This window comes from Niallia sp. Marseille-Q9988, assembly GCF_976954375.1.
Genome location: NZ_CDRJSZ010000009.1, coordinates 1 through 115,343, shown reverse-complemented (window position 1 = coordinate 115,343; position 115,343 = coordinate 1). Strand labels below are relative to the sequence as shown.

108 protein-coding genes and 3 other annotated features (1 of these 111 running past the window's edge) are annotated in these 115,343 nt (G+C 35.3%); of the genes, 57 read left to right on the top strand and 51 right to left on the bottom strand.

Annotated elements, in window-relative coordinates; all coding sequences use genetic code 11:
- Positions 1-548, bottom strand: the beginning of a protein-coding gene (locus tag ACWNMZ_RS17190; protein WP_449598704.1) for a copper resistance CopC/CopD family protein. 1,114 nt of this gene lie to the left of the window's left edge; 548 of the gene's 1,662 nt are visible here — the first part of the coding sequence; its start codon is at positions 546-548; its stop codon lies beyond the left edge, outside the window.
- Between the two features lie 340 nt (positions 549-888).
- Between ACWNMZ_RS17190 and ACWNMZ_RS17185 the strand changes: the two genes are divergently transcribed.
- Both ACWNMZ_RS17185 and ACWNMZ_RS17180 read left to right on the top strand, forming a co-directional pair.
- Positions 889-1,062 carry a hypothetical protein gene (locus ACWNMZ_RS17185; protein ID WP_192840946.1) on the top strand — a complete coding sequence of 58 codons (174 nt, stop codon included), beginning with the start codon at positions 889-891 and terminating at the stop codon, positions 1,060-1,062.
- A gap of 261 nt (positions 1,063-1,323) precedes the next feature.
- Entirely contained in the window at positions 1,324-2,343 is a 1,020-nt protein-coding gene (locus tag ACWNMZ_RS17180) for a cation diffusion facilitator family transporter (protein ID WP_031538677.1), read from the top strand.
- A gap of 98 nt (positions 2,344-2,441) precedes the next feature.
- Here ACWNMZ_RS17180 and ACWNMZ_RS17175 read toward each other — a convergent pair whose 3' ends face one another.
- The 3 genes from ACWNMZ_RS17175 to ACWNMZ_RS17165 all read right to left on the bottom strand — a co-directional run bounded on the left by ACWNMZ_RS17175 (position 2,442) and on the right by ACWNMZ_RS17165 (position 5,212).
- Positions 2,442-2,849, bottom strand: a complete 408-nt coding sequence (locus tag ACWNMZ_RS17175) for a hypothetical protein (RefSeq protein WP_031538679.1) — start codon at positions 2,847-2,849, stop codon at positions 2,442-2,444.
- 110 nt (positions 2,850-2,959) lie between these two features.
- Positions 2,960-3,961: an LLM class flavin-dependent oxidoreductase gene (locus ACWNMZ_RS17170; protein ID WP_449598703.1), complete on the bottom strand. Its 1,002-nt coding sequence runs from the start codon at positions 3,959-3,961 to the stop codon at positions 2,960-2,962.
- A gap of 90 nt (positions 3,962-4,051) precedes the next feature.
- On the bottom strand, positions 4,052-5,212 hold the full coding sequence (locus ACWNMZ_RS17165) for a metallophosphoesterase (protein WP_035416573.1): 1,161 nt from the start codon (positions 5,210-5,212) through the stop codon (positions 4,052-4,054).
- A gap of 247 nt (positions 5,213-5,459) precedes the next feature.
- On the opposite strand from ACWNMZ_RS17165, the gene ACWNMZ_RS17160 reads away from it, so the two are divergent.
- A complete protein-coding gene (locus ACWNMZ_RS17160) occupies positions 5,460-6,395 on the top strand; it encodes a MerR family transcriptional regulator (RefSeq protein ID WP_031538683.1) in 936 nt (311 codons plus the stop codon).
- 165 nt (positions 6,396-6,560) lie between these two features.
- Positions 6,561-7,355, top strand: a complete 795-nt coding sequence (locus ACWNMZ_RS17155; protein WP_235252136.1) for an HAD family hydrolase — start codon at positions 6,561-6,563, stop codon at positions 7,353-7,355.
- Positions 7,356-7,439: 84 nt separating this feature from the next.
- On the opposite strand, the gene ACWNMZ_RS17150 is transcribed toward ACWNMZ_RS17155, so the two are convergent.
- Positions 7,440-7,613, bottom strand: coding sequence for a hypothetical protein (locus ACWNMZ_RS17150; protein WP_449598702.1), 174 nt, complete (start codon positions 7,611-7,613; stop codon positions 7,440-7,442).
- A gap of 264 nt (positions 7,614-7,877) precedes the next feature.
- Here ACWNMZ_RS17150 and ACWNMZ_RS17145 point away from each other — a divergent pair, with 264 nt between their 5' ends.
- Together ACWNMZ_RS17145 and ACWNMZ_RS17140 are read left to right on the top strand one after the other, a co-directional pair.
- Entirely contained in the window at positions 7,878-9,239 is a 1,362-nt protein-coding gene (locus ACWNMZ_RS17145; protein WP_048717398.1) for an IS4 family transposase, read from the top strand.
- Positions 9,240-9,746: 507 nt separating this feature from the next.
- Entirely contained in the window at positions 9,747-10,064 is a 318-nt protein-coding gene (locus ACWNMZ_RS17140) for a thioredoxin family protein (RefSeq protein WP_031536788.1), read from the top strand.
- Between the two features lie 67 nt (positions 10,065-10,131).
- Here ACWNMZ_RS17140 and ppc read toward each other — a convergent pair whose 3' ends face one another.
- From ppc to ACWNMZ_RS17120, 4 genes are all read right to left on the bottom strand, one after another.
- Positions 10,132-12,894: a phosphoenolpyruvate carboxylase gene (ppc, locus tag ACWNMZ_RS17135; RefSeq protein WP_031536787.1), complete on the bottom strand. Its 2,763-nt coding sequence runs from the start codon at positions 12,892-12,894 to the stop codon at positions 10,132-10,134.
- A 442-nt stretch (positions 12,895-13,336) separates the two neighbouring features.
- A complete protein-coding gene (locus ACWNMZ_RS17130) occupies positions 13,337-13,636 on the bottom strand; it encodes a heme biosynthesis protein HemY (RefSeq protein WP_031536786.1) in 300 nt (99 codons plus the stop codon).
- A gap of 218 nt (positions 13,637-13,854) precedes the next feature.
- Positions 13,855-14,235: a hypothetical protein gene (locus tag ACWNMZ_RS17125; RefSeq protein ID WP_449598701.1), complete on the bottom strand. Its 381-nt coding sequence runs from the start codon at positions 14,233-14,235 to the stop codon at positions 13,855-13,857.
- Positions 14,236-14,512: 277 nt separating this feature from the next.
- Entirely contained in the window at positions 14,513-15,127 is a 615-nt protein-coding gene (locus ACWNMZ_RS17120; protein ID WP_231512529.1) for a YitT family protein, read from the bottom strand.
- A gap of 239 nt (positions 15,128-15,366) precedes the next feature.
- Here ACWNMZ_RS17120 and ACWNMZ_RS17115 point away from each other — a divergent pair, with 239 nt between their 5' ends.
- Entirely contained in the window at positions 15,367-15,816 is a 450-nt protein-coding gene (locus tag ACWNMZ_RS17115; RefSeq protein WP_031536783.1) for an Lrp/AsnC family transcriptional regulator, read from the top strand.
- Positions 15,817-15,870: 54 nt separating this feature from the next.
- Here the strand turns inward: ACWNMZ_RS17115 and ACWNMZ_RS17110 are convergent, their stop codons facing one another.
- From ACWNMZ_RS17110 to ACWNMZ_RS17080, 7 genes are all read right to left on the bottom strand, one after another.
- Positions 15,871-16,659: an HAD family hydrolase gene (locus ACWNMZ_RS17110; RefSeq protein WP_449598700.1), complete on the bottom strand. Its 789-nt coding sequence runs from the start codon at positions 16,657-16,659 to the stop codon at positions 15,871-15,873.
- Positions 16,660-16,863: 204 nt separating this feature from the next.
- Positions 16,864-18,054, bottom strand: a complete 1,191-nt coding sequence (locus ACWNMZ_RS17105) for a class I SAM-dependent rRNA methyltransferase (protein ID WP_235252139.1) — start codon at positions 18,052-18,054, stop codon at positions 16,864-16,866.
- A 133-nt stretch (positions 18,055-18,187) separates the two neighbouring features.
- On the bottom strand, positions 18,188-18,769 hold the full coding sequence (clpP, locus tag ACWNMZ_RS17100) for an ATP-dependent Clp endopeptidase proteolytic subunit ClpP (RefSeq protein WP_031536780.1): 582 nt from the start codon (positions 18,767-18,769) through the stop codon (positions 18,188-18,190).
- A 28-nt stretch (positions 18,770-18,797) separates the two neighbouring features.
- A complete protein-coding gene (locus ACWNMZ_RS17095) occupies positions 18,798-19,412 on the bottom strand; it encodes a sigma factor-like helix-turn-helix DNA-binding protein (RefSeq protein WP_031536779.1) in 615 nt (204 codons plus the stop codon).
- Positions 19,413-19,484: 72 nt separating this feature from the next.
- Positions 19,485-20,984, bottom strand: a complete 1,500-nt coding sequence (locus ACWNMZ_RS17090) for a DUF4153 domain-containing protein (RefSeq protein ID WP_031536778.1) — start codon at positions 20,982-20,984, stop codon at positions 19,485-19,487.
- Between the two features lie 95 nt (positions 20,985-21,079).
- Positions 21,080-21,724 (bottom strand): DUF1700 domain-containing protein, encoded by a 645-nt coding sequence (locus ACWNMZ_RS17085; RefSeq protein ID WP_031536777.1) that lies wholly within the window; start codon positions 21,722-21,724, stop codon positions 21,080-21,082.
- Positions 21,721-22,053, bottom strand: coding sequence for a PadR family transcriptional regulator (locus ACWNMZ_RS17080; protein ID WP_235252140.1), 333 nt, complete (start codon positions 22,051-22,053; stop codon positions 21,721-21,723). The genes ACWNMZ_RS17085 and ACWNMZ_RS17080 overlap by 4 nt, the downstream gene beginning before the upstream one ends.
- Before the next feature lie 272 nt (positions 22,054-22,325).
- Here ACWNMZ_RS17080 and ACWNMZ_RS17075 point away from each other — a divergent pair, with 272 nt between their 5' ends.
- Both ACWNMZ_RS17075 and ACWNMZ_RS17070 read left to right on the top strand, forming a co-directional pair.
- On the top strand, positions 22,326-22,622 hold the full coding sequence (locus tag ACWNMZ_RS17075; protein ID WP_449598699.1) for a UPF0236 family transposase-like protein: 297 nt from the start codon (positions 22,326-22,328) through the stop codon (positions 22,620-22,622).
- A complete protein-coding gene (locus ACWNMZ_RS17070; protein ID WP_449598710.1) occupies positions 22,585-23,670 on the top strand; it encodes an ISLre2 family transposase in 1,086 nt (361 codons plus the stop codon). The genes ACWNMZ_RS17075 and ACWNMZ_RS17070 overlap by 38 nt, the downstream gene beginning before the upstream one ends.
- Before the next feature lie 248 nt (positions 23,671-23,918).
- Here the strand turns inward: ACWNMZ_RS17070 and ACWNMZ_RS17065 are convergent, their stop codons facing one another.
- From ACWNMZ_RS17065 to ACWNMZ_RS17040, 6 genes are all read right to left on the bottom strand, one after another.
- Positions 23,919-24,818 (bottom strand): AEC family transporter, encoded by a 900-nt coding sequence (locus tag ACWNMZ_RS17065; RefSeq protein ID WP_251628784.1) that lies wholly within the window; start codon positions 24,816-24,818, stop codon positions 23,919-23,921.
- Between the two features lie 79 nt (positions 24,819-24,897).
- Positions 24,898-26,145 (bottom strand): glutamate-5-semialdehyde dehydrogenase, encoded by a 1,248-nt coding sequence (locus ACWNMZ_RS17060; protein ID WP_031536772.1) that lies wholly within the window; start codon positions 26,143-26,145, stop codon positions 24,898-24,900.
- A 16-nt stretch (positions 26,146-26,161) separates the two neighbouring features.
- Complete coding sequence (proB, locus tag ACWNMZ_RS17055; RefSeq protein WP_251628759.1) at positions 26,162-27,259, bottom strand: glutamate 5-kinase; 1,098 nt, start codon at positions 27,257-27,259, stop codon at positions 26,162-26,164.
- A gap of 76 nt (positions 27,260-27,335) precedes the next feature.
- Positions 27,336-27,550 (bottom strand) — a binding site (T-box leader).
- A gap of 98 nt (positions 27,551-27,648) precedes the next feature.
- Positions 27,649-28,425, bottom strand: a complete 777-nt coding sequence (locus tag ACWNMZ_RS17050) for a Cof-type HAD-IIB family hydrolase (protein ID WP_251628757.1) — start codon at positions 28,423-28,425, stop codon at positions 27,649-27,651.
- A gap of 360 nt (positions 28,426-28,785) precedes the next feature.
- A complete protein-coding gene (locus tag ACWNMZ_RS17045; protein ID WP_031536769.1) occupies positions 28,786-29,754 on the bottom strand; it encodes a DMT family transporter in 969 nt (322 codons plus the stop codon).
- A 190-nt stretch (positions 29,755-29,944) separates the two neighbouring features.
- Complete coding sequence (locus tag ACWNMZ_RS17040; protein ID WP_251628753.1) at positions 29,945-31,657, bottom strand: ABC transporter ATP-binding protein; 1,713 nt, start codon at positions 31,655-31,657, stop codon at positions 29,945-29,947.
- A 628-nt stretch (positions 31,658-32,285) separates the two neighbouring features.
- On the opposite strand from ACWNMZ_RS17040, the gene ACWNMZ_RS17035 reads away from it, so the two are divergent.
- On the top strand, positions 32,286-33,200 hold the full coding sequence (locus ACWNMZ_RS17035; protein ID WP_251628751.1) for a LysR family transcriptional regulator: 915 nt from the start codon (positions 32,286-32,288) through the stop codon (positions 33,198-33,200).
- A 154-nt stretch (positions 33,201-33,354) separates the two neighbouring features.
- On the opposite strand, the gene trpA is transcribed toward ACWNMZ_RS17035, so the two are convergent.
- The 8 genes from trpA to ACWNMZ_RS16995 form a co-directional block, all read right to left on the bottom strand.
- The gene (gene trpA / locus ACWNMZ_RS17030) at positions 33,355-34,146 is read right to left on the bottom strand and encodes a tryptophan synthase subunit alpha (RefSeq protein ID WP_251628748.1); all 792 of its coding nucleotides are present in this window, start codon (positions 34,144-34,146) and stop codon (positions 33,355-33,357) included.
- A 2-nt stretch (positions 34,147-34,148) separates the two neighbouring features.
- Positions 34,149-35,345 carry a tryptophan synthase subunit beta gene (trpB, locus tag ACWNMZ_RS17025; RefSeq protein WP_031536765.1) on the bottom strand — a complete coding sequence of 399 codons (1,197 nt, stop codon included), beginning with the start codon at positions 35,343-35,345 and terminating at the stop codon, positions 34,149-34,151.
- Between the two features lie 17 nt (positions 35,346-35,362).
- Positions 35,363-35,974 (bottom strand): phosphoribosylanthranilate isomerase, encoded by a 612-nt coding sequence (locus ACWNMZ_RS17020; RefSeq protein WP_235252145.1) that lies wholly within the window; start codon positions 35,972-35,974, stop codon positions 35,363-35,365.
- A 1-nt stretch (position 35,975) separates the two neighbouring features.
- Positions 35,976-36,767 carry an indole-3-glycerol phosphate synthase TrpC gene (trpC, locus tag ACWNMZ_RS17015; RefSeq protein WP_235252146.1) on the bottom strand — a complete coding sequence of 264 codons (792 nt, stop codon included), beginning with the start codon at positions 36,765-36,767 and terminating at the stop codon, positions 35,976-35,978.
- A gap of 1 nt (position 36,768) precedes the next feature.
- Entirely contained in the window at positions 36,769-37,794 is a 1,026-nt protein-coding gene (gene trpD / locus ACWNMZ_RS17010; protein WP_031536762.1) for an anthranilate phosphoribosyltransferase, read from the bottom strand.
- Positions 37,791-38,375 (bottom strand): anthranilate synthase component II, encoded by a 585-nt coding sequence (locus ACWNMZ_RS17005; protein WP_031536761.1) that lies wholly within the window; start codon positions 38,373-38,375, stop codon positions 37,791-37,793. The genes trpD and ACWNMZ_RS17005 overlap by 4 nt, the downstream gene beginning before the upstream one ends.
- Positions 38,356-39,753 carry an anthranilate synthase component I gene (gene trpE, locus ACWNMZ_RS17000; RefSeq protein ID WP_031536760.1) on the bottom strand — a complete coding sequence of 466 codons (1,398 nt, stop codon included), beginning with the start codon at positions 39,751-39,753 and terminating at the stop codon, positions 38,356-38,358. The genes ACWNMZ_RS17005 and trpE overlap by 20 nt, the downstream gene beginning before the upstream one ends.
- Positions 39,754-39,842: 89 nt before the next feature.
- Positions 39,843-40,077: a binding site (T-box leader), on the bottom strand.
- Between the two features lie 45 nt (positions 40,078-40,122).
- Positions 40,123-40,373, bottom strand: a binding site (T-box leader).
- A gap of 61 nt (positions 40,374-40,434) precedes the next feature.
- On the bottom strand, positions 40,435-41,076 hold the full coding sequence (locus tag ACWNMZ_RS16995; protein ID WP_031536759.1) for an MOSC domain-containing protein: 642 nt from the start codon (positions 41,074-41,076) through the stop codon (positions 40,435-40,437).
- Positions 41,077-41,248: 172 nt separating this feature from the next.
- Here ACWNMZ_RS16995 and ACWNMZ_RS16990 point away from each other — a divergent pair, with 172 nt between their 5' ends.
- Complete coding sequence (locus ACWNMZ_RS16990; RefSeq protein ID WP_031536758.1) at positions 41,249-42,526, top strand: MFS transporter; 1,278 nt, start codon at positions 41,249-41,251, stop codon at positions 42,524-42,526.
- Positions 42,527-43,016: 490 nt separating this feature from the next.
- Here the strand turns inward: ACWNMZ_RS16990 and ACWNMZ_RS16985 are convergent, their stop codons facing one another.
- Both ACWNMZ_RS16985 and ACWNMZ_RS16980 read right to left on the bottom strand, forming a co-directional pair.
- Positions 43,017-44,261: an MFS transporter gene (locus ACWNMZ_RS16985; RefSeq protein ID WP_031538832.1), complete on the bottom strand. Its 1,245-nt coding sequence runs from the start codon at positions 44,259-44,261 to the stop codon at positions 43,017-43,019.
- Between the two features lie 45 nt (positions 44,262-44,306).
- The gene (locus ACWNMZ_RS16980) at positions 44,307-44,762 is read right to left on the bottom strand and encodes a CBS domain-containing protein (RefSeq protein ID WP_048718682.1); all 456 of its coding nucleotides are present in this window, start codon (positions 44,760-44,762) and stop codon (positions 44,307-44,309) included.
- 188 nt (positions 44,763-44,950) lie between these two features.
- Here ACWNMZ_RS16980 and ACWNMZ_RS16975 point away from each other — a divergent pair, with 188 nt between their 5' ends.
- The 9 genes from ACWNMZ_RS16975 to ACWNMZ_RS16935 all read left to right on the top strand — a co-directional run bounded on the left by ACWNMZ_RS16975 (position 44,951) and on the right by ACWNMZ_RS16935 (position 57,832).
- Positions 44,951-45,388: a MarR family winged helix-turn-helix transcriptional regulator gene (locus tag ACWNMZ_RS16975; protein ID WP_154708639.1), complete on the top strand. Its 438-nt coding sequence runs from the start codon at positions 44,951-44,953 to the stop codon at positions 45,386-45,388.
- Positions 45,389-45,766: 378 nt separating this feature from the next.
- On the top strand, positions 45,767-47,761 hold the full coding sequence (locus ACWNMZ_RS16970) for a methyl-accepting chemotaxis protein (protein WP_449598698.1): 1,995 nt from the start codon (positions 45,767-45,769) through the stop codon (positions 47,759-47,761).
- A 470-nt stretch (positions 47,762-48,231) separates the two neighbouring features.
- Positions 48,232-49,413 carry an ROK family transcriptional regulator gene (locus ACWNMZ_RS16965; RefSeq protein ID WP_449598697.1) on the top strand — a complete coding sequence of 394 codons (1,182 nt, stop codon included), beginning with the start codon at positions 48,232-48,234 and terminating at the stop codon, positions 49,411-49,413.
- A gap of 26 nt (positions 49,414-49,439) precedes the next feature.
- Entirely contained in the window at positions 49,440-50,387 is a 948-nt protein-coding gene (locus ACWNMZ_RS16960) for an amidohydrolase family protein (protein WP_449598696.1), read from the top strand.
- The gene (gene argH, locus ACWNMZ_RS16955; RefSeq protein ID WP_449598695.1) at positions 50,374-51,855 is read left to right on the top strand and encodes an argininosuccinate lyase; all 1,482 of its coding nucleotides are present in this window, start codon (positions 50,374-50,376) and stop codon (positions 51,853-51,855) included. The genes ACWNMZ_RS16960 and argH overlap by 14 nt, the downstream gene beginning before the upstream one ends.
- Before the next feature lie 23 nt (positions 51,856-51,878).
- Complete coding sequence (locus ACWNMZ_RS16950; RefSeq protein ID WP_449598694.1) at positions 51,879-53,162, top strand: extracellular solute-binding protein; 1,284 nt, start codon at positions 51,879-51,881, stop codon at positions 53,160-53,162.
- Between the two features lie 60 nt (positions 53,163-53,222).
- Positions 53,223-54,140, top strand: a complete 918-nt coding sequence (locus ACWNMZ_RS16945; RefSeq protein WP_048716840.1) for a carbohydrate ABC transporter permease — start codon at positions 53,223-53,225, stop codon at positions 54,138-54,140.
- Positions 54,141-54,160: 20 nt separating this feature from the next.
- Entirely contained in the window at positions 54,161-54,979 is an 819-nt protein-coding gene (locus ACWNMZ_RS16940) for a carbohydrate ABC transporter permease (RefSeq protein WP_031538843.1), read from the top strand.
- Positions 54,980-55,465: 486 nt separating this feature from the next.
- Positions 55,466-57,832 (top strand): immune inhibitor A domain-containing protein, encoded by a 2,367-nt coding sequence (locus ACWNMZ_RS16935; RefSeq protein WP_031538844.1) that lies wholly within the window; start codon positions 55,466-55,468, stop codon positions 57,830-57,832.
- Between the two features lie 116 nt (positions 57,833-57,948).
- Here the strand turns inward: ACWNMZ_RS16935 and ACWNMZ_RS16930 are convergent, their stop codons facing one another.
- Positions 57,949-59,403, bottom strand: a complete 1,455-nt coding sequence (locus tag ACWNMZ_RS16930; RefSeq protein ID WP_449598693.1) for an FAD-dependent monooxygenase — start codon at positions 59,401-59,403, stop codon at positions 57,949-57,951.
- Positions 59,404-59,827: 424 nt separating this feature from the next.
- On the opposite strand from ACWNMZ_RS16930, the gene ACWNMZ_RS16925 reads away from it, so the two are divergent.
- Entirely contained in the window at positions 59,828-61,006 is a 1,179-nt protein-coding gene (locus tag ACWNMZ_RS16925; RefSeq protein WP_048716817.1) for a hypothetical protein, read from the top strand.
- Between the two features lie 128 nt (positions 61,007-61,134).
- Here ACWNMZ_RS16925 and ACWNMZ_RS16920 read toward each other — a convergent pair whose 3' ends face one another.
- Positions 61,135-61,332, bottom strand: a complete 198-nt coding sequence (locus ACWNMZ_RS16920; protein ID WP_031538847.1) for a YwbE family protein — start codon at positions 61,330-61,332, stop codon at positions 61,135-61,137.
- A complete protein-coding gene (locus tag ACWNMZ_RS16915; protein ID WP_449598709.1) occupies positions 61,332-61,520 on the bottom strand; it encodes a hypothetical protein in 189 nt (62 codons plus the stop codon). Before ACWNMZ_RS16915 ends, ACWNMZ_RS16920 begins: the two co-directional genes overlap by 1 nt.
- Positions 61,521-61,694: 174 nt before the next feature.
- On the opposite strand from ACWNMZ_RS16915, the gene ACWNMZ_RS16910 reads away from it, so the two are divergent.
- Positions 61,695-63,746: a hypothetical protein gene (locus ACWNMZ_RS16910; RefSeq protein WP_449598692.1), complete on the top strand. Its 2,052-nt coding sequence runs from the start codon at positions 61,695-61,697 to the stop codon at positions 63,744-63,746.
- A gap of 31 nt (positions 63,747-63,777) precedes the next feature.
- Here ACWNMZ_RS16910 and ACWNMZ_RS16905 read toward each other — a convergent pair whose 3' ends face one another.
- The gene (locus ACWNMZ_RS16905) at positions 63,778-64,668 is read right to left on the bottom strand and encodes an EamA family transporter (RefSeq protein ID WP_235251960.1); all 891 of its coding nucleotides are present in this window, start codon (positions 64,666-64,668) and stop codon (positions 63,778-63,780) included.
- Positions 64,669-64,977: 309 nt separating this feature from the next.
- Here ACWNMZ_RS16905 and ACWNMZ_RS16900 point away from each other — a divergent pair, with 309 nt between their 5' ends.
- The 8 genes from ACWNMZ_RS16900 (at position 64,978) to ACWNMZ_RS16865 (ending at position 72,624) form a co-directional block, all read left to right on the top strand.
- On the top strand, positions 64,978-65,259 hold the full coding sequence (locus ACWNMZ_RS16900; RefSeq protein WP_235251959.1) for a hypothetical protein: 282 nt from the start codon (positions 64,978-64,980) through the stop codon (positions 65,257-65,259).
- Positions 65,260-65,525: 266 nt separating this feature from the next.
- Positions 65,526-65,834, top strand: coding sequence for a PTS sugar transporter subunit IIB (locus tag ACWNMZ_RS16895; RefSeq protein WP_235251958.1), 309 nt, complete (start codon positions 65,526-65,528; stop codon positions 65,832-65,834).
- Positions 65,835-65,876: 42 nt separating this feature from the next.
- Entirely contained in the window at positions 65,877-67,205 is a 1,329-nt protein-coding gene (celB, locus tag ACWNMZ_RS16890) for a PTS cellobiose transporter subunit IIC (RefSeq protein WP_235251957.1), read from the top strand.
- A gap of 110 nt (positions 67,206-67,315) precedes the next feature.
- Positions 67,316-67,645 carry a PTS lactose/cellobiose transporter subunit IIA gene (locus ACWNMZ_RS16885; protein ID WP_235251956.1) on the top strand — a complete coding sequence of 110 codons (330 nt, stop codon included), beginning with the start codon at positions 67,316-67,318 and terminating at the stop codon, positions 67,643-67,645.
- Between the two features lie 22 nt (positions 67,646-67,667).
- Entirely contained in the window at positions 67,668-69,059 is a 1,392-nt protein-coding gene (locus tag ACWNMZ_RS16880) for a glycoside hydrolase family 1 protein (protein ID WP_235251955.1), read from the top strand.
- Positions 69,060-69,227: 168 nt separating this feature from the next.
- Complete coding sequence (locus ACWNMZ_RS16875; RefSeq protein ID WP_235251971.1) at positions 69,228-71,150, top strand: BglG family transcription antiterminator; 1,923 nt, start codon at positions 69,228-69,230, stop codon at positions 71,148-71,150.
- A gap of 142 nt (positions 71,151-71,292) precedes the next feature.
- On the top strand, positions 71,293-71,616 hold the full coding sequence (locus tag ACWNMZ_RS16870) for a PTS sugar transporter subunit IIB (protein ID WP_268817889.1): 324 nt from the start codon (positions 71,293-71,295) through the stop codon (positions 71,614-71,616).
- Between the two features lie 15 nt (positions 71,617-71,631).
- A complete protein-coding gene (locus ACWNMZ_RS16865) occupies positions 71,632-72,624 on the top strand; it encodes a zinc-dependent alcohol dehydrogenase family protein (RefSeq protein WP_235251954.1) in 993 nt (330 codons plus the stop codon).
- Between the two features lie 57 nt (positions 72,625-72,681).
- Here the strand turns inward: ACWNMZ_RS16865 and ACWNMZ_RS16860 are convergent, their stop codons facing one another.
- Positions 72,682-73,977: a helix-turn-helix domain-containing protein gene (locus ACWNMZ_RS16860; RefSeq protein WP_349204896.1), complete on the bottom strand. Its 1,296-nt coding sequence runs from the start codon at positions 73,975-73,977 to the stop codon at positions 72,682-72,684.
- A gap of 235 nt (positions 73,978-74,212) precedes the next feature.
- Between ACWNMZ_RS16860 and ACWNMZ_RS16855 the strand changes: the two genes are divergently transcribed.
- From ACWNMZ_RS16855 to ACWNMZ_RS16815, 9 genes are all read left to right on the top strand, one after another.
- Positions 74,213-75,550 carry a CapA family protein gene (locus ACWNMZ_RS16855; protein ID WP_235251952.1) on the top strand — a complete coding sequence of 446 codons (1,338 nt, stop codon included), beginning with the start codon at positions 74,213-74,215 and terminating at the stop codon, positions 75,548-75,550.
- Between the two features lie 27 nt (positions 75,551-75,577).
- Positions 75,578-77,140: an ABC transporter substrate-binding protein gene (locus ACWNMZ_RS16850; protein WP_235251951.1), complete on the top strand. Its 1,563-nt coding sequence runs from the start codon at positions 75,578-75,580 to the stop codon at positions 77,138-77,140.
- Between the two features lie 204 nt (positions 77,141-77,344).
- Positions 77,345-78,295, top strand: coding sequence for an ABC transporter permease (locus tag ACWNMZ_RS16845; RefSeq protein WP_235251950.1), 951 nt, complete (start codon positions 77,345-77,347; stop codon positions 78,293-78,295).
- Positions 78,296-78,354: 59 nt separating this feature from the next.
- Entirely contained in the window at positions 78,355-79,260 is a 906-nt protein-coding gene (locus ACWNMZ_RS16840; RefSeq protein WP_235251949.1) for an ABC transporter permease, read from the top strand.
- Positions 79,261-79,275: 15 nt separating this feature from the next.
- Positions 79,276-80,295: an ABC transporter ATP-binding protein gene (locus tag ACWNMZ_RS16835; RefSeq protein WP_235251948.1), complete on the top strand. Its 1,020-nt coding sequence runs from the start codon at positions 79,276-79,278 to the stop codon at positions 80,293-80,295.
- Positions 80,282-81,277, top strand: coding sequence for an ABC transporter ATP-binding protein (locus tag ACWNMZ_RS16830; RefSeq protein WP_235251969.1), 996 nt, complete (start codon positions 80,282-80,284; stop codon positions 81,275-81,277). The genes ACWNMZ_RS16835 and ACWNMZ_RS16830 overlap by 14 nt, the downstream gene beginning before the upstream one ends.
- A gap of 51 nt (positions 81,278-81,328) precedes the next feature.
- Positions 81,329-82,594 carry a M20/M25/M40 family metallo-hydrolase gene (locus tag ACWNMZ_RS16825; protein WP_235251947.1) on the top strand — a complete coding sequence of 422 codons (1,266 nt, stop codon included), beginning with the start codon at positions 81,329-81,331 and terminating at the stop codon, positions 82,592-82,594.
- 31 nt (positions 82,595-82,625) lie between these two features.
- Positions 82,626-83,969, top strand: a complete 1,344-nt coding sequence (locus tag ACWNMZ_RS16820) for a M20/M25/M40 family metallo-hydrolase (RefSeq protein ID WP_235251946.1) — start codon at positions 82,626-82,628, stop codon at positions 83,967-83,969.
- A gap of 148 nt (positions 83,970-84,117) precedes the next feature.
- Positions 84,118-84,291 carry a hypothetical protein gene (locus tag ACWNMZ_RS16815; protein WP_235251945.1) on the top strand — a complete coding sequence of 58 codons (174 nt, stop codon included), beginning with the start codon at positions 84,118-84,120 and terminating at the stop codon, positions 84,289-84,291.
- Positions 84,292-84,400: 109 nt separating this feature from the next.
- On the opposite strand, the gene araA is transcribed toward ACWNMZ_RS16815, so the two are convergent.
- The 3 genes from araA to ACWNMZ_RS16800 are packed head-to-tail and all read right to left on the bottom strand — an operon-like array spanning position 84,401 to position 88,192.
- A complete protein-coding gene (araA, locus tag ACWNMZ_RS16810) occupies positions 84,401-85,819 on the bottom strand; it encodes an L-arabinose isomerase (protein WP_031538853.1) in 1,419 nt (472 codons plus the stop codon).
- A gap of 46 nt (positions 85,820-85,865) precedes the next feature.
- On the bottom strand, positions 85,866-86,561 hold the full coding sequence (locus tag ACWNMZ_RS16805; RefSeq protein WP_031538854.1) for an L-ribulose-5-phosphate 4-epimerase: 696 nt from the start codon (positions 86,559-86,561) through the stop codon (positions 85,866-85,868).
- A gap of 17 nt (positions 86,562-86,578) precedes the next feature.
- Complete coding sequence (locus tag ACWNMZ_RS16800) at positions 86,579-88,192, bottom strand: xylulokinase (RefSeq protein WP_031538855.1); 1,614 nt, start codon at positions 88,190-88,192, stop codon at positions 86,579-86,581.
- Positions 88,193-88,537: 345 nt separating this feature from the next.
- Between ACWNMZ_RS16800 and ACWNMZ_RS16795 the strand changes: the two genes are divergently transcribed.
- A complete protein-coding gene (locus tag ACWNMZ_RS16795) occupies positions 88,538-89,647 on the top strand; it encodes a GntR family transcriptional regulator (protein WP_031538857.1) in 1,110 nt (369 codons plus the stop codon).
- A 168-nt stretch (positions 89,648-89,815) separates the two neighbouring features.
- A complete protein-coding gene (locus ACWNMZ_RS16790) occupies positions 89,816-91,645 on the top strand; it encodes a hypothetical protein (protein ID WP_031538859.1) in 1,830 nt (609 codons plus the stop codon).
- Between the two features lie 56 nt (positions 91,646-91,701).
- On the opposite strand, the gene ACWNMZ_RS16785 is transcribed toward ACWNMZ_RS16790, so the two are convergent.
- The 6 genes from ACWNMZ_RS16785 to ACWNMZ_RS16760 all read right to left on the bottom strand — a co-directional run bounded on the left by ACWNMZ_RS16785 (position 91,702) and on the right by ACWNMZ_RS16760 (position 96,454).
- Positions 91,702-92,616, bottom strand: a complete 915-nt coding sequence (locus tag ACWNMZ_RS16785) for an AraC family transcriptional regulator (protein ID WP_081836688.1) — start codon at positions 92,614-92,616, stop codon at positions 91,702-91,704.
- Positions 92,617-92,869: 253 nt separating this feature from the next.
- Positions 92,870-93,034 (bottom strand): hypothetical protein, encoded by a 165-nt coding sequence (locus ACWNMZ_RS16780; RefSeq protein WP_155986770.1) that lies wholly within the window; start codon positions 93,032-93,034, stop codon positions 92,870-92,872.
- Positions 93,035-93,092: 58 nt separating this feature from the next.
- Entirely contained in the window at positions 93,093-94,121 is a 1,029-nt protein-coding gene (locus tag ACWNMZ_RS16775) for an IS1595 family transposase (RefSeq protein ID WP_031538861.1), read from the bottom strand.
- A 95-nt stretch (positions 94,122-94,216) separates the two neighbouring features.
- On the bottom strand, positions 94,217-94,381 hold the full coding sequence (locus tag ACWNMZ_RS16770) for a hypothetical protein (RefSeq protein WP_449598621.1): 165 nt from the start codon (positions 94,379-94,381) through the stop codon (positions 94,217-94,219).
- Complete coding sequence (locus ACWNMZ_RS16765) at positions 94,360-95,559, bottom strand: ISLre2 family transposase (protein ID WP_449598691.1); 1,200 nt, start codon at positions 95,557-95,559, stop codon at positions 94,360-94,362. Before ACWNMZ_RS16765 ends, ACWNMZ_RS16770 begins: the two co-directional genes overlap by 22 nt.
- Before the next feature lie 229 nt (positions 95,560-95,788).
- Positions 95,789-96,454 (bottom strand): winged helix-turn-helix domain-containing protein, encoded by a 666-nt coding sequence (locus tag ACWNMZ_RS16760; protein WP_449598690.1) that lies wholly within the window; start codon positions 96,452-96,454, stop codon positions 95,789-95,791.
- Between the two features lie 165 nt (positions 96,455-96,619).
- On the opposite strand from ACWNMZ_RS16760, the gene ACWNMZ_RS16755 reads away from it, so the two are divergent.
- Positions 96,620-96,949, top strand: a complete 330-nt coding sequence (locus ACWNMZ_RS16755; protein WP_031539952.1) for a four-helix bundle copper-binding protein — start codon at positions 96,620-96,622, stop codon at positions 96,947-96,949.
- 57 nt (positions 96,950-97,006) lie between these two features.
- Here ACWNMZ_RS16755 and ACWNMZ_RS16750 read toward each other — a convergent pair whose 3' ends face one another.
- On the bottom strand, positions 97,007-98,248 hold the full coding sequence (locus ACWNMZ_RS16750) for a hypothetical protein (RefSeq protein WP_031539951.1): 1,242 nt from the start codon (positions 98,246-98,248) through the stop codon (positions 97,007-97,009).
- A 245-nt stretch (positions 98,249-98,493) separates the two neighbouring features.
- On the opposite strand from ACWNMZ_RS16750, the gene ACWNMZ_RS16745 reads away from it, so the two are divergent.
- The 12 genes from ACWNMZ_RS16745 to lgt all read left to right on the top strand — a co-directional run bounded on the left by ACWNMZ_RS16745 (position 98,494) and on the right by lgt (position 109,608).
- Positions 98,494-98,853, top strand: a complete 360-nt coding sequence (locus tag ACWNMZ_RS16745) for a hypothetical protein (protein ID WP_016204447.1) — start codon at positions 98,494-98,496, stop codon at positions 98,851-98,853.
- 157 nt (positions 98,854-99,010) lie between these two features.
- On the top strand, positions 99,011-99,592 hold the full coding sequence (locus ACWNMZ_RS16740; RefSeq protein WP_031539950.1) for a YdhK family protein: 582 nt from the start codon (positions 99,011-99,013) through the stop codon (positions 99,590-99,592).
- 60 nt (positions 99,593-99,652) lie between these two features.
- On the top strand, positions 99,653-100,270 hold the full coding sequence (locus ACWNMZ_RS16735; RefSeq protein ID WP_016204445.1) for an NAD(P)/FAD-dependent oxidoreductase: 618 nt from the start codon (positions 99,653-99,655) through the stop codon (positions 100,268-100,270).
- Between the two features lie 131 nt (positions 100,271-100,401).
- Positions 100,402-101,118 (top strand): YwmB family TATA-box binding protein, encoded by a 717-nt coding sequence (locus tag ACWNMZ_RS16730; RefSeq protein ID WP_016204444.1) that lies wholly within the window; start codon positions 100,402-100,404, stop codon positions 101,116-101,118.
- A 169-nt stretch (positions 101,119-101,287) separates the two neighbouring features.
- Positions 101,288-102,394, top strand: coding sequence for a stage II sporulation protein P (gene spoIIP / locus ACWNMZ_RS16725; protein WP_235252550.1), 1,107 nt, complete (start codon positions 101,288-101,290; stop codon positions 102,392-102,394).
- 124 nt (positions 102,395-102,518) lie between these two features.
- Entirely contained in the window at positions 102,519-102,899 is a 381-nt protein-coding gene (locus tag ACWNMZ_RS16720; RefSeq protein WP_016204442.1) for a hypothetical protein, read from the top strand.
- Positions 102,900-103,135: 236 nt separating this feature from the next.
- A complete protein-coding gene (locus tag ACWNMZ_RS16715) occupies positions 103,136-103,477 on the top strand; it encodes a metal-sensitive transcriptional regulator (protein WP_016204441.1) in 342 nt (113 codons plus the stop codon).
- Positions 103,478-103,492: 15 nt separating this feature from the next.
- A complete protein-coding gene (copZ, locus tag ACWNMZ_RS16710; RefSeq protein ID WP_016204440.1) occupies positions 103,493-103,699 on the top strand; it encodes a copper chaperone CopZ in 207 nt (68 codons plus the stop codon).
- Positions 103,700-103,869: 170 nt separating this feature from the next.
- Positions 103,870-106,308 (top strand): heavy metal translocating P-type ATPase, encoded by a 2,439-nt coding sequence (locus tag ACWNMZ_RS16705; RefSeq protein WP_016204439.1) that lies wholly within the window; start codon positions 103,870-103,872, stop codon positions 106,306-106,308.
- Between the two features lie 220 nt (positions 106,309-106,528).
- Complete coding sequence (locus tag ACWNMZ_RS16700; RefSeq protein WP_449598689.1) at positions 106,529-108,085, top strand: multicopper oxidase family protein; 1,557 nt, start codon at positions 106,529-106,531, stop codon at positions 108,083-108,085.
- A gap of 91 nt (positions 108,086-108,176) precedes the next feature.
- Positions 108,177-108,764 (top strand): DUF1405 domain-containing protein, encoded by a 588-nt coding sequence (locus ACWNMZ_RS16695; RefSeq protein WP_449598688.1) that lies wholly within the window; start codon positions 108,177-108,179, stop codon positions 108,762-108,764.
- Positions 108,765-108,804: 40 nt separating this feature from the next.
- Positions 108,805-109,608, top strand: coding sequence for a prolipoprotein diacylglyceryl transferase (gene lgt / locus ACWNMZ_RS16690; RefSeq protein WP_016204436.1), 804 nt, complete (start codon positions 108,805-108,807; stop codon positions 109,606-109,608).
- Between the two features lie 93 nt (positions 109,609-109,701).
- On the opposite strand, the gene ACWNMZ_RS16685 is transcribed toward lgt, so the two are convergent.
- From ACWNMZ_RS16685 to ACWNMZ_RS16670, 4 genes are read right to left on the bottom strand one after another with little or no spacing between them, the layout of a single operon-like run.
- Positions 109,702-110,262 (bottom strand): TVP38/TMEM64 family protein, encoded by a 561-nt coding sequence (locus tag ACWNMZ_RS16685; protein ID WP_016204435.1) that lies wholly within the window; start codon positions 110,260-110,262, stop codon positions 109,702-109,704.
- The gene (locus ACWNMZ_RS16680) at positions 110,259-110,942 is read right to left on the bottom strand and encodes a response regulator transcription factor (protein WP_016204434.1); all 684 of its coding nucleotides are present in this window, start codon (positions 110,940-110,942) and stop codon (positions 110,259-110,261) included. Before ACWNMZ_RS16680 ends, ACWNMZ_RS16685 begins: the two co-directional genes overlap by 4 nt.
- Positions 110,939-111,898 (bottom strand): sensor histidine kinase, encoded by a 960-nt coding sequence (locus ACWNMZ_RS16675; protein ID WP_449598687.1) that lies wholly within the window; start codon positions 111,896-111,898, stop codon positions 110,939-110,941. The genes ACWNMZ_RS16680 and ACWNMZ_RS16675 overlap by 4 nt, the downstream gene beginning before the upstream one ends.
- Before the next feature lie 11 nt (positions 111,899-111,909).
- Entirely contained in the window at positions 111,910-112,362 is a 453-nt protein-coding gene (locus ACWNMZ_RS16670) for a hypothetical protein (protein ID WP_449598686.1), read from the bottom strand.
- 222 nt (positions 112,363-112,584) lie between these two features.
- Between ACWNMZ_RS16670 and ACWNMZ_RS16665 the strand changes: the two genes are divergently transcribed.
- From ACWNMZ_RS16665 to ACWNMZ_RS16655, 3 genes are all read left to right on the top strand, one after another.
- Positions 112,585-113,850: a murein hydrolase activator EnvC family protein gene (locus ACWNMZ_RS16665; RefSeq protein ID WP_449598685.1), complete on the top strand. Its 1,266-nt coding sequence runs from the start codon at positions 112,585-112,587 to the stop codon at positions 113,848-113,850.
- Between the two features lie 122 nt (positions 113,851-113,972).
- Entirely contained in the window at positions 113,973-114,920 is a 948-nt protein-coding gene (locus ACWNMZ_RS16660) for a metal ABC transporter solute-binding protein, Zn/Mn family (RefSeq protein WP_016204431.1), read from the top strand.
- 88 nt (positions 114,921-115,008) lie between these two features.
- Positions 115,009-115,188 (top strand): DUF2933 domain-containing protein, encoded by a 180-nt coding sequence (locus ACWNMZ_RS16655; RefSeq protein WP_016204430.1) that lies wholly within the window; start codon positions 115,009-115,011, stop codon positions 115,186-115,188.
- The last annotated feature ends 155 nt before the right edge of the window (positions 115,189-115,343 follow it).

Sequence of the window (115,343 nt, the reverse complement as noted above, 5' to 3'; positions counted from 1 at the left end):
CTATTGGATAATTTCTTGCCCTTATACCATATCAAATAGAACAATAATATCCCCATATATAAAGAAAATCCGATATAAAGGAAGCCTTTATTTATCATTGTACTTATAAATGTAAACATATTTCCATTTTCTTGTTGTGTTGGGAAAGCCGTTCCCTCAGGTAATTCTCCAATACTAAAAGGAATCATTCCTGAAACAGAATGTCCATCTGCTGATACTACTCTCCACTCAACTGTATAAATATCGTTAGGTAAATCTGGCTGTAAATCTACTGTCATTGATTTCTCTGTTTTGGGGTCTATCTTAACATTTTTCTGATCTACTCTCTCTCCAGATGAGTTTAAAACATTTAATATCGTAAAACCAGTTTGGATTTTTTCATTAAATTCTATGTAAACATTTTTCGGTGCTGTTTCTAATATTTCATTTTCATTAGGAGTGGAATTAGTAATATATGCATGGGCAGATACTGTATTAACTCCGATAAAATAAAATATAAGTGCAGCTAATTGTAACATTAGTAGCTTTTTCCATTTCACTTTTTTCATCACGTCCCTCTATGTTCATCCTGCACCACTCAATTATAGCGAATGAACCACAATTCGTACAAGGAAGAGATCGACTAGGCAATAATTCCGTTTATTCTGATATATGAAACTTCCATTAGTTGAATCAATTGTACCTATACGGTTAAGCGATCTCCACCTACTCTCATTCTCTTAAGAAAAAAACCTCTCACCTAATAGCTAGAATACAGTCGTTATTTGTCTAAATAATAGCATATTTTGCGCTTTCCCGAGAAATATATATTAATTTTTTTATATAAATATCGTATATTTTCCTTCATGGCGGTAAAGAATAAGAACAAAATAAAAAGGAGGTAAGTCAATGGATATTAGCATGACTGCTGATGAAGTAATGTTGACTATTCAACAATTACGTTCAAATGGCATGAATATGAATAAAAAGAAGGTAAAGCAAAGCCATCCAGAATTAATGCGCCATGCGCTACATTATTTCCCTGATTGGAACAGTGCGGTTGAAAAAAGTGAATTAGCTTAATAGTTAACCGAACGATTGCTTCTTAGACCTACATATTCAAGATCGTGTAAATAACACCATAGACTTACGAAAAGGGACTTCTGTTACCCATTTTTACATACAGAATAAAAGATATCTAAAAAGAAGAATACAGAAGCTCATCGAGGCTTTCCATAAACATGAAAACCATCTTTAACAGGCAAGATGGCCATTTATTGGAAAGCTCTCTTTTTATTTCCATTCCAAAGCACTAATAGTAAGGAAGAAGGGTACTATATTACGATGAAGGAATTGATAATTTTACTTAAGAATGGGAATCGATCTGCTCTCCTTGCTGCACTCGTAAATACGATTATTTCCGTCTTAAAAGGAGTCGCATTTTTCTTATCTGGCAATGTCGCTATGTTTGCAGAAACCATGCATTCCCTTGGCGATGCAGCCAATCAATTTTTTGTATTTATTGGATCGGCATTAAGCAAAAAAGCCCCTACCAAGCGGTTTCCTGGTGGATTTGGCAGACTAGTAAATATTGTTTTATTATTTGCCGTCCTTATCGTCGGAATAATGGCATATGAAACAGTCAGAGAAGGCATCGACCATGTCATTAACCCCCAGGAATCAACCGCCTTTTTGCTTATTATCAGCGTTCTTTCTCTATCTGTATCTCTTGAGTTTATTGTGTTAACAAAGGCTATGAAAGAAATTGTCACAAATGCTGGGGTAAAAACAAGAGGTTTGAAACTTTATTCATCTAGTTTTACCTATTTAAAATCGGCAAAACCGGCAACAAAATTGGTTTTTTTAGAAGATTCTGTTGCAACTGCCGGAGGAATATTAGCAATCCTCGCAGTTGTTGTAACGGAATATACAAATTTTAAACAAGCAGAAGGGATCGTATCTATTGTTATTGGATTACTTATGTTTATTGTAGTTGGAAGAGTGTTCTTAGATAATGCAGCAGGTGCGATTGGTGAAGCTGATTTAGAAATGCAGGGGGTAATTGGCAACATCGCTATGAAAGATCCAGATGTAAGAGATATTCAAGGGCTTGCTGTATTTAAAGAGGGGGAAGATTTTCATGTAGAGCTAAGCATTGAAATTGATAGCAAATTAACGGTAGAACAAGTAGATAAAATAAGACAGCGAATAGAGAAACAAATACTATCAGAAAAAGGAGTTTCTGATATCATCATTGAATTTGATAAGGATGATGGAATTTTAAATTGGCCAAATTCCATTCATAAAAATGAAAAAAGAAAGAAAATGCTAGAAAAACATTCCTCTTGGAAAAATGTTGATTAATTCAATTGACGTAAACATCCTTCCATCGTTGTGAAATAATATATTTGTGAAAAGGTCAGGATTATCCTCTTTCATTAGAACCCTGACCGAAAAATATACTATTCATTTACCGCATCTTCAAAAGGTGCAAAAAAAACGCCTTTAGGGGCAAGGATATTTGTTTCTGATTCCTCTTCTCTTCCGTTAACTTCATAAACCCCTGCTGGGAAGTAATCATAATAGCCAGATTTCACGTGTAAATCGACGTAATATTCATCCAGTTCCCTCATTAATAGATGATAAGCTTCCCTATCGATAATTTCACCTAAATCATCCAATTCAAAATTCTCTTTTAGTGCTTCTATGAAAGGTTCATAAGAGTCTGCAGCAACATATAAATCTACATCACAGCATTCCATGCAGAGCAAGACCTCTTCTCCTTTTATATTTTCATATGCATAATCGACCATTTCTTTTAAAATCTGTTGTATTTTATCTTTATTAACCAAATTCATGGTTGTTTTCACTGCAATTCCCTCCAACTTTTTACAAAAGCTATACAATTAACCTATAGCTTTATCATACACAAAAATAAGTACAAAATGAAATGATATCCTTTTGTATTTGTTGGCAATGATTACATCACTATTTTTTTTACTATCTCATAGGAACGTAATCGATCTGTTTGGGAATAGACTTGGGTATTTATTATCATTTCATCTGCTTGCGTATCATCTAAGAACGCTTGTAATTTTCTTGCGACCGTTTCCTCCGAACCAATAATAGAAGCTTTAAGTTGCTTCTGTACAATCGATTTTTCATAAGTAGTCCACAGTGCTTCCATATTTGGAACCGGCGGCTTTAGTTGGGTCGGATTGTTTCGAATTAGACTTAAAAATTGCTGTTGTGAAGAAGTTGCAAGAAATTCTGCCCTTTCATCTGTGTCTGCCGCAATAATATTTACCCCCACCATTGCATAAGGTTGCTTCAATTTATCCGACGGTGTAAACGAATTATAATAGGTATTGAGAGCAGGCACTGTATAATCTGGTGAAAAATGGCTTGCAAAAGCAAATGGAAGACCAAGACTTCCTGCTAATCTCGCACTAAAATCACTGGATCCTAATAACCAAATCGGTATTGCCAATCCTTCTCCAGGAATTGCTCTTACAGGCAATCTAGTTTCCTCATGTGATTTTAAGTACGTACTTAATTCCTCCACTAATTCAGGAAAGTCATTTCCATCACTTGGATAACGACGTAAAGCCCTTGCAGTCAACTGATCACTTCCAGGTGCCCTACCTAAACCTAAATCAATTCGATTAGGATACATGGATTCTAACGTTCCAAATTGTTCGGCAATAACTAATGGTGAATGATTCGGAAGCATGATACCACCAGAACCAACTCTTATTTTACTTGTTCCTCCAGCTATATAGCCAATCAAAACTGATGTTGCACTGCTAGCTATTCCAGGCATGCTATGATGTTCTGCAACCCAATACCGGTTATAGCCCCATTTTTCAACATGGCGAGCAAGCTCTAAACTATTTTTAAAGCTTTCTGTAGCATTACTGCCTTCTTTTATTGGTGCTAAATCAAGTACAGAGAACTTTATATCTTTCAGAGTTTTTCCCATAATCCCTCATCCCTTCCTTTATCTCCTTCCATACTATAACTGACTTTTTTAGTCTTCAAGTTTATTGCTTGTATAAGGATGTTTAGCCTCTCACTCTAAATGATTCAATAATTGCTTGCTATTCATATATTCCAATGTTTCTTTCTGATAATTTGACAGAATATATTCTATTTGTGGCATCGGAGACACAATCGGTATTTTTTTCTTTTTAATAATCCGGATAATCGGCTTTGCTGTTGATTTGGACTCCTTTATCATCCATTTATCTTTTTTCTTCTGAAGTGTTAAATCGATAATACCTAAATGATTTCCCCAATTTCCTGCTTGTACAGTTGGTTTTCCATTGATTAATCCCTTATCATGATTCACACCTTTCGGCCCCTTTGCCCCCTTTACCGGAAAGATGCCGTGGGTATGGCCATAAAGAATGACATCAATTCCTTCCACCTTACTAATATCTCGAACATTATTTCCTGATTTCGGTCTATAATTCTGATCAGAATACAATCCCGCATGTACTAACGCAATTATTATATCAGCACCTTTTTTTTTCATTTGAGGTACAATTTCTTCTGCTGTTTTTCGCATATTCTTTATAATTAATCTATTTTCAAAATGTTCCTTATCCCAAACTTGTGTTATTGGCGTAATAAGTCCAATTACTCCCACCTTTAACTTTTCCATTTCTCCATTTTCATTTACTACATCTTTATCCAGTAGTAAATATGGTTGAAAAAAATGGATGTCGTCTTGTTCATACTCATTGCGATCATCTACATATATATTCGCATTTGTATATGGGAAATCTGCCCCCCTTAATGTATTTAAAAGAAAATCAAGACCATAATTAAACTCATGATTTCCAACTGTTGCTGCATCATATCCCAATAAATTCATACTTTTATATGCAGGATGAATGTCGTTCGAATAAAACATCGGAGAACTTGCAACAAACTCCGCCAATGGACTTCCCTTTATAACATCTCCTACGTCAAATAATAATGTATTTCTTTGTTCTTTTTTTGCTTGCGTTATCAAACTTGCCACTCGATTATATCCATATTCAATCGTTTTCTTTTTTTTCTCATAATTATAATCCAGTAAATAAGAATGAATATCCGTCGTTTCTAATATACGAAGTTTAACGGTAGGTTCCTTCAATGTTTCACTAATTGCTTCTATTTGGATAACATTTAGTTGCATAAAAAGGATAAGTGTGATGGAAAGAATAAATAATAATTTCTTTTTCATTTGGCTATCTCCCCTTTTTCCCAGCTTTCCTTCGATTCTTTTAGTTTATACAGATGAGGTTAGAACTACACAGTAATCACAATCGGATTCTACAAAATGATTCCCTGTATTAGAAAAATCGGGAAAATTGTCAACAAATTAGAAGTTTTGATAGCTTTTGTCTTGTTGCAGGAAATTTCTTAACAGTTCTATAAATATTACGGTAGAGATGTTCTATTACGGTGATAATTACAAAGGAGAGAGAGAAATGAAGGCATATACGATAAGGGAAGCATCAAAAAAACTTACGACAACCCCAACAATGTTAAAACAATGGGAAAAGGACTTACAAGGAATAATCATGATACCAAGAACAAAAACAGGTGCACGTATTTATACAGAAAAAGAAATTACTTTACTTCATGAAGTCAAAAATTTATATAAAGAAAAAAGGAAAACAAAAGAAGTGAAGGAATCATTAACGATGCTAATTAATCGACCTAAAAAAGAAGAAAGTAAAGAAGAAGATAAAGCAGAGCAAAACGAAAATACTTCGATTGAAGTACTTAAAAAAAATACTAACGACACACTAGAATCGAATTATCCGTACACAGCGGAACAAAACTTCCGATTGCTGCTATCCTCCTTGGAAAATTATAAACAAGATTTTCTAGAAGAGGTCAAAGGGGAAATCAGAAATGGTATTAAAAAAGAAGTTTTAGAAACAATTACAAAGGAAATAAAAGCAGGCAATGAAGAAGCCATTCATCACATTACAGATACTGTGAACAAAACACAGGAAACAACGACTGAACATTTAGAGGAGTTTTCAGAACTATTACATACAAATACAGAAAAAACAGCGATAGAATATGAAGAAATTCGCTCTAAAATAAAAAAACTTTCACAAATATCAAAAGCAGAAAGAAAAACATATTCTAAACAATGGACATCAAATGTGTCTTCTACCAAAGAAATGAAATCAATGATTGAAAACCTTTCAAAATCTAATGAAGAATTAAATAAAACAGTTGAACAACTAAACGAAAATGATCAATATTTAATGGAAACACTTCGTTTAGAAAGAGAACAAATAGATAAAGAAATTAAACAAAGAGAAAGAAACTTTCAAGAATTAGTGCAAACCTTCCGTCATACAGCTGCCTCTCATGAAAAAAAGAGACAGTGGTGGAAAATTTGGTAATCTTATTTTATTAGACTATTTATGCAAAATCATTAAAGCTACGTAAAATTTCTTTAAAGAGTAAGCAAACTTTTTTCAAATTTGCTTACTCTTTTTCTTTTGGTCATTTTATATGATAGTATGGTAGTGAAGAAATGTATTAGTATGTATTAATTGGAGGTCAAGATGTCTACAAATTATAAAATTTTATTCCTTGATATTGATGGGACGATCCTCACACCGGATGATACGATTCAAGACTCAACCAAAAAAGCAGTTCAGTTAATGAAGGAACAAGGATTAGAAGTCTTCTTAGCTACTGGAAGACCATTACACGAAATATCTCATATAGGGGAAACACTTGCGATAAAATCATTCATTGGCTACAATGGCGCTTACGCTATACATAATGGTAAAGACGTATTTAGACAACCAATGAGTCCTGACTTAGTAACTAAATACTTAGAAATTGCAAATGATAAAGGAAATGAACTAATTTTATATACAAATACACATAACCTTCTTTCTCATCCTGACGGGGAGATGACGAAGCAATTTAGCAAGAAGTTCCATCTTAAGCAAAATAGAACATTTACACTTGATGAGAAAGAAAATATCCTTGGAATTACAGTTGTGAACTTAAAAGAAAAGGATATTGCCTTATACGAAGAATTTCCTGATATTCATTTATCCCAAGTAAATATCGATGGATTTAGACATTCCTATGATGTAATAAGTGATAAAGTCAATAAAGGATTTGCCGTGTCACTGATTCTAAAAAGATTAGGGATTGAGAAGGAATTCTCCATCGCCTTTGGAGATGGTCTTAACGATAAAGAAATGTTGCAAGTAGTAGGGGAAGGCTTTGCAATGGGAAATGCTCATGAAATGTTATTTTCTTATGCAAAACATAAAACAACTTCTGTAACAGATTCCGGAATTTATAATGGGTTAAAATGGCTAGGATTGATTAAAGAATAAAATTTTACATAATACTGCTGTCTAAAGACTTTTTCAAAATTTTAAAGGGTCAGACTCCTTATCCACTGGAGACTGACCCTTTTATTACACTTCCGAACTATTCTCGCCTACATTTTCGCCATTTAGATGCTGCAAAATTTTCTTATCGTAATATTCTTCATTCATTTTGTAAGAAATTTCAAATGCAGGCGTTGTTGCAAACTCTCTTTTTATAAAATAATAATTTTCTTCTTTTATTGGCTCTGTTAAATCAAGCATGATTGTAATCTCAAGTGAAATAAGATTTTTGTTTTTGGTAATTGTTACAGTTGGATTTGTGCTTCTTCCAACTTTATTTATTAGCTTCTTATTAAAAACTCAACTTTCGCACCTTGAAAATCGACCTTGTTTTAGGTCTATCAAAGCTTTAAGAACGCTCACTTTAGGTGCTTGACAATTACTTTTAAACAGAAAAAGCACCTCAATCTTTGGTATAGTGGAATTGACTAGAAACCATTACCACAAAGAAGAGGTGCCTTCTCTATGATAAAGGAAAAACACTCGAATGAGCAACTACCAAATGAACTTTCTGCCGTATTCTCTGAATTACAAGTGTCGAAGTACCTTCGCCAAGCGGGTATTCGAAAAAACTTTGGGTTTTCATGTGCCTATCTGTTTCAGCTTGTTTTTAGTCTAATCTTTCATCAAAAAAATTGGTTTGCCCTTGTCACTTCAAAAAAGAGCGAGCGTTATCCGGGTAAGGATACCGTCTATCGTTTTTTAAATCATTCCAAGTTTGCTTGGCGGAAATTTCTTTTATTCTTTAGTACAGCTACCATTCAAAAGGTCAGTGTGCTTACATCAATGGACCGTCCGAAAGTGCTTATTATTGATGACTCTACATTTGATCGAAATCGTAGTAAGAACGTGGAATTGCTTGCCCGTTGTTTTGATCATGCTTCCTTGAAAATGCGATTTTATAAAGGATTTCGAATGCTTACATTAGGCTGGTCAGATGGGCATACCTTCATGCCTGTTGACTTCTCTTTACTAAGCTCAAAAACCTCTTCTATTAATGGAATCAACGAAGAAATGGATAAACGATGTTCTGGTTATAAGCGTCGTGTTGAAGCTCTCCAGTCTGCGCCTGATCAAATCCCATCAATGATTGAACGGGCATTATCCAGTGGAATCGAGGCCTCTTACGTGTTGATGGACACATGGTTTACTCAACAACCTTTGATTCAGGCAATCGTCGAACAAGGGCTTGACGTTATTGGTATGGTCAAAAATGCAAAGCAACGTTATCAAATGAATGGTCAAATGGTTTCATTAAAAGAACTCTATCGGTTAGCGTCACCACTTCAAGGAAAGAAAGGGCTTCTTCGTTCCGTCATGACGACGATGAAAAACGGTGTACCCGTTAAAGTCGTGTTCGTTCAAAATCGTAATAAGAAAAGCGAATGGCTCGCGATTCTTAGCACAGATTGCACTCTTTCCGAACAAGAAATCGTCCGTATTTACGGGATTCGTTGGGATATTGAAGTGTTTTTTAAGACGACAAAATCGCTTCTTCGCTTACAGAAAGAATTTCAAGGACGCTCCTATGACTTACTTATCAGTCATACAACCATAGTTTTTACTAGATACATCATTCTATCTTGGCAAAATCGTTGCCACACAGATGAACGCACATTAGGTGGCTTATTTTATGACCTTTGTGATGAAGTAAATGAACTTGATTGGGCTGTCGCATTGCAGCAATTAATCGAGCTTCTTCAAGATGTCTTGAAGAAAACCAATAAACAAACACAACAATTACTTAAAAATCAACTATCACAATGGATTGCAGGTCTGCCTAGTTATATCAGAGCTTACCTGCCTAATTTGGTATGCGAAAGTTGAGTTAAAAAGCATAGAAAAATATAGCTCATTGCCACTTTTATTCTTCTTATTCAGTTTCAGTAAATAGGAATCGCCTAGATCTACTAATTTCTCTTTATCCATATTTTCTATTGCTAAAATTAATCGTATGTACGTACCTTCTACTGGTGAAATGTTTATTTTTGTTGTACTCATTTGTAACCTCCTCTTACTTGAAACCACAAAATTGACCCTTTTTATCATATGACAACATACCCTTTATTATAACGAAAAAAGTGTACCAATAAGATAACAGGATAAATCAATAATATTATTTCAATATATTTTTTCTGTTATAACAGTACTACCTTTTTCTCCTACCTTGTATATTCTTGTCTTTCTTAAGTTATATTGCAAATAAAATGCTTATAAGTTTTTCAAATCGAAAGTTAATGCTTTTAAAAGGAAAAAAATAAATCTAAAGTGTATAATAAAGGATATTACCTTATTAATAGTTAAAAGGGAAATTTAGGTTGAGGAGTTTTGAATATGAAGGAAATTAAAACAGTAGAAACATTTGAAGAAATCATTAACAATGGCGAAACAAATATCGTAAAGTTTTTTACCACTTGGTGTCCAGATTGCACAAGAATGGATATGTTCATAGGGGAAATTATGGAAGCTAATAACGATAAAACCTGGTATAGCCTTAATAAGGATGAATTACCAGAAATAGCTGAAAAGTATGACGTAATGGGAATTCCAAGTCTGTTAATTTTTAAAGATGGCAAAAAAACAGGTCACCTACATAGTGCCAATGCAAAAACACCAGAACAAGTAGAAGAATTTTTGACAGCACAAAAGTAAATTTTTTGATAGAAAAGACGAGAAGAATTCCCTTCTCGTCTTTTCTATTGCCTTTTCTACTCTATAATCAACCAGTGTTGCGTAAACCTGCAGCAATACCATTAATCGTTAGAAGCACTTGATTCATTAATTCCTTATCCGGTATTTCTTGTTCACGAAGCTGTTTAATTAACTCTACTTGGAAGAAATTCAATGGGTCGACATATGGGTTTCTTCTATAAACAGATTCTTGAATTGTCGGCGTATGATCAAGTAATTCTTCAATTCCCGTAATTTCGAGTAATATTGCCTTTGTCTTATCATATTCTTCTTTAATATTTTGATAAATGCGATTACCAATAGCTTCATTTTCAACAAGGGAAGAATATTCTCTAGCAGTTGTTAAGTCTGCTTTCATTAGAGCCATTTGTAAATTATCAATCGTGGATCGGAAGAATGGCCACTTAGCATACATTTGCTTTAAAATTTCAATATTGCCTTGCTTTTGATTTGCAAATTCAGAAAGACCAGTACCAGAAGCATACCATGCAGGTAGCAATTGCCTACTTTGAGTCCATGCAAATACCCATGGAATGGCACGTAAATTTTCAAATGTAGTTTTATTTTTTCTACTCATTGGTCGAGAACCAATTTTTAAGTTTCCTATTTCGTTTAAAGGTGTCGCTTCTTTAAAATAGGTCATAAAATCAGGATCATTAAATACTAGTGATTGATATTTTGCCAAAGAAATAGCAGATATTTCTTCCATGGAACTTTCCCAAAGGCTTCTTTCCTCTTTATGTTCACTAATATCCTTCGAGATATGAGCAATTGCCATTAACAATGTCGACGTTGCTTGTTCCAAGCTTCGATAAGCAATATCTTCCAACAAATAACGAGAAGATAATACTTCCCCTTGTTCTGTAATCTTTACTCCATCCCCTAATGTTTCAGCTGGTTGAGATAGAATGCTTTTATTTAAAGGACCGCCGCCACGACCAAGGGAACCACCGCGGCCATGGAAAAACTTCAAGCCGATTTGATAATTGCTTGCCATTTGGTGAATCTCTCGTTGTGCCTTAAATAGCTTCCAGTTCGCCGTTAATGTACCGCCATCCTTACTTCCGTCAGAATATCCTAACATAATTTCCTGTTGGTCATTATGCCGTCTTAAATGCTCTCTATATACTGGCATACGAAATAAAGTTTCCACAATTTCTGGACCTGCAATTAAATCCTCGATTGTTTCTAATAATGGTGCAACATTTAAATGACTTTCAACTGTTCCATCAGCATGTAAGCGATAAATTCCCGCTTCTTTTGCCAATACAAGCACCTCAAGAATATCACTTGGTGATCGTGTCATACTTATTAAATAAACATTAATTGCACGCTCACCAAATTTTTTATGAGCTTCCCTAATCATCGTAAAAGTACTAATCATTTCCTGTGTTTCTTTTGAGTAGTCTTCGTTTAGCAAAAGAATCGGACGAGGATCTTTTAAAACAGACTCCAATATACCTAATTTTTCATTTTCAGGTAGATTTTTATAATCATCTGTTATGCCAACTTTGCGCAAAATCTCATCGATTGCAGATTCATGTTCTCCACTATGGTTTCGAATATCCAATGTTGCTAAATGAAAGCCAAATAATTGCACTTGACGAATTAATTTTTGCAAATCCTTTTGCTGATGAGCTTTCGGCTGATGTAGTGCAAAGCTTTCTTGAATTATGTATAAATCTTCTAACAATTCTTCTGCTTTAACATAGCCTTTTTCAGATTTCCCATATTCTTTTAATCTTTCTAAAATAATTGAAAACTTTCTGCGGTATACTTCTTTTTCTACTGGCCATTTCTTTTCAGGAGTCAAATATAGCTGTTCTTCTTCCATAATCGTTTGAATTAGCTTCGAACTAACTTTCACTCGATTAGTGGAATGACTAAATTTCTTCATTAATTCATCGACTGCACCGATGTATTTTTGAATTACTAATTCATTTTGCTTATGAAGTGTTTGCCATGTAACATCTGGAGTTACATTCGGATTACCATCTCTGTCTCCACCGATCCAAGAACCGAACCATAGAAAATTAGGTACTTTCCATTCAAAGTTAGGATAGTTTTCTTGAAGTGCATCTTGAACTTCTTGATGGATTTCCGGAAGAACATCAAACAAAGTTTGTTCAAAATAATACAGCCCATTTCTTACTTCATCCATTACAGTAGGACGTTCTTGACGAAGCTCATCCGTTTGCCACATGATGGTAATTTCCTCAAATAAATCATCATTGAAATGTTGTCGTTCTTTCTTTGTCAGCATCGGATTATCAAGTTGTTTTAAGATAGTTGCAATTCTTTTTTGGCTTTCTAGAATCGTACGTTTTGTTGATTCAGTCGGATGTGCAGTAATAATCAATTCTAATGAAAGGGTATTTAGCACCTCTTGAATCGTTTCTTCCGATAAATTCTTTTGTTTAAATGCCATAATTGCACGCTCAATGGAATATGGCTGGACGCCTTTTTCCTGACTTAATTGATATTCTCTTTTGCGACGAATACGGTGGTTTAATTCAGCTACATTCACCAAATGAAAATATTTGGAAAATGCTCGAATAACTTGTCGACGTACAGGCTTTTCTAATTGCTCCATTTCAAGCTTTAATTGATTATATGTATGTTCATTGTTTGTCTCGCGCAGTTCCTTTGCTAACTTACGTATGATCTCAACCTTCTCTAATAATTCTTGACCACCATGGTGGATAAGTACTTCACCAAGAATATTTCCGAGGTGTTTTACATCTTTTCGCAAAGGTAAACTACTCTCATTTCCTTTTATCTTTGTTGTCATTAGATTACCATCCCTTAATCTAAATTTTTAATTAACTACTCTATTATCATTAATCGTATCACTATTCTTTTAAAAATTCATTAACTAAAATCAATTATTAATAGATAGAAAAGATAGATTACAGATAATCCATCTAATAATTATATTATTCATTCGGAAATACACTTAAAATGGATTTATATTCCAATCGCTGGCGCGTGTAATAAGAAAAAATTGGTAAAATTTAATTTTGGGCTCCAAATCTATATTACATAATTTATATAACCTAAATAATTTAATGTGTAAACCCATTTTCAAAAAATAACTGAAAATTGACGGATTTTTTTTGGTACATGTTCCATTTAGAAGCAAATTATATCACATTTATAACAGGATGAAAACAAGCACTAGCGTTATGTGTTTTATTATATAAAAAGAGGAAGTGTTTCCACTTCCTCTTTTTTTAATGATGATGATGTTCTTTCGCTGGGTTATAAATTGTAAAACCTGGTTGCGGAACATGAAAATATTGAATCCATACGCCATCCAAGAAATCAGCATCTCTTGTATCTAATAAGATCGGAATGTCTTTATCAGACTGAACAACTTCATCATGCTCGGTCTTTTGGTCCAATTTCAAATCATAATGTGCATGATTTCCATGATTCTCTGTTATGTATACACGAATCATTTCGCCTTCTTCCGCCTTTTCTAGCATTTGATTGAGTACTTTTACTGCGTGTCTGTTTATTTTGACTTTCATCTAAATATTCCTCCTAAAGCAAAACCTTGCCTTCTTCTAAATACTATTCCATTGTAATCTCCCAAAGAGATGTTTGCAAATATTCAAGCCTTTTTCAGCAATTTTCCTAAATGGTTCTTATTTGCATAGGAATCGTTAGAATGTCTTAGGTGCACTTAAAAAAGCAAATAAAAAAGCAACCCATTAACAAACCTGGATCGCTAATAAAATGATACTAATTAAATCATTGCAAGGTCTTTTTGAATGGCCTTTAAATCATTTAATTCTCTTGCAAATACGTCAAATTTCTCTTTATTTAAAACATCTAAAGACTCATTGACTTTATAGTCTAAATAATTCATTCTCAATTCCAGATCTAGTAATGAGGTAATCTTTTTATTTGCGATAAATTCTTCTATTTCATCAACAAACATAAAGAAACTATAATCATTTATCATAACGAGTAGAAGCCAACCAAGGGAATCTACATACTTTTTTTCTTCTGTAACTGTAATAATATCCCCTTTATGTAAATCAAGTATGAATGTATGTTCAGGTCTAGGACAGGTACATTCGATCATATATTGAAATGGAGTTAAAACAATGAAATCATTTTTCACTATATCTTACACCTTCCTAATCTTTTCTTTATATTATTTGTCTTTATTTTAAATGAAAATGATTATCACTGTCAATTATTTTTCTTATAATTATACTGAAAATACAAATATATTTTTCTAAGACCAGCAGCATGACTACACTTTGATTTCCATGGGGCAACCGACAAGCCTTACTCGCCATTCTAGGAAGGAGACAGCCTAAATAAAAAACCTTTCATATCTCCTTTAATTTTCTAATCGCAGGAAATTTATGAAAGGTTTTCTAAATTTCTGATTCTTAAACAGAATGTGTTTCTACAACCGTACTAGTTTCTACACTACCTTTGACTGTATTTCGGTGCGCTATTTTTTCCTTAAAAGTACTCATCATAAAGGAAATAATAAACACAGACACTATACTATATAAGCCTCTAACTATACCTACACTATATAGACCAATCAAAATAACAATTGTATCAAAAATAAAATTTGTCTTCCCCATATTCCAGTTAAATTGCTTTTGAAGAGTAATAGACAAAATCTGTGCTCCTCCTAATGAAGAGCCATTCATAAATAAAATAATCGTTCCTATCCCAATAATGAATCCGCCCATAATCGAACCTAATAAAGGATAAAAAGCTATGGATGGAAGAATAATTGGGAGTAAAGAAGAAAATAAAGTAACTAAGGATACGGCTAATATTGTTGAAAATGTAAACTTCTTTCCCATTTTAAAATAAGCCAGTATATAAAACGGGATGTTTATTAAGGTGAATAAAATGGAAAAAGAAATAGGTAGCAAATAAGATACACTTAATGCCAGACCTGCTGTTCCTCCTGTAACGATGGACGAGCCTTTTAATAAATACAAACCAAATGACGTAAGAAAACATCCGAACATCATAACTGTCATTTTTTTCAAATATAACACTCCTAAAGTAACGTAAAGTAAGTGGAATAGTAATTTGAGGATTCATGGGTGAAATCCTATAAAAATATGTGGTTTTTTTGTGGAATTCTTACATATATAATGATAGAATATATCGAAGCAATTTTACATACCAATCTGAATGTATTTACCCTGTACACCCTCAAATTCGCATAAATAATTATACTAATACATTCAATTTGCAAAAAGGAGCATTTATTGAAATGGATAAAGTTGACATACAATTACTTAAAATTTTACAGGAAGATGCCAGAATTACGGTTAGTGATTTATCCAAAAAATTAGCATTAAGCCGTCCAAGTGTGTCTGAAAGGCTGTTGCGACTGCAAGAAAAAGGAATTATTTTAGAGTTCAGTGCGAGAATATCGCCTGCAAAACTAGGCAGAGAAACCCTCTTATTCATTCAAATTAGCGAGCTTAAAGAAGAACCACATGTGTTTGAGGAATTCATCAAATCAGAAACAGATATTATTGAATGTCATCGGGTGACTGGACCTGTAAGCTATACTATAAAAGCAGCTGTTTCAGGAATAGATGGGATGAGAAACTTAGTTGATCGACTTATCCCGTATGGAGCGATAAATACATCAGTCATTTTAGCATCCCCAGTTCCTTACAGACATATATTGCCAAATGACCAACCAGAAGATTAAGGTGAAAAGTCTGGTAATCATAAGCATATTTAATCGCTTATGATTACCAGACTTTTAATCTTTCTTATTCAAAATGGGCAATAAATCATGAAGATCATGTATCTCATAAGTAGGCTGAATTTCCTTTTTTTCTACATGCTCCCGATTTATCCAGACTGATTTAATTCCCGTTTTATTCGCACCTTTAATATCTGTCATCAAATTATCTCCCACCATTAAACATTCCGACTTATCTACACCAAGTAGTGAAACAGCATGTTCAAAGATGGACGGGTCAGGCTTTCCTTTTCCAAAATCCCCAGAAATGACAATATGATCAAAATAAGGAGAAATTTCAGGCGTAATGGATAGCTTTGTATTTTGCAAATGAGGGGAACCATTTGTCAATAATAATAAGGAGTACTTTCCTTTTAATTGATCTAAAATAGAAAAGGTTTCCTCATAAACATGTGGCGATTGCTTTCTGTATTCTGGAAAAGCTTCTGCTAATTTCTCTCCAAATTTCGGATCATCAATTCCTAATGCTAGCAAACCTTTTGTCCATGCCTCTTTTCGATAAATCGGAATAATCTCTCTCATTTTTGGAAATGAAGCATGCTCTTCAAGAAATTCTCCCCACAGTCCTTCGAATGGATTAATGCCAATCATTTTCGTAAAAGCATAGGTATCATATCCTTCATATAGAGCTCTTGCCTCTTTGCGAACCGCTTCTTCTAAATGTTCGGCAGAAATATTAAATTTTTCTTCTGCAAGCTTGCATGTCTTTAAAAAAGCGTCTTGCACACTTTTTTTATCCCATAACAACGTGTCATCTAAATCAAATAGAATTGCTTTAATTGTCATTCTCCACGTTCTCCTTTTTTATGTAAGCGATGATTTATTGAAAAATTACTTTTTCAAATAGAATAAAAGAAAAAGTTACCTTCTTTAATAGATTACAAACGTTTTACGATTACGTAAACCCTATATTTAAATAAAAAGGATTCTGCAATCTTTATGCAAAATCCTTTTAACAGTACCTATCCAGTACATTAATATTCTAAAATATCATTTGCGTTTTTTTATAAAAACGACTTTTAAATAATTACTCTCTTTTACATCTTTTATATTGGCAAAATCATTTGGTAAGCCAAATTGCTCTAAAATTTGATATCTGTCTTTTTGATGGGAAAAGGCTGCATCGATAAAGCTTTTGAATTTTTTCATATCAATAGTAGCACAATTAGTGGAAGCGACAATGATTCCATCATTATTAGTAATCGCAATTGCTTCCTTAAGTAAATTTGTATAGTCTTTTGCTGCTCGAAAAGTATGTTTTTTGGAACGAGCAAAGCTTGGTGGATCCAGAATGACCATGTCAAAGGAAAACTGTTTCTTTACTGCATACTTAAAATAATGAAAAACATCTTCTACTATAATGTTTTGACTCGTTAAATCTATTTCATTTAGTAAGAAGTTATCTGCTGTTTTTTGTTTGGAGCGATTCGCTAAATCAACACTTGTTGTTGATTTACTGCCACCAACTGCTGCGGCCACGGAAAATGCACCAGTATAAGAGAAGGTATTTAGAACGTTTTTACCATGCGCATATTTTTCGCGAATGGTTCTACGCACATCTCGTTGGTCTAAAAAGATCCCTGTCATAGCTCCTTCGTTTAAGTTTACCGCATATTTAACACCATTCTCTAATACAGTAATGGGAAACTCCCCTCTTTTGCCGCTCACAAAATCATCATCTTCTAAATAAGTTCCTTTTTGATCAAATCTTTTTTTCTCGTATATCCCGTCCACATCTAATAATTGTTGTAACGATTCTACAATCCAGCTTTTGTATTTATAAATTCCAATACTGTACCATTGTATTAAAAGATATTTGTTATAAGAATCCACAGTGAATCCACCAATTCCATCCCCTTCTCCATTAAAAATACGAAAAGCTGTTGTATTTGTATCTTTAAAATAGGAAACTCTTCTATCAATCGCTTTCTTCAATTTCCTTTTAAAAAATGAAGCATCAATAGGAATGTTTTGCTCTCTCGATAAAATCCAGCCGATTCCTTTATTTTGAATGGCATAATATCCTCTGCCAATAAACTTATTCCTTTTTGTTACGACATCGATTATTTGCCCTTCTTCTAGACTGTTGGTAGATGCAATAGCGTCTTTATATAATAAGGGATTACCATTTAGGAGGTTTTTTTCATACGGAGTTTCAATTTGTACTGTTACAATATCCATTTTGTCACCTTTTACTTTCAGAGCTGATATTTTATTTCTTTTTCTATTATACATGAAATGATGATAGACGCTAGTGCTAGAGGGTATTCACATAGATAGGCATCCTATAATTAGCAGGATGCCTCTGTTTCTTTTATTTTGCGGTAATGATTTCATCTACAATCCCATAACTTTTTGCTTCTTCTGCACTCATAAAGTAATCTCTTTCTGTGTCATGTGCTATTTTTTCAATAGACTGACCTGTTTTATCTGCAATAATCTGATTTATATGACTTTTAAGCTTCACTATTCTTCTGGCAGAAATTTCTATTTCTGTTGCTTGCCCCTTTGTACCACCTAATGGCTGATGAATCATAATTTCACTATTCGGCAAGGCATATCTTTTTCCTTTCGCGCCAGCAAGGAGCAATAACGCACCAAAGGAGGCTGCCATTCCTGTACAAATCGTACGAACATCTGGTTTGATATAGTGCATCGTGTCAAATATAGCAAAGCCAGCTGAAGTTGATCCTCCTGGACTATTTATATATAAGGAAATATCTTTATCTGGATCCTCGGCCGCGAGAAATAACAATTGTGCGACAATATTATTGGCGACAGCATCATTGATTTCATCGCCTAGCATGATAATTCTGTCCTTCAATAATCTTGAATAGATGTCATAGGATCTTTCTCCACCTGATGATTGTTCAATTACATATGGAATCGTGCTCATTTTTTTCGCTCCCATTTTAATAAAGTGTTTAAGCTGCCATAAGCATGGAATGATGTGACGGATATTTTTTCACTTGTTTCGCTAATACGCTTTCCTTATAGATGAAGTTAAACAATATAGCTGGATCTTCCTTTTTTAAAACTTCATAATAGAGGTAACTAAGTGCATCTCTATTTTCTTCTAGATGAAGTTTTCCAGAAGAGCCATCTTTTTTTAATTGAGTTCTTGCCCGAAATAAAACTGATTTAGCTGCAGTCTCACTCATATTTAGTTGCTCGCCAACCTCTTTCAAACGAAATTGAAATCCTTCCACAAGCATATATACGATACCTTGTTTTAATGTCAGCTTTTCAGCAAGATATTCAGCAAGTATCATGGAAGTTAAACTATTTTTTTCTATTCCTATTTCTTTTGCTTGGATGCCAATTAGGTCTTTCTTTTTTCTTTGCTTATCGATTCGCTTATTTCTGGCTATTTTTTTTAGTAATGCCGGTGTAATATCTTGCTCTTTATAATTTTCTATCGCTTTTAAAAGAGAATCTTGGATTAAATCTTCCCGTTCCCATTTGTCCATCGAAAGATATTGACAATAAAGGTCGAGTTTTCGATACAGTTCGTTTATATCTGGTAGTTCCCCTCTCATCCTTTCATCCCTCCTTTGGCTGTTTATATATTAAACGTTTGAAAAAGCAAAAAAGATACGGGGATAATACATTTATTTCTTTTCATTTTTGCTTTCTTCTAATCGATACTTTTTTCCATTCTCATTTTCTGCCGTTTCATCATCTAGGTTCATTGATGCAAGCAACTTTCTTGCTCGGTCTTCCATCATGTTATAGCTTTGCCACTTTACATCTCTTTTTTCAAGAAGTTCTTTTTTTGCGAGTAATACATGTTTTATGCTATTCATTTCTCGATTTCTTTCGTAATAATTCATTAGAACAGGAACTGTAGAAAGGGATAGTGATTCAATATATTGTAAATCGATTAAATTTGTCTCTTCAAATCGCTCTAAATTTTTACTAACGATAAATCGATCCACATCAATTACATTAAGCCCACAGTAATATAACAATGCAAGCAGCAAAAAAATGCGCATAAGCTGAATTTTTTCTATCCAAATCTTAATCATCGTAAAAGCAAATAACACTGCTAATAGGAAAATAAAGGAATGGGAAAACAATCGTAAATATGTGTAGCCGTAAGCCTGTTCATATAAGCTTAATCGCAAATGTGCAGATAAAAGAATTATAAAACTGAAAATAATTAGTAAGGATAAACTAGTTTTTATTAAGATGGTTCTACTTTTACTAAATCTATTGACTAATAAGGTGATTGAGATATTAATAATCGTTACAATAATCAACTCAAAAAATCCTCTTTTTGCATAAGTTGCATAGGTAAAACCATTCATTAATACATCATTAAAAAAATATTGAAACTCAAATATTGTATAAAACAAATACAATCCATTTATAGAAATTAAAATTGTTAATAAGGTCGCTTGTTCCCAACTCCTATTTATTTCCTTTTTATCTTTCAAAATTATAACTGACTTCTTGCTAATTGTTTTTATCCATAGTACTAAAAAAACAAATACTAAGAGGATACGGAGGAAAATACTTATTTTATCTATATTAAACGATACAAGATGTGTAATCATTTTTTCAATCAAAATGCTAAAATACTGGTCTGATGAACTTAAGAGAAAAATTAAGACAAATAATATTGGTAATACGATAACAATTCCTAATAATATTCTTTTTGCTATAGCATAATTCCTTTCATTCTCATATTCCTTTATCCTTTTTCGCACAAGTATTGAAAGATACCTACTAAATTTAAATAAGGAGGAAAATTTCTTTTGCATGTACCAAAGGAATTCAACATTGCTCCAACTAAGAAAAGATGGACTTGTGATTAGAATTGTATGTACACCTATTAACAGAAAGATGACCAACAGATTAACAGCATAAAAAGGTGGATTTGCAACGAAAACGAAAGACAAAGTTAAAGTCCAAATACATATAAAAATATAAATTCCAACGATTCGATGTGTATGAGTCTCCTTTTTCGTCATGTAAAAATAAAAAACATAATAAGCGACAACAAAAAAGCTAAGAGAAATACCAATTTTCTCTGTAAATAATGTCACTTCTGCAAAAATGGCAAGCAATAAACATCCGATAAAATAAAAACTATTTTTCTTATTCATTTCCATCTTCTCCTTTACATAGAAATTCTATATAGTTATTTAAAAAAATAACACCATTATACAAAGTAATTCTAGGTAGAATAAAGAAGAACAACTTAAATAGACTTCGTTGTTCCAAAGCGAAATGCGAGAAAACATATTGGGTACAAAATAATCGTAAATGCGATACAAATCAAGATAAATTCAGGTGTAAGTAATGGATCAAAAAAGGTTATGGGAATAATGTTGAAAACAACTGAGCACATTAACATAATATTCGGAATTAACGAGATACAAAACGTTTTCATTAATAATTTTTTACCACCAAGTCCAAATTCCTTCCCGACTTCATACCCTAGTAAGAGCCAAAAAAATAAATAGAGCACAATAAGAAAGAATGGAATACTAGTAAGAAATAACCATAATCTACTAATGATTGGATTCGAAATGTGATGGTAAATAATCGTTAAACCAATCCCACCTGTAAAGAATATTAAATTTGCCAAAAAGAAATTCCATTGCGTATTCTTTGCTGTCATGGTTAGTTCTTCTTGATATAATGCAGCAATTTCTTGAGGTGTGCCTAACTTTTCTACCGCGATAAGGATTGCTTCTTTTACTGTGCACTGCTCGCTTAATAGAATATCTTCTAGCAAATCAGTGAGATGATGCTCATATTCCATGCATATCTCCTCTGATTGATTATGGTTCTTTAATAACTCTCGAAGTTGTTTCATAAAGGAATCTTTTGAATAAATCATAGCCCTTTTCTTCCGATCACTTTATCTATGGTTTGCACAAAATTTTTCCATTCAGTGGTCTTTTGCTCCAAGATTTGAAGACCTGTCTCTGTTATTCGATAATATTTTCTCGCTGGCCCTTTTTCTGATTCTTTCCAAAATGATTCTACATATTCTTGTTTCTCCAATTTATGTAGGGCAGGATATAAGGTCCCTTCTTTTACCTGTAAAGAGTAGTCGCTTCTCCTCTCCATCTCTTTAACAAGTTCATATCCATACATTTCTTTTTCTGCTAAAAGCTGGAGCAGGATTAAGGAGGTACTCCCTTTTACCAATTCTCTGTTAAACATTTTTTCACCTACCTAGAATTAAAATGTACTATAGGTAGTATTTTAGCGTCCAAACCTATATAATGCAATATTTTGCTACAATTCCTTGTATGAGTAAAATGTTTGTGGGAGAATAAATATCCTTTTTGTCTAGTTGGGGGACTCGTCCCCCAACTAGACAAAAAGGCCACCAAGCGAGAGCGCGGTAGCTGGAAAAAATTAAGCATTAAAAAAGAGAGCTTCCTTTTGTAAAGTAGAATTTGACTAGAAAACTACGAAAAGGAGAGGCTCTCATGAATCAATGTAACACAAAAATGCCATCATTAAAAGAATTGGAAAAAACTTTATTTCGAACACTACAAATGACGTTTCAAGAAATTCTTGTTCAAACATTAGAAAATTGGGATCAAGAGATTGCTCAGCAACGAGACAAAAGAAGATTTGCTTTACGAGATAAGCGAGAAATACGAGTAGATACAGCGTTTGGAGCAGTGGCGTTGAAGCGTAATTATTATTTCGATCGAGTGACCAAAAAATATATTTGTCTGTTAGATCACTACTTACAGTTTCAAGGGAATAAAGGGATTTAGTCCACTACTAGAAGAATGGGGGTTAGAACTAGCGACGAATGGCTCCTCCTATCGAAAGGCGGTGGAAACGTTCGAACAATTTTTAGGCTATTCGGCGATGAGCCATGAAGCATTACGGCAACATCTTCTTCAAACAAACGTACTTCCCGCTAAGGAAAAACGCCCTTTTCAAAAGGTATTGTTCGTCGAAGTAGATGGATTATATGTGAAGAGCCAAGAAAAGAAAAAGCGTGGATGGGAGTTGAAATTCGCCGCTGTACACGAGGGATGGAAAGAAAACGGAAAGCGAGTCAGACTCCGAAATAAAAGGCATTTTCTCTATGAAGGAAAAGAACCCTTTTGGGAAGCCTTTGAAACGTTCTTACAGAATAATTATGCGTATGATCCTACCCAAACCTTGCTTATTATTAATGGCGATGGAGCAGGCTGGATAACGGCATGTCGAGAGTATTTTCGGGAACGCGCCTTTTTCACCATGGATCGTTTTCATGTCGCTCGTTCAATGAAGCAACTAATGAAGAGCCATCCTCGATACCGCTACATGAAAAGAGCGTTAAAAAACTACCAGGTAGAAACATTACTTCTAGAGTTGAATAGCGCAGTAGGAACAATGGATACACCAGAAGAAGAAGAAAAACTAGAGCATTTCCTCGGCTTTTTAACGCATCATCAGGAAACCATAAAAGATTACCGTAGTTGGTTACAGGAGAAAGGCTTGGACACGACAGCGTATCGTCCAATGGGAAGTGCAGAGGCAATGATGAATCAATTAGCCAAACGATTAAAGAATGGAAGAGCATGGAGCAAAAAAGGGGTCATGAGCATGGCACGTTTGTGGATTGGATTGAAGGATGACCTATCCATCCAAACGATATATGGGAAATGGGAGAAAGAAAAAAGCCTAAATACATCAAAGAAAGAACATCAACCGAAAAGAAAAATATCCAGAAAATTAGTAACAGAAACCGTGCGTCAGAACCTGCCATACTTAAATCAAGCGATTGGAAAACCCATTCACTTTGCCTTACAGGGATTAAAAGGTTTTTAAAAAAGAAAAAGACGAAATTTTGATGAAAGAAAACATTTAGAAAACGGATACAAAATTAGAAGTTTTACTTTATAAAAAGGGAGCTAAAAAAAACTCCCACAAAAACTTGACTCAATCTCATATTAACCCCCTCTTGATTAGATTTTTACATTCGATTAAAGTTTAAGGATTTATCATTCTTGTTCAACTTCAATGAGTTTTATTAGCACATCTATAAAATATCGAAAAGATATTTTATAGATGTGTAGTTATATGAGAGATAAAATAACAGGCAGCGTTATTAAACTAGCTAATGTACTAAATAAAGTCGCACAAGAAACAAAATCTGGTTCTGTTCCATATTGAACAGCGTAAAGTGTCGTGTTTGCTGCAGCTGGCATTCCAGCAAGTAGGATCATGATTTGCTTTAATAGCTCATCTACTGGCAAAATGAATGTCAGAAGCCAGGCAATAACTGGCGAGACAATTAGCTTTAAAAACAAAGAGATGGATAAAGGTCGATAGGCAATTTTTCTGACACTTACATTAGCGAGCTGGATGCCCAATACAAGCATCACAGTTGGTATAGCTGCATTTCCAACTAGTTTAATAGCTTCTAGCATTGTTTCTCCAATCGGTATTTGCAAGGAATGAAAAATAGTACCTAATATCGCCCCATACATAACAGGTACCTTTAGCACTTTCTTTAAGGTATCTGTTCCGTTCCCGTCGTCAACAGAACCTTTCGCTGCATAGTAGACACCTATCGTCACCATGATTAATTGTTGAATAACCATTAAAATAACTGCATAATGTAAGCCAGGCTCACCGAACACGAATAAAACAAGTGGTGTGCCATAATTGCCGTTGTTCATAAATGCGGAAGATAAAATCATCCCACATGTCTTCCTAACCGAATACCCTCTAAAATAGCCAATAACATAAACAATAGCAACAATACCTAACACTAAAGTTAATGCATAAAGCGTCATATACAAATAGTCCATTGTAAAAGTTGTTTCATAAAATACACTAAATGACAATAATGGTGTCATTAAATAAACAGATACAGCTGATACAGATTTAATGTCAATATGAAGCTTCTTTTGCCCAATAAATCCAACAGCGAAAATAAAGAAAATCGGTAATAAAATACTTAAATACTCCAATATCATCATCCAATCTACCTAATGTATGGCTTCATCTAAAAGTAGAGTCTACACTTTCTAGAATTTTTCCACCCTGCTGTTAGTTTCTGACTTGCCCATCTCCATAAATGAAGTATTTAACAGATGTTAATGCATTTAGTCCCATTGGTCCCCTTGCATGAAGTTTTTGTGTACTTATGCCAATCTCCGCTCCATAGCCGAATTCAAATCCATCTGTAAATCTAGTACTAGCATTATGGTAGACTGCTGCTGCATCCACTCCTGCTAAAAAAGTAGTTGCATTTTCTTTATTCTCGGTAATGATTGCTTCTGAGTGTTTTGTTCCATATTTATTAATATGATTGATTGCATCCATAACTCCTTTTACAACCTTTATACTAATCTTTAAAGCAGAATATTCTGTATACCAATCATCTTCTGTCGCTTCTATTGCTGTTTCATATGCAGCACAAACTGTTTGATCACCGTAAATTTCGACTCCTCTATTGTCTAATGCTTGTAATAGCGATAATCCATTTTGCTTAAACCATTTTTCTTCTATTAAAATAGTTTCTAGAGCATTACAAACAGATGGGCGCTGAGTTTTTCCGTTTAAGCTGATTTTTTTTGCCATGTCGATATTAGCTGTTTCATCGATATATAAATGACAATTTCCAGCCCCAGTTTCAATAACAGGAACAGTTGCTTCTCTTACTACTGTTTCAATTAACCCTTTTCCACCACGAGGTATTAAAACATCTAAGAATTCTTTTAAATGGAATAGCTCTTTTGCCGTTTCCCTGCTCGTATCCTCGATTAATTGAACAGCTTCTTTAGGCAAAGCTGATTTTTCAAGTGCCTTATGAATGGAATGAACAAGTGCTATATTTGATTCCTTCGCTGAAGAACTCCCTCTTAAGACAATACTGTTTCCTGTTTTCAAGGCAAGGCTTGCCGCATCTATGGTAACATTTGGCCTTGCTTCATAAATCATGCCCATTACTCCAATTGGAACTGTTTTCTTCAGTATTTTTAGACCATTATCTTTTTCTATTTCTTCCACTACTACACCCACTGGATCCTTCAGCTTCACTAGCTCCTTTAAAGCGGAAGCCATATCCTTCATTCTTTTTTCATCCAGCATAATTCGATCTAATATAGAAGAAGTAAGACCGTTTTCTTTTCCCTTTTCAAGATCGACCTTATTCGCTGCCATAATCAAGTCTTTATCTTCTAATAATTGATTACTAATTAATAATAATGCATCATTCTTTTCATCTGTTGATTTATTTAATAATTGATAGCTTGCTTTCTTTGCTAATTCACCTTTTTGATAAACCTCTCCCATTTTCATCTCTCCCTTGTCAAATTTTCACCCATTTATCACGGTGAATTACTTCCAATTTCGGATTTTTATCCAGTCTTTTTTCTGCCGTTCTTTGTGTGATGATTTTTTTTAATTCTTCAGAAGAGTAAAGCACTTCACCTTTTCCAATAATGCCATTTATACCAAATACCTCTACTACATTCCCTTTTTCAAAAATACCTTCTACTTTATAAATCCCTGCTGGTAATAAACTACTCCCATTATGAACCAAAGCAATTTCTGCCCCTTCATCGACATACAAGCTTCCTTGTACGGTGGAATGCAGTGAAATCCATTGACGATTACTATTAATCAATGTTAACGCATCGGAACCAATATAAGTTCCATCCCCATTACCATCCATAATATCAATTAACTTATTTTCACCCGATCCTTTTCCAATGAATACCTTTACACCTAATGACAATGCTGTTTCTGCTGCAATGAGTTTTGATTTCATACCTCCTGTTCCAACCTTTGATCCACTACCTTTTGCTGCGTTTTTCCATACTTCTGTAATTTCCGGCAAATAATCAATTCGTTTTGCCGATTGGTCTTCTTTCGGATTCTTGTTATACAAACCATTAATATCTGTAAGAATAATCAATTGATCTGCATGTATAAGACCACTAACGAGAGCGGATAACATATCATTGTCTCCAAATGTTAATTCTTCTACAGATACAGTGTCGTTCTCATTAATAATAGGCAAAATATTTCTTTCTAATAATTCTGTAAGCGTGGAATAGGCATTTCGGTATCGATCTCGCTTGGAAAAATCGTTGCGCGTTATTAAAATTTGTGCTGGCACTATGCCATACTTACTTAATTGTTCATTATAGCTTTGAATTAATAAGCTTTGACCTACAGCAGCTGCAGCCTGCTTTCCTTTGAGTGTGACTGGTCTTGTCGGATAGCCTAATTTTGCAAAACCAGCCGCGACAGCACCAGAAGAAACTAATAATACTTCATGGCCATTATTTTTTAAATTGGCAATGCTTGCAATATGGTCCCCTAATTTTGATTGGTCGATTGCACCCTTTGAATCTGTGAGAGAGCTGCTTCCGATTTTTACGACAATCCTTTTTTTCTCCATGTTATTTCCTCCGAACTTTAGTAAACCTGCGCCTATTTTTACAAAGAAATAGAAAAAAGCCCTTTTCATTTCCTTATAAAAGGACGAAAAAGGGCTTTCCGTGGTACCACCTTTATTGAATCAATTCAAACAATTGATTCCACTCTGTCTGATAACGCAAGAAATGCGCCTATTGTAATAGGACTTGAAAGGTAGGTTCTGTGAACTTTTATAATGAAGTCTTTCAGCTTATAAACTTCACTCTCTTTTATAAAAGCGTCTCACATACTAGTCCTTTCGCTTCGTTCATTTTTCTTTTTACTAATTATAAGCAGTTTTTTCTGTGGTTTCAATTGTTTTTTTTATTTATCGACCAGAAAAAATATTTTTTAGTGTGAAGAACAGAAAAACTAGTTTTTTATTTCTGCAGCTTCTCTATTTAGAGCCCATTTTCTTATTGCATAGGCTACTCCATTTTCATTATTTGTTAAGGTTACAACATCTGCTGTCTCCTTTACAAAGTCCTGAGCATTTCCCATTGCCACTCCTATGCCAGCTTCTTTAATCATGCTAATATCGTTCAGGCTGTCTCCAGCTGCCAATACCTGATCCATTGAGATATGTAATAGCTCACATACTTTTTTGAGGCCTCTTGCTTTATTAATTCCTAATGCATTTACCTCAATATTTACAGGGGATGAATTACTGATTTCAAAACATTTCTTCTCTTGTAAACTGTTCAAAACCTTTTCTCTAATTTGATTGTCTTCAATATGAAAACCAAACTTTAGCCACTCTAATTCTCTTACATTTTCCGGCATCTCATCAAACCATAATTTATCACAGCTAGTTGCCCACATTTTTGCTTTGTGTTGCTGTGCTAGGCCCCACATCCATTGGATATGATTGGCATCCACAAGATTTCTTTCAATTAAATTTCCCTTTGTATCCCAAATTTCACTACCGTTTACTGTAACTAAATATGATTTTAATAAAAGACTTTTTGCGTGATCCTTACAAGTAGCAAGAGAGCGACCTGTACTTAACACAACATGTAATCCATTATCGTGGGCTTCTTTAATTGCTTTTCGGTTTTCCTCTGGTATTTCCCCTTTTTCATTCAATAATGTCCCATCCATGTCAAGAGCAATCAGCTTAATGTCCTTATCTTCCAACTTTTTCGTCACTTTGCTTTTCCTCCTAATTTTTATATTTAGAAGTGATAGCCAAAAAATACGACTGACAGAATACCACTTTCTTAAGGCCCTAGCTTCATATCTTGCTTAGCCAAAGCATCTTTTTTTACTATGTAAGATGATTACTATTTAATCTTGTTTACTGTTTGGACAAATAAATTTCATCTTACATGCCATTCATTTTTATCAACACTTTATCTACAAGCATTAATTCCTACATATTAACATAGTATAACGATTTCTTTTGAAAAAGTAAAAAATTCCGATAACTCCAAATAAACTTCATATAGTTATTACATTCTTAACATATCTTTCATGATTTAAATAAATATTCAGTCACAAAAACCATGATTATGCTTCAATGCTACTATTTATGTGTATTTTCTTACTCGAATATACACTATGCAAAATCATCCCAAGCATTACAAAACAAATACCGAGAAGACTAATAGAGGTTGGTAAAGGAGAAGATAAAAAGATTATTTCACCAAACAAAGCAAATAAAACTTCCAATGATTGTGTTGCTTCTACAGCCCCTAATTTAACCATATTGTCTTTAACTAAGTCTGTTGCTGCAAAAAATAATACCGTCGCAATAATACCAGAAAATACTGCCACGATTGCTGATTGACCTACCTGCTGCTTTCCAGGAAGCCCGACTGTTAATACACCAATAATAGATAATAGAATCCAAAATGGAAGACTTGCAATTGTCATTCCTAATACACGTTGAAAAACATCTAATCTATCATTACAAAGCTCCATCATCTTTCGATTCCCTAACGGATACGCAAATGATGCAATAAGTATAGGAATAAGACAAAATAAAGCATCCTTTAGAGAAATAGATACAGCAAATTCTAATTGCATAATGATGACTCCAACAACGATTAAAATGGAAAAAGTTAAACTTTTTAACGGTATTTTTTTTCGAACTGATTGAAGATTTCCATCTCTTCCAATCTTATTTTCATAAAATAAAGGTGTGAGAAATATGCCAGAAATGATTGTAAGCTGCCAAGTACCCGCCACAAGCCAACCTGGTCCATATGCACCCGCAAAACAAATCCCAGCGTAAAAGAAACCAAAACCAACAGTACTCCATATTAACCAAGAAGCAGGATTTTCTTTTAACTCCTGCCATACAACCATTAAGTTATTTCTACACACCACAATTAAAATTAAGAGTGGCAACATAAAAAAATAACGTAAAGAGGCACTCCATAACCAGCTTCCTCCACCTATTTCCATCGACTGATTCAACACAAATGTAAACGCAAAAAATAGCGCTGCAAATATCCCTAAAATAATCGGTCTCAATAATTTACCCCTCTCTTTAATCGAATAACCCAATAACTTATATCCAATATATCGCATATTGAATATTTATCCTAGTGTTTATGTAAATTGAGTTTTCTTTATGTTGTCGAGTAAAAAATAATAACAATCCGTGATCAAGGATAAAAGGAACCAAATAAGGTCTGTACTATTATAAGTACAGACCTTAAACTTAACGCTGATATTGTACACGATGAAGGTTAGCGAAAATCCCGTTCTGTGCTAATAATTCATCATGTTTTCCTTCTTCTTCTATCCCATTTTCTGTAACTACAACAATGCGATCAGCGTTGCGAATGGTCGCAAGGCGATGTGCAATCACTAGTGTTGTACGGTTTTTAGCTAGCTCATTTAATGAATTTTGGATAATTAATTCCGTTTCTGTATCAAGTGCAGAAGTCGCTTCATCTAATATGAGAATGGGCGGGTTTTTTAGGAACATCCGAGCAATAGCGATTCTTTGCTTCTGTCCACCTGACAGCTTCAAACCTCTTTCACCAATCTGCGTTTCATAACCATCTGGCAATTTAAGCACTAAATCTTCGAGATGTGCTCTTCTAACTGCTTCATGAATTTCTTCATCTGACGCATTTAAATTACCGTAAGCAATATTTTCTTTTAACGTACCTGTAAATAAAAATACATCCTGCTGTACAATTCCAATTTGCGATCTTAATGATTTCATCGTCATATCACGAATATCCATTCCGTCAATCTTGATACTCCCACTATTCACATCATAAAAACGAGGAATTAACGAACAAATCGTCGTTTTACCGGCACCAGAAGGTCCGACAAAAGCAATCGTTTCACCAGCAGTTATGGACAAATTAATATTTTTCAAAACAGGATTACTGTCATAACTAAACGTTACATCCTGTAGTGTAATATCTCCCTTTAATCCATTTACTTCTATTGCATCTTTCTTATCTAAAATCTTTGGTTCTGAATCTAGCAATTCTAAGAAACGCTTAAATCCAGCCATTCCCTTTGGATATAGTTCTAATATGACACTAATTTTATCAATTGGTTTTTGCAATATATTTACAAACAAAATGAAAGATACTAGTTCCCCGATTTTCATTTGATCATGAAAGGTTAGCCAAGCACCAAAGACTAAAACTACTAAAGTAAAGAATCTCATTAACATATAGACAGAAGAAGACGTAAGCGACATTACTTTATATGCACCTATTTTTGCCTTACGGAATCTTCTATTATTTACTGTAAATCTAGAAATTTCATAGTCTTCATTTGTAAAAGATTGAACTACACGTACACCAGAGACACTATCTTCCACTCTAGCATTTACATCTGCAATATCCCCATACATATGGCCCCATGCCTTATTCATGCTTTTGTTACAGTATGTAATGAGCCAAACTAGAATTGGAACGATAAAGATAACAATTAATGCTAGTTTTATATTAATCGTAAGCATAATCCAAAATGCACCAACAAATGTCATAAAAGCAATAAATAAATCCTCAGGTCCATGATGGGCAAGTTCTCCTATATCAAATAAATCATTGGTAATACGACTCATGATATGGCCAGTTTTTGTATTATCAAAAAAAGAAAATGATTGTCTTTGCACATGGGTAAATAATTGGCCTCGCATATCTGTTTCAATATTTATCCCAAGTTTATGGCCCCAATAATTGACTATATATTGAAGAAAGGTACTTGTTACATATAATAGCAATAATCCCACACCTACGGATAAAATCGTGCCCCAATTTCCTTCTGGAAGCAAATCATCAATATACCAAGAAACCGCAAGTGGAAAAGCAAGCTCTAATAGTGCAACAACGATTGCACTTGAGAAGTCGAGCGTAAATAATTTTTTATGTGGTTTATAATATGAAAAAAAACGTTTAATCATAATTTTTCTCCTTCACACCTAACCTTTCTAATTTGTCATCCTCTTTTATCATTCGTTCCAGTTACTACATAAACGAAATACTATCATTCCATTTACGTAGTTTCTGTCTGCATCGAACAATTCTTTTCTTTTTATACATTCACCTATATTGAGAATCATTATTGATTATAGTAGTTATTTGCAATTTCCACAAGATAAATATTTGTCCATTTCTTAACGGACAGTAAAAATCTGCCTGCAAGCTTTATGCGATTTTGAAGATAGTTGGTAAGAGTTCAACTGTCCGTATAGCTCTGGTTTCTACTATCATCAGTGAAAACATAACTTACGAATGGAAGTTTCAGTTTATATATTCGACATAAATCAAGCGAAATACCTTACAAAATAGGAGTATGGTCTGATTGTTTAATTATTCAATAAAATGGATAAAAAAATATTTAGTAAATATTCATTATTTTTGCATTATTCTATCAACTCCTGTTTTTATCCACACTCCTTTTTAGTATAATAATAGAAAGAGATAATTTTCTATTACTTATATGAATTTCCTTTAGCCTATTTTGGTATATAAACTGCGACAAATATGTCTTAACATCCATTCTATCGTTTATTAAAGGAGTGTGTTTTTTTGGATTATCATTTATTGACCTTTGTGACAGTTGCTGAAAAACTAAATTTTACTAGGGCAGCAGAAAGCTTACATATTACTCAATCTGCAGTAACGCTTTCCATTAAAGCACTTGAAAAAAAGTATAATGTTACCTTTTTAGACCGAACGAATAAATATGTAAGACTAACAAAAGCAGGCGAATTATTTTATTTTCATGCAAAGAAAATTTTATCTGAGTACAAAGAAGTGAATAATTTGATTGGTCACCTCTCTGAAACGAAAAGCCGTCCACTATCCATTGGCTCTAGCTTCACATTCGGAGAATATTTACTTCCGAAAGTAATTGCAGACTATATAAAAAAAGACAAGAAACATGATAATCCTATGATAAGTATAAGAAACTCGAATCGCATTATCGATCAATTGCTACATGGAGAAATTGATCTAGGAATCATTGATAGTCATTTGAAACATCATCCACATTTAAGCATAACACCATTTAAAGAAGATGAACTTGTCATTATTGTTAGTAAAAATCATCGTTTTGCCAGTCTTTCATCCATAGAATTAAAATATTTGTATGATGAGACTTGGATACTTAGAGAAGAAGGTTCAGGAACAAGAGAAGTAGTAAATCAGTTTTTTCAAAACCAAAACTTTGATCCACCGAGTGTTCGCTCATTTGGAAGCACACAAATTATTAAAGAGTCTGTGGAAGCTGATTTAGGGATATCGATTGTTTCTAAATATGCAGTCCAGAAAGAAATGTTTATGGATACCCTTAGTATATTACGTATTAAAAATGTCCCAATCATCAGATACTTTTCCTTTATCGTTCCTGAATTTTCCTTTAAACAGCATGCTGTTTCCCCTCTTATCACCGAGCTAACGAAGGAAAATAAGCTATATCAAAATCTTTCATATGGTGAATAATCTTTTAAAAGGGCTGAACTTTTCGAACAGCCCTTTTACGGATGAATTTCTTCCCTTCTATCTCTCGATATCATTTCACTACTTATCAAACAGATTAGGCAAAAATCCTCCCTCCTTATTCTGAACCAGAATGAAGAAGAGAGGATTCCACCTTTTAAATAGCAGATAATGTGTTTCCTTTTTTACTTGCAGCAATCAGTTCCTTTATTTCCTCTAACTTGTTCTCTGAAAAAAGTTCCACGATTCTACTTCCAACGATTACACCATCACAATATTCTGTCATACTGGTAACATGCTCTGGAGAAGAAATGCCGAATCCTGCTAGGACTGGGATGGGACTTACTTCCTTAACCTTTAGTAAATGTGTACCTAAATGTTCTTGGAAGCTAGTTCTCGATCCCGTTATACCGTTTACCGTTACGGCATATAAGAAGCCATTTCCTTTTTTAGCAATGTTTTCAATTCGTTCTAACGGACTTGTTAATGTCACTAATCGGATTATTTCAACATGATGCTTTGCAGCTAATTTTTCTATGATTACTTCTTCTTCTACCGGTAAATCAGGGACAATCAGTCCATTTATTGATGCTTTTTCACAGTCTTGGAAAAATACCTCTACTCCGTATGCTAATATAGGATTTAAATAGGTCATCATCACAAGTGGAATAGTAGTTAACTCTCTAAAAGATTGAATCGATTCAAATACACCTTTAAGTGTTGTTCCTGCTTGAAGGGAACGGATGCCTGCGGATTGAATAATCGGTCCATCTGCTACAGGGTCAGAGAAAGGAATGCCTAATTCAATGGCAGTTGCTCCTGCTTCTTCAAGAAAGAGCACTTTATCCTTCAACGTTTCAAGACCACCGTCTCCAGCCATTATATATGGAACAAACGCTTTATCTCCTTTTTCAAGCACCTCATGAAAGACTTCTCGAATTGTCTTCATTTTTATTCCCCCATTCTTTCCATCACTGTATTTACATCCTTATCTCCTCTACCAGACAAGCAAACAATAATCCCTTTTTCCTTATCCATCTTAGCAGCAAGTTTTACTGCATAGCTAATTGCATGAGCACTCTCTAATGCAGGAATAATCCCTTCCACTTTACAAAGAAGCTGCAGTGCTTCAAAAGCTTCATCATCGGTGATTGATTCATAGGTTGCACGTCCAATATCATGAAGATAGCTATGCTCAGGACCAATACCTGGATAATCTAAGCCTGCAGAAATTGAATGTGCTTCTTGAATTTGCCCATCATCATTTTGTAGCAAATACATATAAGAGCCATGTAATACACCTGGTTTCCCTTTTGATAAGGAAGCAGCATGCTTTTCCGTACCAAGACCATGTCCCGAAGCCTCTACTCCATATAAAGCAACACTTTCATCCTCGATAAACGGATAAAAAATACCCATTGCATTACTGCCGCCACCAATACAGGCAACGATCGCTTCTGGAAGATTTCCGACTTTTTCAACGTATTGTTTTTTTGCTTCTTTCCCAATGACACTTTGAAAATCACGGACCATCATTGGGAATGGATGTGGTCCCATTACAGACCCTAAAATATAGTGAGTATCAACAACATTTGTTACCCAATAGCGTAAGGCTTCATTACAAGCATCCTTAAGTGTGGCACTTCCAGAAGTAACGCCAACTACTTTTGCTCCTAGTAATTCCATTCGGAATACATTCAGCTTTTGCCTTCTAATATCCTCTTCCCCCATAAAAATCGTACATTCTAAGTTTAATAGCGCACAGGCTGTTGCTGTGGCAACACCATGCTGTCCAGCTCCTGTTTCCGCTACAACTTTCTTTTTGCCCATTCTTTTTGCCAGTAATGCTTGGCCTAAGGAGTTATTAATTTTATGAGCTCCTGTATGATTCAAATCTTCTCTCTTTAAATAAATTTTTGCGCCACCAGCGTATTTTGTTAGATTTTCTGCAAAATAAAGGGGTGTTTCTCTTCCGACATAATCCTTAAGCAAATTATTTAATTCCTTATGAAAAGCTGGATCCTGCTGCGCTTTCTTATATTCTGTTTCAAGTTCTGTTACTGCCTGCATCAATGTCTCTGGTACGTATCTACCTCCATACAACCCGAAATGTCCTCTTTTATCTGGAAACGCATATGTTTCTGCCATGATAGCTCCCTCTTTTCTTAAATATGAACTGTTTTTCCAATTTGTAAAAAATTCTTGATTTTCACTAAATCTTTCTTTCCATCCGTTTCCACTCCACTGCTAACATCCACCATAAAAGGATTGGTTATTTGGATGGCTTCAGCTAAGTTTGATATATTTAATCCGCCAGCAAGGATAATTTGCTTTTGGCCGAAGTCATAATTTTTAATAATGCTCCAGTCAAATGCTATTCCATTTCCTCCATGATACTTTCCTCTCGGACTATCTAGTAGGGCATATTCACATGGAAAAGCAGTTACTTGTTGAAGATCTTCTTTGGATGATATACTAAATGCCTTAATTATTGGCAAAGAAAAGCTTGAAGCAAATTCTGGCGTTTCATCTCCATGAAGCTGAATTGTATTAATACCTGATAATTTCACAATTTTCTCTATATTCTCTTTAGTCTCATTGACAAATACGCCCACCTTCATTATATCTTTAGGGAGAGTATCAATAATTTCTTTCGCCTTTTCTGGATTTATTTTCCGTTTACTATTCGCAAATACAAAGCCTAATGCATCCGCTCCATATTGAACGGCACATGCTGCTGCATCTTTTGTTGTAATGCCACAAATTTTTACTTTCACTTTATCTCAAGCCCCCCAAAGATACTTTCATTTCTTTGATTTTGCTTTCAAGGTCTGTTGCTTTCATAAAGGTCTCCCCAACTAAAACAGCATTCGCTCCACTAGATGTAACCTTTAAAATATCCTCAAATGTGGCTATACCACTTTCGCTAACCATGTATCTGCCACTATTCTTAATTTTCCCAGCTAATTTTTCGGTTGTTTCCAGTGATACTTCAAATGTTTTTAAGTCTCTGTTATTCACACCAATTAACGGAGCATCTGTTTTTAAGGCTCTTTCCAATTCTTCTTCATTATGAACTTCAAGCAATACTTCCAGCCCTAATTTCGTTGCATACGTATATAATTCATGCAGCTTTTCGTCCTCTAATGCAGCTGCTATTAGTAATATGAGGTCTGCACCATATGCTTTAGCGAAATCGATTTGAATCTTATCAACAATAAAATCCTTGCATAGAATGGGCAAATTAACCGCTTCTCTCACTTTTGCCAAATCCTCGTATGATCCTTTAAAAAAGGGGGTATCTGTTAACACAGAGATAGCATCTGCACCATATAATTCATACATTTTAGCTTGTTCCTTTGGATCCTTCTCCACATTGATATCTCCCTTTGATGGAGAAGCCCGCTTAAACTCAGCAATTACGGATAATGCTTCTGCCTGCATTATTTTATTTAATAACGATCTTCTTTCCTTGCTTTGAACGACTGTCTTCAACTCTTCTTTTCTTTTATATAATTCTTCAATCGTTTCGCTTTTTTTTGCAATAATTTTATCCAAGATGGTTTCCACTTTATATCCCTGCCCCTTCGAATTCTTTGCTTGTCTCCACTAATTGATTTAATTTATGAAGTGCTGCTCCTGAATCAATACTTTCCTTCGCTGCATTTACTCCTTCGATAATACTGTCAGCTCTTCCTGCCGTATAAATACCGATGCCTGCATTTAAAAGTACCGTATCACGATAAGCACCCTTTTTCCCCTTTAAGACATTCCATAATATTGTGGCATTTTCCTTTGCGTCTCCTCCACGTATTTTTCCATTTGTATAATAAGGGAGGTTTACATCTTCTGGATTAAGGATCGTTTCCTCTATTTTTCCATTTTGCAAAATCACCAGTTGATTATCACCTTGTAAAGAGGCTTCATCCATTCCGCCTGCACCATTTAAAACAACAGCTCGCTTTCTGCCTAATTTTTTTAAACTTTCAGCAAAAGTTACAAGTAAATCACTTCTATATATTCCTAATACTTGCGTTTCAAGGGATATTGGGTTTGTTAATGGTCCAATTAAATTAAAAATCGTTGGAAGCTTTAATTCTCTTCGAACCTTCATAATTCTGCCCATTTTCGGTTGAACATGCTGAGCAAATAGAAATGTAATTCCTACTTCTTCTAATTGACGAATATTCTGTTCTGGAGTCACATTTAGTTTTATTCCTAGTTCTTCTAAGACATCTGCACTTCCTGTTTTACTAGAAATACTGCGATTTCCATGCTTAGCTACAGGTATTCCTGCTCCTGCTAAAACAAATGCTGAAGTGCTGCTTATATTAAAGCTTTGAGATCTGTCTCCACCAGTACCACAGTTATCAATACAGCCCATTATTGTTTCGGAAAAAGGGAGAGTCTGTTTTCGTACAGCATTTACGATACCGACTATTTCCTCTACTGTTTCTCCCTTCATTTTTAAGCTTGTAATAAAAGCCGCAATCTCTGTATCTGTTATTTCATCTGAAAAAAGGAGGCTTGCCGCATTTTCCATTTCAGCTTCCGTTAATGATTGATTCGCCATTAATTTTTCTACGTATTCTTTCATCTTTGAACTTCCTTTCCAGTTTCCATGATAAAATTTTTCAACAACTGTTTTCCGCAGTCAGTCCCTATTGACTCTGGATGAAACTGATAGCCATATAACGGATACTTCTTATGCTTTATCGCCATAATCTCGTTGTCGTCTGTTGAGTTAGCCAAGACTTCGAATTCCTCATTTAATGTATCCTTCTTAATAACAAGAGAGTGGTATCGCATCACTTCCGGGTCTTCTATATTTCGAAAAACGGAGTTATTTGTTACCTTTAATTTCGATGTTTTCCCGTGCATTACATTAGAGGCTTTTACTACTTCTGATCCAAATGCATATCCAATTGCCTGATGTCCAAGACAAATGCCAAGAATCGGAAACTCCTGATAAAGAGTTTGAATAAGCTCAATTAAAATGCCTGCATTTTCAGGTCTACCTGGTCCAGGTGAAAGAACAATCCGTTCTGGATTTAAGCGACGAATTGCCTCAATCGAAATTTCATCATTTCGAACAACCGTAATCTCTTCCCCTAATTCTCCTAAATACTGAAATAAGTTATACGTAAAAGAGTCATAATTATCGATTAATAAAATCATGCTGTTCCTCCAAGAATAATTTTAGTTTATGAATCGTTTCCTCATATTCCTTTACTGGAACAGAATCATGCACGATCCCTGCACCAGCCTGAATGTATGCCTTTTTGTCTTTAATAACCATTGTGCGAATTGCTAGGGCAAAGTCCATGTTTCCATTTTTTGAAAAATAGCCAACAGCCCCTGAATAGACTCCTCTTTTTGTTCCTTCTAATTCATTGATAATCTGCATAGCACGTATTTTAGGAGCTCCTGATACTGTCCCGGCAGGTAAACAAGAAACAAGTGCATCTACACATTTGAAATCTTTCTTTAATTCTCCGCTTACCTCTGAAACAAGATGCATAACATGCTTATACTTTTCTACTTTGATATACTTATCAACAGAGATACTACCAAAACCACTAACTTTTCCAACATCGTTTCTTGCTAAATCAACTAGCATTTTATGCTCTGCTAATTCCTTTTCATCTACCAACAGCTCTTGCTCTAGCTTTATATCTTCCTCCAACGTCGCTCCTCTTGGCCTCGTTCCAGCAATTGGATTTGTTATTACTTTTCCGTTAACTGCTTTAATTAAGCTTTCGGGTGAACTTCCAAGCACTGCATACTCCTCAAAATCGAAAAAATACATATATGGTGACTGATTTTTAATGCGAAGTTTTCGATAATAAGAAAAAGCAGATCCCTCTATTTCAGCAGTCATCCTTTGGGATGGAACTACTTGGAAGATATCCCCTTCCAAAATATAATCCTTTGCTTTGTTAACCTTCTCGATAAATTGCTCTTTCGAAATGCTTGCCTGAAATGGAGTTAGTTTCACTTCCGGTAAGTCCTCTTTATAAGGAGCAGTGACCTCTAGCTTTCTAATCTGCAGTCGAAATCTTAGCTCTTGTTCTGTTGTCGTTTCCTTTAATGGACTTGCAACCAAATAAACTTTTTGTTCTAAATGGTCAAAAATTACTAAATCTTCAAAAAACATAAGATGCACATCTGGTATTCCTATTTCATCCTTAGCGTCTGGACCGATATATTCATATTGCCTTATATTGTCATAGCCTACATAACCGAATGCTCCTGCATTTACTGGCAAGAAATGAGGAAGTTCTGCTTGATTTTCTGGCAAGAATTCTTTTACCAAATCAAGTGCCCTTTCTTTTCTTATTTCTCGTTTATCTCCATCAAGAATCATTGTTTCAAAACCACTTCCAATAAGCTCAAATGTTGGATTACATCCTATGATGGAATATCGTCCTGAATCTTCATGTTTTAGAGAGCTTTCGAGCAGGAATTTCTTTTTTCCAGATAGTCTTTGATAAATCCCTATAGGCGTTAATGTATCTCCTTGAATTTCATCTATTAATAAAATATTGGTTTTCATCATTAAATCCTCCTTGTTTGACGCTTTTTATTAAAACATTGAATATTAGCCAACAAAAAAAGTCCCCTATCTGCATGATTCTTTTGCAGATAGAGGACGATTAATTAACCGCGGTACCACCTCAGGTTAGAGTGATTATTCACTCTCACTTTTCGAGTACAATTTATACTCTATCCCGATAACGGAGGATACCGTTGAACCCTACTATATTTTCAGATTCACACTCAGAAGTCCATTCAGTATAAGGAATGTATCGGTTCACACCAGCCACCGACTCTCTTTAACATCGTGTTTATACTTACTACTCTTCTTCATTGCTTTTGCAGTATTAGTTATTTTTTTATAAAACAAAAAGGGCCTCTCTCCTATAAAAAGGACGAGAGACCCGTGGTGCCACCTTCATTAGCTTAATAATTTAAGCTCACTTTAAGAAATCCGTCGAAATACAACTAAATTTCTGTCTCTTGTAACGATGAGACGTTCGCTAAAGCCTACTACAAAAAATTGGTTCGGTTTAGAAGCTCAGAAGTCCATTCTCTTTATCGTCCACACTGGTTTGCACCAACCACCAGCTCTCTGAGGTTTTCAATAAAGGTACTACTCTTCTTCATTGCCGTTCGATATGTTACTTATATGATATGGAACTATATAATAAAAGTCAACTATTTTCCACTAAAAATTTTAATTGATTTTTTCAAGCGCTTTTTTATAGCGGTTTTTCCAATCCTCTGCTAATTGTTCGATTTGTAATATCGTTAACATCGCATCTTTATTTTTACGATCTAGAAGCATCACTTTCGTTGCATCCCAAACGGAGACTTTATCTTGGGGACGTTCTATTAATTGAAAGCTTGAATTCGCATTTACCATTCCTTCTTCGATAACTTTTAGAAAATAGCCCGTATAACAAGTTTCCACTATTCTGCTTAAAAATGTGTCCACTTCATTATATTTTGAAATAGTAGAACAAGGAACCCTTCCTTGGGTTACTTGTACAATCGCTTTCCCTAAAGAAAAGATATCGCCAATATATGTATTATGTTCCGTAAATTCTGTTCCACAAATATTTTCTCCAAAAGCAGGTGGATTAAGCTTTATTTTAAATTCCTCTTCCCACTTTTTATAATGTTCAAAAGGATAATAGCATACCGCTCTTTCTTTCCCACCATGAAAAGCCTTATTCGCAACACCATCGCCAACAAAGCCATCAACTGTTAATAACACTTCTTCCACTTTCTCTTTTCCAATTGCCGAATGAACCATTTTATCTTTCCATGTAAATGCTTTTTCTTTACCAATGCTTAAAGCAATAACTTCCCCCACTTTTACACACCACCATCATTTTTATTTCATCATATCATATTAGTTAAAGAAAAGAAGAAAGGAGTTGGCAAAAGTGAAATAACCATTTTTTGGAGGGAGAAAATCGCGTTAATTTTTATCTCACCTGTACATATTAACTATAGTTAACTATTTGAAAGCAGGGAGAATGAAAATGGATCATGTAAATGATGAAAAAAGAATAGGTAACCTTACAAATAAAATGCACAAGACAACTAAGAAACAAAATGTAAAGGTTTCTAAAATGTCGATATTCTCACTTTCTTCCATCCCGTTAGTAATGACCCTTGGAAATAGCATGCTGATTCCAGTATTGCCATCAATTGAACAAAAGCTGAATATATCCTCTTTTAAAGTAAGTATGATTATTACTGTATATTCTATTTTAGCGATAATATTGATACCCGTAGCAGGCTATTTATCGGATCACATCGGTCGAAAACGGGTGATTATTCCAAGTTTAATTATCGCTGGGATTGGTGGGGTCATTTCAGGAATTGCTGCATGGTTAATAGATAATAGCTATTGGGTCATTCTTCTCGGAAGAGCACTTCAAGGTGTTGGTGCAGCTGGAGCATTCCCAATTGTATTACCATTAGTAGGCGATTTATTTAAAAACGAAGAAGAGGTGAGTAGTACATTAGGGATTATTGAAACAGCCAATACATTTGGAAAAGTACTTAGTCCAATCCTAGGAGCATTTTTAGCAGGATTTATATGGTATATCCCTTTTATGTCTATTCCTGTCTTTTGTTTCATTTCCATCGTTTTAATAATGATCTTTGTTAAATCACCAAAAAGTAAAGAAAAGCCTTTACCGTTCAAAGAATTTATTCAACATACGAAAGAAATATTGCACCAAGACAAAAAATGGCTGTACGCCATTTTCTTTATTGGAGCTATTGTTATGTTCGTTTTATTTGCGGAGCTGTTTTATTTATCAGATATATTGGAAAAGCATTATCATATTAAAAATATTAAAAAAGGGCTATATCTCTCCATGCCGCTCGGAGCATTATGCCTTACTTCCTACATTACTGGAAAAAAAATAAAAAAAGACAAAAATTTAATGCGCTGGATAACATTTATTGGCTTACTAGCGATAATTACTGGAACAATTGCTCTCAATTTTTCAGAAAAAATGTGGTTCATTATTATCTTCCTTACGTTTGCAGGTATCGGAATTGGAGGAAGCTTACCCCCTCTTGATGCCTTAATAACAGAAGGGATTGAAAAGGAAGAAAGAGGAACCATCACAAGCATTTATAGTAGTATGCGCTTTATTGGAGTGGCAGCTGGACCACCTATTATGGCTATTTTAATGAAGCATATGGAGCACTTTCAATTTTATTTGCTTTGCGCGATTACTTTAATCGCTGCTGTTGCTGCTTTCTTTCGTTTAAAACACATTGATGAAACAAAAACGAATTAAAATAAGTTTATATAAATATTTAACCAATGAAGGCACATACATAATTGTACTTCATTGGTTGTTATTATTGAAAAACAAACACTTATAAAAACATACAAAAGAGACTGGGACATAAACATTTCAGCTAACAATAAATACTAACGATTGTGCGGTAAGTTTACATGATCGTTCGTATTTATATTTTAGAAAAAGGTTTAAAAATGAAGTGAAATGGAGCGGAGGACGGTCGACTCCTGCGGGAAATAGAGGAAAGGCTGAGACCCCGCAGCGCAGCGAGGAGGCTCAGCTTCCTCCCCGGCGCATCGACAGTCTGTAGCGCAATGGAACGACTTAGTTTTTACACTTGAATATATTTGAAACCATAAATAACTAATATGAAAAAGTAGCTTTATTTAAGAGCTAAATTAGAGATTGTTCGTCTTTAAAGATTAGTTATTTAGATTTGTCCCAGCCTCTAGAATGATTTCGAATATTCACTAACTATTTAGTGTTAATGACCAGAACCTAATTCATCTACATGGCTTACATGCTTACTATTAAACCAGATGAATACTACGGAAACTAACACAAATCCTGCTCCTACTAGGAATGGTACAGATGGATTGAAAATTTCCGCTAATTTACCAGCTGTAAAAGGTGCAATGGCACCACCTATAAAGCGTAGAAAACTGTATGCTGCTGAAGCAGTTGATCGTTCAACAGGAGCTGCATTCATTACAGCAGTTGTAATCAGTGTATTATTGTTACCTAATAAAGCACCAGCTGCAATTACTGCTACGATAATTACCCATTGTGTCGATGTCCAAATCCCCATCGCAACTAACACTACTGCAAACAATGTTAACATGGCACACATAGATTTCACTGTACCGAAGCGCTCTTGTAATTTCGGTGCCATAAAGACAGAAGTTACAGCTAATAAAATTCCCCAGCCCAAGAATACAAAGCCTAATCCATGTTCATCTAAGCCCATAACAAAAGGAGCATAGGCCAACAATGTGAAAAATCCAAAATTATATAATGCAGCAGCGATTCCGAATATAAGCAAGGAACGGTGTTTTAGTGCCCTAAACGGATCTGCTAAAGATGTTTTTGGCTTAACCGTGTTATTCTGTAATGTAGCTTTTGGCATTAAAATTAAAATACCAAAAAAGGCAATAACCATTAAAGCTGCGACACCTAGGAAAGGACCTCTCCAAGACATAGCCCCTAACCAGCCACCTAGAAGAGGCCCAACAGAGATTCCTAGTCCAATAGCAGCTTCATAAAGAATAATTGCTTTTGCAGTACCGCTGTTTGATAGAGATACAATCGCGGCGAGCGCAGTTGCTACAAATAGCGCATTTCCAAGACCCCATCCGCCGCGTAGTCCCACAAGTGTCCAGATTCCATTTGAAAGTCCGCCTAAGCAAGAGAAAACAGCAATGATTACTATTCCTAAGATAAGTGTCCACTTAACTCCAAGTCTTGATGAAATCATCCCAGTAATGAGCATTGCTACGGCCATTACCGCATTATAGCTAGTGAAGAGCAGGGTTACTTGGCTTTGTGAGGCATCAAGCTTCTCTGCAATCGCTGGAAGGATTGGATCAACGAGACCGAGACCCATAAAGGCAATAATCCCAGCAAAAAATACAGCCCATACTGCTTTCGGCTGTTTTAACAAGCTAGCTTCAGTCCTCGTATTTATATTATTTTTTGTTGAATCTGCTGATACAGATTGTAAAGATGGCATTGATAAATCTCCCCTTTTTCTATTATCCCTTTGGTTCAAAATGTATTAGATTAATTCCTTAAAAGAATTCCGTATTACATCTCCGCGGCTAATAATGCCTGCTAAAATTCCGTTTTTTTCAACGGGCACTTTTTTTATTTGCTTCTTACCTAGTAAAGCCGCAATCACTTCTATTTTTTCATCCCAAGCTACCTTTACAACTTTTTTCTTCGCGATTTTCATTACATTCAAATGCAAGAGACTTTGTAATCTTTGGTCAAAATCTTCATCATCGCCTTTAATTACCACTGCATAATAAATACTGTCGATAATATGATCATCATGTTTACCAATATAGCGCAACACATCTCCATCACTGATGAAACCAACAATTTCATTTCGATCATTGACTATTGGAAGACCGCTAATTTTGTAATCAATAAATTTTTCGATAACAGAACGGACGGTGTCGCTTTCCTTCACTTTATATACTTGGTTTACCATAATATCACGGGCTAGCATTTTCTTTCCCCCTTAGATTTTTAAAAAATAGTTGTATAAGGAAACTATATAATTGTATTATACAACTATATTTCAAAACGTCAATTCTATTTTCAGAAATGGAGCTTCCCCTGTCCATTACAAATCATTAAATAAGTGTGCTATCATATTTTTATAGAAATATTTTGAAACGGTGAGGTAGTTAATCTATGCATGAAGAATCGTTGGAAGAACTAGAGGTTGAATTATCCATTCTGATACGTCGCATTACACACACGTCTTCCCATAAAAAAAATGGTAATCTTGATCGGTCAGCATATCTGTTATTACATGAAATAGTGACAAAAGGGCCAGCAGGTGTTAAAGCGCTAGCAACTGAATTTCAACTAGATGTTTCTACCGTAAGTAGGCAGGCAGCAGCACTGGAACAGAAAGGCTACTTGTTCCGAATTCCAGATGAAACAGATGGCAGAGCCTATACACTCCAGATAACCGATATAGGATTAGAAGAATTAAAAAAAGAAAAACAGTTTAGAAAGAAAAGAGTAGCAGAAGTTACCAATGTTTGGTCAGAAGAAGAACGAGAGACATTTGCAAGGTTGTTAAAAAAATACAATCAGTCTGCGATGAATGTTAATAATACATGAGATAGGGAAGCGGCTTTCATATTGGAGATGAAAGCCGCTTTTAGCATTGTGAGTAATAAAAGCGCGTTCATAGTGGAAATGAAAACCAAAATTAGGAATGTGCGTAGGAAAAAGAAGATATGCCCTTATGAAAGTCATGAATAGTTCAGTACATAATAATAATTACCTGGAAGCATCAAATTCTTGAACGGCAATATATGTTACAAACACTAGAGCGAGTAGAAGCGAATAATGGAAGCTTTGGTAAATTGGTAGAAAAATGTCGAAAATGGTCTTCAAAAGTATTGATATACATCATTTACTGTCGATATGTATATTAAGAAGTAAAGTTATATGTTTTGTGGCGCTAAATAGAGTTATTTTAAGGAGACAAGAAGGATGAAGAAAAGAGATAGATCGATTAAAGCAAAATTTATTTTGTATTTCTTATTAATTGGCATTATTCCATTAGTAATAGCTTCTAGCATTATTTATTATGTAAGTAGTAATAATGCATTAAATACTGAAGAGGAATGGCTTGGGAATCAGACGGCTTCTACAGTTGAAAATATGGAAGAATGGATTCAAAAACGTTTAGATAAGCTAACGCTTATTGCAAATTCAGATACAATCATCAATGGAGAGCTTGCAGCTCGGAGTCAACTAATTAATGTAGTCAAGGAGCAAGACCAAACTTATGAAACTGTTGTGGTTATCGGAAAAGATGGGATAGTAGAAGCACATACCGACCCTAGTCTAGTTGGAAAACTAGATTTATCCGAAAGAGACTATTTTATTAAGGGGATAAAAGGCGAACAGAGTGTTTCGAATGTGCTTAACTCCAATGCAACAGGTAATCGGATTCTTGCAATAGCAACTCCGATTTTAAATGCCAATAAAGAAATTGTGGGAGTAGTATCTGCTACAGTTAACTTTGAAAGCCTTATACAGGAATTTTTACAAAATGAAAATTCTCAAAATAACAGCACATATCCTGTATTAGTTGATGGTAATAATATAGTCCAGTTTCATCCTAATGCTGATCTAATCGGTAAGACAATCGAGGAAGCTGGTTTTTCCAAAAATATAGGAGATATTTTCGAGAAGGGGAAAACAAGTGGTTCTAAAAAGATTGTGGTCAATGGAGAAGAACAGCTAGTTACTTATGCTCCCCTAAAAAGTGCTGGTATAGGGATATATTTATTTACTTCCTTTGATGATATCTTACAAGTAACTAATAGTATTAAGAACATTACGCTTATTATTATTGCAGTGGTTTCTGTACTAATTATTAGTGTGGCAATTTGGATAGCAAACGGAATGACGAAACCAATCCGAAATATTGTAGCCCAGCTTCGTCTAGTTGCAGCAGGTGATCTTACTAGTAAAGATATAGTTGTCCAATCAAAGGATGAAATTGGCCAGTTAGCTGATAATACGAATTCGATGAAACATAGCTTACGGGAATTGATTAAACAGTTGAAAGAAAGCTCTGAACATACAGCGGAAACATCTGAGCAACTCGCTGTGAGTGCTGATCAATCCAATCAAACAAGTGTAGTAATAACGGAATCGATACAAGCTGTCGCTGAAGGAGCAGCAGATCAGGCGGAAATGGTGACCGAAAGTACGGAAGCACTTGATGAAGTGGCACAAGGAGTACAGCAAATTGCAGAAGCTTCTGCGACTATTTCTGAAAAGGCGAATTCAACATTGAATAAAGCACAAACAGGTAAGGAATCTGTTGAAAAAAATATTACCCAGATGAATACGATTCAACAATCGGTTCAAAACTCAGATGAATTGACGAAATCACTTATTGTGAGATCTCAAGATATTGTGAAAATATTGGAAGTTATTACGTCCATTGCAGATCAAACAAATCTGCTTGCACTTAATGCTGCAATTGAAGCAGCAAGAGCGGGAGAACATGGGAAGGGATTCGCAGTAGTTGCGGATGAAGTTCGGAAACTGGCAGAAGAATCACAGCGTTCTTCTCAAGAAATTGCTAGTATTGTAACGATAATTCAAGAGGAGATTGAACAAACAAGTGAATCAATGAATGCAGTAATGAATGAAGTGGAAAGCGGTGTATTGATTGCTAATAATTCAAGAGAATTATTTATGGAAATCCTAGAATTGACATATGATGTTTCTGATAATATTACAAATATGTCTGCCACTTCAGAAGAGATTTCAGCAGGAGCAGAAGAAGTATCTGCTTCCTTTAATCAAATCGCTACCATCACCAAAAACACAAAAGCAAGTACCCAAGAGGTTGCCGCAGCTTCAGAAGAACAACTAGCAGGAATAGAAGAAATTTCCTCGGCTGCCCAAAGCCTCAAGAACTTAGCAGCTGAATTAGAAAAAACGATTACAAAATTTACAATATAAGAAATTAGAGGGATGGATGGTTCTTATCCATCTCTTTTTTATACTCTTTATTAAAGAGAAGCAGAAGACTCTTACTTGAGCTAGTAGTCAACAATACATACAAGCTAACGTTAATATAGGCATTATATTAAGTTTTGATGGACATACTTCCGCGTCTTTAGAAGAAGTTAACCTGAACTGGCTTATTTTTTAACTGGGATTAATCTATTCTTTAGAACCTATTTGTGCATTTAATCTGCCCTGTTTTTTACCAATACATATATTTACGAAATGAAACGCCATTTAGAAAATGGTGTTTTTTTTAATACGAAAATATATGAAGGGGAAAAACAAAGTTTCTTTAAAAAGTACCTGAGCTAAAACAAGGTTTGCATAAATTTCGTATATTTACAAACATATTACATTCTAGCGAGTCATAGACTATTCAAGAAGTAAGGAAGGTTTACTAACTGCCATGAATGGAGGAATGGATGAGTATATTGCAATCAGGAACTCCCAACTACTTGAAGACAATTAATAAAAGAAAAGTGCTACAAGAAATTATCGAAGGAGATAATCTTTATTCCAGAGCAAGTTTGGCAAAAAGATTGAAGCTAAGTAAACCGACTATATCGGCATTGGTAGATGAACTGGTGGAAGAAGGCTGGATAATTGAAAAAGAAAGCAAAAAGGCAGCAAAGAGAGGGGGACGAAAACCGGTTCATTTAGTCTTTGATAAACAATTTAAATATACCATTGGCATTGATATTGGCGGAACCTCGACAGAACTAGCGATTATGGATTTGGATGGTGGCTTGATTTTTCATCGAAAAATCGATACACAGGATGGATTGAAGAAAGATTTTATTCTTTTACTAGTTAATGAAGTAAATGCAATGCTAGAAGACAAAAATATTTGTCATACGAAGGTGTTGGCATTGGCGATTGGTGCGCCGGGAATTACTGATTCGGATCAGGGAATCGTGATGGAAGCACCAAGCTTAGGGTGGCTCCACTATCCATTGAAAAGGGAGATGGCAGAGCATTTTCCTTTCCCGATTTACATTGAAAATGATGTGAATATGGCGGTGTTGGGAGAGTGCTGGAAAGGTGCTGCTAAAGATAAATCCCATGTAGTTTTAATAACGATTGGAACAGGAGTAGGCTGCGGAATTGTAATTAATGGAGAATTATTTCGCGGTGGTCAATATGCAGCTGGAGAAATAGGCTACATGATTACTAATAAAGATCAGGCAAGCCAAGGATTTGAATCGGTGTTTGAGGGCTATGGTTTTCTCGAAAATCAGGTAGGTGGTCCGTCTATTGTGAAACAGTATCAAAGCGGTTCTGCTACAAAGAAGGAGAACGCGGAGAAAATATTTCAAAAGGCAATCGAAGGAGAAGCACTAGCGGCTAAAATCATTAACGAGGCTTTGGATCATCTTGCTGTATCTTTAATAAATGTTGCTGCATTGCTTAATCCTGAATGCATCGTATTAGGGGGAGGGATTTCCAAATCAGGCCATTGGTTTTTGCCAAAACTACAAGCGAGAATCGAGCATTATCTGCCTGAACAAAGTAGAACAACGGTAATGCTAACAAAGCTGCCGCATGCTTCCTTGCTTGGCGCAACCGTTCTTTGTATGAAAAAACATGCATTATTGTCTAGTTGAAAAAATAGATTAGAAGGGAGATATACATGCTCTTTCAAAATGCTTTTAAAGTGGTTGATATTCATGGGCATTTACCTGCGAAAAAAGGCAGTAGTTTTATTAAAAGATCCAAAACGGGGGATGCCTATAATGCAGAAAGATCAGAAAGAATGAGGTTAACTTGGGATTTTCCCCATCCTTCAGAGGAAACAGACGAGCAAAAAGCAATCCCGCTCATGGATCGATGGCTAGCAGAGCTCGATACATATGATGTAGAAGTCATGAACTTTCTTACGGCAGAAGACAATGATGATATGGCTGCGAAAATTAGCGAGCATTCAGACCGATTTATCGGGTTTGCTCATCATTCTATCGAAAGTAGCGATGCTCTGCCCGAGCTAAAAAGAGCGATTGAACAATTAGGATTAAAAGGCTATAAAATGTTTGGGCCCCTTGTGAATAGACCGTTGCATGATGAAGCCTTAATGCCAGTTTGGCAATATTTATCAGATAACCAACTGCCGGTTTTAATTCATTTTGGATTGTTAGGCAGAGCTGGTGGAATAGTGGAACATCAAAATATGTCTCCCCTTGCGATTTTTCAAGTAGCAAGAGAATTCCCAGATCTTCCAATCATTATTCCTCATTTTGGTGCAGGCTACTTCAAAGAGCTGTTGCATTTATGCTGGAGCTGCCCAAATGTTTATGTCGATACATCTGGCTCTAATCAGTGGGTAAGATGGATGCCATATCCATTAGATTTAGAGACGCTCTTTCGAAAAACATTTGAATTGATTGGACCAGAAAGAATTATATTTGGCACAGATTCCAATGGCTTTCCGAGAGGCTTTTCCTATCGATATTTACAAGATCAGGTAAGAGTATGCAGAGAAATTAATATGAGAGAGGATGATATGGAGAATATCTTTGGGAACAATGCACGCCGTTTACTCAATTTAGAGATGGGAGTGAAGCAGCTGAATGCCAGACAGTAGATCACATATATATGTAAATCATATCCTAGAACCTACCTACGATTTTACCAAGCAACATTTCCTTCCCTACTTATTAGAAATTAATATCGCACATGCTACCATGTTAGCCCGCCAAAAAATCTTAAAAATCGCAGATACCGAAAAAATCATTAAAGCGAATCAAGGCATTTTAGCGAAAGGCTATGGAAAGAATTATGATCCTATCTTTGAAGACTTATTTTTTATGATAGAAGAAGATTTAAAACAAGAAATCGGCGAAGAGCTTGTAGGGAATATGCATATTGCCTTCAGTCGAAACGATATGGATGCTACCATGTACAGGATGTTAGCTCGTGAAAAGCTTTTGCATTTTCTCACCGTGCTTATCGAATTAAAAAAGGTATTGCTGGGTCTTGCAAAAGAACATGAACGAACGATTATGCCAGCCTATACACATAATCAGCAAGCACAGCCGACTACTTTGGCCCATTATCTTTTAGCCGTAGATAGCAGCTTAGAGAGAGATTTGGAGAGAGGCTTTTCTCTTTTAAAAAGAATAAATCAGTCGCCAATGGGTGCTGCTGCTCTAGGTACTTCTGGCTTTCCAATTGACCGTCCTTTTATGGCAACACAATTAGCTTTTGATAAAGCGATGGAAAATTCCTATGATTCGATTAGTGCCGCAGATTATATGCTTGAAATAGCTAGTGTAATCAAAATTGCCTTAAGCACCTTGTCCCGCTTTACACATGATCTTATGTTTTTTACGACAAATGAAGTAGATGCAATCAGGCTAGATGAAAGCTTAGTGCAAACATCAAGCATCATGCCTCAAAAACGAAATCCATCATCCTTAGAACATACCAAATCCCTTATTAGTAGAACAATTGGAGAAATAAACGCCGTATTTATGATGCCACATAATGCACCTTTTGGGGACATTGTCGATATCGGGGATGACATTCAACCTATTCTTATTAATGGCTTTTCTCATTCTTATCAAATCATCGAATTATTGACAGAAATTCTTAAATCTATGGAGGTGAATGTAGATAAGCTCTTTACCCGTTGCTGTGAAGGCTTTTCCACCGTCACGGAATTAGCAGATGTGCTTGTAAGAGAATGCCATTTATCCTTCCGTGATTCTCATCAAATTGCCAGTGTTTTAGTCCAACAATTATCTAGCTCTGGGAAAAAAATAAATGATGGCTCTGCTGAATGGGTTAAACAAATTGCCAAGGAAATATTGGGTACACCACTTGTTTTTACAGAAGCACATTATAAAAATGCGATTGATCCCTATCAATTTGTCCTTGTTCGCTCCGTACTAGGAGGTCCTAATCCGAAAGAAACAGAGAGGCAGCGGATACGCTCCACTCAACATGTAGAGGCTTTTTCTAAAGAAGTAGAAACATATAGACAGAAATTTACTTCTTATAAACAGCTACTACACCATAACAGCTACAACGTGTTAAGTAATAATAAATAACTTGTTTAATAGGAGGGGTTCTATTGAAAAAATTGTTAGGTGTTTTTCTTTTTCTCATGGTGCTAATGGTAGTTGTTGGCTGTTCAAAAGGAAAGGAATCTGGGGGAGAAGAAGGGGATACGGTAACCATTGAATACTGGCAATATGCCTATAAGGCTAAAGTTGATTTAATGGATGAGCTTATTAAAGAATTTGAAGAAGCAAATCCAGGTATCAAAGTAAAGCAAACAACCTTCCCTTATGAGCAATACAATGAAAAAGTGGCTACATTAGTTCCAGCTGGAAGAGGACCAGATGTCATTAATTTATATTATGGCTGGCTTCCGAAATACATTGATTCAGGTTATTTACAGCCTCTTCCGGAAGATACATTCCCGGTAGATCAAATTGAAAGTGAATACTTCTCCTTAGTAAATGCAGCGAAATTGGATGATAAGTATTGGGCAATTCCAACGGCTGTTCGTACACTGGCACTTTTTTATAACAAAGATCTTTTCGAAAAAGCAGGCTTAGATCCGAACAGTCCACCAGAAACATGGGATGAATTAGTAGATTATGCGAAAAAGCTGACAGTCAGAGAAAATGGAAAGTTAGTAACAGAAGGGATGGCATACGAAATAGGAGCTCAGTTGAACAACTGGTTTTATGATGCCTTAGTTTATCAGGCTGGTGGTCAAGGATTGAGTGAGGATCGGAAGCAAATTCTTTGGGATGATACTCCTGCTGGGTTAGAAGCATTTACGTATTTAGTGGAATTTGGATCCAAGCATAAGGTTGGGGAAAGCGGATTTTATACAGATGATGTAACAGCATTTAAAACAGGCAATGCAGCGATGAATATTGATGGCTCCTTCCGTCTGGGAACATTGGCTACAGATGCACCTGATTTAAATTATGGAGTTGCGCCACTGCCATCCTATAAAGAGAAAGCAACCCAATCATCATTCTGGGCAAATGGTATTACTGCAAAAGTAGAAGGGGAAAAATTAGAAGCATCGAAAAAATTCTTAGCGTTTTTAACAAGTGATGAAGTGATGGAACGCTGGATTGATGAGGTAGGGGAACTGCCAGCAAAAGAAGCGGTAGCAACACAAGATAAATACGTAAATGATCCGCTATATGGTCCATTTATTGAACAGCTTCCTTATGCGAATGCACAATTCTATGTCGACGAAACCGCGCAGAGACAGTATGTTATTGATGCGGTGAATGAAGTATTGCTAAATGGGGTTTCTATTGAGGATGCTTATAATGAATTTGCGGCTAAATCACAGAAGCTTTACGATGACTATTGGAGTAAAAAGTAAATCTGATGGGATAAAGAAAGGCGAATTTCGTCTTTCTTTATTCAGAAAGGAGGGGGCTCCATGACTAGTAAGAACGATTCTATTGTCAAAAAAAAGACTGCTAGATTCACGTTAAAACAGCAAAAATATATATTTGTGTATACTTGCTTGCTTATTCCTCTTCTCTTTTTTATTTCGATTCGATTTTTGCCAACACTTTATACCTTTAATATAGGATTCCGGGAATGGGATATTCTTTCGGAGGAAAAACCATTTGTTGGAATGGATAATTATATGACTCTTTTTAAAGATGAAATTTTTCGAAAAGCACTAGTAAATACGTTCATCTATGTTGTATTTGGTGTCATTGGGCAGTTGCTGTGCGGGATAGGGGTAGCTTTACTGCTGCAAAGAATCAATAAATTTGTCGGTGTGTTCCGAGCGATATACTTTATTCCTTATGTGACAAGCATTGTTGCCGTAAGCTGGGTTTTCAAATGGATTCTAATGAACAACGGGATTGTGAATGATATCCTGATGAAATGGGGCTTTGAGGCCCAGCTTTTTCTAAAATCACCGGATCAGGCGATTTATATTATTATCTTAACAATGATATGGCAAGGCTTAGGCTTCCAGATGATTATTTTCTTAGCTGGCCTTGAAAATATTCCGAAAATGTTCTATGAAGCAGCAGAAATAGATGGGGCAAATAGCTGGAATAAATTTATTCATATTACCTTACCCTTATTAAATCCGACAATCGTATTTTCCGCTGTCATTGGAAGTATTAGCTTCTTACAAACCTTTACACAGGTCCAAAATATGACACAGGGTGGACCACTGAATTCAACGATATCGGTTGTGCTTTATATTTACGAATTAGCATTCCAGCACTTTGATATGGGCCTAGCTTCTGCGGCAACCGTTCTGTTATTTATTATTATTTTAATCATAACCATTATTCAAATGAAGGTATTAACGAAGAAATTTGAATACTAGAAAGGTGTGGGGGTGAAGACTTGAAAAAAAGAAGGTACTTTAAAAAATCGATTGTCTATATTCTACTAACCGTGGGTGCAATTTTTATGTTGTTTCCATTTATTTGGATGGTATCAACGTCCTTTAAACCGCCATCTGAAGTATATGGACTAAAGCTGCTTGCTGACCATCCTACTTTAGACAATTATCGAAAAATCATGGTAGATACGCTATTTAATAAATGGTTTTTTAATAGTTTTATCGTTGCAATTATTACTACCTTAAGTGTTGCTTTATTTGACACTCTTGTTGGCTATGTTATCGCTAAATTTTCGTTTGTTGGGAAAAATATTATCTTTTTATTCATCCTAAGCTCTCTTATGATTCCGACCGAAATGCTAATTATTCCTTGGTATATCATGTCTACCGATTTAGGCTGGGTCGATACTTACTGGGGAATTATGTTTCCAGGCGTCATATCAGCTTTTGGCATTTTTCTGATGAAGCAGTTTATGGAATCTATCCCAGATGATTTGCTTGATGCAGCAAGAATCGATGGATTAAATGAATTCAAGATTTTCTTTCAAATCGCCATCCCACAGGTTTATCCAGCCTTATCAGCACTTTGTATTTTCACTTTCCTAGGAAACTGGAATGCCTATCTATGGCCCCTTATCGTCATCGAAACAGAAGAAATGCGAACACTGCCAGTCGGACTTGCCTTTTTCTCTGGCGAAAACCAAACCTATTGGGAAATCGTCATGGCAGGCGCAACGATAGCCGTCGTTCCACTCATCATCGTCTTCTTGATCTTCCAACGCCATATTATAAAGGGAATTACGCTGACGGGGTTGAAGTGAGGTTGGTTGGGACATGGGGTCAGGTTCCTTGTCCCACGCTGGTATCGAGGAGGGGAATGACGATTGAGAAGAAAAACGTAAACGACTCGAGTTTACGTTTTTTTTAGGTTATAGCAAGTTTTCTTTCCTGTACAAAATTCACACCCCCTTCAACAATAACTTCTTTATCACTATAGTAACTCCTCTTCACATTAATATTTTCATATAGTTTGAGACGCAAAAAAAGTTTACCCGTTAGAAAAGAAATAGTCTAATTTATGAATGGAATGAACTTATTTAAGGATAGTTTCTAAGAAAATGAATGGAAAACAATCAATCTAGTAAGGAAGTTGGAATGTTTATATGTAATCGAAAGAGAAAATTTTAAAAACAGAAAATTTTCTGATATAAAAGTACTATTTTAAAAAAATAAAAAGGATAATTGAATATTAATTTAGAATATTGAATCTTGTAGTAATTACATACTTGCTAGAGGGGGATTTATTAGTGGTTAAGAAGAAGCTTAAAAAAACAGCATTGGCAGCGGTACTTGGAATAAGTACCCTCTCACTAGGATTATATGGGCCTCCTGAGAAGGCTGCTGCAGAAGCAGTTTATAAGGAAGTTGCCTCCAATTATGGAGGGGCCCCGATTGATTTAGGCATTGCTAATGATGAGCGAATCATTGAGATGCTGAAAAAAGAAGGAAAATTAGCAAAAAATGCAAGCCAAAATGAAGCAGAAGAAGCTCTGCAAAAATATTTAAAGGGTAAAGCGGAAGGGGTCAAAAAGGAAACAAAGGATAAATTGCCAAAAGCCTTAGCTGAATTAGAAACAAAGGGCGAAAAAGAAGCATCTACTAGTCTTCAAAAAGGCAAGGGAAATAAATTAGGGCAGGCAAAGAAAAATAAGGTTGATTCAGTAGAAGAAGAAGCATATAACGGGGAAGTTCGTGAAGATAAAGTGCTTGTTTTAGCAATAGATTTCCCGGATTATGAAAAAAGCTCAATTACCAAAGAGGAAACAGATATGTTCTATGAAGACTACACACATGACCATTTCCAAAATATGATTTTTGGAGAAGATGGCTATGAAGGTCCGAATGGCGAAAACCTTGTCTCGATGAAACAATTTTATGAAGAGCAATCTGGCGGAAGCTATACGGTAGAAGGGGAAGTTGCTGGCTGGTATACAGCTGATCATGAAGCAGCTTATTATGGAGGGAATTATCCTGGACCAGATGATAGTGATGCACGTCCTCGTGAGCTAGTATATGAAGCATTAACAAAGGCTGGACAAGACCCTAATGTAAATTTAAGCGAATACGATGTATGGGATCGTGATGATTATGATGGTGATGGTGTTTATAATGAGCCAGATGGTATCATCGATCATTTAATGGTTATCCATGCAGGTGTTGGTGAAGAAGCAGGTGGTGGTGCATTGGGAGGAGATGCTATTTGGTCCCATCGCTGGAATCTAGGAAACCTAGTTGCTGTACCTGGTGGAACTTCTAATAGTGATCGTTTTGGTGGTTTACTTGGTGCGTATGACTATACAATTGAACCCGAAGATGGAGCAGCTGGTGTATTTGCTCATGAATTCGGCCATGATTTAGGTTTGCCTGACGAGTATGATACGCAATATAGTGGTGGCGGTGAAGCAGTAGCTTATTGGTCGATTATGGCAAGTGGAAGCTGGGCTGGTGATGTTCCTGGAACAGAACCAAGTGGATTCAGTGCTTATGCAAAGGAATATTTGCAAGGAGCACATGGAGGTAATTGGTTAAGTGGTCCAACCTTAAATGTGGAAGATATTACAAGCAAAGGAACAGAGCTTTTATTAGACGAAGCAGTAACAAAAGGAACAAATAATGATGCTGTTCGTATTAATCTTCCGGATAAAACAACCGATGTAAACATACCAGCAAGTGGTCAATATGAGTATTTTGGTGGCAGTGGAAATAATTTGGATAATTCCATGAAAACTACATTAGACCTAACGAATGCAACAAGTGCAGAGTTAACGTTTAAAACTTGGTATGATATTGAAGCAGATTGGGATTATGCATCTGTAAAAGTAAATGGAACGTCCATTAAAGGGAACATTACAACAACGGAAAATCCAAATGCTCAAAACCCAGGTAATGGTATTACAGGAAGCACAAATGGAGAATGGGTGGATGCATCCTTTGATTTAAGCGCATATGCTGGACAAAAGGTGGAAGTAGAATTTAATTATTGGACAGACGTAGCTGTAGCTAATTCTGGATTCTATGTAGATGATATTAAGGTAACAGTTGATGGTGCAGAAGTAGTAATAGATGATGCAGAAGGTGACTCTGTCTTTACTTTGGATGGATTTAAGAAGGATGAAGGTAAATTCTATTCTAAACATTATTATCTATTAGAATGGAGATCCCACAATGGAGTAGATGCAGGCCTTTCTCATATTCGCCGCGGTGCTAGCTTAATGAGCTACGATCCAGGTCTTGTTGTTTGGTACGTAGATGAAGCATATGGAGATAACTGGACAGGAATTCATCCTGGAGATGGTTATTTAGGAGTAGTCGATGCTGATCAGCATACTAATTACTGGAGTGATGGAGTGGTTGGAACTACACGTTATCAATTAAACGATGCAGCCTTTAGCTTAGGTAAATCAAGCAAAATGCTTTTAGATTATTCCGCTATTAATGGCACAACATTGAAAGATAACTTTACAAAGAGAACTCCACTCTTTGATGACAGCGCAGATTACAGCAATCCAGGAAACCTAGAAGCAGGGCGTAACATCCCTACTACTGGATTGAAAATTCGCGTAGTTGGCGAAAGCAATGACGGTACGGTAGGTAAGATTTTATTATTTAAATAGTAGGACAAGGGGGCAGGTTCCTTGTTCCAGCTCTAAATAAGTAGAGTAAAGAAGCAAAGGCTAGTTCTTTTGCTTCTTTATTAATTTGGAGGGAAACAGGGGAACGATTCTTCATCCTATTTCACAAAAAAGCGCCTTAATCTTAATACACTACCTAAAATCCGTGGCTTCATTAAGAAGCTAATGGGTTCTACTAAATTCATGACTTTTATAAAATGATCATAGATATCCCGTTTTTCCGTAGACAATAGGTAAATTTGCTTGGCATACCATTGTTGAATCTTTAACTCTATTGGTTTCTTTCCTATGATATCGGGATAGCGGAAATCCTCGGTAATAACCATCTTCCAAATCGGGGCAATAATCTTTGCAACTTTATTATGAAAAGCGGTAATGGTTTCCTGCAAGGAGCCCTTCTGCTCTTGAAGTATTTTCTGCAGCGCCAGTGCTTCTAATACAGCAATACTCATCCCCTGACCAAAGACAGGATCAATTCTGCAAATCGTATCCCCCATTAGCAAAAGCCCACTTGGAAATGCTTTTACCTTGTCTATTCGTTTCCACTTAATCTGTGGAACCCGGTAAATAGAGGGGTTAGTTAAGGGTGTTGCATGGAGCAGCTCATGATAGATATCTAGTTTAGGTAATTTTTTTGCAAGCTCTAAAAATCCATCATCTTTTTTTATAATTTCTTTTTCGGAAATAGCGTTAAGATAGCCGATCATCGTAACAATATATTGATCACCTTCTACTTTTGAAATCGTTCCGCCCACTTTTTCCTGGGGAGGATTAGGATAGATTAATTTTATTTTCCAGTCTCTCTTGGGATTTTCAGGAAGATTGAATTTTTGACTTACATACGTTAAACCGATTTCTACTTTTTCTTGGGGAATTGTGATTCCTTTTTTATGCAGCCAAGTGGATGTTAAGCTGGTTGCACCACTAGTATCCACAATGAGATCAGCATAGATTTGTTCGGTTTTTTTGTTTGGTAATTGTATTTTAACTCCATTGATTCTGTACTCGTCTGTTTGATATAAAAAGTTTTTAACAGTTACTTGGTATTTGGATGTAATATTAGGAATCTGCTCTATGTATTGCTCAATATGGTATTCAAGATGTGGGCGAGTTTGGAGGGTCGTTGTATATCCTCCGTCATAACGTAGCTTCCATCCGCCATGATGATACCATGATAAATCCATTGTGGAATTAATCTTGATAGCACCACTGCTGTAGAATTTTTCTGTAATACCCGGAAAAAGTTCCTCCATTCCATATTGTCCAGCGTGAAGAAGGGCATGCAGATGTTCTCCCTGTCTTGCACCTTTTCGTGGTGTTGGATCCATACTTTTTTGGTCCTTTTCTAGGATAATTACCTCTTTAAATTTGTCTGATAACACTCTGGCTGCAAGCTTCCCAGCAATGCCTCCTCCGATGATAATTGCCTTGTTTGTCTCTGTCATCCACATTTCCTTCTTTCTATCTGATTTCAGCATATGTAATGCTTCTTTTATCGGATTCCAATCTTCTAGTAAATTGAGAGCAGTCATCATTCTATTAAACGATAACATTGCTTTTATGAAATAGAAGCAAGCAGAAGGACGGTTCCTTCTTTAATTAAAAGAACAACTAGTTAAAAACGAGGCCACTGAAAAAGTGAATTACCTGGTGAATCGGTAGTTACCAAACCTTTCTAACTTAGTGTAGGTTTTTGTTTTCCGAGGCTTACCGCTCGCTTTCCACGGGGCGAGCGCCGAGCCGCTTCGTCGCTACGCTCCTGCAGGGTCTCGGACTTTCTCGCATCTCCCGTAGGAGTCGAGCGGACGCCTCTCCAAACCAACTTATTATTCGCTTTCAAATAAATAAAACCTCATTTTATTTGGAGAACTAGACTTTTCAGTGCCCTCGTTAAAAACAAATGTGTTTTTTCAACTTTCTTCCATATATGATAGACTAATAGCAGTACAAAAGATATAGAAAGTAGTGAGGGGAACAGTGAAAAAGATTTTAATCATTATGAATATAGTAGTATTAACGGTGCTGCTAACGTTAGTTATATTGTGGAAGCTTGATGTTATATATCTGAATATTTCTGCACCAGTAGAAAAGAGTAAGGAGATTTTAGGTAAAGATGAAGTGTCCTTATTACTAGAGCTAGAGTATCCGAAGCTTGGGGAGGATATACAAGTAGCCTATTCTTTGTATGGTGAACCAATATATGAATCAAATGGTCAGAAGGATTTTTTGCTGTTAAAGGAAGAAAGAGAAACGATATACATAAACTATGACCAGAAAGAAAAAATAGAAGCTATGAATTTTTATATAGAAGGAGCGAAGGAGGAAATTCGTAGTTTGGGAGAGAAACTACTTCCGACAGACAGCTCATTTTTAGATGAAGATCATGAGGAAAAAGAGAGAAAAAACGATGCCCTCCGTTATACAACAACCGATTATAAAGAAATCTATTACTATCGTTTAACAGAGGAACAAGGCTATGCGATGATTATGATATCAAATAGTATTACGGACTTTTTTGGGGAAGAAGAAGAGGGAGAGTTTCCAAATTATCATGTTGTAGTTTCTAAAATCACAGGATTTGATTTATATGGTGTAAATGATTGGGATGAGGGACCGTTAGAGGAAGTAAAGGAAGAGGATCATTATGATGACGTTTTGGAATCTAGTGAATCTGAAGCGGGCGAATTAGATTCTGCAGAAGCAGTTGAATTAGATCAATCTGCTGCATTGTTAAATAATGAAAAGATAAGGCATTCGGACTTTTTGCCAAATGCAAAAAATGGAATGATTGCAGGTATTGATATATCCCTACATGATCCAATTGGTTCTCTTATAGAAGATCAAATTGGACAGCCTGACTGGAGAGTATCAACAGAAGGAGGCTATCTTATCTATTATGATGATTATCAAGCTGGATTTGGCGTTCCTTATGATTATGAAGAGTATTCAGATTCTCCAATAAATTCCTATTACCTTCCCATTTTCCTAACGGGGGATGAAATTATCGAATACTTAGGAAAACCAACTAGTCAGGATTATAGTGAAGTAAGTAGTGGATATTACCTATATTATGATTTAGGAGAATATAAATTGTTTTTTGAGAAAAATACAGATGAACCAGCTGAACGGTATTACTCGGTTGAATTGAGAGATTAATTTCTTACAGGACAAGAAAAAGAGATATTTTCTCATCATTAATTCTGCAAGTAAGCTAAAAAGGTTAAGCCCTATAAAAGAAAAAGGACAATCACGTTATAAAAATCTTAAAACGTGATTGTTCTTTTTTATCCCTTTTTAATCAACTGCACTCGTCCTACTTGTCCATCTTCTAAACGAACTTTAATTCCATGTGGATGGGAGGCTGACTTTGTTAATATATCTTTTACAATGCCTGCTGTTCGCTTCCCGGTTCTTTGGTCTTGTTTTAGGACAATTTCAACGTGAACGCCTGGAGTGATGTCTTTTCTATTTTGCCCGTTCATTACACACCCATGCGTTTTCTTTGATTATTTGGTTTTTTCGTTAGCTGGCTTTTCATTTTCTTCGTTTTCTGATTGCCGCTCAAGCTTGCTTTTTCGCCTTGTCCTTGCTGCATTTTATTTGCTAACTGTTGCTTCATTGCTTCTTGTAAGTTAATTTTCTTTTTTCCCTCTTGCTCATTTGTCTGCATATCGTTCACGGAAGTTTCCTCCATTATTATTGAAATAAGGTTCCTCTCCCCATCATAACAAAGGACGGGATATACTTCAATCAGGTGAGTGGGACAAGGAACCTGACCCCTTGTCCCCTCATATCCCCTCCTTTTTCTGAATAGGATGTAAGAGAACTGAAATGGATGGTGGTAATGATGAATCTGCCGTTAATTTTGTCTGGCCCAATGGTGCGCAGAGTGGAGGAAACTTGCGCCTATCTGTGGATTGCATTAAGTGAGAAATATCGATTAAACGCAAATCTTTATGCCATTCAACGCAATCAAGAGACAGAAGAATATGATTATCAGCCAATTGCAAGTAAAGCTGATACACAAATTGTTCGGTTAGGGAAACATTTATATATCTATTTGATTAAAATCCAGCCACAATCAGAAAGGTTTCCCACTCAAACCTTGATAGGATACAATATGGAATTTAAAAAAGGTATCGATACGTATGATTTAAGTGATTTCGAATTATTATCCCCCAATAATCCAGCATCTATTTGCTATGGAACCCTACACTATCCCACCTTTTTTATTCCAGCGACTGATGAAAAAAATATCTTATATGGCTCCTGCCGCAAGCTGCATGGAATAGGAGCGGATGCATTATGTTTAGGGGATGAAAAACTGCAGGAGTATTATTTTCATTTGGAGAAAAGACCAAGTGCACTTTTTCTAACCGGTGATCAGATTTATGCAGATGATGTCCCTGCACCAATCGCTCCCTTTTTGTCCCTATTGGGTAATCACTTGATGGGGAAGGAAGAACCATTAAAAGAATTATGTAAAGACCTTAAAAATAAAGCCCTTCCAGCAGCTATCAACCAAATAAATGGGAGACAAGAAATCATCAAAAAATACTGTCAGTTTACTTCGAGAAAAGGCGACAATCACCTTTTGACACTTGGGGAGTATGCAGCCATGTATAGCTTGAGCTGGAATCCGGAAATTTGGGAAATGGCAAGGAAAGAGGGATATTTAAAAGATTTTGATGATTATTTAGTAGATAATCAAATTTATATGGATATAGAGGAAGAGGAGTATGAAAGAAAAATAACCACGTTAAAAAAAGAATACACGGAGCAACAAAAAGAAACAGAAACATTCCAGCAAAGTCTTCCAAAGGTACGCCGTTTATTAGCCAATATTCCAACCTATATGATATTTGATGACCATGATGTAACAGATGATTGGAATATTACAAAAGAATGGCGGGAAAAAGTGGCCGTTTCGCCGCTCGGAAATCATGTCATCGCCAATGCTTTAACCGCCTATTGGGCTTTTCAAGGATGGGGCAATGATCCTGCTGCTTTTCCTCTAACTTTCTTCACCAAAATAGGCAATTATTCAAAAAGATTAAAGGCAAACACAACAGCATATGAAGAGTGGCTCCACACACTATTATCCTTTCATTCTTGGAGCTATGTTGCACCAACCAATCCCCGAATCCTCGTATTAGATACAAGAACCCAACGTGCCTATCCAGCAGAACGAACTTATATTGTTGGAAATATGCTTAAGCAACGGACGAATGGTCCTAATTTAATACGGAAGAAAGAATGGAAGCATTTATCGGATTTATTATTTGCAAATGGCTGGCAAACGCAAACTCCATTAGTAATAATCTCTGCTACTCCATTATACGGCGTTCATTTAATTGAATCTTTTTTGAAAAATTATGTAATGCCACTTACTAATATTCTACCATCACTGCAAAGGAGTTTAGATTTGGAATGGTGGAAATTCAACGGAAGAGGATTTTCCTTTTTCCATCAACAAATAGCAGAATGGAATCCAAGTCACTGTATTATCTTATCCGGAGATGCTCATATGGCCTCTTCCATTCAAGCGGAGGTGTATTTTCAACATGAAGAAACGCGTACTATTTATCAATTTACAAGTAGCCCAATAAAAAATCAGTCTTTTGATGGGGTATCAGGAATTGCTTTAAAAAGTCTGCTCCTGCTTAGACATAGTCGAGCAAAGGAGGAGAAGAAGCTGTCGCGCTATTGCGGACATGATTATGTCATTCATGAAAAGGAAGCAACTTCTGCATATCTATGGAAAGAAATAATCTCCCATCATGTTTTGCCGAATGGTTCGATGATTGATACGAAAAATAATTTAGGGTGGTTGGCTTTTCATAAAGAAGGCTTTACCCATCGTTTTTTACAGAAAACAAAGGGACGGTTCTTGTAATCTCACAAGAACCGTCTCTCCATATAGTATGTTAATATTCTACCAACATTTTAGCCTTTGAAAGCTGAACATTACTAAATGCAATTCCCCCTAATATTAGTGCCACACCAATCCATTGTGATATGTTGACAGGTTCTCCCAAAACTAGCGCAGACATGGAGACAGCTACTGGAAGCTCTGATGCTGTTAAGATGGTGCCAAGTCCTGGTCCGATTTTTGGCATTCCAATGGAATAAAGAAGAGGCGGGAGAACTGCTCCAAAAAGTCCGAGCAGTAATCCATATGGTGCTACCCCTATTAAAGTAGGCAGATCAACTAAGTAAACAGGTGGAAACACTAGAAAAACAACGATTACACCACCAGCGGAAAGAAGACCACTCTTTAGTAAGGGAGAGGTGTTTTTCCCGACTGATCCACTAAGAAAAATGAATGTAGCAAATGTGAATGCAGAGAGTAATCCCCATCCAGCACCTTGCCAGGAAATATTCCTTCCTCCTTCTAAAGAAATACCTCCTGCAAGGACAGAGCCAAACAGGAGAATGATTATTGCTATTACCTTCTCTTTTGTAGGCTTTTTCTTATAAATAATTTGTTCAAAAAGCGTGCCAACCCATACAAACTGAAACAGGAGAATAATTGCAAATGATGCATTTATTGTTTGCAATGCTTGATAATAAAAGATTCCCGTCAAACCAAACGGAATGCCGGATAATAGTAGTTTGATAGCTTGAATACGGGTGATTTTATCCTTTTTTGTAAACAAAACAAGTATCCAAGTAATGAAGGTTCCAAATAAATATTGTGCTCCTGTGACTTCAGCCACTGTAAATCCAGCTGCGTATGCGAATTTAACAAATGTCGATAATATTCCATAACAGCAGCCACCTAAAAAAACGATTAAAGCATATTGCCATTTTTTCAAAATTGTTTTCTCCTCCCTTTGAACACATAAAAAAGCCACACAAATGTCTTCTGACAATTGTGTGGCGAAAATAGAGTTCCCTCTAGAAAAATCCACGTCCTAAAAATAAGGTTTTATTATTCCATTCTTCTCTATTATAAAAACAACCATATTAGTTGTCAAAGGGGTTAAGAAATCCCTAAAATGTTGATTTTATTATCTCTTTTTGGTGTGATTATGAAAAATATGTGAAATAGTTAGCAATGTTAAGCGTTTTACAAACAACTAGAGTAAGATAAAGCTATAAAAGAAAGAAGGAGAGAAAAGAAAATGGATCCCCATAATCAAACGATTTCAGATATTGATGGTTTTGTGAAGAACGTTCAAGTAAATCCAATTCAGGAGGCATATTTTGGTCAAACAAGATTCTATCAACCAAATACCATTACTATTCAAGTACAGCTAAGTCCAAAACAACACACAAATTTACTGAAGTATGGCTACTCTGGTAAAATGTACAATGTTTATTTCACGGTAAGATCCAACAACCATGTCCATCTTTATGCTGATTCAACAGAAGACATTAACCATCTTCTAGAAGTAATTAGTTAATAAAGTAGACACTAAACGTTTAGAGCTTTTCTTGAAAAAGGGGGACGGTTCTCTTGCATTCCTTTGGTGAATGAACATCATTCAAGGGAACTAGGAGAACCGTCCCTCTGTTTCCCTCTAACGATTTCCGTTGGGCAACGGAAATAGAATACCTACAAATGAAAACGCTTTTACAATAGAATAAAAGCATCAAGAGAAATTGCTAATAATATTCTTTACGAATCTTGATAAGAAAATATTTAGAAAATCTTAAGGAGGAATTTTTTATGAATATATTATTATGCTGTGCTGCTGGGATGTCTACAAGTTTATTGGTAACAAAAATGGAGCAAGCTGCAAAGGAGCAGGGCTTAAATTATAGAATTTGGGCAGAAGGCGCAGATGCTGTCAAACAACATATTGATGATGCAGATGTCTTGTTGCTTGGACCACAAGTTCGTTATATGCTGCCACAAATGAAAAAGCTTGCTGCTGAAAAGAATATTCCGGTGGATTCTATTAATCCGATGCATTATGGAATGTGTAACGGGGCAGAAGTTTTAAAGACTGCCATTGCACTTGTAGAGGGAAAATAAAACATATCATTGATTTCCCATAATAGTATAGGAGGAACCAATATGAACGGAATAACAAAATTCCTAGATGAGAAATTTATGCCAACGATGGCTAAAATTGGAGAGCAAAGACATCTTCAATCTGTCCGAGATGGAATTGTATTGACAACGCCACTTGTAATCATTGGATCGCTATTTTTAATTCTTGCCTTCTTGCCAATACCTGGATATGAGACATTGATGAGTAATATCTTTGGGGGAAACTGGCAAAATAATCTGCTTTATCCTGTTGGTGTTACCTTTGATCTTCTTGCTATTTTTGTAGCAATCGGTGTTTCTTATAGACTTGCTGAGCGATATAAGATGGATCCACTGTCTGTTGCTGCAGTTGCCTTTGCGAGTTTTATGCTAGTAACACCATATAATATCGTATTTACGCCTGAAGGCATGGATAAATCCTATGATGTAGCAGGGATACCTTTAGCTCTTACAGGCAGTAAAGGAATGTTCGTTGCCATTATTGTCGCATTATTAACGACTGAAATTTATCGTTTTGTAGTGAAGAAAAACTTTGTTATTAAAATGCCAGATGGTGTTCCGCCAGCTGTTGCAAAATCATTTGCATCCTTAGCGCCAGGATTTATTTCTATCTTAGTTATGTGGGTAATTCGCTTAATTCTTCAAGTAACACCATTTGAGAATATGCATAACATTATTGGTGAATTGCTAGGAAAACCATTATCCCTTTTAGGTGGATCTTTAGCTGGGGCAATCTGTGCTGTGCTAATCGCTCAATTATTATGGGTAACAGGTATTCATGGACAAGGTCTTGTATGGGGAATTATGTCTCCAGTATGGCTGGCTCTTGTGGATCAAAACAGAGTAGCATATACAGCAGGTCAAGAGATTCCTAATATCGTAAACATTCAATTTATGGATATTTTTTACTCTATCGGTGGCTCTGGAACTACATTAGGTTTAGCGCTATTACTATTCTTTGCTTCAAAAAGTAAACAAAACAAACAGCTAGGAAAACTAACCCTTGCACCTGGAATCTTTAATATTAATGAGCCGATTATTTTTGGATTGCCGATGATCATGAACCCGATTATGATGCTGCCATTTATCTTTATTCCGGTCATTATCGTAACTGTTTCCTACTTAGCGATGGATTTTGGCTTAGTAGCAAAAACAGCAGGAATCATGGTTCCATGGACAACGCCGGCTCCGATTGGCGGATTTCTAGCAACTGGTGGAAAAATCTCTGGAGCAGCTCTCCAACTATTCAATGTTCTGTTAGCTTCAGCTCTTTACTATCCATTCTTTAGAATATGGGATAAGCAGAAACTGAAGGAAGAAGCTGAATTCTCAGAGGAAAAAATCGCGAAGTAAGTTTCATAGAATGGGCTGTAGCTAAATGATCAGCCCTTCTTTTATCAGATGACGAAATGTTCATAAGTAAGCTATGTATAAAATATGGATAAAGATGACGGGGGATAAAAATGAATTCTGAACAACAGATTTTTACGTTGATTCTCCATAGTGGGAATGGAAGAAGCTATGCAATGGAAGCTCTTGCGTATGCCAAACAAAATAACTTTGAAAAAGCCAAGGATAGTGTACAAAAGGCGAAGGATGAATTAGTCCAAGCCCACCATATTCAAACCGAGTTAATTCAGGGGGAAGTAAGGGGAGAAAAAACGGAAATATCCCTTTTGATGGTTCATGCACAGGATCATTTAATGAATGCTATCACAGTAAAGGAACTAGCAGAAGAGTTTATCAGCCTTTATCAAAGAGTGGAATTATTGGAGCAGGTAAATAGTAAGTAACCAATCATAAGGAGGAAATACGATGACGAAAAAAGTAGATAATATCATTCCTGATGGATTTTTATGGGGAGGAGCCGTTACTTCCTTTCAAACAGAAGGAGCTTGGGATCAAGGCGGAAAAGGCCCTTCTATCGTGGATGCAAGGCCAATTCCAGAAGGTTTTTCGGATTGGAAAGTAGCAGTCGATTTTTATCATCGTTATAAAGAAGATATTGCCTTATTTAAGGAATTGGGCTTTAATGCATATCGTACAAGTATCTCTTGGGCAAGAATCTTTCCAGATGGAGAAGGGGAGCCGAATGAAGAAGGATTACAATTTTACGACGACTTATTTGATGAGTTTTTAGCAAACGGAATACAGCCTGTTATTACGTTATACCATTTTGATATTCCACTGGCATTAGCGGAAAAATATAACGGTTTTGCTTCTCGAAAAGTGGTTGATCTTTTTGAAAAGTATGTGAGAACTGTCTTTGAAAGATACCGTAATAAAGTAAAGTATTGGTTAACATTCAATGAGCAAAATCTATTTTTGACGCAGCCTCAGCTCTTAGGGGTAAAGGTAACCGATGAAAATAGAGAGGCTTTAAGCTATCAAGCTGTCCATCATTCATTCATTGCGCATGCGAAAGCAGTAAAGGCTCTTCATGAAATCATTCCAGATGGGAAAATGGCAGGCATGATTACGTATATGACGACCTATCCGATTTCCTGCAAGCCTGCTGATGTACTAGCAAACGTAAAGGCGAAAGAACTTTTAATCGATTTCTATTGTGATGTGTTCGCAAATGGAGAATATCCGACATATGTGACGAGTGACCTTCAAAGGAAAGGGATTATGCCTGTTTTTGAAGAGGGAGATGCTGAATTATTAAAAGAAAATACAGTGGATTATTTGAGCATCAGCTATTATCAAAGCCAGACGGTCAAACACGTAGAAGAATCAGACCAATTAATTTCTGGCATCACGCCTAATCCACACTTAGAAGCAAATGAGTGGGGATGGTCCATTGATCCAATTGGACTTCGAGTTGCTTTAAAGGATATGTATGCACGCTATCGTTTACCTATCTTTATCACTGAAAATGGCATTGGTGTCCAAGAAGAACTGGATGTGAATAAGACGGTAGAAGACGATTATCGAATTGCCTATTTAAAAGAACATATTGAACAAATGAAGCTCGCAATGGAAGAAGGCGTAGAGGTTTTTGGCTACTTAACATGGGGAGCTACCGATCTTCTAAGTTCTCAGGGCGAGATGAAGAAACGATATGGCTTTATTTTTGTAAATCGAGAAGAACAAGATTTACGAGATCTAAAAAGATATAAAAAGAAAAGCTTTAATTGGTTTAAAAACGTCATTGCTTCTAATGGAAAACAATTAGACGAAGTGACTGAATCAGTTAGTCGATAGCCTAAAAAAGCAATGCGAGTTAGAACTCCATTGCTTTTTTTAGGTATAGGTAGATTTCCGTTAAATTCCAGGGAGACTATCATATGGAAAGATAGAAATGGACAGAATAAATAGGTATTATGAAGGTATAAACCAAAAAGATGAGGGAGTAGGAAATGAGAAGTGTCTATGTTATCAAATCGTCAAATCGAAATACTTTCATTATTAAAAGAAACGGATGTACCGATAACAGCAGAATGGATTGCCAAAGAGCTAAATGTAAGTGATCGTACCGTTCGAAGTGATATAAAGTTCATTCAGCCAGAGTGCCATAGGCTAGGGATTTCCATTGAGTCTTTTCGTGGAAAAGGATATCAAATTCACATTTTCGATCAAGAACTCTTTTCAAAGGAGTTTAGCCAATTGATAAGGGAAATGAACAAAGAAGCAGGACAGAATTTTTCCGAACAAAAGGATCGAGTAGTCTTTATATTAAAGAGACTATTATTGGAAAAGGAATCGATTAAATTAGAAGGTTTTGAAGAAGAGCTGTATGTATCAAAATCAACGATGCAAAATGATTTGAAAGTGGTAAAGGGAATTTTGCAGAAATATAATTTAAAGCTAGTGAATCGTCCCCATTACGGTACACAGGTGGAAGGCGATGAATATATGAAAAGACGGTGCTTATCCAATTATATCTTTAATCGCAAGGAAGTCCTTGTCGATTTTGAACGCTTGCCGCTAATCGATCATGTACTCTATAAAAAAATTAAAGAAACGATCATCCAAAAAGTGAATGAATATAAAATAGAGATTTCCGATATAGCCCTTGAAAATTTAGCCATTCATATTGTTATTGCATGCAAACGAATTGAAGAAGGCTTCATTATTGAGCATGTAAGCGAAGATTTACTTGATGATCATCCATTTGAAAAAATTGTAGCAATAGAGATTATTAAAGAGATAGAAAAGTATACAGCGCTTCATTTTGAACGGTCCGAGATTGATTATATCATTGTTCATCTATTAGGAACAAAGCTGCTCCATAAAGAAAGTTTAACAGAGTTCAGTGAGTTTGATGAAGTGGGGCATATTGTCCAATGTATGCTACAAAGGCTAAAGAATGAATGGAATTGGGATTTTGAGAAGGATAATGAATTTATTCAGGCATTAACCTTACATATACGCCCTGCGATGAATCGCCTAAGATATAAAATGAACATTCGAAATCCCCTATTAAATGAAATAAAGGTGAGATATCCTAGTGCTTTTGAAGGGGCTGTCGTTGCTTGTAAGTGTATGGAAGAATATTTATCGATTGAACCTGGAGAAGATGAAATAGCGTATATTGCTTTACATATTGGTGTGGCACTAGAAAGACTGAAGAGCAATTCTAAACAAATAAAAAGAGTAATCGTTGTATGTGCTTCTGGCGTAGGTAGTGCGAAATTACTTTACTATCGTTTAAAGCATTTGTTTCCCAACGAATTAGAGATTGTTGCTTCAATCAACTATTATAAGCTTGCTGAGTACAATTTATCATCCATTGATCTCATAATTAGCACCATTCCTATTAAAGAAGAATTAGGAGTCCCTGTACAAGTTGTTAATACTTTTTTAGAAGAGGCAGATATTCAGCATATCAAAGGTTATTTATCTCCCGCTCATAAAAAAGGATGCTCGATTTACTTAGATTCAAAAAGAATATTCCTTCAACAGGATATGAAGGACAAGGAAAGTGTGATTAGCTTCTTATGTGACGAGCTAACGAAACAGGGATACGTAACAGAGGGGTACGAACAGCTTGTTTTGGAAAGAGAAGAAATGGCACCGACTAGTTTTGGAAACTTAGTTGCTATTCCTCATCCGGTGACGCCAGTAACGGAAAAAACCTTTTGGACTATTTGTACGTTAAAGCAGCCTATTCCATGGAATGAAAATCAAATGGTTCAATTTATCTGTCTCTTAAATATCGAATCCGCTCCAAAAGGAGATCTTGATAGCATGTATGAAAAACTGATTGAAGTAGTCGAAAATAAGTCAATCGTTCAAAAAATAGTTAAAAGTCAATCAGTTGACGAAGTAATTAAGTTATTCCAAGAAAGTTAATGGAAATTGCCTTGATTTTCGTTTTATATTGTAAACGTTTCCGCTTCCTAACGGAAAAGCATTGGATTAAAAAGCAGGAATGGACATTTTATAATGTATTTAAGTGGTTTCTTTAAAAGAAATCAGCCAGGAGGAAATAGAGATGAAAACGATTATGCTAGTGTGTGCTGCAGGCATGAGTACCAGTTTATTAATGACAAAAATGAAAAGAGCAGCACAATCCAAGGGAATAGAAGCGGATATATTTGCCGTATCTGCTCCTGAAGTGGACTTAACATTAAAAAATAAAAAGGTCGATGTCATACTATTAGCTCCACAAGTCAAATATCGAAAACAGCTATTTAAGGAACTAATCGAAGGTAAAAACATTCCAATGGAAGATATTAATGTCCAATACTATGGAAAGATGGATGGGGAACAAGTTTTGGAGCAAGCATTAACGCTTGTAGAAAAAAATGAGAACTAGGGAGGAGCATGCAAAATGAAGGCAGCCGTTTTAAAGGGGACAAAACAGATAGAACTAGAAGAGTGGAAGGTAGAGTCTTTATCTTCCAAGGAAGTACTAGTTAAGGTAAAAAGCTGTGGGATTTGTGGAACGGATCAGCATATTTATCATGGGAATCCAGGTTCAGCAGCAGTCCATCCTCCCATTATCCTTGGTCATGAATTAGCAGGGGAAATAGAAGAAGTAGGTTCACAGGTTTCGACTTTAAAAAAAGGAGACCGTGTTTCGATTGATCCCAATATTTATTGTGGGATTTGTCCGTATTGCCGAAGAAATCAGGCTCATTTATGCGAAAATTTGCAAGCGGTCGGTGTGACTAGAAATGGAGGAATGGGCGAATATTGCGTGGTTCCAGAAGCAAATTGCTACAAGATTCCAAAGGAAATGACGTATGAAGAAGCAGCACTGGTCGAGCCTTTAGGCTGTGTGTTACATGGATTTAAGAAAATCGATTTTTCTCCTTTGAGTACTGTTTTCATTATCGGGGGAGGCTTTATCGGCCAGCTGTTTTTGCAATTAGTGGAAAATCAGCGTGTGAATAGCATTATTGTTAGTGAACCAGCTGAAAGCAAATGGGAAAATTTATATCGACTTGGTGCTGATAGAGTTGTTCATCCAGATAATGTGGATGAAATAGTTGCGGATATTGTCATTGAATGTGTAGGTAGACAGGACACGATGGAAATAGCTTTCAACACGGTAAATAAAGGCGGACAAGTACTATTATTTGGTGTATCTTCTCCAAGTACAAAAATATCGATTTCTCCTTTTGATATATTTGCGAAGGAACTTATTATCAAAGGCTCATTCATCAATCCATATACCCATGAAGAAGCGATTAATCTAATCGAGAAAAAAGTGGTCGATGTACAATCCCTTATTTCTCATCGTTTTACAATAGAAGAAATGCCCTTTATTATGGAAAACTATCCAATGTTTAATGTAGTTAAAGGGGTTGTTAAGTATTAAGGACAAAGGGACGGTTCTTGTGTGGTCATTCGACTCCAAAAGAACCGTCCCTTTAATTTATGTTCCTATCCGATAAATTTTCCTTGGTCTTCCTCTCGTCAAAGGAACTTCTTCACCGATTATTTTAGCCAGTCCCTGTTCTTCTAAGTTGGTCAGGATTCTTCTTGCATTTCTTGGAGTCATTTTAAGCCATTCAGATATATCCGTAGCGGTTAATGCGTGCTTCCCTAAGTTTTTTTGGATAGAGGTCATCTTATTGTAGGTGCTGATGGTTACTCCTGCTTTTTTGAGTTTATTGCTTAGTTCTTCATCTGTCACTCTGTAATTAAATCCAATCGTCTTATTTTGATGAAGGGGACCAGTTATATTTCCTTTATCATCTACAAGGAATCCTGTATATGTACCATATGCTTCTGCATGTTCTAGTGCTAGGATTGCATTTTTTTCTGCGATCATAGCAGTATCCCCGTAGCCAATTCCAACATTTGCTTTAGAATCTGTAAGAAGCTCTATCTGGAAAAGAAGAGAATTTCCCTCTTGGCTATTATTTTCGATAGAGCCTCTTGTAGAGAAAATAATAAAGCTTCCGATACCGGTCGTGATAAAAGAGCCTGAAACAGATTCGGCAAAATCTAATACCGAGTTTTGAATCTTTAAATTTAAGCGATGTAAATCATAGGATATTGAATCCTTTGCTGCTGTGTCCATCATTTCTCCGATTTTTATCATCATGACCGCAATTTGGGAATTACGGAAATGGAACTTTTCCCATTTCTCATATCCATCACTAATAGATTGTTGAATATTCTCCTTTGTGGCGGTAACACGGTAGACAGGAATATTCATGGATTCAAGTTTTTCATATACGGATCGCAGGGAAGTGATGCAAATATCTACTTTGCCAGTACGAAAGAGATTAGCATGATATTCCACAATTTCATTGGATGGAAGTCCAACATTATGTAGGAAATGTAATTTGTCTAAAGAAATATGATTTTCTTGGTAAAGCTCGATAAATTGCTGTTTAAAAAAACTATCAATACTAATTCTCTCAATATTTTTCTTATCTTTATAAAGAATATTTAACAGTATGATTGCGATTGATCCTTGATTAAATCGTGGGTAATAGAATAATTGCTGATTATGAAATTTCTTCGTTAGATAGTAAGGGGTATATCCTGTACATATCCAAAAATCAACAAAATGATGATTTTGTTCTACGATTGCTTCTGATTCAATTGGTTCGCTGTAAATATATGGAATGACTTCCAGTTTAGAATGGAAGTCTGAGGCGATTTCCATTATTTTTTGCACCGAGTCTTTTGGCCCTAGTAGACCAGCTTTTGCCTTCATAAGTGCCTCCAACTGTATTTTTTCTAGAGTATACTATAAAAAATAAAAGATTAGCAAACTAATTTCCGTAATAATTCTGTAATAGTGAATGGATAGAAATTTATATGTCAGATAATCTAACAGTGTTTTTTATATGGATTATTGACTTTAATAATTTGTCTATCTATACTTTAATTTAAGGAACAATTAAGGAAATATTCCGAATATAAGAAGAGGAGACAAAGGGGGAGAAAAAATGCAAGATACGATTACATTTGCTGCAACTGGTGATTCCTTTATCACTCGCAAACTTCCAGCAAAAAATGAATCTTATAAGGAAATTGCTGACATTATTAATCAAGCTGATTTTCGGTTTACGAATTTAGAAGTAACGCTACATCATAATGAAGGTATCCCCGGAGCGGTAAGTGGCGGGACTTGGGCCATGGGCTCTCCAGAATTGCTGCTAGATTTAAAGAATTATGGATTTAATACGCTAGCTTGGGCGAACAATCATACATTGGATTATTCTATTGATGGCCTAAAAGCAACAGAAAAATATTTAAATCAGTCTGGATTTGTCCATGCAGGTGCAGGACAGAATATGGCTTACGCTAGTGAACCGAGATATTTGGAGACAGAGATGGGCAGAGTTGCCTTGATATCGGCCACATCAACCTTTCATGAGTCTTGGTTGGCAGGTGAACAGCGCCCTGATATGATAGGAAGACCTGGCATAAATCCACTACGTTATAAAACCATCCACCAGATAACACCTGAGAATATGGACACTTTAAAGCAAATTGCCTCAACTACGTATATTAATGCAACCCAAGAATTATCAATCAAAGAAGGTTTTCTTGTAAGAAGAAATGATGGAATCTATTCATTTGGGGAATATTTATTCCAAGAAAATAATGAAGAAGGTCAATCGACTGCTCCAGATGAACGAGATATGAGCCGAATGATACAAAGTATTAAGCAAGCAAAAAGGCAAGCTAGCCATGTTATTGTTAGTATTCATGCACATGAAATGAGAAACGGGGAGAAGGAACTACCTGCAGAGTTTTTGGAAGAATTTGCCCGAAAGTGCATTGATGAAGGAGCACATGCTATCATTGGTCATGGACCTCATGTATTAAGAGGAATAGAAATTTATAAAAATCGACCAATCTTTTATAGCTTGGGTAACTTTATTTTCCAAAATGATACGGTTCCTTATTTACCAACAGACTTTTATGAAAAGTATCAATTAAGCCATTCTGATAATGTCGCAGATGCCTTAGATAAAAGAAGCAAAAATAACACAATAGGATTCGGGACTAATCATAAAATTTGGGAATCAGTCATCCCAGTTTGGACAATGGAAAAAGGCGAATTAGCTGAACTAAAGCTTTATCCAGTAGAATTAGGCTATGGTAAAGAGAGGTATGAAAGAGGCTGGCCGGTTCTATCCGGCAATCAGGATATATTAAAAAGACTTGCTAAGCTTTCTGAGCCATACGGCACAAACATCGATATCGAAGGAAATGTTGGAGTAATTCGTTTAAAAGAACAGACAACTGCAGTTAAAAAAGACAGAATCTTTTTATAATTCTAAATTAAGTGAGGGGAATAGGCTTTGAAAAAGTTAGCAATGATTATTTCCGTTTTATTTTTACTGATTAGCGTTGGGTGTAGTAAGTCCACAGGCTCTGAAGGAACTTCAAGTGAAGATTCTTATGGAGGGAGTTTAAATATTGCTATCAGTGTGCAGCCGCCAACACTTGATGCTCATTTGACTACCTCGTCTGATGCCATTGAAATAATGAGAAATATATATGAGACATTGGTTACTCAAAACGAGGACCAACAAGCAGTACCGATGCTGGCAGAATCGATTGAAACTAGTGAAGATGGTTTAACTTATACATTTAAGCTAAGGAAAGGAATGAAGTTTCATAACGAAAAAGAAATGACTTCAGAAGATGTTGTTGCTTCTATGAATAGATGGCTAGAGCAATCCTCTCGAGCAAAATTATTACTCAGTGGAGGAAAATTTGAAGCAGTGGATGAGTATACAGTCACATTAAAACTAGCTGAAGCAGTAACAGATGTTTTAGATATTATGGCAGGAAAAGGGCAGTTCCCGGCTATCATGCCATCTGAAGTAATAGCAGAGGCTGGTAAAGATGGTGTTACTGAATATATTGGTACAGGTCCTCTTAAGTTTGTGGAATGGAAGCAAGATCAATACATCAAGTTAGAAAAGTTTGCTGATTATGTAGCATCAGAAGAAGAAACTAGTGGTCTATCTGGCAAAAAGACAGTCTATATAGATGATGTTACGTATCATATTGTTCCAGATTCCTCTACAAGACTAGCTGGTATTCAAACAGGTGAATACGACATTGCCAATAGCATGCCATTTGATAACTATGAGCAATTAAAAAATACACCAAATCTTAAAACCTTCGCATCATTTGATTCTGGAACATTAAATGTAGCTTATAACAAAAAACAAGGAATAATGACTAATCCTGAGATAAGAAAAGCGATTAATACAGGCATTAATGCGAATGCTATTATGCTTGCAAGCTTTGGCAGTGAAGATTTATACAATTTGGATCCTGGTTATATGAGTCCAGAGCAAAAAGACTGGGCTACGGATGCGGGGAAAGAAGTCTTTAACTTAGGTGATGTAGAAAAAGCGAAGCAAATGCTAAAGGATGCTGGCTATAATGGCGAAGAAATTATTCTTTATTCAACAAGGGATTATGACCATCAATACAATTCCTCTGTTGTATTAAAAGAACAGTTAGAACAAATGGGAGTAAAGGTGTCACTTGAACTGTATGATTGGCCAACATTAACCGAAAAACGTGCAAATCCAGAAAATTGGGATTTATTAATTGTAGGTACTGGCTATGTTACCACTCCTTCGCAATTATTAGTGGTTAATCCAGATTATGTAGGTTGGACAAATGATGAAACAATGACGAATTCTTTGCAAAAGATTCGCACAGCATCAACGAAAGAGGAAGCAAAAGAACTTTGGGCAGAGATGCAATCCTATATGTGGAATGACTATGTTCCTTATACCCTATTTGGACATTATGCAAGTATTATCACAGCTACAGATAAATTGGAGGATTTCACTGTATTCCAAGGACCTATTCTATGGAACGTAAAAAAAACGCAGTAAACTAGATCTTCTTAATAACTCGCTTAAATAGGACGGGATTTTTCTACCATACTGTCTCTACTTAAGCGGGTCTCTCTAGCTAATAACCTATTGAAAGGAAATTTTTCAGTGGGGAAGAAAAAACGCTTAAGAGAATTTCATCTAATGAAATAAAGGGATGAAGAAATTGTAGTGATTTTCATCGAATGTAAAGGAGGAAATTAGATGAAAATGTATCTTGTTAATCGATTGTTTTCTTTAATACCCGTTTTATTTGTCGTATCGATTGTCATCTTTTCCATTATTCACTTAACACCTGGAGATCCTGCTGCTGTTCTACTTGGAGAGGAAGCGACGGAACAGCAAATTAAGGAATTGCGCATGGAAATGGGATTAGATTTACCAATCATCGAACAGTATTTTAACTGGATAAAAGGAGCGGTTCAAGGTGATTTTGGTGTTTCTTATTTTATGAAAATGCCTGTCCTTGAAGCGATTACCAGTCATCTTGGTCCAACGATATCTGTAGCTATATTGGCTGGCGTGATTTCGCTTGTCTTTTCTTTGCCGCTTGGAATACTAGCTGCAATGCATCGAGGGACAGGAACGGATCAGACAATAATGGGGATTTCTTTATTGGGAATGTGTGTGCCTAGTTTCTTGTTAGGACTGTTTTTAGTATTGATTGTTGGCGTTCAGCTGCAATGGTTGCCTGTAGCAGGATATCGACCATTAAGTGAGGGTATATGGGAACATTTTAAATATTTAATTTTGCCATCCATTTCCCTTGGAGCTATGCATACAGCTTTAATCTCACGGATGTCTCGCTCTAGTTTATTAGAGACTTTAAATACCAATTATATAAAAACTGCAAGAGCTAAAGGAGTTACTGAAAAACTTATCATTTATAGACATGCCCTTCGAAATGCCTTTCTTCCTATATTAACGGTTATTGGTCAAACCTTTGGCTCATTAGTAGCTGGAGCTGTTGTAACAGAAACCATCTTTAATATTCCGGGAATCGGGCAATTAATTATTAATTCAGTCGAACGAAGAGATTATGCAGTTATCCAAGGCGTGGTGCTATTTGTGACCTTCATCTACGTCATTATTAATTTAATCGTCGATTTATTGTATGGTGTCGTGGATCCAAGGGTGAGATTGGAGAGACAATAAAAGCTTATGAGAAAAACATTTATATTCTTTAGCGAAAAAACAACAGAGGAGGGGAATCGATGAGTGTATTAGAGCGGGATTTGAAGTTTATCGAAAGTAAGAATGATTTAAAAAAGCAGCAACGTCTTTTACTTTTTCAAAGAATTATTGGAAATAAACTGATTGTAACAGGGGGAATTATTCTAACGCTTTTAACATTAATAGCACTTATTGCTCCGATCGTTGTTCCATATGGTCCTTATGAAATGCAAGTGGAAAACCGTCTGAAAGCACCAAGTGCCGAACATATACTTGGAACAGATAACTTTGGCAGAGACTTACTTTCCCGAATTGCATACGGCGCAAGGGTTTCCTTAGGAATAGGAGCATTGGTGGCTTTTTTTGCTTGCTTAATTGGCTTAATTATTGGGTTGCTCGCAAGCTATTATAAAACATTGGATAATATTCTGATGCGTATTTGTGATGGATTAATGGCGATTCCTGGAGTTTTATTGGCCATCGCTTTAGTGGCAGCACTAGGACCATTAAAGCAAAATGTAGTCATTGCCCTTGTAATTGTTTTTATTCCTAACGTAGCTCGAATTGTTCGGTCTACGGCATTGGTTATAAGAGAAGAAACTTATATTGAAGCGATTAGAGCCCAGGGAGCAAGTACTTGGAGAATTATCGCTCTGCATATTGCTCCAAATACGATTTCTCCATTAGTTGTTCAAGCATCGTTTATTTTTGCAGACGCCATTATTACAGAAGCAGCACTAAGCTTTTTAGGTGCAGGTATTCCAGCCCCGAGCCCAAGTTGGGGAAATATATTGTATGATGGGAAAATTGTTATCTTTAACGCGTGGTGGATGACTGTATTTCCAGGGATTCTTATTATTCTATCCGTACTGGGACTAAATTTATTAGGAGATGGTCTAAGAGATTTATTAGATCCTAATGTAAGCAAAGGAAAAAAAGGAAGATAGTAAGGAGGGAAGGATATGAGTTCGGATACGTTATTGGATGTGCAAGACTTAAAAACCCATTTTTATACAGAAAGAGGAAAAGTGACCGCTATCGATGGTGTCTCCTTTCAAATTAATAAAGGGGAAATCGTGGGAGTAGTAGGGGAATCAGGCTGCGGGAAAAGTGTTACTTCCCAATCGGTTCTGCGTCTTTTTGATGAAAAGCATCTCGTGAAATATGAAGGACAGATTTTTTTTGAAGGAGAGACAGATATATTAAAGCTTTCCAAAAGGAAAATGCAGATGATTCGCGGAAATGATATTTCCATGATTTTTCAAGATCCCCTTAGTTCTTTAAATCCTGTGTTAACAATCGGTTTCCAAATAGCGGAGGCGATTATGCTCCATCAAGATGTGACGAAGAAGGAAGCATATGAGAAAGCAATTGAAATGCTAAAGCTCACTGGAATACCAGCACCGGAAAAGCGGGTTCATGATTATCCTCATAATCTATCAGGCGGTATGAGGCAAAGAGTCATGATTGCTATGACATTGGCATGTCAGCCTAAATTACTTATCGCTGATGAACCAACGACAGCTTTGGATGTGACGATTCAAGCGCAAATATTGGATTTAATTAGTGAGCTTAATCAAAAGCTGGAGATGGGCGTCATGTTTATTACCCATGATTTAGGGGTGGTAGCAGAGCTTTGTCATAGAGTAGTAGTTATGTATTTAGGTCAAATAGTAGAAGAGGCGAGTGTAGAAAGCTTATTTGAAAGGCCGCTTCATCCTTATACAAAAGGATTAATCAAGTCTATTCCGCAAATGGAAGGAGATCGTTCCGAAAAATTGCATGTAATCGAAGGCACAGTTCCTTCCCTTGATAAGGTACCTGTAGGCTGTAGATTTGCACCAAGATGCCCTTACGCCGATTCGTTGTGTTTAGAAAAGGCACCAGATTTAACCGAAACTTCTGCTAATCAAAAGGTTCGATGCTGGCATTATGAAAAAATAGCACAAGAGGAGGAATGTTATGCAAATGTTTCAAGCTAACCAGGAAGAGAAGAAAATCCTGTTAGATGTACAAGGATTAAAAAAATACTATCCTGTAAAAAGTCCTCTTGGGAAATTAGGAGGGATAAAGAATTATGTCAAGGCTGTCAATGATGTTTCCTTTCGATTATACGAAGGGGAGACATATGGATTAGTTGGCGAATCTGGCTGTGGTAAAAGTACAACAGGCAAAACATTGATGAGACTAACCAATCCAACTGAAGGTTCAGCTATCTATAAAAATCAAGATATTTTTCAGAAAAAAGGAAAAGAATTGAAAAAAATGAGAGAGGAAATCCAAATGGTTTTCCAAGATCCTTATTCTTCTCTTAATCCAAGAAAAAGAATTGGAAACACATTGGAAGAGCCACTATTGATTCATTCGATTGGTGATAAAAAGGACCATACGAATCGGGTCATGGATATTATGGGAAAGGTCGGTTTACAAGCAGATCACTATTATCGATATCCCCATGAATTTTCAGGAGGGCAAAGGCAGAGAATTGGACTGGCAAGAGCCCTTATTGCTAATCCGAAGCTAGTCATTTGTGATGAGCCTGTTTCCGCTTTAGATGTTTCCATTCAATCGCAAATTATTAATCTTATGCAAGAAATTCAAGAAGAGTATCGATTAACGTATCTGTTTATCGCTCACGATATTAGTGTGGTACGTCATATTTCGGATCGGATTGGTGTCATGTATTTAGGAAAAATGATGGAAGAGGCAACAACGGATGAACTATTTGCAAATCCATTGCATCCTTATACGAAAGCTTTGTTATCTTCTGTACCAATCCCAAATCCAAAAAGGAAGCGAGAAAAAATACAATTGAAAGGAGAGTTACCTTCTCCTTTGAATCCTCCAACAGGATGTGTATTTCATACAAGATGTCCATTTGCAATGGAAAGATGCAAGCAAGAAATACCTTTGAAATTACAAGTTAATGATAAACATATTGTTGCTTGTCATTTATATGATTGAACAAAGAGAAGAAGATTAAAAAATAGAAATGATGGAGAGGAGTTCATTTATATGGAAAATGTAGAACAAAAAACGGAGGGTATTACGGAAAAAGTAGAGCAAGTCTATAAAAAGCTTTCCCAGAATGAACAAGTCAAAAAGGCATTAGAGTTTTTAAAAGAAGACAATGATGCAACCACAGAGGAACAAATTGAGCTCACAGAAATAGAAGCACCAACCTTTGAAGAGAATGAAAAAGGAGAGTGGTATAAAAAGAGATTGGTAGAGCTAGGTGTTCAGGGAGTATCTACAGATGCTGTAGGAAATGTTTTTGGCGTGTTGCCCGGAAGTGGGAAAGGCCCCAAACTTGTTGTTTGTGCACATCTAGATACTGTTTTCCCAAGAGGAACAAATGTAAAGGCGGTACGAGAAAACGGCTTAATCTATGCTCCAGGAATTTGTGATGATGGGAGAGGGCTAGCCGTTGTCTTAACCATTATTCGCGCTATCACTGCAGCTGGGTTAAAGGCAGAAGGAGATCTAATCATTGGTGCGTCAGTAGGGGAGGAGGGACTTGGAGATTTAAGAGGAGTGAAAGCGTTATTTGAAAATCGCGAAGATATAGATGGATTTATCTCAATCGAGCCAGGAGATCCAAGCCGCATTACTTACTTAGGTACAGGAAGCAAAAGATTTAAAGTGTTGTTTACAGGACCAGGTGGACATAGTTTTGGAAATTTTGGTATTCCAAGTCCGATTCATGCATTAGGGAGAGCGATTGCTAAAATTTCTGATTTGCAAACACCAGTTGAACCAAAGACAACATTTAATGTTGGCATGATAAAAGGCGGTACTTCTGTTAATACCATTGCTGAAACAGCCGAAATGTTAGTAGATTTACGTTCTAATTCTCAAGAAGAGCTCGAAGTAATTGAAAGTAAATTTTTGCATTTAATGGAGCAAGCGAAGGAAGAAGAAAATGCTCGATGGAATGTAGAGGCACAAGTTAGCGTGCAGATAGAAAAAGTAGGCGATCGTCCAGCTGGTTCACAAGATAAAAATAGTATGATTGTGCAAGCGGCTCGATGTGCTACATCAGCGCTTGGATTTGAACCGATTTTAGATAAAGCGAGTAGTACCGATTCTAATGTGCCTATTCATTTAGGTATTCCAGCATTAACCCTTGGTGGTGGAGGTGATGGTGGAGGATTCCATACATTACAGGAGTATTATGATCCGACAGATGGCCACATCGGTGCGCAAAAAATACTATTAACGATTTTAGGCTTAGTTGGAGTAGAACAGGTGACGTCTTCCTTATTGGAGAGAAACGAATAAAATGGTAAATAGTATAAGGGAGAATCCAGCTATGAAAGAAGTTTATCAATATATAGAAGATAATAAAGAGCTGTATGTAAAGTGGCTGCTTGATCTTTGCAAGCATCCAAGTGTAGCCGCTCAAAACCGTGGTATAAAGGAAACGGCAGAAATGGTTGAGAATCATTTGAAAAACTTAGGAGCGGAAGTAGAGTTAGTGGCAACAGGAGGAAATCCGGTTGTCTATGGGGAGATAAAAAGTGGCAAGGAGAAGAAGACTCTTTCTTTTTATAATCATTATGATGTCCAGCCAGAAGACCCGATTGATCAATGGCTAAGTGATCCTTTTTCTCCCGAAATCCGTGAAGGAAAAATATATGCTAGGGGTATAGCGGATAATAAGGGGACACTTCTCTCTAGAATCTGTGCTGTCCATGCTTATCAAGAAGTATATGGTGAACTGCCTATTAATCTGAAGTTTTTGGTAGAAGGAGAGGAAGAGATCGGCAGCCCTCATTTAGATGAGTTTATTACTAATAATCCAGAAAAAATCCAAGCTGATGGATGTATTTGGGAAAATGGCTTTAAAACAATGGATGGAAGACTACAGATTACTTTAGGCTGCAAAGGAATGTTATATGTAGAGTTAAGAGCCAAAGGGGCAAATATTGACCTGCATTCAGCGAAAGCAGCCATTGTGGAAAATCCGGCTTGGAGACTAGTATGGGCGCTTTCTACGTTGAAAAACACGAAAGAAGAAGTGTTAATAGAAGGATTTTATGATAAAGTCAAACCTTTAACAAAAGAAGAAAGAAAGCTGACAGAAGAAATGGAGCTTGATGAATCAGCTGATTTAGAAAATTTAGGGTTAAAAAGCTATGTTAATAATTTAACTGGCTTTCCTTTAAAAGAAAAATTAATTTTTCAACCAACCTGTACGATTTGCGGAATCGAATCTGGATATACAGCAGAAGGATCTAAAACGGTTCTTCCCTCCATAGCAAAGGTCAAACTTGATTTCCGTCTAGTATCAGAACAAGATCCCCAAGAGATTTACGATCTATTGATCAAGCATTTAGATAAACACGGCTTTGGTGACATTGAAGTTATTAAGTTAAAAGGACAAAGAGCCGGAACAACTGAATTAACCGATCCACTTGTCGAAAAAGTTGTAAGCACTGCTGAGCAGTTCTATGACCAAAAACCACAAGTCCTGCGCTCACAAGCTGGAACAGGTCCTATGTATAATCTTTGTCAAAAATTCGGCATCCCATCCCTTGGATTTGGTGTAGGCAATGCCACCTCCCAAAACCATGCTCCAAACGAAAACATAAACCTAACCGACTATATAGAAGGCATAAAGTTTATGGCATCGGTATTACGCAGTTATGCATAGGAGCATCTAAGTTTTGTGGGAAACAGAGGGACGGTTCTTGTGAGGTCATTTGACCTACAAGAACCGTCCCTTTTTCTTTTTCCAAATAAATGAAACTAATGGCAAGCCAAAAGCGTATGTTAAATAGTATAAAATTGGAGGTGTTAGAATGATATTTTTATTCTTATTTGCACCAGTAGCCATTATGATAGGGTTAGTATTATATTTCGAAAAGAAATCTGGCATGACAGCCCCTGATGAAAACAAACAAGCAGAAAAATTAGGAGAAGTTGTCCATTACAATCGCGTTAATTCCAGCGGTGGACCAGGAGGAATGGGTTGATATAATGAAGGAGAAACAGAGGAACGGTTCTTTTTGAGATTATTCAACTCATAAGAACCGTTCCTTTTATTTTATAAAGTGGGACAAGGGGGCCTGTCCCCATGTCCCATTATTTAATGACAACATAGTCTAAATCAACTAGTTTTGCATAGGAAATAATTTGGTCTGTTGTCAAATTTAAGGATACTACTGTATGGTGACCGCCGCCATTTTCGATCCAAGCTTTAACACCATCTTGGAAATTTGGTTTAATGTCCCATAGAACGCGAGCTACTGGTAGGTTTGGTGCTGGTATGTTTGGCTCAAATGCAGTAACTTCATTAATTAAAAGTTTGAAATGGGTACCAAAGTCTGCCATGGAAACAACTACCCCATCACCAGCTTTTCCATCAAATACTAGACGAGCTGGGTCTTCACGATTGCCAATACCTAATGGAGAAACAATAATCTTTGGTTTGTTGCTTGCTAAAGTTGGGTCTACTTCAAGCATATGAGATTGAAGAACGGCTTCTTGTCCCTCGGCTAATTCGTATGTGTAATCTTCCATAAATCCTGTTGATTGGTTATGACTCATTACTTTTAATAAACGATCAAGAGCAGCAGTCTTCCAATCTCCTTCACCAGCAAAGCCGTAACCTTGTGCCATTAAACGTTGAACGGCAAGACCTGGAAGTTGTTTCATGCCATATAAATCTTCGAAGTTCGTAGTGAAGGCGTTGTATCCACCGTCATCAAGGAAGCGCTTAATCGCAATTTCGTAGCTTGCTTGGACTTTTACACTAGATTCCCATTCTTCCTTACTGTATGTGCCATAATCAAATTCATAAAGTGTTTCATATTCGGCAAATAGATCATTTATCTCATCTTCTGTAACAGCGTTCACGTATTGAACAAGGTCACCGATGGCAAAATAGTCTACTGTCCATCCGAATTGTATTTGAGCTTCTATCTTATCTCCATCTGTAACACCAACATTACGCATGTTATCTCCAAAACGAGCAACCTTAATATTAAAGCTTTCATTATAAGCTACTGCAACATCCATCCAATCAGCTATTTGTTGTTGAACAAGTGCTCGCTGCCAGTAGCCGACAACCACTTTATTTTGTTTGTTTAAACGAGCGTTGATAAAACCATATTCACGGTCACCATGAGCTGCTTGGTTTAGATTCATAAAGTCCATATCAATGGTTGCCCAAGGGATACTTTCATTGTATTGTGTTGCTAAGTGAAGTAATGGTTTTTGTAATAGTTTTGTTCCGCGAATCCACATTTTCGCAGGAGAGAAAGTATGCATCCAAGTGATGACACCTGCGACTTCATCTCGGTAGTTGACTTCTTTCATAATGCTTGTGATTTTATCTGAGCTAACGGCTAAATCCTGTAGAACGAGTGGGTAAGGCAAGACTCCGCTTTCATTTAAAGCATCAGTCATTCTTTGGGCATTTGCTTTTACTTCTCCTAACGCTTCTTCTCCATATAGATGTTGTGAACCGACAACAAACCAAAATATTTTATTAGTTGACATTCTATTTCCCTCTTTTCCATTTATTAGTTTAGTAGTTTAAGTTATTTTACTTTTGACCGTAATAGGCATTTTTGCCATGTTTGCGTAAATAGTGTTTATCTAAGATTCGTTGAGGTAATTCTTCTGAAAAACGATTTAATTCTCGTGTAAATAAATTCATTTTTGCAACCTCATCTAACACGACGCTATTCATGACAGCAGAATGCACGTCTTTTCCCCATGTGAAAGGACCATGTCCATGCAGCAATACTCCAGGAATAGCTAAAATATCTAATCCACGCTCTTTGAAGGTTTCGATGATTACGTTACCAGTTTCCGCTTCGTAGCTACGATCGATTTCTTCTTGGGTTAAATAGCGAGCGCATGGAACAGACCCATAAAAGGTGTCTGCATGAGTGGTGCCCAATGCCGGGAGGTCCAGCCCTGCTTGAGCCCATATTGTTGCCCAAGTAGAATGAGTATGCACAATGCCTCCGATTTCTTGATAATGCTTATAAAGTACTGCGTGAGTAGCTGTGTCGGATGAAGGTCTAAAGTCTCCTTCTACTACATTCCCATCTAAATCAATAACAACCATATCGCTTGGTTTCATTGTTTCATAGTTAATGCCACTCGGTTTGATAACAAATAAACCACTTTCACGATCAATGGCACTAGCGTTACCCCATGTATATTTCACAAGCCCATGCTTAGGCAATTCTAAATTTGCATAAAATACTTCTTCTTTTAGCTGTTCTAACATGTTAAATCTTCATCTCCTTACTCGTGAATCATATTTTCGACGGCTACTTTCTCAATAGCTAACCCTTTTTTATAACGGGCAATAAATGCTTCAAATCCTTCTACGTCAAAGCGATCTGGATACATTTCTTGCTTATCAACCTCTTTAAATACTTGCTTGTCGAGGAAGTCTTCTAAACTATCATTTTCATCTTTGTTCCTCATGTAAGAAGCAAGAATAGCCATTCCCCACGCTCCGCCTTCTCCTGCAGTTGCCATTATGGAAACGGGAGTATTCATGGCAGCGGCAACAATTTTTTGACCGACAACAGGGGTTTTAAATAAACCACCATGACCTAAAATGCTATCGATTGCCACATCTTCTTGTTTCGTTAAAATATCCATGCCAATTTTCAATGCACCAAATGCAGAGAAGAGATGTGTGCGCATAAAGTTCGCTAAATTAAATGTACTTTCTGGTGACCGGACAAAGAGAGGGCGCCCGCTTTCTAAACCTGTAATATTCTCACCTGAATAATAACCATAGCTTAGTAGTCCACCACCATCTGGATCCGCTTCCAAAGCAGTACTCAATAAAGCTTCAAATAATTTATTCATATCAACCTTTTGGCCCATCGCCTCTAAAGATTCACGGAATAATCGCATCCATGCATTTAGATCACTTGTACAGTTGTTTGCATGAACCATTGCAACTGGGCTGCCATCTGGCGTTGTTACTAAGTCGATTTCTGGATAAACCTTTGAAAGCTCTTTTTCTAGAACAATCATTGCGAAAACAGAAGTTCCGACAGAGACGTTTCCAGTGCGTTTTCTCACACTGTTTGTTGCGACCATCCCTGTTCCCGCATCGCCTTCAGGGGGACATAATGGAATCCCTGGCTGTAAATTACGAGATCGATCGAGAATTTTTGCCCCTACCTCTGTTAATACACCTGCTTGTTCCCCTGCGGTTGCAACTTTAGGAAGAATGTCTTTTAGCTTCCAAGGGTATTCTTTCGCAGCAATTAATGCTTCAAACTGTTCAATCATAGCTTGGTTGTAATCCTGTGATGCTTCATTTATTGGGAACATTCCTGAAGCGTCCCCAATGCCAAGTGCCTTTTCGCCAGTCAATAGCCAGTGGATATAGCCAGCTAAAGTGGTAATATGCTCGATTCGTGGAATATGCTGTTCATCATTCAATATTGCTTGGTAAAGATGGGCGATGCTCCATCGTTCTGGAATATTGAATTGAAAGGCATCTGTTAATTTTTTTGCGGCAACGCTAGTTGTAGTATTGCGCCATGTCCGAAAGGGTACAAGTAGTTCGCCAGTGTTATCAAAGGCCATATATCCATGCATCATCGCAGAAAATCCAATAGAACCAACCGTTCGTATGGTGACACCATAGTTGCGTTCAACCTCTTGCTTCATTTCACTATAAGCTGTTTGGAGACCGTTGATAATATCGACTAGGTTGTACGTCCAAAATCCATCTTCTAAAAGATTTTCCCACTCATAGCTTCCAGATGCGATGGTTTCAAAGTTATGATCAATTAAGACTGCCTTAATTCTCGTGGAACCGAATTCAATCCCAAGTGAAGTTAATCCCTCAACAATTGCTTGTTTTGTATTTGTTTGATTGGTTTTCATATATTCCCTCCTTGATAGCGATTTCATCAATTGTAATCGAATGGAGATTCATTTGTTTCATTAGTACATATTCACCTTAATATATGTACGTACTTATGTCAATTAAAAGTATAAATGTACACACAAATGCCAAAGAACACGATTGATGTTTCTATTAATTTTTTAACAAGAACTGATTCGATAACCAATAAAATAATAGTAAAAGATGATGTTGATATTTGTATGTAATTTGTCTGGTTTGATAGGTGTTATTTTATTTTATTCATACATATGCTAGAATATGACCATACAAATATCGTGATTATCAAATTTGAATGGATAACAACATTGAAGGAAGTGCGTTAAATGAAATTAAAGTATCAAATCATCATTGATGAAATAAAAAGTAAAATTCTTTCTGGGGACTATCGTGTTGGAGAACAAATTCCTACTGAATCAAGCCTGCAAGAAAAGTACCAAGTGAGCCGTCATACTGTTCGAAAGGCGATTCTAGAATTGGCGAATGATGGATACCTGAGAAGCGAAAAAGGATCTGGTACTTATGTTAGTAATCAATATCAGTCAAAAACGAGCGGGAAATCCAATAGTAAAACAATTGGTGTTATAACAACCTATATTTCTGATTACATTTTTCCGTCAATTATCCGCGGGATTGAAGGGAGATTAAATGTAGAAGATTATTCGTTATTATTAGCTAGTACCAATAATGATGTGGAGCAAGAAAAGAAAGCATTAGAAATGATGCTATCCTTTGGTGTAGATGGATTAATTGTAGAGCCGACGAAAAGTAATTTATACAACCCTAATATTGCTTACTATTTATCCTTTAAAGAACAAGAGGTTCCATTTATAATGGTCAATGCTTATTACGAAGAGTTAGAGGTTCCCTTCTTTTGTTTAGATGATGTGCAATCTAGCTATCTCGCTACAAACGAATTAATTTCAAAAGGACACACCCAGATAGGGCTTATAGCAAAAATGGATGATTTACAAGGAAAGTTTCGTATGAAAGGATATATAAAAGCCTTGGGAGAAGCCAAACTGCGATTTCAGGCAGAGCATGTTTTTTCTTATACTACGGAGACAAAGTTAGATTTAAATAGAAACTTGAAGACGTTCTTAGATGAAAATTTAGAAAATATGACTGCTATTGTATGCTATAACGATGAAGTTGCATTAGAGGTTGTAAATGTATGCAGACAACTTACTATCTCGATTCCAGAAAAACTATCTATTATTGGGCAGGATAATTCTTATATTGCCAAAAATGCAAACATTAAACTCACCACATTAACACATCCCCAAGAACAAATGGGACACGATGCAGCTGATTGGATCATTAAAAAAATCCAAGGGAAAAAGGACGTGCAAAACGAAAATTACTATCAACCGCAAATAATAGAAGGAGAAACGGTTAAAGATTTAAAAGCAGAAGCAGAGGGACGACTCTTGTGAGGTCACAAGAATCGTCCTTTTTTCTTATTAATTTTCTTATTTTGCTAAAAGGTCTTTTCTATAAGAGAAAGATAGTATTTAATAGATAGAAAGATAGATATAGTAGAAAACGGATGAATATACTATACTAACCATTTTTAACATAAAAAGAAGAAATGGGAGGTCAGCATGGGGTTCAGAGATGGATTTGAATATGATATGCAAAACTTGAAAAAGGATATGGAAAAAGAGGTTCATAAGACTTGGACCGTTGATTATAAAGGACATTGTATTGAAGTTGTAAATAAAATGAAAGAGGAATATCTTATCATTGATGGAGTAACAGTTGCTGTGAATAAACGGAAATCTATCTTTTCACATCTTCTTCCTTACGTAAGTTTATCAGGGATTCTTACTTTGGAGAATGGAAAAAGGCAAAAAGTTTCTGTCAAAATTGGTGGATATATAAGCCTTAACTGTATCATTAAAATCGATAACGAGACTATTATGAATGAATCGCAAAGGCTGGAATTTCTGCCTTGGGAGCATAAAGACAAAATCATTCCTTTTATCCAAAAGCAGGTCCAAGAACATAATAGAATAGTAGATGGACACTTACCAGATGATGACTACTTTTTTGGTACAAATAAGCCAAGATTAGATCCTGGCCTTTTTGATCTGATTATCAAGGAACCGAAGACACCATTTTTTGTGAGCAAGCTCATGAAACTCTTTAAAGAGCAACTGGAAAATCCAACTGTAAAAGCAAGAAAAGCGACATATGAACAAATTATTTTTGACCATTTGGCCATTTATCGAGAAGAGGTCATTCGGGAATTAGGACAACTTGAAGTTGATGAGCAGGCGCTAAAGCAAGAGGCGTTATGGCTTCTTGAGCATGCGGCACATAGAGATGTTGTTAAATTTGCAATCCTTGTACTCGGCTTTACTAATTGTGAAGAACACCAAGAGCTTCTATATACAATAGGCTTGCACGATGAATTTACGTCATATGCCATTTTTGCTATAAGAAGTGGGGGGAAGAGAGTAAATGATCAAATATGGAAACTAGTGCAGTCAGTTCAAGGGGTGGGAAAAATGACAGCAATTGAGCTAGTGGAAGCCAAAACTCCTGAAATGAAATATTGGTTACTAACAAAAGGTTGTGAAAATAGAAAATTTCATGATTTTATTGCCCTCCGTTGTGCTACAAAGGGAGAGTTAGATGTGGCGCTCTATGAGAAGAGTATTTCGAAGGAACTATATACTGGAGCAGCCATAATGATAGAGGGATTATTAGATGACTCAAACCCAGACGGCATGGATCACTATCCGTATGCTAGTGCTGTATTGTCTCGTTTCCTTTACCATGCACAAACGCATTGTGAAACCTTGGAGGATTTCTACCCGATTATCAAAATTAGTGAATTTCTAAATGAGGATGAAGAAATTTGGGAAGAGCGATTTAACGAACAATGGAAACAACATGAACGTAAAGCACTTCAAGAAGCGGTAGAGGTCTATATTACTAATCCTAAATGGTCAAAGCTTGCACTAGCTGCTTTGCAAGAGAGTGAGGAAATTGATTTCCGTTCGATTGAGATTGCTCGATTCTATCAATTGGACATCACGTCTCTACTATTTGAATGGCTGAAGAAGGAACCAACAAACAGTATGTTATTTTTGGCTATAATGGATACAAGAGAGCTACAGTCTATTAAGGATCTTTGTGCCTTTGCACAATCTCATTTCTCTTTTTCAAGCTTATCAATAGAAGAAGAGAAATGTCTCGAATGTATTATACTAGATTTACATGATTTCGAGGGTGTTGGAGTACCATTAGTACAAGTAGCACTCGAATCTGCAAATGAAGACTTGCGCCTGCATGCGTTAAGTGTCTTGACAGCATGGTCATCAACTTTTAGACATCAACCAGAAATACAACAAAACCTTAAAATGATCACCACTACTACAAAAGAAAAAGAAGAACGGAAATTAGCTAAGCAGTTGTTGAAGTAGGGAAGTGGAGGGACGGGACATGCTTTACCACAACCGTCCCTCTATTTTTTTCTTTCCTATCCCTCTAAATGCTTTAAGTGATGGGGAAGAGGAATTTCAGGATCAACAAATTTATTATTAAGATAGATTCGGGTATAGGCATCTCTGTATTGAGTTGGAGTCATTCCTTCATAGCTTTTAAATAGCTTCATAAAGTATTTCTCGTCGATAAAGTGGAGCTCGTATGCGATTTCTTTTATGGTTTTATTGGTAATACATAGCATTTCTTTCGCTTTGTTTATTTTTAAAGTATTAATATACTTGATTGTGCTCATCCCTATCTTCTTTTTAAACATTCTCGTCAAATGGTCTGGATTAAAAGAAAATTTCTCAGCAATTTCTTTTACCGTTAAATCTTTATAAATATTGACTCGAACCCATTCAAGAATCTGTGTGAATTTTTGAGAGGATTCACTGTCCTGATGATGGGATTGAAGTAACAGCTGTGTGTATTGATTCGTCAGTTCCAGTAGCAAAGAGGTAACCAAATAATCAACAGCATAGGTACTATAATAATTACTATGAGAAATATCCAATATTTGTTTCATAAGAATTAAAGCCTTTGTGGATTGCTTCAAATGAAAATAAGATGGTAGAAAAACAGAACTATTTAGCACATCATTTGTTGGATGAATATCTTGAGTGAATAAATAATGTGATAATTGAGCTTTACTCATTTTATTTACATCTTTTCGGGGGAAAAAGTGCATCCAGTAAAAGCTTGCATTCTCCTTTGAAGCTGCAAATCCTTGATAGTGAATAGCAGGAGGAATTAATAATACATCCCCAGGTTTTACCTCTAATCTAGTATTATCTATTTCTAAATAAATCGTATCCTGTAGACCTAAAATGAGTTCATAATCGCCATTTAAACACATAGGTTTATGCTTCCATCCGGCATTACTAACAAATTGTCCACATTTAAAATACATTAATGGAACACTGATAGGAAGATTGAGTCAAGTTTTTGTGGGAGTTTTTTTAGCTCCCTTTTTATAAAATAAAACTTTTAATTTTGTATCCGCTTTCTAAATATTTTCTTTCATCAAAATTTCGTTTTTTTCTTTTTTTAAGGCTCTGTTAAATTTTAATGTTGATTTTTAGGAGAAAAGTTCGGGAAACCACTTCTCACTGGTTTCCCGAACTATTAAGGGCGAAAAAACTCTTTATTTGCGGAGATAATAATCACTTACGAAGCATTTTATAAAAAATATAAATAACACCAAATACTAAAAAGGAATAAGCAATCACAAGTGACTGTTCAATCTCTAAAAAACTTCTTCCCTTTGCCATAAATAGGAGTATTATTCCACAAATAATCATTACAATTCCGATTAAATACCTTTGCATTAAATGACCTCCAATTTCATAAGGGATTAATAAAATATTTTGCCCTAACAAATGGAAACTACACAGTAAATTTTGACTGTCGCAAACTGTCATATGTGTCTGTCATCTCAAATACAAATGATGTTAATAGGAATTCTTTTATATGTTGATTTGTACTTTCGTTACTACGACTATCAACAAATAAAAACCAAGCAAGGTAATTGTCAAGATACTTTGTAGCCACACCTTTAAAACGGTCTATCCATTGTTTTAAGCGAGAATGAAGACCGTTGACATTTTGGATGTGATATAAGCCCTTAATAACGTGTTTGCCACCGTCTGATTTAATACGGTAATGCTCTAAACCTTTTTCTTTTGCATAGGTTTTGTAAGCCCTCCAAGCATCGGTTACAATTACGTTTTCTTTGGATAGTTTAGAACCAATCAAGGTATCGACTTTCGGTTTTACAATACGCCCCATACAAGCAACTTTGGAGATGGTTGCTTTTGTTCGGTCTCTGGCAACGAGGACACAAACTTGTTCGTGGCTGATTCCTCTGTGCTTGGATTTTCCACCACGTTTACGAGGTTTACGGTCAGTAATGCCACGTTGTCCCTTTTGAGAGTATAGGAAATAGGTCTCGTCAATTTCAACGATACCTTCAAAATGTTCAACATCCAATTGCTTTAAAGCGTTTAACAGTTTGTGTCTCCAATAAAAAAGCGTAACCCAAGTAACCCCTACGATTTCAGCGGACTTTCGGAGGGAATAACCTTTGAACATACAATCAACAAATGTAATCCATTCGTTTCCTTTTCGGGTACGGTACAAGACGGTATTGGTTGTATCAGTAAAGGTTTTGCTACAAGCCTTACAACGATAACGTTGGCGACCATTGTACTTTCCGAATCGAACAACGTGTTCCGATGTACAATGAGGGCATTCAAAACCTTCTTTGAAGCGAGTTTCTCTCATTTCATTGATTAAACGACCACCTGCGGAGGAAGAAGGTTCAACATAGCGTTTAACCCATTGATAAACTTGTTCTTTTTGAGTGTGTGGCAATTTATCAATATGCTTTAATAAGTTGCTAAACGCTTTGCTCACCTTGAAAACCTCCTCGAATGTTCGTTCTTGTGTTAATTATATCAAGTTTTTTGACAGGTATCAAATATCAACATTTGCCTTTAACAGAGCCTTTTTTAAAAACCTTTTAATCCCTGTAAGGCAAAGTGAATGGGTTTTCCAATCGCTTGATTTAAGTATGGCATGTTCTGACGCACGGTTTCTGTTACTAATTTTGTGGGTATTTTTCTTTTCGGTCGATGTTCTTTCTTTGATGTATTTAGGCTTTTTTCTTTTCCCATTTCCCATATATCGTTTGGATGGATAGGTCATCCTTCAATCCAATCCACAAGCGCGCCATGCTCATGACCCCTTTTTTGCTCCATGCTCTTCCATTTTTTAATCGTTTGGCTAATTGATTCATCATCGCCTCTGCACTTCCCATTGGACGATACGCTGTCGTGTCCACACCTTTTTCCTGTAACCAACTACGGTAATCTTTTATGGTTTCCTGATGATGCGTTAAAAAGCCGAGGAAATGCTCTAGTTTTTCTTCTTCTTCTGGTGTATCCATTGTTCCTACTGCGCTATTCAACTCTAGAAGTAATGTTTCTACCTGGTAGTTTTTTAACGCTCTTTTCATGTAGCGGTATCGAGGATGGCTCTTCATTAGTTGCTTCATCGAACGAGCGACATGAAAACGGTCCATGGTGAAAAAGGCGCGTTCCCGAAAATACTCCCGACATGCCGTTATCCAGCCTGCTCCATCGCCATTAATAATAAGCAAGGTTTGGGTAGGATCATACGCATAATGATTCTGTAAGAACGTTTCAAAGGCTTCCCAAAAGGGTTCTTTTCCTTCATAAAGAAAATGCCTTTTATTTCGGAGCCTGACTCGCTTTCCGTTTTCTTTCCATCCCTCGTGTACAGCGGCGAATTTCAACTCCCATCCACGCTTTTTCTTTTCTTGACTCTTCACATATAATCCATCTACTTCTACAAACAATACCTTTTGAAAAGGGCGTTTTTCCTTAGCGGGAAGTACGTTTGTTTGAAGAAGATGTTGCCGTAATGCTTCATGGCTCATCGCCGAATAGCCTAAAAATTGTTCGAACGTTTCCACCGCCTTTCGATAGGAGGAGCCATTCGTCGCTAGTTCTAACCCCCATTCTTCTAGTAGTGGACTAAATCCCTTATTCCCCTGAAACTGTAAATAGTGATCTAATAGACAAATATATTTTTTGGTCACACGATCGAAATAATAATTACGCTTCAGCTCCACAGCTCCAAACGCTGTATCTACTCGTATTTCTCGTTTATCACGTAAAGCAAATCTTCTTTTGTCTCGTTGCTGAGCAATCTCTTGATCCCAATTTTCTAATGTTTGAACAAGGATTTCTTGAAAGGTCATTTGTAGTGTTCGAAATAAAGTTTTTTCCAATTCTTTTAATGATGGCATTTTTGTGTTACATTGATTCATGAGAGCCTCTCCTTTTCGTAGTGTTCTAGTCAAACTCTACTTTACAAAAGGAAGCTCTCTTTTTTAATGCTTCATTTTTTCCAGCTACCGCGCTCTCGCTTGGTGGCCTTTTTGTCTAGTTGGGGGACTCGTCCCCCAACTAGACAAAAAGGATATTTATTCTCCCACAAACATTTTACTCATACGAATTTATTTTCCTGTTCAATTAAAAGGATATATTGAGAAATTATTAATCAAACTTCCATATATAACCCATTCCCCAAACAGTAATTAAATACTTATCTACAGGGAACCCAGCATCTCTAATTTTATCTGTAATATTACGAATATAAGATCGGAGCGTTTGAGTACTTATTTTGTGATCTTCCCAAATATTATCTATTAAAAAATCAGTGGACAAAACTTTGTTATCATTTTTTATCAGCATTTCTAAAATCTTTATCTCTATTTGACTTAGTGGAATTATTTTCTCTCTGTAATGTACTTTCCGTTTTTTTATATTTAATTCTAAGTTATTGTAAGTAAATATATCATTTCTTAATTTATTCTTATGCCTCAATAATGAGTTGATTCTGGCAATTAGCTCGTCCTCATATATTGGTTCAAATAAACAAACGTCTGCCCCACTTTTTAAAATATTAACAAGTGAATAATTTATATTGTTACTTATTACCATGATAAAAGCAGGAGAAATTTTATTAATACTTATACAGATTGATTCCACTGTTATGGATAAATGTTCATCATATATTAAAACAATATCAATTAATGGAGAATAAATGTAATTTGGAATTTCTTCAATATTTATCGGTCCGATACAATTATATCCATTTCTTGTTAATAGAGTATTCCACTTTTCTTCAACACTTGCTCCAATTAACAAAATGTTATTCATTAAAACTCTCCTATTCTAACTTGAATTAGGTTTTAAATAGGATTATATAAGTGAAGTATGTAGAATTTTTGCAGATTAAGCATAAAAAGTTTGCACTTTTTATGCAGTTTATTTATGAAATCCATGGGAATAATATTCTTGTATAAATTAATAGGAGGGAAAAGAATGAATACGAACTACGAAGAATGTATTAAAGCGTGTTTGGAATGTATGAAAGCATGTAATTCTTGTTTTGATGCTTGTTTAAATGAAGAAGATATTAAAATGATGGCTCGTTGTATTAGATTAGATCGAGAGTGTGCGGATATCTGTAGTTTAGCCGCAAAAGCAATGCAGTCTAATAGCCCATTAGTAAAGGAAATATGTTTGTTATGTGCGGATATCTGTGAAAAGTGTGGGGAAGAATGTAAAAAGCACAGTCATCATGAACATTGTCTCCAATGCGCAGAATCTTGCTTTAAATGTGCAGAATTCTGTAGAAAAATGGTTTCTTAATAAAATGTAAAAAATCCTATAAGTTATATATACAAGTATAACTTATAGGATTATGATTTAGTTTGATATCTTATCTAATACAGAAATATTAACTCCAAACTTACACATAGCTTCACAGTCTTCTCTTAAATCCGAGAATAGAATATAAGAAATTTTACACATACTGTCATGTTGGAAGGATGGTCTTAATAATTGTGCTTTAATTTCTTTTTTTCTTTTATTCGGAGCAATTAAATAAAATCTGGACTTATCATTGTTAAAGGACATAGACAAATCCTGTAGGCGTAAAATTCCAGAGTATATAGACGTGGACTTTTCTACTTCAAATGCACCTATAACTTTATTTTCACCATTAAGCCATAGAACATCGATAAAAGAAATCGTTTCACTAACAGCACTTGAAATTGTTTCTAAGTTTAAATGGGGAATAGAAAAGTTGCCTAATTTATATCCTTTCCATTCTCTTTTATGGTCATTTTTTGCTATCCACACATTATAACCAAGAGTCGTCCCTATTTTAGCTAAATAATATTGCATTTCAGTATGTTCATTCTCTTCGGCTAATTCCTTTTGAATTTCTTCATGTCTTTTTTTTAGCTTTTTATTAACTTTATCTATATCCTGTAATAGTAGAGTGTGGTTTTCTTGAATAACTTGTCTGCCAGAACCTATCTCATATAGTAATCCTGCTAGTGCACCTAAATCTTTTGATAGGACTAGGTTATGGTTATTATTATACTCCATCATAATTTCGCGCATCGTTAAATAATCTTCCCATGATCCTAATTTAATTTTTTGTTTGAATATCATATTAAAACCTTTAACAATGCTAGTGTTGAAAGGCGGGAAAATAGTAGGGTGAAGAAAATATAAAATATTACCTACTGCAGGACCTAGTCCTTTTATATTTTTTTCTTGAAGTTTCCTAATATTATAGATTAATTGTTTTTCTTGATTATAGAGCAATGTTTCCTTTAAAAATTGACCAAAGGCTTTTTTATTATCTTCATTTTCATAAATATCAGGTATTCTTAACTTTGGCTTCCAATAAAAAGCATGAGCTGCGCCCTCAAAGATTTGCTTTTGTTCCGCAATTGCTGAAATAGCTACCTCAAGGGATGAACCCTTAAAATCACAAGGAAATGTGTTATTCTCTATTTCCTTAATAACTACTTTTATAGCATTTTTTATCGTACGAAATGCCTTTAGTCTATCGTTGTTATTTATAAACCAGGTTTGGTAAACAGATTCTGGGTCATTTTTATATTCATCGATTGCTTTAAGTAAAGTAAAAGTCATAATATAACTCCTTTATAAATAAAAATTTAGACTCTTTGATTGAATCCTCAAATGGTTAACAAATTTGTTTTCGGTAATTCTTAGCATTAAAGGCTAATAAAAGCTTTTCATGAAACTGTACCTATTTTAAATTCCATAGTGTAAATGGGACATTAATAAACATATAATATATGTAACATTATGTGGTGAAAAAGTCTTTTAAACATTTCCAAAAAACCTAATTAATTAAGAGGTGTGGGTCAAATATGTGCTTAACAAACAATTTTGTTGAAGAACAGGCTTATAAAGTAAGTAAAACGATAAAAGAAAGTTCCATATATAAATTTGACCGAGTAATCTACTCAAATAACAACATAGATGTCTTCCTAGATTCTAATTGGGATGAAAAGTCCCTTATTACCAATGTTGTCTTGAAAGATAACTACGATCAAGAATACGTAATAAAGCCAAATCAAAATGGAATGAAATTTGCAAAAGGAGAAATTTCCTTTAAGAAATATACAAAGCTACAAAGGAAAGAAGATACACAAGGAATTTGGGCTTTTATTTTTTCAGTCGTTCCATTATTGCTCTTATTTAGTATTATAAGAATGTTCCTGATTTAAGATATATTAAATTTCTGCATATTTTTTGCATTTTTTCTTTGTAAAATAGGGGAAAATAAAATAGGAAGGAGCAGAAACAGTCAATATACCAATAAATATTTTTCATCTTTTTATGAGGAACATCTAATTGTTGAACAAGAAAAAAAGGAGAATTCAAATGAAGAAAAAAACTTTCATGAAAAGCAGTCTAATCTTAACACTATTGGTCTTATTATTAGCTGCTTGTTCAAACAATAACAACGAAAATAGCTCAAACAAAAGTGAAGAGGGAATGGATATGTCTTCTCATGATATGGAAGGCATGGATATGTCGGGTTCAGGAGAAGTTCCTGAGGGTCTAAAAGTCGCTGAAAAGCCTAAATATGAGGTTGGAAGTAATGCAATAATCAATGCAGACCATATGAAAGGTATGGATGGAGCAGAAGCGACAATCGTAGGTGCTTACGATACAATTGTTTACACAATTTCATATACTCCAACAACAGGTGGAGAAAAAGTAACAAATCATAAATGGGTAATTCAAGAGGAAATTGAAGACGCTGGAGATGAAGCAATTGAGCCAGGTACAGAAGTTATAGTCAACGCAGACCATATGGAAGGCATGAAGGGGGCAAAGGCTACAATCGATTCAGCAGAAAAAACAACGGTTTATATGGTAGATTATACCCCAACCACAGGTGGAGAAAAAGTAACGAACCACCAATGGATTACGGAAAGTGAATTATCTCCAGTAGAATAATAAAAAAGGCTATCTTTTGGTAGCCTTTTTTACATTTATAATAATGTGGGAGTTGGAAATATGAGCGTTGAAAAGATAAAAATTGCAGTCAACGGTGGTATCCAGTTTGGAGCTAAATTAAATGCAAAACAATTAGCGCTTTTGGCTAAATATTTAGATGAGGATCAAGAGGTAGAATTAACTACCTTTCAACAAATATACTTGGAGGTTCCCCAAAGTAATGCTACTGAAATTATGCAGGAATTTAGACTGAGTGGATTAAGTTGTTATCCTGTAGGTAATTATGTAAAAAGCTTACGTACATGTAATTTTTGTAAAGGGTCTGAGGAAGAAGGGATGCCTATAGCACAGGAATTGAACAGAATAATTGCAGGGAGAGAGGTACCATTTACCTTAAAAGCTGCATATACTGGTTGTCCTGTTGGTTGTGGTGAACCATTAGTTAACGATATAGGAATAATGAAAATAAAAGATACTTACTCCCTCTATATAGGAGGTAAAGCAACTGGAAAAGATGCAGAAATAGGAACATTATTAATGAAGGAACTTTCACCAGAGGAACTATATAGAAAGGTTGAGGAAATATTAGAATTATATATTAATGAAGGAAAGAAAAGAGAAAAGTTTTATAAATTTGTTAACCGAATTGGAATAGATCAGATCAAGGAACGTCTTTGATAGAAAAGGTAATAGAGCGACTCTATTACCTTTTTTATATTTTTCTAGTTTACTTAATGTTATAGATTAAAAGATATTAAGGTATAAAAGTAATTAATATAGGACACTATGAAACTAAAGGGGGATATTTTATGAAGAAAACAATTATCTATATAACTGCTTCTGTCCTTTTAATTTCTTTATTTTTTTATTTTAATTATAAGGTTTCTGGAAAAGAGGATAAATTATTAAAAACCATAGTTAATCTTCAATCAATTAATGCTGATATTTCTCAATGGTCTATCTACACGAAAAAAGAAAAGAAGAGTAATACTTCATTAAATATATATTATCAAAGAGAATCTGAATTAAAGAAAAAATATCAACAGTTTAATTGGGAAGTTGAGAAAGATAAAAATCATCATATTAAGTTAACTGGTACATTAAAAGACCAAAATATCCAGCAGTTAATTACCTTAACTGCATATAATGAAAATGATAAATATAACATTTTAGAAACTTATAGTTATAAAAGCACAGATTGGAATAAAGAGGAATACCAAAATGTTTTGAAATCACTAGATGAGAAAGAAAACTACTTTTTTACTGTTAAGGCTTTAGTAAGAAAGAAAGAAAATATTAAACAAATTTCAACGCTACTTTTGAAAAAATTTACAGCAAACTCTATTGAAAAATTAGTTGAAGATGATTTTGTTTCAATTACTGCTTATAACAAGTCGTGGAAGGATTATTTATCTAGTAATAAAAAAAACAAATTTAACATTCAATTTGGTATAAGGACAAATAAAGAGCTTCAAGACACTTATAATTTAACAATTGGAAGCCCTATTATAACAGAAGAATATTGAAACTTTTAAAAATGGTTACCATAATGAGTAGCCATTTTTTATACAACCTTTAAAATACCTGTCTCTTTGAAATACCTGTCTTTTTGAATGTGCAGAAAATATGCAGACTACTGATGAAACTATTACATATAAATATGTAGATACCACTATCAAATAGGGAGGTCAAATTATGATACGAATATTAAATGGTTATCTACTAGCTATTATTATTGTCATGTATTTTAGTATTTTCCTAATAAATTATCTGAAATCAGATATAAAACTTTCATCAGACATTGTTTCTGTTTCTACTAAGCAACTAGATGCAGATATTCTTTCTTCTTTATTTGAAATTGGACAGTTTCAACTATCAGATGTTAACGAAGAAATTAAAAAACCATCTATTTTAAACGGCGTAGTTTGGCTTACTTCAAATATTTGGCCTGAAGATATAAGGACTTTTTTAGGAAGAGAATTAGTAGGATTTTCGCAATTTAATACTGAGATAGCTATCGCAGGGAAAGGGACTAATCTAGCAACGCTACCAATAGAGTCTCCGCCTCCTAATGAGGATATTCTTACAAATGAAAATAATAGCAGTTCCAATGAAGACAAAATAGAATCTCCAAAGAACGAAGCTTCTAATAAAAATGTTGTATATATATACCATACTCATAGTTGGGAAGCATTTTTACCACAACTTTCAGGTATTACAGATCCAAATCAGGCGTCTAGTTTGAACGAAAAGAAAAATGTAATCCAAGTGGGTACCCAATTGCAAAATGAATTATTAGAGAGAGGGATAGGAACTGAACATAGTACTACCAATGTAACAGCAGAACTTAAAAAAAAGGGTTGGAGTTACGCTCAATCCTATAGTTTAACAAGAGAAATCGTCCAAGAAGCTACTACTAAGGAAAAGTCTTTAGTTTATCTTATTGATATACATAGGGATTCACAGGCAAGAAAGATTACTACGTTAGAGTTTAATGGTATTGAATATGCAAGATTATTCTTTGTAGTTGGAAAGGAAAATAAAAACTATGAACGAAATCTCAAATTGGCAAAAGAACTAAATGAAAGATTAGAAAATGAGATTCCTGGAATTAGTAGGGGAGTCTTTGTGAAAAGTAAAGATGAAGGGAATGGGGTATATAATCAAGATTTATCAAGTAATTCAATCCTCTTAGAATTTGGAGGGGTGGATAATAAGCAGCAGGAACTTTTCAACACGGTTGATGAATTTGCCGAGGTGTTTAGTGAGTATTATAGAGAAGTAGAGGAAGTAAATAATTAATTAGCTTTTAGTAGCTAGTTGGTTACTGTAAAACACTTTATTTTGTGTTAGATAAAAAATCCACACTTTCTTCAATGTTTTAATCTATATTAAGCAAGTAAAATAATCGAATGGAGTAAAGAGAATGAAAGTTAAACGGGTAATAATAACAACACTTCTTTCATTTATCATCATTATCTTAGCAGGATGTATGTCCACTCTAAGTGAAAAAACAAATACAGCAGTTAATAGTGAAGAAAAATTAAAGGAAGTAGTTCTTATAAGTGACAATAAAAAGACAAGTAAAAATTGGAATCTGGTTGATATTCCAGATAAAATAGAGATACCCAATAATAAAAAGGATGTACAGGTTTATGAAGAGGAAGTAGGACATTCAGTATATAACGGAATTTTTGTCAATTTCATGGATGTAAAAGATTTAAACGGTTTTAGTAATATATTAATCGGATACCATCACAAGGAAATTTGTTTGACATCAGAATTAAATGCACATGCTAATGTTTAACAATAAAATTTAATGAAAGGGTACGCTTTAAACGGTTTTCAGAGCGTACTTTTTTATATATTTTCCACTTAAATGCTTTGTATATTGCATATGTATTTGAATTTTTTTAGCAAAAAATACATGATTGTTAAACATAATAATTAGTAAACAGAGAAGAAAAAAGAAAAAATTTAAATTTAGGCTTTACATAGGGTACGGGGGTATACTATAATGTGCTTGTGGAGGTGAAATAGTTAATGGCATCCGTTTTAGATAATGATGAATCTTTAGAGGAAACTCATTGTTCCACTTCAAGTGAGCGAAAAAGCCATCACTCCAATAAGGTTAAACAAAATCTTATCACCAGGTTAAATCGGATTGAAGGTCAAATACGAGGTATAAAAGGATTAATAGAGAAAGATACTTATTGTGATGATGTTATAACTCAAATTTCTGCGACACAAGCAGCTATGAATAGTGTTGCAAAAATTTTACTTGAGGGCCATTTGAAAGAGTGTGTTGTTGAGCGTATTCAAGAAGGTGACCTAGAAGTAGTAGATGAAGTATTAATTACAATACAAAAATTAATGAAAAAGTAAAAGGAGAAGATAAATATGGAAAAAGTAACTTTAAATGTTCAAGGTATGTCTTGTAATCATTGCGTTAACTCAATTGAAGGCAATGTAGGTAAGCTCAATGGTGTATCAAATGTAAAAGTTGACCTTGGAACCGGAACTGTTCTTGTAGAGTTTGATAAAGAAGTATTAACATTAGATAAAATTAAGGAAACAATCGATGATCAAGGTTATGATGTACAATAATGCAACAAGGGCGAACGTTTTAAAATAACGGTTGCCCTCTCTTTATAAAACATTTATACCCCCATATGGTATAAATGTTTTGTGACAAATTAAATAAGAATATAAACTCTAGTTTGTGTAACATTAAGAAAATGTATAACTGTAAATCGAAAGTTATAGGAGGGTATAAAATGGAAACAGATAATCGCTCATTAGCACAGCCTAAACCTAATACTAATGATAATGAAAGTGTTTCACTAAATATTACTGGAATGACATGTGCCGCATGTGCTACTAGAATCGAAAAAAACATATCAAAAGTGCAAGGTGTTCAAAAAGCAAATGTAAATCTTGCTACTGAAAAGGCAGCAGTGACCTATAATCCTTCGCAAGTATCAATTGAAGAGATAATTGAAAAAGTTAACAAAACAGGGTATGGGGTTGAACAAGAAAAAGTAAATTTAAATATTATAGGTATGACATGCGCTGCATGTGCTACTCGTATTGAGAAAGTATTGAATAAGGTAGACGGAGTAAAAAATGCTAATGTTAACCTCGCTACAGAGAAAGCTAGTGTTGAATATATCCCTGGAAGTACCAATGTAGATCAATTAGTTAATATGGTAAGGAAAGCTGGCTACGATGCAAAATTAGTTAGTGAAAATGAAGGAGATTATGAACAGAGTACTCGAGAAAAAGCTTATAGAAAGCAAAAAATAAAATTTATTGTTGGTGCCATTTTATCCATACCTTTTTTAGTCATGATGATATCAGATTTTATGATGGAGTACGGAAATGGAGGGTTCTTTCACTTAAATCCTTGGATTCAATTTTTACTAGCCACTGTAGTTCAATTTTATGTTGGGGGTCATTATTACCGCGATGCTTATAACTCAGTTCGGGGAGGTAGTGCTAATATGGCTGTCCTAGTAGTACTAGGAACGTCTGCAGCCTATTTATACAGTTTAGTTGTTACTATAATGGGAACTGGGCAATATCTTTATTTTGAAGCAGCAGCTATAGTTATGACTCTAATTGTATTAGGAAAGCTACTTGAAATAAGGGCTAAAGGTCAAACCTCAGAAGCCATAAAAAAATTAATGGGTTTACAGGCAAAAACGGCTAGAGTTATTCGAAATGGTGTAGAAATAGATATACCACTAGAAGATGTTCAAACAGGAGAACTTATTATTGTTCGGGTAGGCGAAAAAATACCAGTTGACGGAATAATTATAGAAGGAAATACAACAGTTGATGAATCCATGTTAACAGGGGAAAGTATGCCTGTAGGTAAAAAAGCTGGGGATAATGTTATTGGTGCTACTATGAATAAACATGGTTCATTTAAATTCCAGGCAACGAAAGTTGGGAAAGATACTGCCCTTTCTCAAATTGTTAAGCTAGTAGAAGAAGCTCAAGGATCCAAAGCTCCAATTCAGCAAGTTGCAGATAAAATTTCAGCAGTATTTGTTCCTATTGTCATTGTGATAGCTCTAGCTACTTTTGGTATTACATTCGCACTTGTTGGATTTACCCCGGCTTTAGTTAGTACAATTGCTGTACTTGTTATTGCATGTCCGTGTGCATTGGGATTAGCAACGCCAACTGCTGTTATGGTAGGTACTGGTAAAGGTGCTGAAAATGGACTACTTATAAAAGGTGCTGAACACCTTCAAAACTCACAGCGAGTAACAACTGTAGTATTAGATAAAACCGGTACTATTACTAAGGGTGAACCTGATGTAACAGATATTGTTCCTTACGGTAACCTTTCTAAAGATGAAATATTACAAATTGCTGCAACTGCTGAAAAAGGATCGGAACATCCACTTGGAGAGGCAATTGTAAACAGTGCAACAGAAAAAGGAATAGACTTATTAAAAGCTAATAATTTTAATGCTATTCCAGGGCATGGGATTGAAGTTAGTATCAATAAACAAAAGATATTAATCGGTAATAAAAAGCTTATGGCCCAGAATAATGTAAATATTAATGCTTCTATTGATACTATGGAAAAATTTGAAGGTGAAGGAAAAACTGCTATGCTTATGGCTATTGATGACAGTCTAGCAGCCATAATTGCCGTAGCAGATACTGTTAAAGAAACATCCTCGGATGCCATTAAGGCTTTAAAGAAATTAGGAATTGAGGTCATAATGATTACGGGGGACAATCGACTTACAGCAGAAGCAATTGCCAACCAGGTTGGTGTAGACCGAGTGCTCGCAGAAGTTCTGCCAGAAGATAAATCTGCCGAGGTAGAAAAACTAAAGAAAGAAGGAAAAGTTGTTGCGATGGTTGGAGATGGAATTAATGATGCTCCGGCACTTGCTGCTGCTGATGTAGGCATTGCAATTGGAACTGGTACAGACGTTGCAATGGAGGCAGCGGACATTACGCTAATGCGCGGGGATTTAATGGGAATAGTCGATATAATTCTTCTGTCCAAATCAACGATGAGAAAAATACGACAGAATTTGTTTTGGGCATTTGCATATAATATCATCCTCATACCGGTTGCAGCCATTGGATTATTAAATCCAATACTCGCCGGTGGTGCTATGGCTTTTAGTTCCGTGTCCGTTGTAGGAAATACATTATTTCTTCGCAAATGGAGACCAATTAGATAAATGGATAAAAACAACCTGCAAATTATCTGCAGGTTGTTTGTTTTATTTAGGGGCAACTACTGTTGTACTGTTGTTGCTGTTTTATATTTCTACCTATACGTTCTAGTTATTTTTAGACTAGAACGTATAACGTTTAAAATTTATGAACTTTTGTTCATATAAAATGCATAAAATCTTCAATTATTTTTAATATCATAATTCATGAAAGTGAGGAGAGAGTATGAAATTAAAAATACTAGCATTAATTGGATTCCTATTATTAATCCTTTCAGCATGCTCCAATAAACAAAACGAGAGTATAAATCGAGCAGATGTTGAAAAACAGGCTGAGAAGATTTCTTCAGAAGAAACAACTAAGACAGAAATCTTAAAAGGGAATGAGTTTACGATTGTTGCAAAAGAGGCAACTCATCAATTAACAAAAGATATTAGTGTAGATGCTTGGACTTTTAATGGTTCGGTACCAGGTTCTCAAATTCGTGTAATGCAAGGGGAAAAAGTAAAAATCAACTTAAAAAATGAACTTCCCGATCCTGTAACTATACATTGGCACGGTATTGTTCTTCCAAATAATATGGATGGTATACCTGGAGTTACTCAAAATGCTGTACAACCAGGTGAGACATTTACTTATGAGTTTACACCCCGAATTTCTGGTACTTATATGTATCACACTCATCAAGACGGTGTTAATCAACTTGATAAAGGTCTATATGGTGCCTTAATTGTTGAACCAAAAGAAAAAACATACGATCGTGATTATACGTTAATGCTTGACGAATGGATGAGTAATCCAGAGGAAGGTATGGATATGAGCGATATGGAAGGTATGGACATGGGTGAAAGTGATGAAATGGAAGGTATGGATATGGATACGAGTAATGATGGCGGAAGCATGACGATGGACGATATGAGCGCGTATGACATTTTTACCATCAATGGAAAAAGTGGTGAGAGTATTGAGCCTTTAAAAATGAAGGAGGGTGAGACGGTAAGACTCCGTTTAGCTAATATTGGGTATATGACACACAAAATGCATTTGCATGGTCAGAAATTTAATGTAGTTGCGGTTGATGGGCAAGAAATAGAAAACCCAGAAGTAATAGAAGATCAGTTAATCTCAATATCACCAGGTGAACGGTATGATATTGAGTTTGTAGCAGATAACCCAGGAGAATGGTATCTGGAGTGTCATGGAAATATGGAAGGAACAGCTGGAATGAAAGTGAAATTACAATATGAAGGTAGTTCCTTATCTACAGACAAACCGAATCAGGATATAGAACTTCCAGAGTTCACATACACAAATTATGGTTCTTCAAAAGACGGTGAGTTCACTCTAAATCAGAAGTATGATGTTGAATATACAATGAACTTAAATACAGAAGTATTAGATAATAATATGGCTTACACAATCAATGGAAAAGCTTTCCCTAATACAGAAAATATTATGGTTAAAGAAGGTGACCTTGTAAAAGTAAAGATTGTGAATAACTCTAAAGGTGAAGACCATCCTATGCATTTACATGGTACATCTTTTCAAATTTTAAGTAAAAACGGTAAAAAACTTGAGGGTGCATCAATTATTAAAGATACTGTAAATATAGAACCCGGAGATGAGTATGAGATAGCTTTCAAAGCAGATAACCCTGGGAATTGGCTATTCCATTGCCATGATTTACATCATGCTTCTGCAGGTATGGTAACAATGGTTAAATATAAAGGATTTCAGCCTACTTTTATTCCAGATGAAAATGCTAATAATCAGCCAGAATAAATGATATAAAACAGGGTAAAATGCGGCCTTTAAAAGGCCGCATTTTACTGCTAATTAATGATAGTAACCTATTGGAAAGGAAGTGTATCATTTGAATTTTACTTCATTACTTACAAATAGAAAGGCATTGTTTATTCTGTTAGTATTTAATATTATAGGCACATTATATGGATTTTTATGGTATGGAGGCCAACTATCAGTTACACCTAATAAATATCTAATTTTTGTTCCAGATAGCCCAACAGCTAGTTTATTTTTTGTTTTTGTATTAATTGCTTTATTTTTGAAAACTAACTTACCTCTGTTTGAGGCACTAGCTATAGTAACACTATTGAAATATGGAATATGGGCAGTTGTAATGAATTTATTAGTTCTGATAGAAATAGGCTATTTAGATTGGTCTAGTTACATGCTGATTTTTTCCCATGGAGCAATGGCAATCCAGGGTTTATTATATAAAAACTCCTATAAAATAAAAGGTTGGCATCTAGTAGTTGCTGCAATTTGGACTCTTCATAATGATGTGATTGATTACCTATTTAAAATGATGCCAAGATACAGCGTACTAGACAATTATATTCCGCAAATAGGCTATTTTACTTTCTGGTTAAGTGTATTTTCAATCAGCATTACGTATGTTCTTTGTATAAGAAGGAAAAAAGCAATATCGGAAATTTGAAATTTTGGCTAATCTAAAAATTTAAACGAGGTGAATCTTTGTGGAAAATATTCAACCGCTAAATAGAGTCGCTTTTGAAATTGGAACTTTCACTGTTTATTGGTATGGAATTATTATTGGAGCTGGTTTACTTCTTGGTTGGATTCTTGCTACAAAAGAATCTAAAAGACAAGGTCTTCCTAAAGATACTTTTTCGGATCTTTTATTATGGGCTATACCGATTTCCATTCTTAGTGCCCGACTTTATTATGTTTTATTTAAATGGGAATATTACTCGGAAAATCCAGGGGATATCATTGCAATTTGGGAAGGTGGTATTGCCATACATGGAGCTATTATTGGAGGGGCATTAACGGCTTGGTTTTTTGCTAAAAAGAAAGGTTTATCCTTTTGGCAATTGGCTGACATTGCTGCACCTAGTCTTATACTAGGTCAGGCAATAGGGCGTTGGGGGAACTTTATGAACCAGGAAGCTCACGGCGGCAAGGTTACTAGAGATTTTCTGGAGAATTTAAATTTGCCGGATATTATTATTAATCAAATGTATATTGACGGTACGTACTATCATCCCACTTTTTTGTATGAATCCTTATGGAATATTCTTGGTTTTACTTTATTAATTGTTGCTAGAAGAATTGTTTTCCTTAAAAAGGGAGAACTATTTTTAGTTTATATAATGTGGTATTCTTTTGGGAGATTTTTTATTGAAGGGTTAAGAACGGATAGCTTAATGCTTACAACTAACTTACGTGTTGCACAAGTAATTTCTTTGATATTCTTTATTTCCGCTGTCCTATTAATCTGGTATAGAAGAAGGAAGGCATACAAAAGTGGGATAATGTAAAGTATACAAAAATAGGCTCCTTGTTTTCGGAAGCCTATTTTTGTTGTTTTTTCTATGATAAGTGTCTTAATCTCCATTTTTCATCTTATTGCTTTATTTTCTTTTTTTTCTAAACTCTTTTAAAATATATATTAATAACAGGATTAGTGAGCAATATATTATTGTCTCTTTCCATCCAGATGAATTGATGCTGAATACCTTATTAATGGAATAAACTTCAATTAGAAGCGATGGGATTTTTCCTATTGTACTAGCTATAGTAAAAGGGATAATTCTAATGCTACTTAATGCTGCGGTTAATGTCACGGCACCTGAAGGAATAAAAGGAAGAATTCTTAACAGGATTATAAGTATTACGGCTTTAGATTCAGTTGTGCTTTGTAACTTTTTTAAGAAGTGACTTCTTATCTTATAATTAGCAGTAAAGCGATTTAATCCTTTACGATATAAGATAAAACTTACTATAGCACCTAATGATTCACCAATTATTGAAATAATAATTGCTAATTTTAAATCAAAATAAATAATATTTATAGTAGTAAGAAAAGCACTAGGAAGAACTCCAAAAATTGCTATTATAATATTTGCAATTATAGTAACAGTGGCTATAATTAAGGGGTTTCCTGGTAAATACTCTATAAAAAGGTCCCTCAATCAGATTCTTTTCCAATCCACTTGTATCCAACGCCCCAAACTGTTAATAAATATTCCTCTGATGGAAAACCAGCCTTCCTAAGTTTATCACGCAAGTTTCTTATGTGAGAATCTATAGTTCTATCTTCTGTTTCTACGCCATGGCCCCATATGGAGTGTATAAGATGGTCCCTTGTGAACACCTTATTATGGTTTTGGAGAAATAGCTTCATAAGTGCAAATTCCTTAGGAGTAAGAGGTATATTCTTCATCTGATAGTGTAATTCAAAAGACTCTTGATCTAAGGTTAAACCGTCAAACTGTATTAATTCCAACCTATTACCCTTTCTTCTTAATACTGCTTCTATTCTAGCAACAAGTTCCTCCCCATCAAAAGGTTTGGATATATAGTCATCTGCTCCTGTATTTAAGCCTTTTACAACATCCTTTTTATCTGTTCTTGCAGTAAGCATTATTATTGGGGTGTCCCAGTATTTTTTTATTTCTATACATGCTTCCCAGCCATCCATATCAGGCATCATTAAATCTAATAATATAAGATCAACGGTGTTCGATTCTAAATAAAGTAAAGCATCCATCGCAGAACTTATTTTTTTGCAATTATAGCCTAGTGGTGATAAATATAGAGCAATTAGATCAAGCATTTGCTGTTCATCATCTACAATTAAGATGCTTTTCATTTGATTTCTCCTCCAAGATTTTTAAATGTTAGAATAAATGTTGTTCCGATATTAAGCTTACTTTCCACTCTTATTGTTCCTTCTTGTGCTTGGACCAATTCTTGGACAATCGATAATCCTAGCCCATATCCACCTAGTGATCTTGTTCTTGATTTATCAACACGGTAAAAACGATTAAAAATATAAGGTAGATCTTCCTCCGGTATTCCTTTTCCATTATCCTTTATCGTTATTTCCGTTTCTTTTTTTCTGAATCTAACCATAACATCTACTTTGCTCTTCACTGGAGAATACTTCATAGCATTATCCAATAAGTTGAATAAAATTTGTTCCATTCTTGCTGGGTCTCCATAAAAAGAAGTGGTTTTAGGACAAAAAATTGTTAAATCAATTTCTTTTTCTTTAAAGGCGGGAAACATTTTTATTTGTAGTTTTCCTAAAAGTTCATTTAAATTTATTTGTTGCTTCTGAATGAGAAATGTATTTTTATCAATCTTGGCTAACTCAAATAAGTCCTCTATTAAAGAAGAAAGTCTATTTGATTCTTCTACAATAATTTGTAAGTACTTTTCTTTTTCTTCTTCTTCAATATTTTTTCTTAGGGAAATATCTGCGTAACCCTTTATATAAGTCAACGGTGTTCTAAGTTCATGGGAAATGCTTGCTAAAAAATCATTTCTTTCTTTCTTTAAGAAATTTAAGTCTCTAGCTAATTCTTTTATGGAAACTGCTAGTTCACCTAACTCATCATTACTTGTCCTAGGAAGATCAACTAAAAAATTTCCTTTACTTATTTGATAAGTCGCTTCCTTCATCTTTACGAGTGGTTTAGTCAATGCTCTAGTAAGCAGTACAATCACAACGAAAGTTAAAAGAAGCGCAATTATACCAGCAAGAACAAAATGTTCATTTAACCTTCCAATTAAAGTGTGTATGGATGCTGTCTCTTGGTACATATAGACATATCCTATAGTTTCATTTTTTGCATTATCGGACTTAAAGTAATAATGTAAGGTTTATTTTTCCAGTCATCTTCAACAACTTTCCCTTCACTCTTTAGTTCCTTTTTTTGCTGAATTAAATATTTTTTGTAATTATTATTGTCAAAAGATGTTCCCAAAATATCACCTTTTTGATTAACAATTACTACATCAGTTAAAGCTTCTGATTCCATTAAAATAACGTGACTAATGGAATCTTCTTCAAAATGTTTCTCTAGAATATCTCTATGAGAATTACCCCTTGCTTGTAAAGCGGATAGCTCTTCCTCAATTCTCACATTAACTAAAGAGCTATGAAGATAAGAAAACATAAATGCTTCTAAGCCAAAAATGATTATGAAAAATAGAATCCCTAGTTTTATGGAAAGTTTTTTCATTAGGTCACCTGAATTTATTTTATATTTTTTATAATACTCCAATTATATGAAGAAATTATGCAGGGAGTTAAATGTGTGATTCACCAAACGTTTATATTAGTGAATAAAGTTTTATTATGAACTTCTTAGTGGTAAATTACTCCTTGAATTTTATCAGAATATTACAGTGAAATATAATTGTAATATTTTTCATCTCCAAATTCGACAAAAAGTGATGTTATAATTTTGCTTGTTATTAGAGATTGATAAAGAAAGGACATTCGAATGAGTAAATTATTGATTAAGACATCTGTTATAACGTTCGGAATTGCAGCCTCATTAGCATTAACTAATACAACTTCTATTGCATTAGCATCTTCTGAGGAAGATTTACAAAATAAAAAACTCAATATACTAGAAAATCGTAGTAAAGTCCAAGATGGTTTAGAACAAGCAGTGGAAGAGCTTGATAACATAAAAACAGAACAAGATAAAATAAATGATGAGATTAAACGTTTAGATATGTTAATAACAGAAACGAATAGTAAAATACGCGAAAATGATGAAAATATAAAAAATGCAAATATAAAAATTCAAAAATTAAATGAAGAAATAAAAACTCTTAAGGAACGAATAAAACAACGCGAAGAGTTGTTAAAAGAAAGGGCTCGATCTTATCAAGAGATTAGGACTATTAACTATTTGGATGTTTTAATAGGCTCACAGAGTTTTAGTGATTTTTTAGATAGAGCGGGTGCGGTAACAACAATAATTACTGCAGATCAGGATTTAATCCAACAACATATGGATGATAAAAAAGTGTTAGAAGATAAGGAAAATGAAGCAAAAGATCTGTTAGTGAAACTTGAAAATTATGGCGAGTCTCAAAAGAAACTAAAAAGCGAATTAGATATACAAAAGAAAAATAAAGATGATATTATGCAATCTCTAAAGGACAAAGAAGAAGATTTAGAAAATGAAAAACTAAGTTTAGAAGAACAAAATTCATTACTTGATTCTCAAAAGGAAGCTATCGAAAAAGCTATAAAAATAGAATCTGAGAAGAAAACTCAAGTAGCTACTAAAAAAGAAAATGAAGCAAAAAGTACTTCTAGTAGTATTAAAGCGAACACAAATGTTTCTAAAAAGACCAAAGGGGTATGGACAACTCCAGCTCAAGGACGATTAACATCCACCCTTGGTGAAAGATGGAACAAGTTTCATGCTGGTATAGATATTGCTAACAGTGCTGATGTGCCAATTGTTGCTGCTGCTGATGGGGTTGTTAGTAGATCTTATTATTCCACAAGTTACGGTAATGTAGTCTTTATCTCTCACTCAATTAATGGTCAGGTGTATACAACTGTTTATGCGCACATGGATAGTAGAGTAGTTAAGACAGGGGAATCTGTTTCCAAAGGGCAACAAGTAGGAATTATGGGGAACACTGGACAATCTTTTGGTCAGCATTTGCATTTTGAACTTCATAAAGGTCAGTGGAATGCATCCAAATCGAATGCTGTTAACCCACTCGATTATATTTCAATATAAATCATCAATCAAATCATACAATTAAATTATTTTAAACATTAACTTGATTAAAGAAGTGTTAATTAGGTTAATGTTTTTTTTAGAATTACTTACTTTAAAGATTGAATCTTGGAGGAGAAACCATGTTTAAAAGTAAAATTTTTATCTTGTTTGTTGTATCGGTTATTTTTTTGGCTGCTTGTAATAACAACCAAAACACAAATGAAAAAACTGCTGATGAAAGTTTAAAAATAATGACCAGCTTTTACCCTTTATATGATTTTACAACTAAGATAGCAGGGGACCGAGCTAAAGTTATAAATCTTGTGCAACCGGGTATTGAGCCACATGATTATGAACCATCACCAAAAGATTTGGCAAATCTAAATGAAGTTGATTTATTTATATACAATGGTGCTGGGTATGAAAGTTGGGTAACAGATACGATAAAAAGTATTGATACGAAAGATAAAAAGATTATTAATTCTAGTGAATATGTTGATTTATTGACTTTAAGAGAAACTGGTGAGAGTACGGAACCAAATGATAAAGAAGACCAGGAAGATAAAACATACGATCCCCATTTTTGGCTAGATCCTATACGAGCTAAGCAAATAGCTGAAGTTATTAAGGAAGAGCTAATTAAACTGGACCCAGATGGAAAAGTTGTTTATGAAGAGAACTTTAACAAAATTGCTGTTAACTTTGATGAATTAAATTCAGAATATACTGAAGCATTATCTAATCCTATTCGAAAAGAAGTAATAGTTTCGCACAATGCATTTGGTTATTTGACTAATAGATATGGATTGGAACAAATAGCGATTACAGGAATTTCTCCATCCGATGAGCCATCTCCTAAAAAGCTTAAAGAATTAATAAGTTTTGCTAATGAAAGGCAAATAAATTATATATTATTTGAAACTTTAGTAAGTCCAAAAGTAGCAGAAACAGTTAAAGATACTATTGGTGCAAAATCTTTAACATTAAATCCCATTGAAGGTCTAACAAATAAAGAAATAAAAAAAGGAGATGATTACTTTTCGGTAATGCGAGAAAATTTAGCAACATTAAAATTAGCTACTCAATAAAAATGAAAGTTAAAAATATGTTCATAATTTCTCGATAAAAAATCCTTGTTTTAACATTATTCTAATAAAAAGTAAAGGAGTGATAAAAATGGAATGGTTATCTATTTTGCTAGTACTTGTATGTCCAATTATGATGTTATTTATGATGAAAAGTCATGGAGGACATAGTCATAATAGGAATAATAATAAATTAGATAAAAGAGTCATTAAATTAGAAAATGAAAATAGGGAATTGCATAGGAAACTAAATGAACTTTCGCCTAAATGATGATATATGTAATATAAAAAAGAACACCTTTGAACTGACCTAGCCAAATGAGACATATATAAAACACCTATCCATATTAAATTTAACACTTTTTCATTAATTTGATATTGGTTCTTTACTGGAAATAGTTCAGGCACTTTGTCACTTTACTTGGA

Bases quoted from the DNA above. Each gene is read 5' to 3' on its own strand.
- ACWNMZ_RS17185 (WP_192840946.1), top strand. From the start codon at position 889: ATGGATATTAGCATGACTGCTGATGAAGTAATGTTGACTATTCAACAA.
- ACWNMZ_RS17180 (WP_031538677.1), top strand. From the start codon at position 1,324: ATGAAGGAATTGATAATTTTACTTAAGAATGGGAATCGATCTGCTCTC.
- ACWNMZ_RS17170 (WP_449598703.1), bottom strand. From the start codon at position 3,961: ATGGGAAAAACTCTGAAAGATATAAAGTTCTCTGTACTTGATTTAGCA.
- ACWNMZ_RS17165 (WP_035416573.1), bottom strand. From the start codon at position 5,212: ATGAAAAAGAAATTATTATTTATTCTTTCCATCACACTTATCCTTTTT.
- ACWNMZ_RS17160 (WP_031538683.1), top strand. From the start codon at position 5,460: ATGAAGGCATATACGATAAGGGAAGCATCAAAAAAACTTACGACAACC.
- ACWNMZ_RS17155 (WP_235252136.1), top strand. From the start codon at position 6,561: ATGTCTACAAATTATAAAATTTTATTCCTTGATATTGATGGGACGATC.
- ACWNMZ_RS17150 (WP_449598702.1), bottom strand. From the start codon at position 7,613: ATGCTTGATTTAACAGAGCCAATAAAAGAAGAAAATTATTATTTTATA.
- ACWNMZ_RS17145 (WP_048717398.1), top strand. From the start codon at position 7,878: ATGATAAAGGAAAAACACTCGAATGAGCAACTACCAAATGAACTTTCT.
- ACWNMZ_RS17140 (WP_031536788.1), top strand. From the start codon at position 9,747: ATGAAGGAAATTAAAACAGTAGAAACATTTGAAGAAATCATTAACAAT.
- ppc (WP_031536787.1), bottom strand. From the start codon at position 12,894: ATGACAACAAAGATAAAAGGAAATGAGAGTAGTTTACCTTTGCGAAAA.
- ACWNMZ_RS17130 (WP_031536786.1), bottom strand. From the start codon at position 13,636: ATGAAAGTCAAAATAAACAGACACGCAGTAAAAGTACTCAATCAAATG.
- ACWNMZ_RS17120 (WP_231512529.1), bottom strand. From the start codon at position 15,127: ATGACAGTTATGATGTTCGGATGTTTTCTTACGTCATTTGGTTTGTAT.
- ACWNMZ_RS17115 (WP_031536783.1), top strand. From the start codon at position 15,367: ATGGATAAAGTTGACATACAATTACTTAAAATTTTACAGGAAGATGCC.
- ACWNMZ_RS17110 (WP_449598700.1), bottom strand. From the start codon at position 16,659: ATGACAATTAAAGCAATTCTATTTGATTTAGATGACACGTTGTTATGG.
- ACWNMZ_RS17105 (WP_235252139.1), bottom strand. From the start codon at position 18,054: ATGGATATTGTAACAGTACAAATTGAAACTCCGTATGAAAAAAACCTC.
- clpP (WP_031536780.1), bottom strand. From the start codon at position 18,769: ATGAGCACGATTCCATATGTAATTGAACAATCATCAGGTGGAGAAAGA.
- ACWNMZ_RS17095 (WP_031536779.1), bottom strand. From the start codon at position 19,412: ATGAGAGGGGAACTACCAGATATAAACGAACTGTATCGAAAACTCGAC.
- ACWNMZ_RS17090 (WP_031536778.1), bottom strand. From the start codon at position 20,984: ATGAATAAGAAAAATAGTTTTTATTTTATCGGATGTTTATTGCTTGCC.
- ACWNMZ_RS17085 (WP_031536777.1), bottom strand. From the start codon at position 21,724: ATGATTTATTCAAAAGATTCCTTTATGAAACAACTTCGAGAGTTATTA.
- ACWNMZ_RS17080 (WP_235252140.1), bottom strand. From the start codon at position 22,053: ATGTTTAACAGAGAATTGGTAAAAGGGAGTACCTCCTTAATCCTGCTC.
- ACWNMZ_RS17075 (WP_449598699.1), top strand. From the start codon at position 22,326: ATGAATCAATGTAACACAAAAATGCCATCATTAAAAGAATTGGAAAAA.
- ACWNMZ_RS17060 (WP_031536772.1), bottom strand. From the start codon at position 26,145: ATGGGAGAGGTTTATCAAAAAGGTGAATTAGCAAAGAAAGCAAGCTAT.
- proB (WP_251628759.1), bottom strand. From the start codon at position 27,259: ATGGAGAAAAAAAGGATTGTCGTAAAAATCGGAAGCAGCTCTCTCACA.
- ACWNMZ_RS17040 (WP_251628753.1), bottom strand. From the start codon at position 31,657: ATGATTAAACGTTTTTTTTCATATTATAAACCACATAAAAAATTATTT.
- trpA (WP_251628748.1), bottom strand. From the start codon at position 34,146: ATGAAGACAATTCGAGAAGTCTTTCATGAGGTGCTTGAAAAAGGAGAT.
- trpB (WP_031536765.1), bottom strand. From the start codon at position 35,345: ATGGCAGAAACATATGCGTTTCCAGATAAAAGAGGACATTTCGGGTTG.
- trpD (WP_031536762.1), bottom strand. From the start codon at position 37,794: ATGAAAGAATACGTAGAAAAATTAATGGCGAATCAATCATTAACGGAA.
- ACWNMZ_RS17005 (WP_031536761.1), bottom strand. From the start codon at position 38,375: ATGATTTTATTAATCGATAATTATGACTCTTTTACGTATAACTTATTT.
- trpE (WP_031536760.1), bottom strand. From the start codon at position 39,753: ATGAAAACCAATATTTTATTAATAGATGAAATTCAAGGAGATACATTA.
- ACWNMZ_RS16990 (WP_031536758.1), top strand. From the start codon at position 41,249: ATGGATCATGTAAATGATGAAAAAAGAATAGGTAACCTTACAAATAAA.
- ACWNMZ_RS16985 (WP_031538832.1), bottom strand. From the start codon at position 44,261: ATGCCATCTTTACAATCTGTATCAGCAGATTCAACAAAAAATAATATA.
- ACWNMZ_RS16980 (WP_048718682.1), bottom strand. From the start codon at position 44,762: ATGCTAGCCCGTGATATTATGGTAAACCAAGTATATAAAGTGAAGGAA.
- ACWNMZ_RS16975 (WP_154708639.1), top strand. From the start codon at position 44,951: ATGCATGAAGAATCGTTGGAAGAACTAGAGGTTGAATTATCCATTCTG.
- ACWNMZ_RS16970 (WP_449598698.1), top strand. From the start codon at position 45,767: ATGAAGAAAAGAGATAGATCGATTAAAGCAAAATTTATTTTGTATTTC.
- ACWNMZ_RS16965 (WP_449598697.1), top strand. From the start codon at position 48,232: ATGAGTATATTGCAATCAGGAACTCCCAACTACTTGAAGACAATTAAT.
- ACWNMZ_RS16960 (WP_449598696.1), top strand. From the start codon at position 49,440: ATGCTCTTTCAAAATGCTTTTAAAGTGGTTGATATTCATGGGCATTTA.
- argH (WP_449598695.1), top strand. From the start codon at position 50,374: ATGCCAGACAGTAGATCACATATATATGTAAATCATATCCTAGAACCT.
- ACWNMZ_RS16945 (WP_048716840.1), top strand. From the start codon at position 53,223: ATGACTAGTAAGAACGATTCTATTGTCAAAAAAAAGACTGCTAGATTC.
- ACWNMZ_RS16930 (WP_449598693.1), bottom strand. From the start codon at position 59,403: ATGTTATCGTTTAATAGAATGATGACTGCTCTCAATTTACTAGAAGAT.
- ACWNMZ_RS16920 (WP_031538847.1), bottom strand. From the start codon at position 61,332: ATGAACGGGCAAAATAGAAAAGACATCACTCCAGGCGTTCACGTTGAA.
- ACWNMZ_RS16915 (WP_449598709.1), bottom strand. From the start codon at position 61,520: ATGCAGACAAATGAGCAAGAGGGAAAAAAGAAAATTAACTTACAAGAA.
- ACWNMZ_RS16910 (WP_449598692.1), top strand. From the start codon at position 61,695: ATGATGAATCTGCCGTTAATTTTGTCTGGCCCAATGGTGCGCAGAGTG.
- ACWNMZ_RS16900 (WP_235251959.1), top strand. From the start codon at position 64,978: ATGGATCCCCATAATCAAACGATTTCAGATATTGATGGTTTTGTGAAG.
- ACWNMZ_RS16895 (WP_235251958.1), top strand. From the start codon at position 65,526: ATGAATATATTATTATGCTGTGCTGCTGGGATGTCTACAAGTTTATTG.
- celB (WP_235251957.1), top strand. From the start codon at position 65,877: ATGAACGGAATAACAAAATTCCTAGATGAGAAATTTATGCCAACGATG.
- ACWNMZ_RS16885 (WP_235251956.1), top strand. From the start codon at position 67,316: ATGAATTCTGAACAACAGATTTTTACGTTGATTCTCCATAGTGGGAAT.
- ACWNMZ_RS16880 (WP_235251955.1), top strand. From the start codon at position 67,668: ATGACGAAAAAAGTAGATAATATCATTCCTGATGGATTTTTATGGGGA.
- ACWNMZ_RS16875 (WP_235251971.1), top strand. From the start codon at position 69,228: ATGTTATCAAATCGTCAAATCGAAATACTTTCATTATTAAAAGAAACG.
- ACWNMZ_RS16870 (WP_268817889.1), top strand. From the start codon at position 71,293: ATGAAAACGATTATGCTAGTGTGTGCTGCAGGCATGAGTACCAGTTTA.
- ACWNMZ_RS16865 (WP_235251954.1), top strand. From the start codon at position 71,632: ATGAAGGCAGCCGTTTTAAAGGGGACAAAACAGATAGAACTAGAAGAG.
- ACWNMZ_RS16860 (WP_349204896.1), bottom strand. From the start codon at position 73,977: ATGAAGGCAAAAGCTGGTCTACTAGGGCCAAAAGACTCGGTGCAAAAA.
- ACWNMZ_RS16855 (WP_235251952.1), top strand. From the start codon at position 74,213: ATGCAAGATACGATTACATTTGCTGCAACTGGTGATTCCTTTATCACT.
- ACWNMZ_RS16845 (WP_235251950.1), top strand. From the start codon at position 77,345: ATGAAAATGTATCTTGTTAATCGATTGTTTTCTTTAATACCCGTTTTA.
- ACWNMZ_RS16840 (WP_235251949.1), top strand. From the start codon at position 78,355: ATGAGTGTATTAGAGCGGGATTTGAAGTTTATCGAAAGTAAGAATGAT.
- ACWNMZ_RS16835 (WP_235251948.1), top strand. From the start codon at position 79,276: ATGAGTTCGGATACGTTATTGGATGTGCAAGACTTAAAAACCCATTTT.
- ACWNMZ_RS16830 (WP_235251969.1), top strand. From the start codon at position 80,282: ATGTTTCAAGCTAACCAGGAAGAGAAGAAAATCCTGTTAGATGTACAA.
- ACWNMZ_RS16825 (WP_235251947.1), top strand. From the start codon at position 81,329: ATGGAAAATGTAGAACAAAAAACGGAGGGTATTACGGAAAAAGTAGAG.
- ACWNMZ_RS16820 (WP_235251946.1), top strand. From the start codon at position 82,626: ATGAAAGAAGTTTATCAATATATAGAAGATAATAAAGAGCTGTATGTA.
- ACWNMZ_RS16815 (WP_235251945.1), top strand. From the start codon at position 84,118: ATGATATTTTTATTCTTATTTGCACCAGTAGCCATTATGATAGGGTTA.
- araA (WP_031538853.1), bottom strand. From the start codon at position 85,819: ATGTCAACTAATAAAATATTTTGGTTTGTTGTCGGTTCACAACATCTA.
- ACWNMZ_RS16805 (WP_031538854.1), bottom strand. From the start codon at position 86,561: ATGTTAGAACAGCTAAAAGAAGAAGTATTTTATGCAAATTTAGAATTG.
- ACWNMZ_RS16800 (WP_031538855.1), bottom strand. From the start codon at position 88,192: ATGAAAACCAATCAAACAAATACAAAACAAGCAATTGTTGAGGGATTA.
- ACWNMZ_RS16795 (WP_031538857.1), top strand. From the start codon at position 88,538: ATGAAATTAAAGTATCAAATCATCATTGATGAAATAAAAAGTAAAATT.
- ACWNMZ_RS16790 (WP_031538859.1), top strand. From the start codon at position 89,816: ATGGGGTTCAGAGATGGATTTGAATATGATATGCAAAACTTGAAAAAG.
- ACWNMZ_RS16785 (WP_081836688.1), bottom strand. From the start codon at position 92,616: ATGTATTTTAAATGTGGACAATTTGTTAGTAATGCCGGATGGAAGCAT.
- ACWNMZ_RS16780 (WP_155986770.1), bottom strand. From the start codon at position 93,034: ATGCAAAGGTATTTAATCGGAATTGTAATGATTATTTGTGGAATAATA.
- ACWNMZ_RS16770 (WP_449598621.1), bottom strand. From the start codon at position 94,381: ATGGGAAAAGAAAAAAGCCTAAATACATCAAAGAAAGAACATCGACCG.
- ACWNMZ_RS16765 (WP_449598691.1), bottom strand. From the start codon at position 95,559: ATGAATCAATGTAACACAAAAATGCCATCATTAAAAGAATTGGAAAAA.
- ACWNMZ_RS16760 (WP_449598690.1), bottom strand. From the start codon at position 96,454: ATGAATAACATTTTGTTAATTGGAGCAAGTGTTGAAGAAAAGTGGAAT.
- ACWNMZ_RS16755 (WP_031539952.1), top strand. From the start codon at position 96,620: ATGAATACGAACTACGAAGAATGTATTAAAGCGTGTTTGGAATGTATG.
- ACWNMZ_RS16750 (WP_031539951.1), bottom strand. From the start codon at position 98,248: ATGACTTTTACTTTACTTAAAGCAATCGATGAATATAAAAATGACCCA.
- ACWNMZ_RS16745 (WP_016204447.1), top strand. From the start codon at position 98,494: ATGTGCTTAACAAACAATTTTGTTGAAGAACAGGCTTATAAAGTAAGT.
- ACWNMZ_RS16740 (WP_031539950.1), top strand. From the start codon at position 99,011: ATGAAGAAAAAAACTTTCATGAAAAGCAGTCTAATCTTAACACTATTG.
- ACWNMZ_RS16735 (WP_016204445.1), top strand. From the start codon at position 99,653: ATGAGCGTTGAAAAGATAAAAATTGCAGTCAACGGTGGTATCCAGTTT.
- ACWNMZ_RS16730 (WP_016204444.1), top strand. From the start codon at position 100,402: ATGAAGAAAACAATTATCTATATAACTGCTTCTGTCCTTTTAATTTCT.
- spoIIP (WP_235252550.1), top strand. From the start codon at position 101,288: ATGATACGAATATTAAATGGTTATCTACTAGCTATTATTATTGTCATG.
- ACWNMZ_RS16720 (WP_016204442.1), top strand. From the start codon at position 102,519: ATGAAAGTTAAACGGGTAATAATAACAACACTTCTTTCATTTATCATC.
- ACWNMZ_RS16715 (WP_016204441.1), top strand. From the start codon at position 103,136: ATGGCATCCGTTTTAGATAATGATGAATCTTTAGAGGAAACTCATTGT.
- copZ (WP_016204440.1), top strand. From the start codon at position 103,493: ATGGAAAAAGTAACTTTAAATGTTCAAGGTATGTCTTGTAATCATTGC.
- ACWNMZ_RS16705 (WP_016204439.1), top strand. From the start codon at position 103,870: ATGGAAACAGATAATCGCTCATTAGCACAGCCTAAACCTAATACTAAT.
- ACWNMZ_RS16700 (WP_449598689.1), top strand. From the start codon at position 106,529: ATGAAATTAAAAATACTAGCATTAATTGGATTCCTATTATTAATCCTT.
- ACWNMZ_RS16680 (WP_016204434.1), bottom strand. From the start codon at position 110,942: ATGAAAAGCATCTTAATTGTAGATGATGAACAGCAAATGCTTGATCTA.
- ACWNMZ_RS16675 (WP_449598687.1), bottom strand. From the start codon at position 111,898: ATGTACCAAGAGACAGCATCCATACACACTTTAATTGGAAGGTTAAAT.
- ACWNMZ_RS16665 (WP_449598685.1), top strand. From the start codon at position 112,585: ATGAGTAAATTATTGATTAAGACATCTGTTATAACGTTCGGAATTGCA.
- ACWNMZ_RS16660 (WP_016204431.1), top strand. From the start codon at position 113,973: ATGTTTAAAAGTAAAATTTTTATCTTGTTTGTTGTATCGGTTATTTTT.
- ACWNMZ_RS16655 (WP_016204430.1), top strand. From the start codon at position 115,009: ATGGAATGGTTATCTATTTTGCTAGTACTTGTATGTCCAATTATGATG.